Source organism: Scopulibacillus cellulosilyticus, assembly GCF_042665295.1.
GTDB classification, from domain to species: Bacteria; Bacillota; Bacilli; order Bacillales; family Sporolactobacillaceae; genus Scopulibacillus_A; species Scopulibacillus_A cellulosilyticus.
This window is the reverse complement of sequence record NZ_JBHTCO010000002.1, coordinates 1-115,343: the sequence shown is the minus strand read 5'-3', so window position 1 is coordinate 115,343 and position 115,343 is coordinate 1. Positions and strand designations below refer to the sequence as shown.

At 37.7% G+C, this 115,343-nt stretch carries 110 protein-coding genes, 17 tRNA genes, 1 rRNA gene and 4 pseudogenes (1 of these 132 running past the window's edge); 33 read left to right on the top strand and 99 right to left on the bottom strand.

Annotated elements, in window-relative coordinates:
• Nucleotides 1-408: the end of an alpha/beta fold hydrolase gene (locus ACFQRG_RS01635; RefSeq protein ID WP_380962958.1), read on the top strand. 570 nt of this gene lie to the left of the window's left edge; only the last 408 of its 978 coding nucleotides appear in the window; its start codon lies off the left edge, out of view; the stop codon is at nucleotides 406-408.
• A 517-nt stretch (nucleotides 409-925) separates the two neighbouring features.
• On the opposite strand, the gene ACFQRG_RS01630 is transcribed toward ACFQRG_RS01635, so the two are convergent.
• Nucleotides 926-3,079 carry a transglycosylase domain-containing protein gene (locus tag ACFQRG_RS01630; protein WP_380962956.1) on the bottom strand — a complete coding sequence of 718 codons (2,154 nt, stop codon included), beginning with the start codon at nucleotides 3,077-3,079 and terminating at the stop codon, nucleotides 926-928.
• Between the two features lie 130 nt (nucleotides 3,080-3,209).
• On the opposite strand from ACFQRG_RS01630, the gene ACFQRG_RS01625 reads away from it, so the two are divergent.
• Nucleotides 3,210-3,281, top strand: a tRNA-Gln gene (locus tag ACFQRG_RS01625).
• Between the two features lie 148 nt (nucleotides 3,282-3,429).
• Nucleotides 3,430-4,167, top strand: a complete 738-nt coding sequence (locus ACFQRG_RS01620) for a YqjF family protein (RefSeq protein WP_380962954.1) — start codon at nucleotides 3,430-3,432, stop codon at nucleotides 4,165-4,167.
• Between the two features lie 280 nt (nucleotides 4,168-4,447).
• Here ACFQRG_RS01620 and ACFQRG_RS01615 read toward each other — a convergent pair whose 3' ends face one another.
• Nucleotides 4,448-5,143, bottom strand: coding sequence for an L-2-amino-thiazoline-4-carboxylic acid hydrolase (locus tag ACFQRG_RS01615; RefSeq protein WP_380962952.1), 696 nt, complete (start codon nucleotides 5,141-5,143; stop codon nucleotides 4,448-4,450).
• A 115-nt stretch (nucleotides 5,144-5,258) separates the two neighbouring features.
• Here ACFQRG_RS01615 and ACFQRG_RS01610 point away from each other — a divergent pair, with 115 nt between their 5' ends.
• The gene (locus ACFQRG_RS01610; RefSeq protein WP_380962950.1) at nucleotides 5,259-6,755 is read left to right on the top strand and encodes a sodium/proline symporter; all 1,497 of its coding nucleotides are present in this window, start codon (nucleotides 5,259-5,261) and stop codon (nucleotides 6,753-6,755) included.
• Between the two features lie 233 nt (nucleotides 6,756-6,988).
• On the opposite strand, the gene ACFQRG_RS01605 is transcribed toward ACFQRG_RS01610, so the two are convergent.
• On the bottom strand, nucleotides 6,989-7,675 hold the full coding sequence (locus ACFQRG_RS01605) for a TerC family protein (protein WP_380962948.1): 687 nt from the start codon (nucleotides 7,673-7,675) through the stop codon (nucleotides 6,989-6,991).
• Between the two features lie 420 nt (nucleotides 7,676-8,095).
• On the opposite strand from ACFQRG_RS01605, the gene ACFQRG_RS01600 reads away from it, so the two are divergent.
• The 3 genes from ACFQRG_RS01600 to ACFQRG_RS01590 all read left to right on the top strand — a co-directional run bounded on the left by ACFQRG_RS01600 (nucleotide 8,096) and on the right by ACFQRG_RS01590 (nucleotide 11,125).
• The gene (locus ACFQRG_RS01600; RefSeq protein ID WP_380962946.1) at nucleotides 8,096-9,487 is read left to right on the top strand and encodes a hypothetical protein; all 1,392 of its coding nucleotides are present in this window, start codon (nucleotides 8,096-8,098) and stop codon (nucleotides 9,485-9,487) included.
• Between the two features lie 128 nt (nucleotides 9,488-9,615).
• Nucleotides 9,616-10,509, top strand: a complete 894-nt coding sequence (locus tag ACFQRG_RS01595; RefSeq protein ID WP_380962944.1) for a diacylglycerol/lipid kinase family protein — start codon at nucleotides 9,616-9,618, stop codon at nucleotides 10,507-10,509.
• 181 nt (nucleotides 10,510-10,690) lie between these two features.
• On the top strand, nucleotides 10,691-11,125 hold the full coding sequence (locus ACFQRG_RS01590) for a ferritin-like domain-containing protein (protein WP_380962942.1): 435 nt from the start codon (nucleotides 10,691-10,693) through the stop codon (nucleotides 11,123-11,125).
• 18 nt (nucleotides 11,126-11,143) lie between these two features.
• Here the strand turns inward: ACFQRG_RS01590 and ACFQRG_RS01585 are convergent, their stop codons facing one another.
• Nucleotides 11,144-12,355: an ABC transporter permease gene (locus ACFQRG_RS01585; protein ID WP_380962940.1), complete on the bottom strand. Its 1,212-nt coding sequence runs from the start codon at nucleotides 12,353-12,355 to the stop codon at nucleotides 11,144-11,146.
• A complete protein-coding gene (locus ACFQRG_RS01580; protein WP_380962938.1) occupies nucleotides 12,343-13,095 on the bottom strand; it encodes an ABC transporter ATP-binding protein in 753 nt (250 codons plus the stop codon). The genes ACFQRG_RS01585 and ACFQRG_RS01580 overlap by 13 nt, the downstream gene beginning before the upstream one ends.
• 281 nt (nucleotides 13,096-13,376) lie before the next feature.
• On the opposite strand from ACFQRG_RS01580, the gene ACFQRG_RS01575 reads away from it, so the two are divergent.
• A complete protein-coding gene (locus tag ACFQRG_RS01575; protein WP_380962936.1) occupies nucleotides 13,377-13,811 on the top strand; it encodes an HIT family protein in 435 nt (144 codons plus the stop codon).
• A gap of 294 nt (nucleotides 13,812-14,105) precedes the next feature.
• Nucleotides 14,106-14,651 carry a tryptophan transporter gene (locus tag ACFQRG_RS01570; RefSeq protein ID WP_380962934.1) on the top strand — a complete coding sequence of 182 codons (546 nt, stop codon included), beginning with the start codon at nucleotides 14,106-14,108 and terminating at the stop codon, nucleotides 14,649-14,651.
• Between the two features lie 58 nt (nucleotides 14,652-14,709).
• On the opposite strand, the gene helD is transcribed toward ACFQRG_RS01570, so the two are convergent.
• Nucleotides 14,710-17,058 (bottom strand): RNA polymerase recycling motor HelD, encoded by a 2,349-nt coding sequence (helD, locus tag ACFQRG_RS01565; protein WP_380962932.1) that lies wholly within the window; start codon nucleotides 17,056-17,058, stop codon nucleotides 14,710-14,712.
• Between the two features lie 308 nt (nucleotides 17,059-17,366).
• Here helD and ACFQRG_RS01560 point away from each other — a divergent pair, with 308 nt between their 5' ends.
• The gene (locus ACFQRG_RS01560) at nucleotides 17,367-17,534 is read left to right on the top strand and encodes a hypothetical protein (protein ID WP_380962930.1); all 168 of its coding nucleotides are present in this window, start codon (nucleotides 17,367-17,369) and stop codon (nucleotides 17,532-17,534) included.
• Between the two features lie 25 nt (nucleotides 17,535-17,559).
• Here the strand turns inward: ACFQRG_RS01560 and ACFQRG_RS01555 are convergent, their stop codons facing one another.
• Nucleotides 17,560-17,754 (bottom strand): hypothetical protein, encoded by a 195-nt coding sequence (locus ACFQRG_RS01555; RefSeq protein WP_380962929.1) that lies wholly within the window; start codon nucleotides 17,752-17,754, stop codon nucleotides 17,560-17,562.
• An 85-nt stretch (nucleotides 17,755-17,839) separates the two neighbouring features.
• On the opposite strand from ACFQRG_RS01555, the gene ACFQRG_RS01550 reads away from it, so the two are divergent.
• On the top strand, nucleotides 17,840-18,205 hold the full coding sequence (locus tag ACFQRG_RS01550; RefSeq protein WP_380962927.1) for a YtxH domain-containing protein: 366 nt from the start codon (nucleotides 17,840-17,842) through the stop codon (nucleotides 18,203-18,205).
• Here ACFQRG_RS01550 and ACFQRG_RS01545 read toward each other — a convergent pair.
• The gene (locus ACFQRG_RS01545; protein WP_380962925.1) at nucleotides 18,202-18,963 is read right to left on the bottom strand and encodes a DUF5667 domain-containing protein; all 762 of its coding nucleotides are present in this window, start codon (nucleotides 18,961-18,963) and stop codon (nucleotides 18,202-18,204) included. The two genes, ACFQRG_RS01550 and ACFQRG_RS01545, sit on opposite strands and share 4 nt — an antisense overlap.
• A gap of 590 nt (nucleotides 18,964-19,553) precedes the next feature.
• Here ACFQRG_RS01545 and ACFQRG_RS01540 point away from each other — a divergent pair.
• Nucleotides 19,554-19,889, top strand: a complete 336-nt coding sequence (locus tag ACFQRG_RS01540) for a DUF3267 domain-containing protein (protein ID WP_380963237.1) — start codon at nucleotides 19,554-19,556, stop codon at nucleotides 19,887-19,889.
• An 80-nt stretch (nucleotides 19,890-19,969) separates the two neighbouring features.
• On the opposite strand, the gene ACFQRG_RS01535 is transcribed toward ACFQRG_RS01540, so the two are convergent.
• Entirely contained in the window at nucleotides 19,970-20,551 is a 582-nt protein-coding gene (locus tag ACFQRG_RS01535) for a YpmS family protein (RefSeq protein WP_380962923.1), read from the bottom strand.
• Nucleotides 20,552-20,653: 102 nt separating this feature from the next.
• On the opposite strand from ACFQRG_RS01535, the gene ACFQRG_RS01530 reads away from it, so the two are divergent.
• The gene (locus ACFQRG_RS01530; RefSeq protein ID WP_380962921.1) at nucleotides 20,654-20,839 is read left to right on the top strand and encodes a hypothetical protein; all 186 of its coding nucleotides are present in this window, start codon (nucleotides 20,654-20,656) and stop codon (nucleotides 20,837-20,839) included.
• A gap of 152 nt (nucleotides 20,840-20,991) precedes the next feature.
• Nucleotides 20,992-21,870 carry a peptidylprolyl isomerase gene (locus tag ACFQRG_RS01525; protein ID WP_380962919.1) on the top strand — a complete coding sequence of 293 codons (879 nt, stop codon included), beginning with the start codon at nucleotides 20,992-20,994 and terminating at the stop codon, nucleotides 21,868-21,870.
• 14 nt (nucleotides 21,871-21,884) lie between these two features.
• On the opposite strand, the gene ACFQRG_RS01520 is transcribed toward ACFQRG_RS01525, so the two are convergent.
• The 8 genes from ACFQRG_RS01520 to ACFQRG_RS01485 form a co-directional block, all read right to left on the bottom strand.
• On the bottom strand, nucleotides 21,885-22,175 hold the full coding sequence (locus tag ACFQRG_RS01520) for a sporulation YhaL family protein (RefSeq protein ID WP_380962917.1): 291 nt from the start codon (nucleotides 22,173-22,175) through the stop codon (nucleotides 21,885-21,887).
• A 121-nt stretch (nucleotides 22,176-22,296) separates the two neighbouring features.
• On the bottom strand, nucleotides 22,297-23,259 hold the full coding sequence (gene yhaM / locus ACFQRG_RS01515; protein WP_380962915.1) for a 3'-5' exoribonuclease YhaM: 963 nt from the start codon (nucleotides 23,257-23,259) through the stop codon (nucleotides 22,297-22,299).
• 41 nt (nucleotides 23,260-23,300) lie between these two features.
• Nucleotides 23,301-24,650 (bottom strand): sensor histidine kinase, encoded by a 1,350-nt coding sequence (locus ACFQRG_RS01510; protein ID WP_380962913.1) that lies wholly within the window; start codon nucleotides 24,648-24,650, stop codon nucleotides 23,301-23,303.
• A complete protein-coding gene (locus tag ACFQRG_RS01505) occupies nucleotides 24,650-25,327 on the bottom strand; it encodes a response regulator transcription factor (protein ID WP_380962911.1) in 678 nt (225 codons plus the stop codon). Before ACFQRG_RS01505 ends, ACFQRG_RS01510 begins: the two co-directional genes overlap by 1 nt.
• A 169-nt stretch (nucleotides 25,328-25,496) precedes the next feature.
• On the bottom strand, nucleotides 25,497-28,451 hold the full coding sequence (locus ACFQRG_RS01500; protein ID WP_380962909.1) for an AAA family ATPase: 2,955 nt from the start codon (nucleotides 28,449-28,451) through the stop codon (nucleotides 25,497-25,499).
• Nucleotides 28,429-29,682 (bottom strand): metallophosphoesterase family protein, encoded by a 1,254-nt coding sequence (locus tag ACFQRG_RS01495; RefSeq protein WP_380962907.1) that lies wholly within the window; start codon nucleotides 29,680-29,682, stop codon nucleotides 28,429-28,431. The genes ACFQRG_RS01500 and ACFQRG_RS01495 overlap by 23 nt, the downstream gene beginning before the upstream one ends.
• Nucleotides 29,683-30,051: 369 nt before the next feature.
• Entirely contained in the window at nucleotides 30,052-31,305 is a 1,254-nt protein-coding gene (locus tag ACFQRG_RS01490; protein WP_380962905.1) for an ABC transporter permease, read from the bottom strand.
• The gene (locus ACFQRG_RS01485; protein WP_380962904.1) at nucleotides 31,302-32,198 is read right to left on the bottom strand and encodes an ABC transporter ATP-binding protein; all 897 of its coding nucleotides are present in this window, start codon (nucleotides 32,196-32,198) and stop codon (nucleotides 31,302-31,304) included. The genes ACFQRG_RS01490 and ACFQRG_RS01485 overlap by 4 nt, the downstream gene beginning before the upstream one ends.
• A gap of 156 nt (nucleotides 32,199-32,354) precedes the next feature.
• Between ACFQRG_RS01485 and ACFQRG_RS01480 the strand changes: the two genes are divergently transcribed.
• Nucleotides 32,355-32,540 (top strand): YhzD family protein, encoded by a 186-nt coding sequence (locus tag ACFQRG_RS01480; protein ID WP_380962902.1) that lies wholly within the window; start codon nucleotides 32,355-32,357, stop codon nucleotides 32,538-32,540.
• A gap of 117 nt (nucleotides 32,541-32,657) precedes the next feature.
• On the top strand, nucleotides 32,658-33,143 hold the full coding sequence (locus ACFQRG_RS01475) for a tetratricopeptide repeat protein (protein ID WP_380962900.1): 486 nt from the start codon (nucleotides 32,658-32,660) through the stop codon (nucleotides 33,141-33,143).
• A gap of 118 nt (nucleotides 33,144-33,261) precedes the next feature.
• Here the strand turns inward: ACFQRG_RS01475 and ACFQRG_RS01470 are convergent, their stop codons facing one another.
• From ACFQRG_RS01470 to ACFQRG_RS01460, 3 genes are all read right to left on the bottom strand, one after another.
• Nucleotides 33,262-34,098, bottom strand: a complete 837-nt coding sequence (locus tag ACFQRG_RS01470) for a Cof-type HAD-IIB family hydrolase (RefSeq protein ID WP_380962898.1) — start codon at nucleotides 34,096-34,098, stop codon at nucleotides 33,262-33,264.
• Nucleotides 34,099-34,346: 248 nt separating this feature from the next.
• On the bottom strand, nucleotides 34,347-34,703 hold the full coding sequence (locus ACFQRG_RS01465) for a YlbF/YmcA family competence regulator (RefSeq protein WP_380962896.1): 357 nt from the start codon (nucleotides 34,701-34,703) through the stop codon (nucleotides 34,347-34,349).
• Nucleotides 34,704-34,762: 59 nt separating this feature from the next.
• Nucleotides 34,763-35,908 carry a DUF445 domain-containing protein gene (locus ACFQRG_RS01460; RefSeq protein ID WP_380962894.1) on the bottom strand — a complete coding sequence of 382 codons (1,146 nt, stop codon included), beginning with the start codon at nucleotides 35,906-35,908 and terminating at the stop codon, nucleotides 34,763-34,765.
• A 129-nt stretch (nucleotides 35,909-36,037) separates the two neighbouring features.
• On the opposite strand from ACFQRG_RS01460, the gene ACFQRG_RS01455 reads away from it, so the two are divergent.
• The 3 genes from ACFQRG_RS01455 to ACFQRG_RS01445 all read left to right on the top strand — a co-directional run bounded on the left by ACFQRG_RS01455 (nucleotide 36,038) and on the right by ACFQRG_RS01445 (nucleotide 38,053).
• Nucleotides 36,038-37,384: a YheC/YheD family endospore coat-associated protein gene (locus ACFQRG_RS01455; protein WP_380962892.1), complete on the top strand. Its 1,347-nt coding sequence runs from the start codon at nucleotides 36,038-36,040 to the stop codon at nucleotides 37,382-37,384.
• Between the two features lie 221 nt (nucleotides 37,385-37,605).
• Nucleotides 37,606-37,818, top strand: a complete 213-nt coding sequence (locus tag ACFQRG_RS01450; RefSeq protein ID WP_380962890.1) for a DUF5342 family protein — start codon at nucleotides 37,606-37,608, stop codon at nucleotides 37,816-37,818.
• Between the two features lie 61 nt (nucleotides 37,819-37,879).
• Nucleotides 37,880-38,053, top strand: a complete 174-nt coding sequence (locus tag ACFQRG_RS01445; RefSeq protein ID WP_380962888.1) for a hypothetical protein — start codon at nucleotides 37,880-37,882, stop codon at nucleotides 38,051-38,053.
• A 99-nt stretch (nucleotides 38,054-38,152) separates the two neighbouring features.
• Here the strand turns inward: ACFQRG_RS01445 and ACFQRG_RS01440 are convergent, their stop codons facing one another.
• From ACFQRG_RS01440 to ACFQRG_RS01420, 5 genes are all read right to left on the bottom strand, one after another.
• Nucleotides 38,153-38,353 (bottom strand): small, acid-soluble spore protein, alpha/beta type, encoded by a 201-nt coding sequence (locus ACFQRG_RS01440; RefSeq protein ID WP_380962886.1) that lies wholly within the window; start codon nucleotides 38,351-38,353, stop codon nucleotides 38,153-38,155.
• A 276-nt stretch (nucleotides 38,354-38,629) separates the two neighbouring features.
• Entirely contained in the window at nucleotides 38,630-41,245 is a 2,616-nt protein-coding gene (locus ACFQRG_RS01435) for a DUF2309 domain-containing protein (RefSeq protein WP_380962884.1), read from the bottom strand.
• Entirely contained in the window at nucleotides 41,242-42,756 is a 1,515-nt protein-coding gene (locus tag ACFQRG_RS01430) for an NADH dehydrogenase subunit 5 (RefSeq protein ID WP_380962883.1), read from the bottom strand. Before ACFQRG_RS01430 ends, ACFQRG_RS01435 begins: the two co-directional genes overlap by 4 nt.
• A gap of 172 nt (nucleotides 42,757-42,928) precedes the next feature.
• Nucleotides 42,929-43,291, bottom strand: coding sequence for a Na-translocating system protein MpsC family protein (locus tag ACFQRG_RS01425; RefSeq protein ID WP_380962881.1), 363 nt, complete (start codon nucleotides 43,289-43,291; stop codon nucleotides 42,929-42,931).
• A gap of 372 nt (nucleotides 43,292-43,663) precedes the next feature.
• A complete protein-coding gene (locus ACFQRG_RS01420) occupies nucleotides 43,664-45,082 on the bottom strand; it encodes a SpoVR family protein (RefSeq protein WP_380963235.1) in 1,419 nt (472 codons plus the stop codon).
• A 156-nt stretch (nucleotides 45,083-45,238) separates the two neighbouring features.
• Here ACFQRG_RS01420 and ACFQRG_RS01415 point away from each other — a divergent pair, with 156 nt between their 5' ends.
• Nucleotides 45,239-45,841, top strand: a complete 603-nt coding sequence (locus tag ACFQRG_RS01415; protein WP_380962879.1) for a Uma2 family endonuclease — start codon at nucleotides 45,239-45,241, stop codon at nucleotides 45,839-45,841.
• A gap of 62 nt (nucleotides 45,842-45,903) precedes the next feature.
• Here ACFQRG_RS01415 and ACFQRG_RS01410 read toward each other — a convergent pair whose 3' ends face one another.
• From ACFQRG_RS01410 to ACFQRG_RS01395, 4 genes are all read right to left on the bottom strand, one after another.
• On the bottom strand, nucleotides 45,904-47,484 hold the full coding sequence (locus ACFQRG_RS01410) for a peptide chain release factor 3 (RefSeq protein WP_380962877.1): 1,581 nt from the start codon (nucleotides 47,482-47,484) through the stop codon (nucleotides 45,904-45,906).
• Between the two features lie 142 nt (nucleotides 47,485-47,626).
• Nucleotides 47,627-47,803, bottom strand: a complete 177-nt coding sequence (locus ACFQRG_RS01405; RefSeq protein ID WP_380962875.1) for a hypothetical protein — start codon at nucleotides 47,801-47,803, stop codon at nucleotides 47,627-47,629.
• Nucleotides 47,800-48,900, bottom strand: coding sequence for a response regulator aspartate phosphatase (locus ACFQRG_RS01400; protein WP_380962873.1), 1,101 nt, complete (start codon nucleotides 48,898-48,900; stop codon nucleotides 47,800-47,802). The genes ACFQRG_RS01405 and ACFQRG_RS01400 overlap by 4 nt, the downstream gene beginning before the upstream one ends.
• Before the next feature lie 194 nt (nucleotides 48,901-49,094).
• Nucleotides 49,095-50,834 (bottom strand): phospho-sugar mutase, encoded by a 1,740-nt coding sequence (locus tag ACFQRG_RS01395; RefSeq protein WP_380962871.1) that lies wholly within the window; start codon nucleotides 50,832-50,834, stop codon nucleotides 49,095-49,097.
• A gap of 189 nt (nucleotides 50,835-51,023) precedes the next feature.
• Between ACFQRG_RS01395 and ACFQRG_RS01390 the strand changes: the two genes are divergently transcribed.
• From ACFQRG_RS01390 to ACFQRG_RS01380, 3 genes are all read left to right on the top strand, one after another.
• Nucleotides 51,024-52,256, top strand: coding sequence for an aminopeptidase (locus ACFQRG_RS01390; protein WP_380962869.1), 1,233 nt, complete (start codon nucleotides 51,024-51,026; stop codon nucleotides 52,254-52,256).
• Nucleotides 52,257-52,329: 73 nt separating this feature from the next.
• Nucleotides 52,330-52,704 carry a DUF4181 domain-containing protein gene (locus ACFQRG_RS01385; RefSeq protein ID WP_380962867.1) on the top strand — a complete coding sequence of 125 codons (375 nt, stop codon included), beginning with the start codon at nucleotides 52,330-52,332 and terminating at the stop codon, nucleotides 52,702-52,704.
• A gap of 156 nt (nucleotides 52,705-52,860) precedes the next feature.
• Nucleotides 52,861-53,004, top strand: a complete 144-nt coding sequence (locus ACFQRG_RS01380) for a hypothetical protein (RefSeq protein WP_380962866.1) — start codon at nucleotides 52,861-52,863, stop codon at nucleotides 53,002-53,004.
• A gap of 123 nt (nucleotides 53,005-53,127) precedes the next feature.
• On the opposite strand, the gene ACFQRG_RS01375 is transcribed toward ACFQRG_RS01380, so the two are convergent.
• Nucleotides 53,128-53,316, bottom strand: a complete 189-nt coding sequence (locus ACFQRG_RS01375; RefSeq protein ID WP_380962864.1) for a hypothetical protein — start codon at nucleotides 53,314-53,316, stop codon at nucleotides 53,128-53,130.
• A 189-nt stretch (nucleotides 53,317-53,505) separates the two neighbouring features.
• On the opposite strand from ACFQRG_RS01375, the gene ACFQRG_RS01370 reads away from it, so the two are divergent.
• Complete coding sequence (locus ACFQRG_RS01370) at nucleotides 53,506-53,925, top strand: organic hydroperoxide resistance protein (protein WP_380962862.1); 420 nt, start codon at nucleotides 53,506-53,508, stop codon at nucleotides 53,923-53,925.
• Between the two features lie 82 nt (nucleotides 53,926-54,007).
• Here ACFQRG_RS01370 and ACFQRG_RS01365 read toward each other — a convergent pair whose 3' ends face one another.
• From ACFQRG_RS01365 to ACFQRG_RS01340, 6 genes are all read right to left on the bottom strand, one after another.
• Entirely contained in the window at nucleotides 54,008-54,265 is a 258-nt protein-coding gene (locus ACFQRG_RS01365; RefSeq protein WP_380962860.1) for a hypothetical protein, read from the bottom strand.
• A gap of 230 nt (nucleotides 54,266-54,495) precedes the next feature.
• The gene (locus ACFQRG_RS01360; RefSeq protein ID WP_380962858.1) at nucleotides 54,496-55,836 is read right to left on the bottom strand and encodes a hemolysin family protein; all 1,341 of its coding nucleotides are present in this window, start codon (nucleotides 55,834-55,836) and stop codon (nucleotides 54,496-54,498) included.
• Nucleotides 55,837-55,873: 37 nt separating this feature from the next.
• Nucleotides 55,874-56,287, bottom strand: a complete 414-nt coding sequence (locus ACFQRG_RS01355) for a MerR family transcriptional regulator (RefSeq protein WP_380962856.1) — start codon at nucleotides 56,285-56,287, stop codon at nucleotides 55,874-55,876.
• 172 nt (nucleotides 56,288-56,459) lie between these two features.
• Complete coding sequence (locus tag ACFQRG_RS01350; protein WP_380962854.1) at nucleotides 56,460-56,576, bottom strand: FbpB family small basic protein; 117 nt, start codon at nucleotides 56,574-56,576, stop codon at nucleotides 56,460-56,462.
• A gap of 186 nt (nucleotides 56,577-56,762) precedes the next feature.
• Nucleotides 56,763-58,295, bottom strand: a complete 1,533-nt coding sequence (locus ACFQRG_RS01345; protein ID WP_380962852.1) for an MDR family MFS transporter — start codon at nucleotides 58,293-58,295, stop codon at nucleotides 56,763-56,765.
• A gap of 179 nt (nucleotides 58,296-58,474) precedes the next feature.
• Complete coding sequence (locus tag ACFQRG_RS01340) at nucleotides 58,475-59,851, bottom strand: DUF1565 domain-containing protein (RefSeq protein WP_380962850.1); 1,377 nt, start codon at nucleotides 59,849-59,851, stop codon at nucleotides 58,475-58,477.
• 391 nt (nucleotides 59,852-60,242) lie between these two features.
• Between ACFQRG_RS01340 and ACFQRG_RS01335 the strand changes: the two genes are divergently transcribed.
• Nucleotides 60,243-60,629, top strand: coding sequence for an arginase family protein (locus ACFQRG_RS01335; RefSeq protein WP_380962848.1), 387 nt, complete (start codon nucleotides 60,243-60,245; stop codon nucleotides 60,627-60,629).
• A 144-nt stretch (nucleotides 60,630-60,773) separates the two neighbouring features.
• Here the strand turns inward: ACFQRG_RS01335 and ACFQRG_RS01330 are convergent, their stop codons facing one another.
• The 7 genes and pseudogenes from ACFQRG_RS01330 to ACFQRG_RS01300 all read right to left on the bottom strand — a co-directional run bounded on the left by ACFQRG_RS01330 (nucleotide 60,774) and on the right by ACFQRG_RS01300 (nucleotide 67,825).
• A complete protein-coding gene (locus ACFQRG_RS01330) occupies nucleotides 60,774-61,040 on the bottom strand; it encodes a phosphocarrier protein HPr (protein WP_380962846.1) in 267 nt (88 codons plus the stop codon).
• 32 nt (nucleotides 61,041-61,072) lie between these two features.
• Nucleotides 61,073-61,462, bottom strand: coding sequence for a YidH family protein (locus tag ACFQRG_RS01325; RefSeq protein WP_380962844.1), 390 nt, complete (start codon nucleotides 61,460-61,462; stop codon nucleotides 61,073-61,075).
• Nucleotides 61,463-61,503: 41 nt separating this feature from the next.
• Complete coding sequence (locus ACFQRG_RS01320) at nucleotides 61,504-62,133, bottom strand: cytidylate kinase-like family protein (protein WP_380962842.1); 630 nt, start codon at nucleotides 62,131-62,133, stop codon at nucleotides 61,504-61,506.
• Nucleotides 62,130-63,529, bottom strand: a pseudogene (locus ACFQRG_RS01315) (glycoside hydrolase family 1 protein). The gene ACFQRG_RS01320 and the pseudogene ACFQRG_RS01315 overlap by 4 nt, the downstream one beginning before the upstream one ends.
• Nucleotides 63,530-63,588: 59 nt before the next feature.
• Nucleotides 63,589-65,550, bottom strand: coding sequence for a beta-glucoside-specific PTS transporter subunit IIABC (locus ACFQRG_RS01310; RefSeq protein WP_380962840.1), 1,962 nt, complete (start codon nucleotides 65,548-65,550; stop codon nucleotides 63,589-63,591).
• 507 nt (nucleotides 65,551-66,057) lie between these two features.
• A pseudogene (gene licT, locus ACFQRG_RS01305) lies at nucleotides 66,058-66,916 on the bottom strand (BglG family transcription antiterminator LicT).
• A gap of 498 nt (nucleotides 66,917-67,414) precedes the next feature.
• On the bottom strand, nucleotides 67,415-67,825 hold the full coding sequence (locus ACFQRG_RS01300; protein ID WP_380962838.1) for an Lrp/AsnC family transcriptional regulator: 411 nt from the start codon (nucleotides 67,823-67,825) through the stop codon (nucleotides 67,415-67,417).
• A 129-nt stretch (nucleotides 67,826-67,954) separates the two neighbouring features.
• On the opposite strand from ACFQRG_RS01300, the gene ACFQRG_RS01295 reads away from it, so the two are divergent.
• From ACFQRG_RS01295 to ACFQRG_RS01285, 3 genes and pseudogenes are all read left to right on the top strand, one after another.
• Nucleotides 67,955-68,716 carry an MBL fold metallo-hydrolase gene (locus tag ACFQRG_RS01295; RefSeq protein ID WP_380962836.1) on the top strand — a complete coding sequence of 254 codons (762 nt, stop codon included), beginning with the start codon at nucleotides 67,955-67,957 and terminating at the stop codon, nucleotides 68,714-68,716.
• 50 nt (nucleotides 68,717-68,766) lie between these two features.
• A complete protein-coding gene (locus ACFQRG_RS01290; protein WP_380962834.1) occupies nucleotides 68,767-68,904 on the top strand; it encodes a hypothetical protein in 138 nt (45 codons plus the stop codon).
• Nucleotides 68,883-69,107: pseudogene (locus ACFQRG_RS01285) on the top strand (ester cyclase); the annotation flags it as partial. The gene ACFQRG_RS01290 and the pseudogene ACFQRG_RS01285, both read left to right, overlap by 22 nt.
• A 298-nt stretch (nucleotides 69,108-69,405) precedes the next feature.
• Here the strand turns inward: ACFQRG_RS01285 and ACFQRG_RS01280 are convergent.
• A pseudogene (locus ACFQRG_RS01280) lies at nucleotides 69,406-69,756 on the bottom strand (DinB family protein); the annotation flags it as partial.
• A 463-nt stretch (nucleotides 69,757-70,219) separates the two neighbouring features.
• Nucleotides 70,220-71,662 (bottom strand): DHA2 family efflux MFS transporter permease subunit, encoded by a 1,443-nt coding sequence (locus tag ACFQRG_RS01275; RefSeq protein WP_380962832.1) that lies wholly within the window; start codon nucleotides 71,660-71,662, stop codon nucleotides 70,220-70,222.
• Nucleotides 71,663-72,778: 1,116 nt separating this feature from the next.
• Between ACFQRG_RS01275 and ACFQRG_RS01270 the strand changes: the two genes are divergently transcribed.
• On the top strand, nucleotides 72,779-73,396 hold the full coding sequence (locus tag ACFQRG_RS01270; protein WP_380962830.1) for a tetratricopeptide repeat protein: 618 nt from the start codon (nucleotides 72,779-72,781) through the stop codon (nucleotides 73,394-73,396).
• Between the two features lie 729 nt (nucleotides 73,397-74,125).
• Here ACFQRG_RS01270 and ACFQRG_RS01265 read toward each other — a convergent pair.
• The 13 genes from ACFQRG_RS01265 to ACFQRG_RS01205 form a co-directional block, all read right to left on the bottom strand.
• On the bottom strand, nucleotides 74,126-74,668 hold the full coding sequence (locus ACFQRG_RS01265; RefSeq protein WP_380962828.1) for an NADPH-dependent FMN reductase: 543 nt from the start codon (nucleotides 74,666-74,668) through the stop codon (nucleotides 74,126-74,128).
• 69 nt (nucleotides 74,669-74,737) lie between these two features.
• Nucleotides 74,738-75,061, bottom strand: coding sequence for a putative quinol monooxygenase (locus ACFQRG_RS01260; RefSeq protein WP_380962826.1), 324 nt, complete (start codon nucleotides 75,059-75,061; stop codon nucleotides 74,738-74,740).
• A gap of 100 nt (nucleotides 75,062-75,161) precedes the next feature.
• Nucleotides 75,162-75,755 (bottom strand): TetR/AcrR family transcriptional regulator, encoded by a 594-nt coding sequence (locus ACFQRG_RS01255; RefSeq protein ID WP_380963234.1) that lies wholly within the window; start codon nucleotides 75,753-75,755, stop codon nucleotides 75,162-75,164.
• 298 nt (nucleotides 75,756-76,053) lie between these two features.
• A complete protein-coding gene (locus ACFQRG_RS01250) occupies nucleotides 76,054-77,043 on the bottom strand; it encodes an ROK family glucokinase (RefSeq protein ID WP_380962824.1) in 990 nt (329 codons plus the stop codon).
• Between the two features lie 233 nt (nucleotides 77,044-77,276).
• The gene (locus tag ACFQRG_RS01245; RefSeq protein ID WP_380962822.1) at nucleotides 77,277-77,648 is read right to left on the bottom strand and encodes a VOC family protein; all 372 of its coding nucleotides are present in this window, start codon (nucleotides 77,646-77,648) and stop codon (nucleotides 77,277-77,279) included.
• Between the two features lie 30 nt (nucleotides 77,649-77,678).
• Nucleotides 77,679-78,545, bottom strand: a complete 867-nt coding sequence (locus tag ACFQRG_RS01240; protein WP_380962820.1) for a sugar phosphate isomerase/epimerase family protein — start codon at nucleotides 78,543-78,545, stop codon at nucleotides 77,679-77,681.
• Between the two features lie 134 nt (nucleotides 78,546-78,679).
• A complete protein-coding gene (locus tag ACFQRG_RS01235; RefSeq protein WP_380962818.1) occupies nucleotides 78,680-79,648 on the bottom strand; it encodes a sugar phosphate isomerase/epimerase family protein in 969 nt (322 codons plus the stop codon).
• Nucleotides 79,649-79,998: 350 nt separating this feature from the next.
• Nucleotides 79,999-81,102: a Gfo/Idh/MocA family protein gene (locus ACFQRG_RS01230; protein ID WP_380962816.1), complete on the bottom strand. Its 1,104-nt coding sequence runs from the start codon at nucleotides 81,100-81,102 to the stop codon at nucleotides 79,999-80,001.
• Between the two features lie 58 nt (nucleotides 81,103-81,160).
• Complete coding sequence (locus ACFQRG_RS01225) at nucleotides 81,161-82,531, bottom strand: MFS transporter (RefSeq protein WP_380962814.1); 1,371 nt, start codon at nucleotides 82,529-82,531, stop codon at nucleotides 81,161-81,163.
• 154 nt (nucleotides 82,532-82,685) lie between these two features.
• Entirely contained in the window at nucleotides 82,686-83,813 is a 1,128-nt protein-coding gene (locus ACFQRG_RS01220) for a Gfo/Idh/MocA family protein (RefSeq protein WP_380963232.1), read from the bottom strand.
• Nucleotides 83,814-83,848: 35 nt separating this feature from the next.
• Nucleotides 83,849-84,706, bottom strand: a complete 858-nt coding sequence (locus ACFQRG_RS01215; RefSeq protein WP_380962812.1) for a sugar phosphate isomerase/epimerase family protein — start codon at nucleotides 84,704-84,706, stop codon at nucleotides 83,849-83,851.
• 191 nt (nucleotides 84,707-84,897) lie between these two features.
• A complete protein-coding gene (locus ACFQRG_RS01210) occupies nucleotides 84,898-85,914 on the bottom strand; it encodes a LacI family DNA-binding transcriptional regulator (RefSeq protein ID WP_380962810.1) in 1,017 nt (338 codons plus the stop codon).
• Nucleotides 85,915-86,184: 270 nt separating this feature from the next.
• Nucleotides 86,185-87,096 (bottom strand): LysR family transcriptional regulator, encoded by a 912-nt coding sequence (locus ACFQRG_RS01205; RefSeq protein ID WP_380962808.1) that lies wholly within the window; start codon nucleotides 87,094-87,096, stop codon nucleotides 86,185-86,187.
• 121 nt (nucleotides 87,097-87,217) lie between these two features.
• Here ACFQRG_RS01205 and trxA point away from each other — a divergent pair, with 121 nt between their 5' ends.
• On the top strand, nucleotides 87,218-87,541 hold the full coding sequence (gene trxA, locus ACFQRG_RS01200; protein WP_380962806.1) for a thioredoxin: 324 nt from the start codon (nucleotides 87,218-87,220) through the stop codon (nucleotides 87,539-87,541).
• Between the two features lie 134 nt (nucleotides 87,542-87,675).
• Here the strand turns inward: trxA and ACFQRG_RS01195 are convergent, their stop codons facing one another.
• From ACFQRG_RS01195 to queG, 22 genes are all read right to left on the bottom strand, one after another.
• Nucleotides 87,676-88,611, bottom strand: a complete 936-nt coding sequence (locus ACFQRG_RS01195; RefSeq protein ID WP_380962804.1) for an aldo/keto reductase — start codon at nucleotides 88,609-88,611, stop codon at nucleotides 87,676-87,678.
• A gap of 109 nt (nucleotides 88,612-88,720) precedes the next feature.
• Nucleotides 88,721-89,920, bottom strand: a complete 1,200-nt coding sequence (locus ACFQRG_RS01190; RefSeq protein ID WP_380962802.1) for a thiolase family protein — start codon at nucleotides 89,918-89,920, stop codon at nucleotides 88,721-88,723.
• A gap of 12 nt (nucleotides 89,921-89,932) precedes the next feature.
• A complete protein-coding gene (locus ACFQRG_RS01185; RefSeq protein ID WP_380962800.1) occupies nucleotides 89,933-90,592 on the bottom strand; it encodes a 3-oxoacid CoA-transferase subunit B in 660 nt (219 codons plus the stop codon).
• Entirely contained in the window at nucleotides 90,579-91,274 is a 696-nt protein-coding gene (locus ACFQRG_RS01180; protein ID WP_380962798.1) for a CoA transferase subunit A, read from the bottom strand. The genes ACFQRG_RS01185 and ACFQRG_RS01180 overlap by 14 nt, the downstream gene beginning before the upstream one ends.
• 289 nt (nucleotides 91,275-91,563) lie before the next feature.
• Nucleotides 91,564-92,898, bottom strand: a complete 1,335-nt coding sequence (locus tag ACFQRG_RS01175; RefSeq protein ID WP_380962797.1) for a short-chain fatty acid transporter — start codon at nucleotides 92,896-92,898, stop codon at nucleotides 91,564-91,566.
• 323 nt (nucleotides 92,899-93,221) lie between these two features.
• Nucleotides 93,222-93,557: a DUF3870 domain-containing protein gene (locus ACFQRG_RS01170; protein ID WP_380962795.1), complete on the bottom strand. Its 336-nt coding sequence runs from the start codon at nucleotides 93,555-93,557 to the stop codon at nucleotides 93,222-93,224.
• Nucleotides 93,558-93,670: 113 nt separating this feature from the next.
• Nucleotides 93,671-95,212 carry a GNAT family N-acetyltransferase gene (locus tag ACFQRG_RS01165; RefSeq protein ID WP_380962793.1) on the bottom strand — a complete coding sequence of 514 codons (1,542 nt, stop codon included), beginning with the start codon at nucleotides 95,210-95,212 and terminating at the stop codon, nucleotides 93,671-93,673.
• A 115-nt stretch (nucleotides 95,213-95,327) separates the two neighbouring features.
• Nucleotides 95,328-95,984, bottom strand: a complete 657-nt coding sequence (locus tag ACFQRG_RS01160; RefSeq protein WP_380962791.1) for an HAD family hydrolase — start codon at nucleotides 95,982-95,984, stop codon at nucleotides 95,328-95,330.
• Nucleotides 95,985-96,149: 165 nt separating this feature from the next.
• Nucleotides 96,150-96,578 (bottom strand): CBS domain-containing protein, encoded by a 429-nt coding sequence (locus ACFQRG_RS01155; protein ID WP_380962788.1) that lies wholly within the window; start codon nucleotides 96,576-96,578, stop codon nucleotides 96,150-96,152.
• 101 nt (nucleotides 96,579-96,679) lie between these two features.
• The gene (locus tag ACFQRG_RS01150) at nucleotides 96,680-97,588 is read right to left on the bottom strand and encodes a ComEC/Rec2 family competence protein (protein WP_380962786.1); all 909 of its coding nucleotides are present in this window, start codon (nucleotides 97,586-97,588) and stop codon (nucleotides 96,680-96,682) included.
• A gap of 148 nt (nucleotides 97,589-97,736) precedes the next feature.
• Nucleotides 97,737-98,894 carry a sporulation protein YhbH gene (gene yhbH / locus ACFQRG_RS01145; RefSeq protein WP_380962784.1) on the bottom strand — a complete coding sequence of 386 codons (1,158 nt, stop codon included), beginning with the start codon at nucleotides 98,892-98,894 and terminating at the stop codon, nucleotides 97,737-97,739.
• Between the two features lie 273 nt (nucleotides 98,895-99,167).
• Nucleotides 99,168-99,323: a hypothetical protein gene (locus tag ACFQRG_RS01140; protein ID WP_380962782.1), complete on the bottom strand. Its 156-nt coding sequence runs from the start codon at nucleotides 99,321-99,323 to the stop codon at nucleotides 99,168-99,170.
• Nucleotides 99,324-99,335: 12 nt separating this feature from the next.
• Complete coding sequence (gene lepB, locus ACFQRG_RS01135; RefSeq protein ID WP_380962780.1) at nucleotides 99,336-99,899, bottom strand: signal peptidase I; 564 nt, start codon at nucleotides 99,897-99,899, stop codon at nucleotides 99,336-99,338.
• 203 nt (nucleotides 99,900-100,102) lie between these two features.
• Nucleotides 100,103-101,995, bottom strand: a complete 1,893-nt coding sequence (locus ACFQRG_RS01130; RefSeq protein ID WP_380962778.1) for a PrkA family serine protein kinase — start codon at nucleotides 101,993-101,995, stop codon at nucleotides 100,103-100,105.
• A gap of 481 nt (nucleotides 101,996-102,476) precedes the next feature.
• The gene (locus ACFQRG_RS01125; RefSeq protein WP_380962776.1) at nucleotides 102,477-102,818 is read right to left on the bottom strand and encodes a protein YmzB; all 342 of its coding nucleotides are present in this window, start codon (nucleotides 102,816-102,818) and stop codon (nucleotides 102,477-102,479) included.
• A gap of 232 nt (nucleotides 102,819-103,050) precedes the next feature.
• Nucleotides 103,051-103,935 (bottom strand): glycine betaine ABC transporter substrate-binding protein, encoded by an 885-nt coding sequence (locus tag ACFQRG_RS01120; protein WP_380962774.1) that lies wholly within the window; start codon nucleotides 103,933-103,935, stop codon nucleotides 103,051-103,053.
• A gap of 81 nt (nucleotides 103,936-104,016) precedes the next feature.
• On the bottom strand, nucleotides 104,017-104,856 hold the full coding sequence (locus ACFQRG_RS01115) for an ABC transporter permease (RefSeq protein ID WP_380962772.1): 840 nt from the start codon (nucleotides 104,854-104,856) through the stop codon (nucleotides 104,017-104,019).
• Complete coding sequence (locus ACFQRG_RS01110; RefSeq protein WP_380962770.1) at nucleotides 104,840-106,051, bottom strand: quaternary amine ABC transporter ATP-binding protein; 1,212 nt, start codon at nucleotides 106,049-106,051, stop codon at nucleotides 104,840-104,842. The genes ACFQRG_RS01115 and ACFQRG_RS01110 overlap by 17 nt, the downstream gene beginning before the upstream one ends.
• A 264-nt stretch (nucleotides 106,052-106,315) precedes the next feature.
• Nucleotides 106,316-106,789, bottom strand: a complete 474-nt coding sequence (trmL, locus tag ACFQRG_RS01105; RefSeq protein WP_380962768.1) for a tRNA (uridine(34)/cytosine(34)/5-carboxymethylaminomethyluridine(34)-2'-O)-methyltransferase TrmL — start codon at nucleotides 106,787-106,789, stop codon at nucleotides 106,316-106,318.
• Nucleotides 106,790-106,862: 73 nt separating this feature from the next.
• Complete coding sequence (locus ACFQRG_RS01100) at nucleotides 106,863-107,750, bottom strand: amidase domain-containing protein (RefSeq protein WP_380962766.1); 888 nt, start codon at nucleotides 107,748-107,750, stop codon at nucleotides 106,863-106,865.
• A 200-nt stretch (nucleotides 107,751-107,950) separates the two neighbouring features.
• On the bottom strand, nucleotides 107,951-108,472 hold the full coding sequence (locus ACFQRG_RS01095; protein ID WP_380962764.1) for a methylated-DNA--[protein]-cysteine S-methyltransferase: 522 nt from the start codon (nucleotides 108,470-108,472) through the stop codon (nucleotides 107,951-107,953).
• An 11-nt stretch (nucleotides 108,473-108,483) separates the two neighbouring features.
• Complete coding sequence (queG, locus tag ACFQRG_RS01090) at nucleotides 108,484-109,671, bottom strand: tRNA epoxyqueuosine(34) reductase QueG (protein ID WP_380962762.1); 1,188 nt, start codon at nucleotides 109,669-109,671, stop codon at nucleotides 108,484-108,486.
• Nucleotides 109,672-109,815: 144 nt separating this feature from the next.
• On the opposite strand from queG, the gene ACFQRG_RS01085 reads away from it, so the two are divergent.
• Nucleotides 109,816-110,487, top strand: a complete 672-nt coding sequence (locus tag ACFQRG_RS01085) for a B3/B4 domain-containing protein (RefSeq protein WP_380962760.1) — start codon at nucleotides 109,816-109,818, stop codon at nucleotides 110,485-110,487.
• A 19-nt stretch (nucleotides 110,488-110,506) separates the two neighbouring features.
• On the top strand, nucleotides 110,507-110,731 hold the full coding sequence (gene yvfG, locus ACFQRG_RS01080; RefSeq protein ID WP_380962758.1) for a protein YvfG: 225 nt from the start codon (nucleotides 110,507-110,509) through the stop codon (nucleotides 110,729-110,731).
• A 144-nt stretch (nucleotides 110,732-110,875) separates the two neighbouring features.
• On the opposite strand, the gene ACFQRG_RS01075 is transcribed toward yvfG, so the two are convergent.
• On the bottom strand, nucleotides 110,876-111,742 hold the full coding sequence (locus ACFQRG_RS01075) for a thermonuclease family protein (RefSeq protein ID WP_380962756.1): 867 nt from the start codon (nucleotides 111,740-111,742) through the stop codon (nucleotides 110,876-110,878).
• Nucleotides 111,743-111,917: 175 nt separating this feature from the next.
• On the opposite strand from ACFQRG_RS01075, the gene ACFQRG_RS01070 reads away from it, so the two are divergent.
• Nucleotides 111,918-112,346 (top strand): cell wall hydrolase, encoded by a 429-nt coding sequence (locus ACFQRG_RS01070; RefSeq protein ID WP_380962754.1) that lies wholly within the window; start codon nucleotides 111,918-111,920, stop codon nucleotides 112,344-112,346.
• A 95-nt stretch (nucleotides 112,347-112,441) separates the two neighbouring features.
• On the opposite strand, the gene ACFQRG_RS01065 is transcribed toward ACFQRG_RS01070, so the two are convergent.
• The 18 genes from ACFQRG_RS01065 to rrf form a co-directional block, all read right to left on the bottom strand.
• Nucleotides 112,442-112,960 carry a hypothetical protein gene (locus ACFQRG_RS01065; protein WP_380962752.1) on the bottom strand — a complete coding sequence of 173 codons (519 nt, stop codon included), beginning with the start codon at nucleotides 112,958-112,960 and terminating at the stop codon, nucleotides 112,442-112,444.
• A 204-nt stretch (nucleotides 112,961-113,164) separates the two neighbouring features.
• Nucleotides 113,165-113,249 (bottom strand) — tRNA-Leu (locus ACFQRG_RS01060).
• 28 nt (nucleotides 113,250-113,277) lie between these two features.
• Nucleotides 113,278-113,366 (bottom strand) — tRNA-Leu (locus ACFQRG_RS01055).
• 15 nt (nucleotides 113,367-113,381) lie between these two features.
• Nucleotides 113,382-113,456: transfer RNA gene (locus tag ACFQRG_RS01050), tRNA-Cys, on the bottom strand.
• 11 nt (nucleotides 113,457-113,467) lie between these two features.
• A tRNA-Gly gene (locus ACFQRG_RS01045) sits at nucleotides 113,468-113,542 on the bottom strand.
• A 6-nt stretch (nucleotides 113,543-113,548) separates the two neighbouring features.
• Nucleotides 113,549-113,623 (bottom strand) — tRNA-Gln (locus ACFQRG_RS01040).
• A 15-nt stretch (nucleotides 113,624-113,638) separates the two neighbouring features.
• Nucleotides 113,639-113,714: transfer RNA gene (locus tag ACFQRG_RS01035), tRNA-His, on the bottom strand.
• A 12-nt stretch (nucleotides 113,715-113,726) separates the two neighbouring features.
• Nucleotides 113,727-113,800 (bottom strand) — tRNA-Trp (locus ACFQRG_RS01030).
• 13 nt (nucleotides 113,801-113,813) lie between these two features.
• Nucleotides 113,814-113,898, bottom strand: a tRNA-Tyr gene (locus ACFQRG_RS01025).
• A 70-nt stretch (nucleotides 113,899-113,968) separates the two neighbouring features.
• Nucleotides 113,969-114,041: transfer RNA gene (locus tag ACFQRG_RS01020), tRNA-Thr, on the bottom strand.
• A 13-nt stretch (nucleotides 114,042-114,054) separates the two neighbouring features.
• Nucleotides 114,055-114,130 (bottom strand) — tRNA-Phe (locus ACFQRG_RS01015).
• 18 nt (nucleotides 114,131-114,148) lie between these two features.
• Nucleotides 114,149-114,224: transfer RNA gene (locus ACFQRG_RS01010), tRNA-Asp, on the bottom strand.
• A 285-nt stretch (nucleotides 114,225-114,509) separates the two neighbouring features.
• Nucleotides 114,510-114,586, bottom strand: a tRNA-Met gene (locus ACFQRG_RS01005).
• A 15-nt stretch (nucleotides 114,587-114,601) separates the two neighbouring features.
• Nucleotides 114,602-114,677: transfer RNA gene (locus tag ACFQRG_RS01000), tRNA-Val, on the bottom strand.
• Nucleotides 114,678-114,748: 71 nt separating this feature from the next.
• A tRNA-Glu gene (locus ACFQRG_RS00995) sits at nucleotides 114,749-114,823 on the bottom strand.
• Between the two features lie 11 nt (nucleotides 114,824-114,834).
• A tRNA-Ser gene (locus tag ACFQRG_RS00990) sits at nucleotides 114,835-114,926 on the bottom strand.
• Between the two features lie 2 nt (nucleotides 114,927-114,928).
• Nucleotides 114,929-115,003, bottom strand: a tRNA-Asn gene (locus tag ACFQRG_RS00985).
• 58 nt (nucleotides 115,004-115,061) lie between these two features.
• Nucleotides 115,062-115,177 (bottom strand): 5S ribosomal RNA (rrf, locus tag ACFQRG_RS00980).
• Nucleotides 115,178-115,343 lie beyond the last annotated feature (166 nt).

Below are 115,343 nucleotides of genomic sequence, written 5' to 3'. Positions count from 1 at the left end.
ATAAAACACGAACGCATCCATCAAAAATGGTTAAAAAAATTTGGCGGATATTATAAACAAAAAAATTTAGTAGCTAAGTTTTCCAAATACATGCTTTTAAATTCCGAATATCGTTTGATTGATCTTTTTAAACATATTAAAGGCCAACAATTTAGCATGAGTCATATACACGATGAAATGAGCGCGGTTAACCTTACTGAACAAGTAACAGAAGTACAAGTTCCGGTCTTTTTTTGTATCGGCAGGCACGATTATCTCACACCGTATGAGTTAGCCGAAGAATATTACAAAATACTTAAGGCCCCGCAAAAGAGCTATATCTGGTTTGAACATTCCGCCCACTCACCCCATTTTGAGGAATCCGAAAAATTTAATGAGTTCTTAATCAAGCACGCTGTATATGATTAAAAAAGCGCTCCTTTAAAAAAGGAGCGTTAATCATATGATGAATTTTTAAAAGACTGCACCTATATGGAGATTTTCGCTCCTAAACATTTTAAATCGCTCATAAATGCTGAATTTCACACATAAATTTAAACTTTCGCTCATAATCATAAAAGTTTGCTCTTTAATTCTTAGTTTTCGCCCATAAACTTTGAAAAGTCGCTCATAATTTTTAGACTTTCACTCATAAATTTCAATTTTCGCTCCTAATCTTTAAAAGCCGCTCACAAATTCAAACTTTCGCTCCTTTACTTTTTCAAGAACAAATCTAAACGATCAGATTAAGCTTGTTGCCCAAGCGATAACAGAATTTTTTAATAAAGAAAACTTGCCGATTGGCAAGCCTTAATAGGCGAAGACAGAGGCCTAGCTGCTCTTATACTATCGACCTTATCTTGGCAGCTGCGTCGAATCTTCATCTTTGTTGCCAAGATATACTTTCTGATAATGTAAGAAAAACCGGGCATAAAACGCCCGGTTATCATCTTAAAAAGCTTGGGACCCAATCAACCTTCGCTTTGGAAGATGGTTTCCCTTCATGTTTTGTTTGCGGGTTGTACGGAACTACTTCGAATGAACCTGTGTGCAAAGGATTAATATAATCGGCAACATACTCACCTTTTCCTGTTACTTCACCGATCTCGGTTTTCGTTCCGTCTTTAATATGGTAAATGCGATAAACAATACGATCATCCTTAAGCGGTGTCCAGGTAAGTTTAACAGCAGGCATTCCCATATGGCCAATCGTACCGTTGGCTCTTAAATCGGTTATTTTGCCTAAGCGGATCGGCGTATCTAAACTGTCCACATCTGACGGTTTATGGAATGAGAGATTTTGTTGGTCAGGCAAATCGTTAATGATATCTTTAAACAACATAGCCGCATCCCCGCTTCCGCCTGTCAGATATTGATCTTTGGTTGTTTTATCATAGCCTATCCATACAGATCCGACAGCCTTAGGGGTATAACCAACGAACCATGCGTCCCCCAGCCCTTTTTGTCCATACGCTGTTGATCCAGTCTTTCCTGCAAGGGCAGTATTGACATGTCCTTGTTTCCCCGTACCATTTTTGACAACATTCTCAAGCATTTGGGTCATATACCAGGCTGTTTGCTTCTTAAAAACTTTCGTTGCCTTCCTTTTTGCATGGGCGATCAAGTCTCCATTGCTGTCATAAATCGACTGGATAAAATATGGCTTCACTTCGGTACCGCCGTTTGGAAACGAACTGAAAGCTGCAGCCATCTGCAAAGGTGTCACGCCTTCTTTTAGCCCGCCAAGCGCAATCGCCAGCCCCTTATCAGGAATTTTTAATCCAAGCTTGTCAAGATATTCTTTACTGTAATTAACACCAATTTGATTTAATAACCACACAGCAGGCGCATTAGCGGAAATCGTTAATGCGTCATACATCGTCATTTTCCCCGTATAGACGTGATTATAATTTGTAGGTGTATAATCATGATATTTGTGATACGTTATTTTTTTATCTGTCAAAAGTGAATAAGGCTGATATTTGCCTGAATCAAGGGCCGGTCCGTAAACCGCTAAAGGCTTAAAGGCAGAAGCTGGCTGCCGATCCATATCCACATGATTCAAACCTTTTCTCACGTAATCCCGCCCGCCTTGAACGGCCATGACACCGCCGGTTCTAGGATTCATAAGGATAAAGGCGCCTTGCGGTGATTGATTAGGATTTGAGCCGCGGAAATACCTTTTATCCTTAAAATGTTCATACGATGATTTTTCAGCCTCAATATCCATTGGCACCACAATTTTATACCCGCCTGTCATAACCTCTTTGTTGGAAAGATGATATTTCTTTTTAGCCTCATCTAAGACCATATCAATGTAAGTATAATATTCTGGATGATTTGTTGTTTTTTCAACATTAAGGCCCAGCGTCTTTCCTTGATATCTCACCGATTCTTGTGTCGAAATATAACCTTGCTTAGCCATGAGTTGCAGAACCAAATTTCTTCTTTGAATTGACTGTTTTGGATGCAAAACCGGCGAATACTCGTACGGCGACTTCATCAATGCCGCAAGCGTCGCTCCTTCTTCAACAGTCAAATCACTGACATCTTTATTAAAAAAGTATTTTGAAGCAGCTTGTATCCCGTAAGCTCCTTCCCCAAAATAGGCTTGGTTAAGATACATATCCAAAATTTGCGGCTTGCTGTAGCGTCTTTCAAGCGTAAGCGCAATAATCATCTCTTTTATCTTTCTAAACACTGATTTTTGACTTGTCAAAAAGACTCTTTTTGCTAATTGCTGAGTTATCGTACTGCCGCCTTGTGATTTACTTCCAGTTAAAATGTCTTTACCAAGCGCCCTGAATATTCCCCTTACATCAATCCCATGATGTTTGTAAAAACGTGTATCTTCAGCTGATATAAAAGCCTCTTGAACATGCTTCGGTATTTGATCAATTGAGACCGGTTTCCGGTTTTCAATAAATAAGCTTGATATCGTGTGACCATTCTCATCAACAATTTTTGATGTTGTATCCATAACCAGATCTTGTTTATTAATCATTAAATCCCCGGCAAAAATTATGGCAATGTAACCGAAAATCCCTAAGATAAAGACTCCTAAAATAAGTTCAAAAGCGATCAGAACCTTTTTCAGCAAATCTTCACCTCCCCAAAAACGATCTATTTCTTATATTTTCTTCAAAAGTCTCCAAAACATGAATTTAAATCCAGTTGAATTTTCGACGTATATTTTATTTGTGAAGCGGTTATCTTAAAATTGTCAACGTTGGGATATAGCCAAGCGGTAAGGCAACGGACTTTGACTCCGTTATGCGTAGGTTCGAATCCTGCTATCCCAGTTTTTAAAAGTTTTTTCGGGGTGTGAATTCCACTCCCCTTTATATTCGACATATAATACCATAACTTTTTAGTTCATACCATAATAGGAACCAAAAGATTTATTTTTGGTTCCTTTTTTAAAAATGCTTAAACTTGAGGTTATCAATCATGAAAATGCAAACCAATCACCGGCCGTTTCCTTTGCCAATCCGCCCTTGGATGATGACACAAACCTGGAATGACGTATTTTTTATCCACTGGCCAATTGATTTTGATGATATCAGGGATAAAGTTCCAAAGCAATTATATATTGATACCTTTGACGGGCGGGCATGGATCGGCATCATCCCCTTTCATATCACGGATTTCAAGGTAAGGGACGTATTTTCTATTCCTTTAACAAATGCCTTTCCCGAAATTAACGTCCGGACTTACGTTACTTATGATAATAAACCGGGTGTCTACTTCTTCAGTCTTGATGCCGGCCACTGGATGGCGTCTGTTGCAGCACGGACCTTAACCCCGCTGCCTTATTATTTTTCAAAAATTGATTTAACGAAACAGAATGGAGCCATCACCTATAAAAGTAGCCGGCAAGACAAGAATAGTTCAAATGGAGAGTTCGAAGGAACATTTTCTTCAATTTCGTCAACTTACAAATCCGAAAAGGGCACATTGGATGAATGGCTGACTGAGCGGTACTGTTTCTATACAATGAATAGAAATAAGCTGTACCGGTGCGATATTCATCACGAAAAGTGGGAGCTTCAAAAGGCAGAGGGGGAAATTTTAACGGATACACTCGTTTCTTCACAAAGGATCTCATTGCCCGATAAAAAACCAGTATTGCATTATGCTTCGCGTAATAAAGCGCTTATTTGGCCGTTAGTGCGGGTGAGAAAGTGATGATCATACTGATTGGATGGAAGAAAAAATTATGACTAAATAAACCAAGAGCGGCATATTGTAAAGAACCTCATTTTAAATGTCCATTACACGGAAAAGGCATAAAAAAACCTGTTTTGAATGAGATTGAAACATGGTCTCAAACCTGGTTGGAAATAGAGTAACAATCTTAAATAAGAGGAAAAACCGATTCCCCTTAAAGAATCGGTTTCATATCTTTTAAAAATTGTTTAATTTAGCAAAGAACATTAAATAATTATCCATAATCCTAAATTATATTTTAATCTTTTAAATTAAAATTAAAGTGACATACGCCTTCTTTTAGGATGTATTGATCATGTTCAACTTCAAATTTCGGATTATAGCCTTTAGCTACTGCGGGATCAATCATCTGACAGTATAAAATTCCGTACTCATGCATATTATCATCTGCCCATTGCCCGCCAAAAGGACATTGAGTAAAGGTTTGCTCAATGGTGTAAGGCTTAAAAATATTATCATATTTAAACAAGTCACTGCGGCCCATATCATAGTTTGATAGATAATTATCAATCGTATTTGGTTTGCCGAGATGTTCTGCTCTTTGGGCGATACCCTTGCCTCGCTCCTCTCCAAAGGTTCTGACGCCTTCTTTTATTGCGTCTTTACCCTCTTCACCCTTTTCATCTACAACCGTTTTAGCAATTTGTGCAAATAATTTAGCCATTAATCCATAAATCGTTGTATCGCCATATTTATTTACATCATCAAAGTTTTCAGGAATATATTGATGCAAAACATGCTCTTCACCTTCATTTGACGCTTGCTCGGCAATATCATTGGCATCTTTAAAGCCAAACTTTTTAACGCCAGTTTGAATGAGCTCCCTGCCTTCATTTTCGAAGGCGGTGGTCACAGATTTTTCCAGATGGGTAAACAGCTTTGCGGTAATTCTATACATTGATAAAGGCGGTAATGGTTTATTTATTGTTTCCATAGCGTTCCCCCAAAATTAAATGTTGATTTTTTTCATTATATACTTTAAATTAAGTTTATTCAATCCATACAAATCCTATAGGAATTCACCATTTACATCAGGAAGGAGAAAAATCATGATCAATTCAGGCACTTATATAATATTTATTGAGGTTGCTATTTACCTTTTATTCATGTTAGGCATCGGCGTTTACTTTAGTAAAAAAGATTTAGACCACGGTGATTATATTTTAGGCGGAAACAGATTACCCGGCTGGGCGTTAGCCTTCTCTGAAAGAGCTACCGGAGAATCAGCATATATGTTTTTAGGCGCGATAGGTTTTATTTATGTCACTGGCCTGTCGGGTATTTGGATTCTATTCGGCATGTTTTTCGGCGTTATTTTTTCATGGTTGTTCCTTTCAGAAAAGTTTATGAATGAAAGAAAAAAATATGATGTATACACGCTTTCAGATTATCTGGCTGTTAAATTTCCCCGGCACAGTCATATTATTAGATGGTTATCAAGCATTATTATCGGTGTCTTCTTTGTTTTCTATATATCCGGACAATTTGCCGGAACCGGGAAAACCTTATATTCTATTTCAGGAATTAATGTAACATGGGGGACAATCATTCTTTCTGTTATTATTATCGCCTATTCATGTATGGGAGGCTTTATGTCTGTCGTATGGACGGACGTAGTCCAAAGTTTCCTCATGGTTGCTACCTTTATCGTCGTACCGATTGTTGCTTTTACAGAAATACATGCCCATGGTCTATCAATCTCCCAGTCATTAACTCACATGGGACATGGGGGAGACAGCTGGATAGGCGGATTATCGGGTATTGGATTAGGAATTTTATTATTTGCAAACTTTTCTTGGTTCTTTGGATGGCTTGGCGGTCAGCCTCAACTAAGTTCAAGGTTCATGGCTTTAAGAGATAAACAAGAAGCAAAGACTGCCAAAGTTGTGGCAATAGCTTGGACTTTAATTGTTTATATCGGCGCCTTTTTAGTTGGTATATTCGGAATAACTTTATACAAACAAGGAACATTATCCGACTCTGAATTAATCTTGCCTTATATGTTGTCGCATTTGTTACCGCCTTGGGCTACAGGTATTTTTATCGCGAGTATATTGGCTGCTATTATGTCAACCGCTTCTTCACAATTAATGGTGATAACAACATCAATTAGTGAAGATATTATTCACAAATCATTAGGTTTAAAATTATCGAGTAAATCTCTTGTGAAAATTAGCAGAATAACTGTTATTGTTGGCGGCGTCCTTGGACTTATTCTAGCACTATTGTCAAAGTCTTTAATCTATACTGTTGTCAGCTTTGCTTGGGCTGGTATTGGAAATACTTTTTCTGCAGCTATTCTTTTGACCTTTTTCTGGAAAAGGGCTTCCGGCGCCGGAATCGTAGCAACTATTGTCACTGGCTTTATTAGTGCAATTGTTTGGGCAAGTTCACCGTTAGAACAAATCATAACTTCAAGAGCCAGCACATTTTTCATTGCGCTTATAGTCGGGATTATTGTCAGTCTTTTGATGCCGGATAAAAAGGCTGTTAAAAATGAATTTATAACTGAATCTGAAAATGAAATTAACGAACAGTTAGGTTAAATCGTACAAATTTGACGCTTTAAGTTGTTTACTGCAGTCCTCCTTCAACTTAGAGTAAAGGTCTATTTTAGTTAGAAAAATCACCCGTGATCTGGATTATCTCGATCACGGGTGATTTTTGATTTCTAAAACCCTTTAAATAACGATAAACATTAACTCTTAATCAAAATTCATATTTGATAGGTCTGAATGATGTCAATCCTATTTTTTGTTCGAAACATCATATAACGTTCTTAAGCCGTTTGACGATAACGTTTTACCTTATCATTTGTTCTTTTTCCTAACAAAAGCACCGCTACGATCATAATAATAATAAGACCCCATTTAATTATCGGCAAATCATTAAAAAATTGATCGATAAGCGGTTCGCTCATTAACATCTTGCCGGCGGTAAAAGCAAGTATGGCTGATCCGGCATAAATAATCCAAGAGTATCTATTAATTAATTTAAGAAAAATTGCACTGCTCCCCATGATCATCGGCACACTAATTATAAGTCCCAACACCACTAATAAATAACTGCCATGTGCTGCGCCTGCGACTGCCAGCACATTGTCAAGTCCCATTAATGCATCGGCTATAATGATCGTTCGAACCGCGCCAATTAAGCTGTTTTCTGCTTTTATATCCTTATGATCCTTATCATCGACTAACAGCTTATAGGCAATCCATATTAATAACAAACCGCCGATAAAATGCAATCCCGGCACTTTTAACAACCAGACAACAATCAAAGTAGCTAATGCACGAATGCCAACAGCACCAATCGTTCCCCATAAAATAGCTTTCTTTTGTTGCTTTTCCGGTACACGTCTCGCCGCTAACGCAATAACAATCGCATTATCTCCTGCAAGGATTAAATCAATACCGACTATCAGAAGCAATCCCGTCCAAAAATCAATTGTCATTAGAAATTCCATTTTACATCCCCTTTTTTTAAAATAAAAAAACAGCCCCTACCACTTGGTAAAGGCTGTTTTTATGCATATAAAAAGACCTTTACCAATTAAAACATGGCAAAGGTCTTGCTAACAACGTTCCGTTCGTTGCCAACAAAGGCCGGGGATGTTATCCCGAAATGACGACCTAAGTTGTACAGCTACTCCCCTTTGAGAAGCTATTTTATTTAAAATAATCATAATTCATAAAAAGCCGTCTGTCAATAGCTTTTATAACAATTACAAAGATATTTTTATTCCGACACATTCTCATCATTTCCCCGGAAATATGAGAAGTTCATTTTACAAAAATTGCTCATTAATTTAGGCGGCTATCACACTCTGATGACCGTTCGCATAATTTATTGACATAAAAATGAAACATCACAGGAGGCAAGGCAGATGGGGATAGAGTTAACTGCTGTTCATTGGGTTTATGTGGTGTTTATCTTATTAATTATTGGCTTTATGGTTTTTAAACGTGATACGACCCTCGTTTGTATATTAGGTATCTTTATTATCGGACTCATGGCAACAGCTTCATTTACAACAGCTATCAGCAGTGTCTTTAATGGATTAATATATGCGATCACCCAGTTATTGGGCACCATTTTGGTTATCTCAATTATTGTCGCGTTAAGTCATGTTATGACAAAAACAGGAATAAATGACGCAATGATTGCTCCGTTTACAAAACTGATTAAAAATCCAACTCTGGCTTTTTGGATTACTGGACCGCTAATGATGGTCGTTTCATTTTTCTTTTGGCCTTCACCTGCTATTGCTTTGTTAGGTGTCGTTTTGCTTCCAGCTGCTACAAGAGTCGGCCTTCCGGCAATGGGTGCGGCAATTGCTATGAATCTCTTTGGTCACGGTATTGCTCTGTCAGGAGACTATATTATTCAAGGCGCCCCCAAGTTAACTGCTGATGCGGCTGGTATTCCAGTATCTGAAGTAATGAAAGCAAGTGTCCCTCTTGTTATCGTTATGGGGGTTGTCACAACGGTAACCGCCTTCTTCTTGCTCAAACGTGATATGCGTCTTGGCCGACTGGCTGTCAACAGCACTGACTTCCAGAAAACAAATAAAAAAGCTATAAATAAAAAAATATTATCCTATAAAGCCCAGGTCATATTCGCTATTCTGATCCCCGTCTTTTTAATCTTGGATGTTGCCGGTATGATCGTCCTTCATCTTCAAGGCGGAGATGCTACTGCTTTAATCGGCGGTACAATTACCTTTTTGCTTATGATCATATCGCTTTGCGCTCATAAAAATGAGGGGTTGGAAAAAATAACCTCTTACCTCATTGAAGGGCTTCAGTTCGGATTCAAGGTTTTCGGACCTGTCATCCCCATCGCAGCATTCTTCTATATTGGCGATGACGGTTTTAAAGCGGTATTTGGTCAAAACCTTCCTCATTCGATGGGAATTGTCAACGATCTTGGCAACGCATTAGCTCATACAATGCCTGTTAATAGTGAAGTTGCTTCAGGGACGTTAACGATTGTCGGTGCTATTACGGGACTGGATGGTTCAGGTTTCTCAGGTATTTCACTTGCTGGTTCAGTTGCTCACCTTTTTGCAGGTGCGCTCGGTCACGGAATAGCAACACTTACAGCAATGGGGCAAATTGCCGCCATTTGGGTCGGAGGCGGGACAATTATTCCATGGGCACTTATCCCGGCTGCCGCTATCTGCAATGTTAATGCTTTCGAATTAGCCAGAAGGAATCTTATTCCTGTTATACTCGGGCTGGTTGTTACAACAATCGTTGCCATGTTTTTAGTTTAAAGCTGCTTATATTGCAGCTTTTTTTCTGTATAAATCAGGTTTTTCAAACGGACTTTCAAATACATGTGTAAAAAACAGCAAAACAGGGAAAATAATCACCACAATGAATGAACGAGAGGAAGTTGTCTATGGATAAAGTTTCCGTCGTCGTCAATCCAAATGCCGGTCAGCAAAAGATCAAAGAAAACTTTGAAAGTATTTCAAACATACTTTCAGATGGATTCAAACAAGTCGCCTTCTATGAAACACAAAAAGAAGGAGACGGAACTGATTTCGCCCAAAAACTGGCAAACGATTCGGACCTTATTATCGCCGCCGGGGGAGATGGTACTGTTTACGAAGTCTTAAACGGCCTTGCTCCTTTAAAAAAACGGCCGGCATTTGCGATAATCCCCGGAGGCACTTGCAATGACTTTTCACGTGCCATAGGTATGAATCAAAATCCAGTTAAAGCCGCTGAACAGATCATTCAAAAAAATATTCAGGAAATTGATGTCGGGTTTGATGGCAGCCAATACTTCCTTAATTTTTGGGGGATTGGGTTAATTACCGCGGTATCAAGTCAAATTGAGGAAGATGTTAAATCCACATTTGGGCGTCTTTCTTATTATATGAGCACATTGCAAAATATAAAGGAAAATAAAAGTTTTTATTACGAAATGAATGACGCCACTCATTATTATTCAGGAAAAGCCGAAATGATTATTATTGCTAATGGGCCGTTTACAGGGGGTGTTAAACCTTTTTTGCCCGAAGTTAATATTCAGGATGGCATGCTCGACGTTCTAGTATTGAAGGAAACAAATTTATCTTCCTTCTTTTCTATTTTTAAAAAAAGAACAGGAATGATGCAAGAAAAGGATGAAAATATTATTCATTTTCAAACACCGCAACTGTCTTTAAAAACATCACCTAAAAAACTGATAGATTGCGATGGTGAAAGGTATTTCAAAACACCGGCTACAATTAAAGCCATTCCTAATCATTTAAAAATGCTGGCTGGAAAGCAGCTGTTTAATTAAACTTTCTTGCATACTCACGACGACAAGCGGAACTTCACCCGGAAGAAGACCAATTTAGCAAGACTTCTATATTAATTATTTACCCTGACTCTTAAAAGATTTTTCTAAAATTAATGTTTAACTTTCTGTTTAAAGGGTAAATATTAAATAGATCATAAGATAAAGGAAGGATGAATCATTAATGGAACAAGAAATGAAAGAACTTATCGATGGATTAAACGAAGATTTAGCTGGGGAGTATTCCGCAGCCATTCAATACACATACTATGCTTCTGCAGTACAAGGGCTTTATTATCAAATTTTAAAACCTATGTTTGAAAGTGAAATCCCGGATGAACAAGGCCATGCCCTTTACTTATCAGAAAAGATTATTAACCTAGGCGGCCAGCCAACAACGAAACCGGTTGAAGTAAAGCCGGTAACTGAAGCAAAAGAAATGCTTGAAGAAGCCCGTAAAGCAGAAAAAGAAACAATTGAACGTTATAAAAAACGCCGTGAACAAGCGGATAAGTTAGGCTTAGTAGAATTGGTCGTTAAATTAGAAGATATTATCGCCGATGAAACAAAACATATGGAAGAAATGCAACGTTTACTTAACGATCCGCGCTTTTCTTAATAACGTATAAACACCTGCCTAGGCAGGTGTTTTAATTTTATGACGAACATAACCTAAAGTGAAAACGATGTTCAATAATATTGACAATACGAGTAAGATAATAAACGACATGAGCGTACCAATGGCAAAACCCCCTGCCAAACTGAGCACAATCCCCTGGATGACCAATAATATAAACAATATTTGCAAATAACTTTTTTCCCTAATTTTATTTGCAATAGGATATAAATCAGCCAGTGCTTGCGGTGTCACATGATACCAAAGTGTCAAAAGCTGAACAGCTGTTAAATACATGACAGCAAGCAAAACAAAATATGTACTATATCCATGAGTAAATAACACCTCAATAATCATTCCGATAATCGTCAGTCTGACATACAGGCCAAAGTATTCATGCGCTCTAATAAATGTTTTCGCATAAAACTTTTTATACACTGATTCCTGCCCGTATGAAAATTCGGTCAGTCCATTTAACCAAAACCTCGGCTTTACTTTTCCTTTTAATTGCGGGACATCGGTAAAAAGGTTCGCAAACCGGAGGAGAATCATCATTTGTTTATTCTCCATTTCCAAAAGACGGTCCCATTTTAACAGCCTCTTATTTGCCTGACTGCGAAATAGGATGGATAATCCCACCATTACACATAACAGTAACAGTACAAGAATTATATGTTTTCCGCTCACAACCGCATAAACAAAACAAAGAGAAACGATTCCCCTGATAAATTTAAACAGGAACGTCTGGGGTATATATTGCTCTTGCCATTTGCAATCTATATTCCACCATTTTGCCGCAAAAATTAAAATAGCTGTCGCGATTAATGCCAAAAAGCTATGGTTAATCATTCGGAAATATAATGGCGAAAATAAAACAAGACATATAATTATCGTTATACACTGCAATTGAAAGCTGTACTGGCGGCTTTTTTTAAAGTATGTCCCTAATTTTGATTCAAGCGGCAGCAAAAAGACCAGATCCGCCGACTCCAAAAAAGTTCGGATTGGGGTTCGGATAACAAAAATACTTATAGCAAGTGCAATCAATAAGGCGCTTGGAAAAGACGGCGTCAGTGTGTCCAGCCACTTTTTATAATAAATACTCCCGACAATAATAATGACATAAAGCACAAACACTAATCCGCTGTTCTTCGTAATCAGTTTCCAATACCGGGAAGCCATCTTCCAATACTCCGAACGTCTCCGGTTCCATAACGCTTCTACTTTATCCATGATGTTTCTCCTCTGGCGACCGCTACATAAATATCATGAAGCGAAGCACGAGTGTCTCCGTACTTTTCCTTAATATCATCTATCGTCCCTTGAATAGCAATTTTTCCATCATGAAGAATGATGAACCGGTCGCAATATTGTTCAGCCGTCGAGAGAATATGCGTTGACATCAAGATTGCCGCACCCTCTTCTTTCATTTCTTTCATTAAATCAAGAAAAGATTGAATACCAATTGGATCAAGTCCTACAAACGGTTCGTCGACAACATACAAATGAGGCTGCACGAGGAAAGCGCACATGATCATGACTTTTTGCTTCATCCCTTTAGAAAAATGCCCCGGAAACCATTTTAATTTATTTTCCATCCGGAACATTTTTAATAAACGGTTCATTCGTTCATGAAAAGTTTTTTCATCGATTTGATAAGCCATCGCTGAGAGCTCTAAATGCTCTTTAAGGGTTAATTGCTCGTATAGATCCGGCGTTTCCGGAATGTATGCCATTTGGCTTCTGTAAAACAATTTATCTTCTTTGATCGTCTTGCCATTGACATGAATATCACCTTCAAATGGTTCCAGTAATCCGAGAATATGCTTAATTGTCGTGCTCTTACCCGCACCATTTAAACCGACAAGCCCGACTAATTCACCTTGATTTACATGAAAATTAAGGTCATGAAGAATTGGCTGATTAATAGAATAACCGCCTTTTAAATGACTGACATCCAATACTGTTTCCATCTGTTACATTTCCTCTCCTAAGGATTTTTCTTTATACTATCAAAAAGTATATCTTGGCAACTTAGAAGAAGATTCGGCGTAGATGCCAAGATAAGGTCGATAGTATAAGCGCAACTAGGCCTCTGTCTTCGCCTTTTAAGGCTTGCCAATCGGCAAGTTTTCTTTAGTTTATCAAATATTGCTGTAAGTCTCTAACCAGGATGCGAACGTTCTTATTATTATGATAAAATAAAACAAGGTAAATATCCGCATAAATGAATTGAATGAAAGGATGAATCACTATGGCTCACGATCCAAATTGTATTTTTTGTAAAATCATTAACGGTGAAATTCCAAGTGCAAAAGTGTTTGAAAATGAGGATGTCTTTGCTTTTTTAGATATTAGCCAAAATACAAAAGGACATACACTTGTTATTCCCAAAGATCATCAACAAGATATATTCAGTCTTAAATCGGAAACTGCCGCAAAATTATTCTCAGTTGTCCCGCAAATTGCACAAGGTATTAAAGATACCTTTAACCCGATTGGCATGAACTTACTTAATAATAACGGTGAATTCGCCGGCCAAACTGTTTTCCATTATCATATACATATCTTGCCACGCTACGGCAAAGGCGACGGTTTCGGCGCTGTTTGGCATTCACACGAAAGTGATTACAGCGAGCAGGACCGTCAAGACATGGCAGATAAAATTGCCAAAGCGATTAAAGCCTAAAACACTACTTAATAATTCGGAAACTTTATCCATTGCACCTTTAGGTATTTCGTAGTATATTATTGTTAACTAAAATTACAGGTTCAAAAAAGAGGACAAAAAGAGCCGAGGAGTTCGAGGAACGACAGTCTCGAGGACCGGATCGTATGGAAATAATACGTGAGAACCGGAGAGACCGAGTGACGAAGAAATCCGAAAGCTATTTTTCCCGGACTTTTTGAACTTCCTAACCTCGCAATAAACCACAGGGTATTATTGGAGGCCAAAAAGAGATCAGTTGAGGAGAGATGAGAAATGAAGCTTCAAAAGCTTTTGTTAATCGCTATTTTTCTAGGCATAGGGACTATTTTCCACGCGCTGATACCAGGTATCTTTTTTGGCATGAAACCTGATATGTTATTAACGATGATGTTCATATCCATCTTTTTATTTGCGGAAAGAGGAAACATCGTCATAGTCGGGCTGGTTGCCGGTATTCTATCAGGCTTTACTACGACTATACCCGGCGGATTCATTCCAAATATTATTGATAAATTGGTTACAGCCTTAGTGATTTTCGCCCTCTATTGCCTGTTAAGACGAGTAATGAATCATATGGTTACAGCACCTATTTTAACTGCAGTGGGAACAGCCGTCAGCGGTACCGTATTTCTTACAGCATTGACCGTTCTCGGAGCTTTGCCTGCAAAAACAAGCTTTATCGCTATGTTTATTGCAGTCGTCCTTCCGGCAGTCGTTATTAATACCATTTTTGTAGCGATCATTTACCCTATTATTGTAAAAATTATGGGGCAATCAAGAAAAAGTCAATTATCATCGAATATAGCAAAACGAAGTTAATTTTATAATATAAAAAGGATGGATAACGGTTCAATTGTTATCCATCCTTTTTTACAACCTATTCTTCCTTTACATAAGTATCCGAAGGAGTATCTAAAATAAAAGAATTCGGTTCACCGATATAATACATATGCAGTTCATGCATTGCCCGGGTGCATGCTGTATAAAACAACTTCCGTTCACTTTCCCTGCCGTATTGTTCCTTTGAGGCATTATAAATGATGACAGCATCAAATTCAACGCCTTTTGCCAGATAGGAAGGTATGACAAGGGCTCCCGTCTCAAAGGAAGCAGTCTCTTTGTCAATTAAACGAATAGATGCTTCGTTTTGTAAAGCATTAAACGCCTTTTGGCTTTCTTCATAGCTCTTACAAATAACCGCAACTGTTCGATTCCCTTCTGCCTGAAGATCACGGATCCTTTCAGCAACTTTCATATTAAGTTCTTGCTCGTTGCTTGCTTGGATCAGCGCCGGCTTATCCCCTTCCCTATTAAAAGGTATGATTTCTTCCCCGCCGTCTATGAATCCCCGGGTAAATTTTATGATTTGACGGGTCGAACGGTAACTTCGTTTTAACATGATTGTCTCTGTTGCCTCGCTGCCATATAGAGAAGAAAGCGTTGATAGACCGGTATTCTCTGCATGGGCATGAATAGCTTGATTCATATCGCCAAGTACTGTCATTTTGCTGAATGGAAAGATACGCTTAATAAATGCAAATTGAAAAGGTGAATAATCTTGCGCCTCATCAATAAAAACATGCCGAACGGAAGTATTCATCTTAAAACCTTCAATTCTTTCTTTTAAATAAAGGTAAGGTGTTGCATCTTCATAAGCCAACTCTTTCTGGTCTAATCTTTTTACCGTTTGCTTACATATTTTTACCCAATCTTCCGGCAGACTGCTTTTGCCTGTTAACGTTTCAATAAGACCGTGCGTCCTGTATAATTGCCGATAAATTGCCCGATTATCTATAAATAATAAATTTTTAACACGTTTTCTCAGATGTTTAAAATGCTCATTAACAACATAAGCAGCAAGAAGTTTTTCCTCCCGTTCAAAATCATTAAATGTATCCTCTGTATATTGGTTCTTTTCAAGAAGATGTTGATAAAAACGTTCATATACCTCTTTATCAAGAAGCTGTATTTCCTCATTAACCCAGGCTTTTGTTCGCTCCTGAACGGCCAACTCTTTTAAATCTTTAAGCAATCTTTCGCTGACTTGTTTCATTCTATTTGGTATTGATATTGAAGAACTAAGCCCATAAAAATAATCGTTAATTTTTTGGCTGGAAATTAAGATACGGCCCCTGAATTTCAGATCTTTAAATATAAGTCCTTCTTGTCCTAAATATTCAATGTAATTTTCTATTACATTCATAAAATCTAAGCTTGCTTTATAACGGATGCCCTGAATTCTGACATGATAATCCGGATCTTCCATCGATGTCATTACGTACTCCATTTGAGTAAAAGGATCTTCAAGATCAAATGTTTTTCCAAGCTGATTTTGTAAAAATTCCTGAAAGGTTGCCTGCTGCATATTCTCTTCGCCAAGCTCAGGTAGGACAGTTGAGATATAACTGTTAAACATCGGGTTGGGAGAAAACAATACGATATTTTCCGCCTGCAATGTTTCACGATACCTGTACAACAAATAAGCGACTCGCTGAAGGGCAGCCGATGTCTTGCCGCTCCCGGCAGCACCTTGAACAATAAGCAAACGGCCCCGTTCATTACGAATGATTTGATTTTGTTCCTTTTGAATCGTTGCAACAATACTTTTCATTTGTGAATTTGACTGTTTTCCTAATACTTCCTGAAGCAGTTCGTCATCGATTGTTATCCCTGTATCAAACATGCTTTTAATATTAGCATGACGGATAATAAATTGCCGTTTCAGCTCCATTGTTCCAGTAATGGTATTGTCAGGGGCTTTATACGCCGCTTTTCCAAGCGAATAATCATAGTACAAACTGGATATCGGCGCGCGCCAATCGTAAATGAGAAATTCTTCGGAGTCTTCATCAAAGAAAGAGCCTATACCAAGGTAGATGCGTTCCGCCTCTTTTTCACCGTCTTCTAAAAAATCGATACGTCCAAAATAAGGAGATTGTTTGAGCCGTTCGAGAATATCCAATTGATTTTCCGCATGTCTATGGCTTCGTTCCCTTTCAGACAGTAACTCGGCCTGCTGTTTAATACTTGCGTAAGATTCAATGGCTTCATCAGGATTATCAACGTTAACCGTTACATCTTCCCAAAAATTTTTACGAATATGGGACATGTCGGCTTTAACGTCGCCTGCCTGTTTTTGCAGATAAGCTATGCGTTTATCGATTTTACTTGTCACTTGATCAACACGGTTTTGTTCAATCTGAAATTCTTGTTCCCATTTACTCATAGTACAACCCCTTTTTTGTACAGGTTAAATAAAAATACTTGACAAAAACAATACTATGTTATAAAATTATAATAGGTCATTTATGACCAAAATTATATATGGCATTTAAATAACCGTTCATGATTTTAACATACATACTTTAATTATTCAATACGATATTTTCAATCATCTTAAAAAGTCCGGCTCATTATCGAGTCGGACTTTTCTTTAATCAGAGCGGATAAATTTTCTTAAATCTTAGCAAAATAACTGATAAGTACGCACTTAAATAAGAGAAAAAATAAAAAATATAGAAGGGAGTTAAAAAAATGGACAAACATGAACAAAGAGCGAACGAAAATTACACTGCAGATCAAATCGAACAATTAGCTGGTGAATATAAAAATTCCGATAACCGCATGCCTGCCGATTACGATCTTTCCGATGCTGGAGAACGTGACGAAATGGCAAAAAAACAAGCAAAACGAACTAAATAGCCCATCTATTCAAGGTGGGCTTCATTTATCTCCGATAAATGAACCAGGCAATGATAATTAATATTATACCTGCAGCAGCCATGACAATAATTATATTTTGTTCTTTAGCCATTTTTTTATTTTTAAATGCAAAACGCCTTTGCGTTGTCCATTTACTGAAGGAATAAAATAGACTGACAATACCTAATAAAAATAAAAGGACTATAAAGACGTATATCATATGAACGACCCCGCCTCTCTTAATGCTAAGATATGCGGTTTATATTATAATAATGTCATAAATACTATAAGCAGAGGTGAGATTAATGGGAAAAATCAAATCCTACGTATGCGGCTTTACAGTTGGGAGTGTCATTGCCGGAGTTACTGTACTGCTCAGCACGCCAAAATCCGGACGTGAAATCCGCGGTGAAATGAAAGAAAAAGTCCAACAAGTTAAAGAACCTATGAATGATATGAAAGACCAAGTGATGAGGCTTAAAGATCAAGTCGGTTCTTTAACAAAAGAAGGCATACCCGTTGTTAAATCAACAATTGGCGATATCGGGGATTTAGTAAACACATGGAACCAAGCCGTCAAACCTCATATAGCAAACATCAAACAAAATATTAGCCAGCTGGAACAAACTAAAAAGCAATTTGAAAGATCACAAAACGAACCGACTTCTTAAGAAGCCGGTTTGATTTCTTTATTTTTTAAAAATGACAACTTTGATGGATTTACGCCTAGACTTTTTGCTATTTCTTTATATGTCATCTCGTTATTTAATTTCAAATCTGCTATTTTCTCCGGGCTTTGCCCGGAGATTTCCGACAAAACAAATACATATGCCATGTCCTTAACATCCAGACCTTCTTCTTGTAATTGACTAATGACATCTTTATTGTAATCAGATAGAACCTTAACAGCCAGTTCAGCATCTTTAATTTTACTCATGTCCGCCGGGTAATCAATAATTTCGTTAGAAGTAATTTCGGCTATTTGCGTAAAGTGTTGAATGACATTAATGAGCTTTTCCCGAACTTCATGATTCGGCGCCTCTTGTAATAATTGGTCATACGTTTTATTCAAACAACTCTTATAATCACTGACGACTTTTTTAACGTATGTAGAATATGATTGATCGCTTAATTGGTTATGCCTGTACATTTCCATAAGCTTTTTTAGATCCGAAAGTTTTCCCTCTGCCATGGATGCAATGACACTTAACTTCTTATTTTCATTTATTGTCAGCCCCATCCGCAATGAATCAAGATCATTATCCAAATCATAAAGCCACTGGTTCTCAGGCGTGACGCCAAGATGAATGATTTCAGGCAATATTAAGCCAGTATCCGCTTTTGCGGATACACCCGCCGGTATTAAAAGCGAAAAAGCTAATCCGCCTGTAAAGGATAATGTTATGATTGTTCTTCCTAATCGGTTCATAAAATGCCCCCTTTAAGCATTTACTGCAAACGGCCTTTTTTTTAAATGTCCCCATTTGATCATCATTTTATAAACATTTTAATTAAAAAAATAATTGTCAGGAAAACTTGACTTTCGATAAGTTTTAATAAAGCTGCCTGAATAACATCTTTGCAGCTTTATAACAAGCCTTAAATTTTACATTATGATGTTCTTTTTGAACGAGCCTTTCTGATACTTTTATCCTTTTAAAAATTAAACTTAAAGTGTTAAAAAATGTACTAAACTATTTTTATCAGAAGGGTTGATTTTCACTAAAAAAGACAGTAAAGTATGTGGGGTAAAATATAAAACGAAAAAATCATTGATCAATTTTGAATCATGTTTGTGGGGTGAGACCTATGAATTGTTGGAAATCGTTCAACATTGTTAAAGACTTTGGAACGATTCGGTTGAATGTGCTTTCTCTCATGGGAATGATTATCTTTTTTATTGTCTATTACTTGCTGTTTACCGACTTGAATCATGGCGAGAGACTCTCATCCTTTAACCCTATAATTTTTTTAATAACATTAATTTTTATTTGGCCAGTCCATAAATTCTTGCATTGCCTGTCCGCATGGACAGTTGGAAAAAAAGCAACTATTACATTTGGACGGTCCAATTATGATATGTTTCCATATATTCACTGCAACATCCCAGGTACTTTATCTAAGTGGCGTTCAATTATTGTTATTGCTTGTCCGGCCATTGTCGTCACATTGGGCGTACTAATATTAACCATTGTATTTCCGGAGCATCTTCATTATTTTTCTTTAATTGGCGCTATTAATTTTGGAATCAGTGTTGCCGATTTTGTATACCTGAACAACTTAATAAAAGCGCCGGCCAATGCTTTTATCGAAGACGGCCGGGATGGCTGTACAATACTTGTCAAACAATCGTAAAAATAACTTATCATTTTTCCGTTGCCGTTTCTCTATTACAAAAAAACCAAGCTGTTTTAAATCAGCTTGGTTTTTTAAACCTATTTTTGATGTAATTCAAAAACAATTTTATTTTTGCTTAGTTGGATTTGTTTTGCTTTAAGGTAAAAGTCAATATCCTTATTTAATGGTATTTTGGTCACGTTAATATAAATTTGCCTCTTATCCGGCTGAACAATAACCCAGTCCGGTAATTTTGTCCCGAAGTTAATGAATTTCAGTACTTGCTTATCAGGTAAATTGAACTTTCCTAATTTCACTTTCTTTTCTTTTAATATGACGTCGCCATTTTTAACGACAGGGTCAAAGGATATTGAAAAAGGCATAGAGGTTCCTAAGACACCCAACGAACCATTAACTTGTACATCTTTATCCATATTCACGTAATACGTTAAATTACCGGTTTGATGCTTTTGTATTTCGTTATTGACCAAATTATCTAATTGATCTTTATCCGCTTGAACAGTAAAAATTGGCCGGCTGTACTTTTTTGCGTCGTTATGTATGTTTTGTGTCTCCCCGCCAATCGCGAGAAAGCTGAAAAAGAACCCTGCAGCAATGACAATGATTATAATGACAAGTGCCAGGAGCGAAAAAAACGCTGCTTTCCATTTATTCTTCATTCTTTATCACCTCGATATTATTAGACTATCATTTTTTATGAACTTTTGATAATCTTATCATATATATGTATATATGTAGTTAACCGTTTGGAGGCATATGCTATGATATTATACGTCTTTATTATATTAGCAGTCTTTATATTATTTTTATTCAACAATTTAACAAATGCGCTTTGTCTTAAAAACGATATACCAAAAGAACGCCAAGCAAAGTTATTCGCATCAGTTAATTTTTATATAACCGTTTTACTAGTTATCGGTTACATTCAAATTTACTTTAACGTATAAAATGTAATCTATAACAAATAATAAAATGCCGGTACATCCCGGCAATACATAAAAAGATGTGATTTTTCACATGTTCTCGACAGCACGTTTTATATAAGTTAGAATATTGCTATTGACTATATGAACAACTTTTATTAATTAGGAGTGACAATATGAAGAAATTAATACTACTATGCGCTGTCTTGCTCGGGTTAGTCGGCATCCTTTCAGCATGCGGCAGCAGTGCCGTCGTAAAAACTAAAGGCGGCGATATTACGAACGATGATTTCTATAAAGAACTGAAAAACCAAGCCGGCAACCAGGTCTTGCAAGAAATGGTTTACGAAAAACTGCTTAACTCGAAGTATAAAGTGTCTAATAAGGAAATTGATCAAAAAGTAAATGAAGTTAAGAAGAAATTTCCGAGCGACGATGCTTTTAAACAAGCACTGCAACAAAGCAATTTAACTGAAAGTCAATTCAGAGACAATGTCAAGCAGCAGCTTCTTCTCTTCAAAGCGCAAACAGATGGCGTTAAAGTCACTGATAAAGAAATGAAGGATTATTACAATAAAAATAAAGACAAGCTGACCGAAGTTAAAGCAAGTCATATTCTCGTTAAAGATAAGAAAACGGCTGATCAAATCGAGCAGAAGTTAAAGAAAGGCGAAGACTTCTCCAAGTTAGCTAAAAAGTATTCTACTGATACAGCGACTAAAAATAACGGCGGAGACCTTGGCTGGTTCAAAAAAGGAGAAATGGATCCTTCTTTCGAAAAAGCTGCCTTCAATCTTAAAGTTGGACAAATCAGTGATCCTGTAAAAACACAATATGGTTATCACATTATTAAATTGACTGGTAAAAAAGACAGCTTTAATGCTTTAAAATCTGAGGTCAAACAAGCAGTGCTTCAACAAAAAGCAAAACCTGCTCAAGAAGTCCTTCAAAACCTTGTTAAAAAAGGCGATGTGAAGATTCAAGATAAGCAATTCAAAGATCTCTTTAATCAACCTCAGCAAGCACCTATGCCAGGAGGCACACCACAAGGCTAAAAAACAGGTACGGATTAATCCGTACCTGTTTTCTTTTCATCATTTCTTCTTTCCCTTTCATCATTCATACGTTTGATAAAAACTTGTCCTTGCTCTTCTATCCATTTCTCATCCTCTTCTTTATCCTTTTTCGATAAAATCACGAATTGAAATCCGCTGAAGAGGATGCCCGCAAAGACCAGATAAACCCACCATGGGAAAGCATCAATACGGTCTATGATCGGCATCAAAATACCAAATTGCTGTAAAATATACAAAAAGACAATCGTACAAATAATGACAATGGCACGCTTTGCATTTTTCATATCATTATCCCTCCATTATACAAGCTCTTTTAAGATAAAATGTATGATGGCGGACGATAGATTATGAATGACGGGGAGATATTAATCTCCCCGTCCTGTCATGTTATCAATAATTACTAGATTAGCTGTCCACTGTCACTTTTTGTTCAAATAACGGATTGTAAAAAGAACGGTTGTCCATAGCAAATAATCTCTCAGTAAACTCTCCCGGCTTGGTCTTTTCCATTGCCCGGCTGAGCATGTTCATTTTTGCATCTAAGTTATCAAGCATATGAAGAATTTCCGCTTCTTTAATCAGCGGCGGCTTAGGGCTTCCCCATTCCGGCTTCGAATGATGGCTTAGTACAATGTGCTGCAGGATGGTAATTTCTTCGCCTTCAATCCCCATCTCTTTTGCAGCTTTGCCGATCTCATTGACCATAATGGAAATATGACCGAGCAGCTTTCCTTCCAATGTATAACTTGCTGCAGTTGCACCTGAAAGTTCAATGACCTTCCCCATGTCATGGAGAATAATACCTGAATATAACAAATCAGTGTCCAGTGCAGGGTAAAGGGCAGCTACTGATTTGGCAAGATTAAGCATGGAGACGACATGATATGCGAGACCGGAAACATATTCATGATGATTTTTTACCGCTGCCGGGAATTCAAAAAATGCTTCCTGATGCCTTTTTAATAATGTTCTGGTCAGACGCTGAATGTTAGGGTTTCTTATTTCAAATATAAATTGATTCATGGTATCAACCATTTCGTTGATTGACATCGGCGCTGATGCAACAAGATCTGACTTTTTAACATGGTCTTGACCAGTTGTCAGGCGAATCCCTCTGATTCTCAGCTGATTTTTCCCGCGGAACGTTGTAATATCTCCGTCCACTTGTACGACCGTGTCAGGGGTATAATCTTCTTCGTCCTGAGGTGTGCAGTCCCACAGCTTAGCATCAATTTCACCGGATTTATCTTGCAATATCAGTGTTAAAAACGGTTTGCCGTTGCTCGCAACTGATCTTTGGGCCGATTTAATGAGTAAATATAGATTAATATGCTCCCCTTCATTAAAATGAACAATACCTTTCTTCATGCCGGTTCCCCCTTACTTTTATCTCCGTTTCAGAATCATGCTTATTTATTAGGATTTGTAGGAATTATAATGGAAAAAACAACGCCATCTTCTGCGTTTCTGGCATGAATCCTTCCCCCATGCCTTTCTACAATTCTTTGAACGATCGCAAGCCCAAGGCCGAATTGTCCCTTATTTCCTTTTTTAAATGGCTGGAACAAACCTTCAATTTGTTCCTCAGGTATCGGCTCACCATCATTTTTTACAATTAATTGCGTTTCTGTCCCTTTCTCCTTCGCAACCAGCATGATCTTCGAGTTCGCATACCTAAGGGCGTTTTCTATTAAGTTCTCTAAAACGATCAGCCATTGTTCTTTATCTACGTGAAATAACGTATCTTTTCCTTTAATTTCAATTTCTATCGACGGCTTTTGAGTCAATAATCTTTTCTTTACTTGTTCAGCCAGCTCCCCAAATGATACTGTGTCAATTGCCGGCCTTTCATCACGCAGTGAATCAACACGTGCATAATAAAGCAGTTTTTTAACCCTATGCTCCATTTGATCGGCTTCATTAATAATAACATCTATTGTATCATCAAGATTACCTTGCGGATAGATACCGTCTTTTACTGATTGAGCATAGCTTTGAATCACCATAATCGGTGTTTTCAATTCATGGGAGGCTTGCTGAAGAAAAGTCTTTTGTGATTCATCATAGCGAATCAGATTTCTTCTCATCTTTTCAAATTGTGAAGATAACCGTTCAAATTCATCGCCGCTTTTCCACTCAAATGGTTTTTTCCAATTAAGGCTGGCGATTTCTTCAAACCGGCTCCCCAGCACTTTTAAAGGTTTTTTCAAATGGTGCGCGAACCAGGCCGCAACAACCAGACTGAGCAAAGCTGCCGAAATCAGCACGATTAACAACCGTTTCCACAACTCACTGGCCATTTTATTCCTGTAAGTATCCCACATATAAGAAATTAAATAAGCATTATCCTGGGAGCCGCTTAGCTTACGGACAACATAAAAAAGTGTTGAGCCTTTGTATTTTAATTCATAACGTCCCAGTGTTGATTTTTGCTTATTTGCGGCCTTGGTCATTTTATGAAGCACGCTGTCCGGTACCGGATCCCCTTCCAGACGGCCATAGTTATTGACAATTAATAAATTATTTACTGAGTGAGCCGCCTGCTGGCTTTCAAGAAAACCTTTGCCGGTTTCGGGGAGTGAATACGGATTTTGCTGAAGAACATTATTAACCTGCTCCTGTTCTATGAGGTCAAAAGAATCATCTTTCAGGGCTTGCTGAATTGACAATGGATAAATAATGGCAATAAGGACACCAAGTATAAGAATTAATAATATAAAAGAGACCCATACACGTTGGGTAAGCGTCCATTTAATCATTATGAAACAATCCTATATCCCGCACCGTATACTGTTTCCAAGGTCAGGCGCGGAAGTTTTTTTCTTATCCGGCGAACGACATCGTCCACAGCTCTATCTGATCCTACATAATTCTCTCCCCAGCCGGCTCTGAGAATTTCATCGCGCGATTTAGCAATATTTACATTTTCAATTAAAAAATATAACACATCAAACTCTTTGGATGTCAGATCAATGAGCTCGCCATTTTCATTGAAAACATTGCGGCGATTAATATCAATTTGATAATGAGAGATCGTTATATAGTGGGTCCGAATACCGGTTCCATAGACCCGGTGAAGTATCTTTTTTGTTCTGATCACAAGTTCCTTGGGCAAAAAAGGCTTTGTTAAGTAATCATCACTGCCTTTTTCAAGCCCGATGATTTTATCAAGATCCTGATCTCGTGCTGATATAAAAATAACCGGCTGCTCAGAGTTATTAGCTTTAATTTTTTCAATAAGGTCGTATCCTGACATTCCCGGCAGCATAATATCTAAAATCCATAAATGTACCCCATTGTGAAGATGATTGACCGCTTCTTCCGCAGAATGGAAAACCGATACCTGCCAGCCTTCTTTTTCCAGATAGGCTCTTAACACTGAGGCCAACTTCTCCTCATCTTCGACAAGATTAATATGAAAATCCATATCATTCATTTACACCACATCCTCATATAGAACTTATATTAGGGTGTTCAACATCTTTAAAGAAAACTTGCCGACTGGCAAGCCCTAAGGCGTAGACAGAGGCTTAGTTGCGCTTATACTTAAGACCTAAAATTGGCCACTACGTCGAATTAGCAACATTACTGCCAATTTATACTTCTTAAGGTGCGAGCGAAAACCATACCGCATCTGAATAGTTCATATATTCCTTATGACACGTCATTAATATAATCTGATGACGCTTAGAAACTTCGGATAAAACATTCATTACTTGCCGGCTTCTATGATTATCAAAGTTAACAAAACTATCATCAATGATAATTGGAATGCCTTCAGCTGATTCAAAGACGGATGCAAGCGCAAGCCTGATTGAAACATATAACTGTTCAGCCGTTCCCCGGCTTAATTCTTTGACGTAAAAGGATTGACCGCCTTCACTTTCAACCGCAAGCCCTTTGTCATCCGACATATAAATATCTTTGTATTTAAAATCCGTCATTTGCGAAAAGTACTTGGCCGCTTTTGTTAAGACTGCCGGCAATTTATGTTCACGATATTCTTCTTTTGCTTTATATAATAACGCTTTAGCCGTCTGATAAACAGCCCATTGTCTCGCTTTTTCATTCAAAAAGGATCTTCCGGCTTCCAATTGATGATTCAAATTAGCATAGGATTGGTTTTCTTCTAATTGTGAACGTTCTGATTGCCATTTCAACTGTTGCTTGCGGGATGACTCTAAATGCCGCTCGAGTTTCGCGATTTCCTGCTTCATCCCTTCTTCCGTAACGCCTTCAAAGCGTCCTTCTTTCAGCCAAAGATCACATTGCTTTAAAAAGGTTCTGTTTGGCACCATTTGTTCCATTTGTCTTTTCAGGTCAACCATTTGCCTTTCAATTTGCTTTTTCTTTTCATGCTGTTTGGCTTTTTCCCGGAATGATTCCTCATTATTGACATCTGCCATTTGCATAAGACGTTCACATTCTGCACGGTAACGGGCTACTTTTTCATTTAAAGCCTCTTCTTGTTCAGTTAATCCTTGCAATTGAAGGTTCAGCTGAACATATTTTTGATGTTTTTCTTTCTCCTGTGCTAATCTTTGTTCTAAAAACCAAACATCATCATTTTCCGCACGAAGCTCATCAGCCAATTGTTGTTTTTCCTTTTCATAAATGGCTATTTGCTCCCTGCGATCATTTAGCTGTTTTTGATACTGTTCCTGTTGAAGCAAATGTGTCTTAGCGTCTTCAACATATTGATAAACCTCTTCAATGACACTGGCGGAAGATTCCATAAAGCCATGGCGCTCCGCCCACTCCCGGAGCTGTTCTCTGCTTGTTTCCAAAACGAGTGTGACATGATCAAGTTGATGTATCAAGTTTTCGTAAAATTTCTTTTCGTCTTTTAAACGCTCAGTTAATAAAGTAATGCTTGTCCGGGTTTCCTCATCCTTATCTAGAATCGCTTGGGGCTCATACAGCTCTCCTTCCGGCTTGGCTGATAATCTTTGGTTAATCGCCTCCAGCTGCCGGTTTATTTCTTCCTCTTGGCCAGCCTCATACAGTTTATCACCCGTTTTGTTAATTACTAAACCTATCCCGATACTTAACATTACCCCAAAAACAGCAAATATCAACCCGCCTGATTTATCATGATTATGAATTTGTAAAAAGGCTAATAGAACAGACAAGAAAATACATGATACAGGAATGATGACGGACAGCTTTTTGATGCGCTCCTTTTGCTCGCGCCCTTGGCGAATAGAACTTGCTTTTTCTTCAAGCCATCGTTTTTCCTTTTCAAGCATTTCTTTATTTTGTCCAGCATGAAGCTGTTCTTCAATTTGTTGACGCTGCGTCTCATCAAGTAAATGCTGTTGGGACTTTGCTATTTGCTCCTGGATATGTTTTGATTTCACCATGCTTTCGTTCATTGCCTGTTCCAAACGATCTTTATCATCCAATGCTCTATTTCTTTCATGAAGCAGTTGTTTAAGATGATCTTTTGCCTCAATACTTATATCCGCTGTACAAACCGCTTCTCTTGTCCAATTGTTGCCAAGCTTATTCATTAGGTTGTCCAATAATTTTTCCTCATAAAGCATCTTTTCTTTGGTCATATCAATATTTTGATAAAGACTTTCATAGAATGACGCTTTATTGATAACATTAAGCAATTTCCTTTCATTATCTAACCATAGCCGGTCTATAGATAATTGACTTATAACTTGGCTTGTTTGTTCAATCCTTTTTGCAATTTCCGCCTTTTCACCCTCCAAGGCTATGATCTGTGCCTGCCATTTATTAAAGCGTTCAAGACCTTCTTCCGGGAAGCGGATGCCTAATAAAAGTTTCTCTTCCTCCCGCAAACTCCTGTAACTCCTGATTAACGGCTTAATAGATGAGAACAGTGTAAACTGATGAAACATATTTTCTAATTCTTGTTTCTTTTCGAGTGTTTTCTTTATTTCCGTTTCGTTATGCTGAATGTTTTCTTGTATATCATAGTAATAGTCTAATTTCTTATCCCATTGTTTTAACCGATCTCTTAATTGATCCAGCTTAGTTAAGGTTTGATTAATCACCGGTTTTCTTCCGGACGGCTTAAAGAGCTCTGACAGCTTCTTATCCAGCATTTGTTCAAGCCGTAAAATCCGGGCGTTTCCTGTCATCCCCGCACTGAATAAAAGCTGGTTCATTTCTTTTGCTCCAACCTTCTCTAGCCCTTTTAAACCATCCAAATCAAAGCAAAAAATGGATTCATAAGTCGAAAGATCCAAACCATGAAACAGTCTGTTCAGCTTATCCCGCCCATTGTTACCATAAACTTGAGGCGCCCCGCTTCGATTTAAAAACCGCTCAAGTTTCAATTCACCGAATTGATCGCTTTCGAAAGACAATGAACCGCCGACATGATTGACATCTTCATTTTTTATAAAAGCATCCATTTTTGCTTTCGCAGGAAAGCCAAACATCATATATTTTATAAAAGCTGTCAGTGTTGATTTTCCCGTTTCATTTGGGCCATATACAATAAGAAAAGGGGCTCCCGGCAATTGGATCTTTTTATCACTAAATCTTCCAAACTGGCGGATATTAATCTGATTGATTCTGAACATTTTTTCCATCCTTTTCAAGGTCATACAATCCATCTATTAATAATGTTTCAGCTTCGTTTAATATCTCTAATTCTTCATCCTTATTCAGAGTATCTAAATACCTTTTAGCTCGTCTATGATTATAAAGATCGGAAACCATATCAATAATTGTAGATTCTTGATGTGATAAACGAAGCAGATCGCCTGTAAAATAAGGAGAAGAAAGCAATTGTTCTCTGTCCCATTCAGGTTTCGTACGAACATGAATGGACATGACCCAGACAAAACTTTCACTGTCCTCTTCCCCGTCACGGCAGGCATCAAGCATTTCCTCTAAAACCGTTTCATCATAGAGCATGTAATGAAGCGGGCCGGACCCGGTTAATGTCAGGCGGGTAATGACACCAGCTTCTTGCCTTAAATTTTCTTTTAAACTTTCAATTTTATTAATTAAACCGTCAATTGAAGAGCAATCAGAAACTGAGACGATTTCATCAAGCCATATAACGTCTGCCGTTTGAATAAAAGAAACTTTGGCTTCGTCATGATCCAAGTCAACGAGCAAAGCCCCTTTTTCTCCGGTTTCTTTAATATTTGCTCCCTGAATATTGCCTGGATAGTGAATGGGCGGCTCATTATTGAGGTTTTGCCGTTTATGAATGTGTCCTAAGGCCCAATAATCAAAATCCTTTTCAATGAGAGATTTTATTGTGAATGGTGCATAAACATCATGGTCATGGTTGCCGAGAACACTGCCATGTAAAATCCCGACATGATAATCCGCGCCATCCTTTTTTTGATAAGCATAGGACATATCATCAAGCACATGACGCTTTGGATAGCTGAATCCATATAGATGAACACGGGGTCTTCCTTGTTTATCAAAAGGTATCATACTGACCGTTGGTCCAAAGACATGGACATTTTCGGGAAGATTTAACAAGTGATTTTTATCATCAAGAAAATCATGGTTGCCATGAGTGATATAGACGTCTATGTCATGATTCCTTAATAGGTTCATATTTTTTACAAAACGCTTTTGCGCCCGTAAACTTCTATGATTTTGATCATAAATATCTCCTGCAAAAATAATAAAATCAACTTTTTCTAAAATGGCCCGCCCGATAAGGCGTTCTAACGCGGTGAAAGTGCTCTCTTGAAACCGCTCCGCCAAATGCGGCGGATACTGGCTAACCCCGGAAAAAGGACGATCCAAATGACAATCCGCCGCATGAATAAACCGTATAGACACGCAACCGCCCCCCACTTCATTTTCTTACTATCATTGTACCAAATCAGCTACCTGAATAGGCATCTTTTGCGAATTTGCGACGAGAAGTGGCAATACTACTTTGAATAGTCGTCGGCGTAGGAGCACCGAGCATAATCATCTCGAACTACTGCGAGCTGCGACGAGAAGTGGCGTCGCTTCTAAGAATAACCGTCGGCGTTGGAGCACCACACCAGCCGCTACTTGAATAACATCTTTTGCAGATTTGCGACGAGAAATGGCAATTCCTTTAGGAACCGGCCTCTATTGTCATCATTTACAGATTTACGGAGGGATTCAAATAAAATACAAAATTAGAAGCATGACAAAACGGTCATGCTTCCAGGTTCACTATGATTCTTTCGTAATCTTCAACGCACTTTTCATCGCTTTAAAAACAGACGACGATTGGTACATTAACACGCCGCCCTTATAAACACGCGTGCCTATCCATATGAGCAAAGCGATGGAGACAATCATGATGAGAATACCTGATCCCCATTCCCAAAACGGGACAGACAATATTCCCACCCGCAAGAACATCATCATCGGCGTAAAGAAAGGAATATAAGAAGTAACCGTCACCAATGTTGATTCGGGATTGCCCATACAACCGTAAATAGCAAGGAAAAAGCCGATCATGATCAACATCGTCACCGGCATAATCGCCTGGCCGACTTCTTCCAAACGATTAACTAACGACCCGATGACCGCAAACATCGTTGCGTAAAGAAAGTAACCAAGCAGAAAGAAAATAACAGCAAATATAAGAGTCGCAAAAGGAATATGATTTAATCCAATATTTTGATGAAGGTATTCATTGATGTCAGAACCGCTTAATTTGATTGCCAGAATACCTGTCAAAAAGAAAATGACATATTGCGTCAACCCTAAGAGTGCCAGAGCAACAACCTTGCTTATCATATGAATCCCCGGGGAAACGCTTGAAACGATAAGCTCCATCACCCGCGAGGATTTTTCCGAAGCAATTTCTTGCGCAATCATAGAACCGTACCCAACAACCATCATATAAATTAACAAAACCAGTATATAGACAAGAACCCTTGCTTGGTCAATTTCTTTTTCGGTTTTAGCACCTTTATCAAGCGATTGTTTATGGAAATCAACCGGAGCACTAATCTTTGCCAGTTTTTGAGAATTTAACCCCAGCTGCTCAGTAGCCATCATGCTTTTTATTTGCTGGAGAGATTGCTTGATTTGATCACTTACCGTTTCATCTGAAAGTTTCATCGCATAGTAAGAAGCTTTCGGCAAACCTTCGGAAGTTTTATCAAGAATAAGGTAACCTTTATATTTTCCATCCTTAACCGCTTTTTTGGCTTGGGCTTCTCCTTTTTCAAATGGCGTTAGCTTAATGTCTTTATTTACTTTCTTTATTTGCAAATTTAATGGCCGAAACAGCTGATGAGTATGATCAATCACAGCAACTTTTTCCACATGATTTTTATTAAAATAAGATGTGATTTTCGGCAAGTTAACCATAACAGCAATTAAAATTATCGAAATAATGATCGTACTTATGAATGGTTTAGACTTTAATTTTGAAAAATAAGTTTGTGAAAATACAATCCAAAATTTATTCATGAATGGCCACCCACTTTATCAATAAATATTTCATTTAAAGTCGGTTCTTCAATACTAAACGTTTTTACAAAGCCTCTTGTGGAAATACGCTGAAAAATTTCCTGTGACACATCTTCATGATCAATTTTAAAATAAGTGCCGCGGTTATCTTTTTTATAATCCAGAACACCCGGTAGCTCTTTTAGATCTTCTGTTTCAAAGTTCCCATTAACTAAGACAGTTTTTTTCCCATAAGAATTTTTGACTTCTTGAAGTGTACCTGAAACTAACGGCTTTCCATGATGCATAATACAGAGATTCTCACACAGTTCTTCAACGTGATCCATGCGATGGCTTGAAAAAATAATCGATGTCCCTTGCTCTTTAAGCTTAATAACCGCTTCCTTTAACTTTTCAACATTAACAGGATCAAGCCCTGAAAAAGGTTCATCTAAAATAAGTAAATGAGGCTTATGTATAACCGCCGCAATAAATTGAATTTTTTGCTGGTTGCCCTTTGATAATTCTTCTATTTTTTTATCGTAATATTCTGGAATATCAAAGACCTCAAGCCACTTCTTTGCTTCATTTTGAGCACTTTTTTTCGTCATCCCTTTTAGCTTTCCAAAGTATACAAGCTGTTCTGAAACTTTTACTTTAGGATATAATCCCCGCTCTTCAGGCAAATACCCAATCAGCTGGCTGTCCCGATATGTTAATTTCCTCCCTTCCCACAAAATATCCCCCGAAGTTGGCTTAAGCAAGTCAAGAATCATGCGAAATGTTGTTGTTTTGCCGGCACCGTTTGCACCCAGAAAACCAAACATCCGCTTCTCGGGAATTTCAAGTGATAAATGACTGACCGCAGTAAAATCTCCAAAACGTTTAACGACTTGATTCAAAGTTAAAGCCAAAATACACATCCCCCTTTTTAAAAATCCAACCTCCTAATTAACGTACAAAAGTGGAAAAAGTTTCATCACACTAACTATTTAAACATAGAAAAAAGGATTTTAATATAGAAAATTGAATAAATAAATGATAAGAATAATTTCAAGGAGGCCGTAAAGATGCCAAAATACACATTAACAGTCTATGAAAAAGATGGATCAAAAATATTGGAAGAATCTTTTGAAGCCGCCAATGATGATGAAGGAAAAGCATTGGGAGCAAAGCGCCTTAAAGAAGAAAACTATGAAAATCATACAAACAGACTGACTTCAGACAGCGGTCAGCTTATTCTTTTCCACAGATAGATTTATTAAGAGTTTCCTGGTTTTATTGTGACAAATTTTATTTGCATAACTTGTCCATCAGCTGCATAAGTCTTTTAACATAAGATCCTTCACGATCGAAATAAGGAGGACTTAACCATGTTAACCTTTTTACAAAAGCTTGAAATCATTGAAAGCGAAAATGCCCCGGAAAAGGCTGTTCAGCTTGTATCAGACCTTGCCAAAGAACATCCTAAGGATTCAGACATTCAATTTCAAGCTGCGATTTGCTGCGATCGCCTGGGATTCGAGTCAAAAGCTGTTCCATTATACGAGAAGGCTATTCAACTTGGGCTTCCGGAACACCAATTGCAAATTGCTTATGCGAATTTAGGCAGTTCATTACGGGTACTCAGACGATACAGAGAAGCGTTAAGATGTTTGGAAAATGGATTGGAACGCTTCCCTGATTTCCGTCCGCTTATCATCTTTAAAGCCATTACCTTATATAATCTTCAAGAAAATAATCAGGCCGTTCAACTCCTGCTTCATCAATTAATCGAAACCACCAGCCGAAGAGATATACAATATTATGAGAAATCATTGCGCTATTATGCCGATCACTTAGATACTTCAAAATCATAACTCGCATAAAACTTCTTTGCTGCCAAAAGGCCTTAATAAGCTTCTGTGAATGGGATTACACGGAAACACCTTCTCAAATTTTAAAATATAAAAAACCCTTGAAGGCTGCTTCAAGGGATTATACATGAACACGCATTTGTTTACGGAACACTTCTCTGATCATATAAGCGACACCATCCATATCATTAGATCTTGTCACCCATTTCGCTTTTTCTTTCACTTCTTTCGGTGCCTGATTCATTGCCACACCTAATCCTGCTTTTTCGATCATTTCTATATCTTCAAAGCCATCGCCGACAGCTACTGTTTCCGATATAGGTACACCCAGATATTGTGCCAAATGAACGAGACCATCAAATTTCGATGTTCCCAAGTGCGTTAAGGTTAATTGGGTTTCTGTATTTTTTACAACTTGGATTGTTGGGAAGAAGTCTTCTAGTGCTTCCAAAACTTCACTCATATTATTTTGATAAAGTTCTACTTTAACATCTGTTGCACTTTCGAGATTTTCATGAAGATACTTGCTCAAAGAATCCACATATGTGACTGGATAAAATAACGGCTCACTAACGCCTATCGTCATTTTTGCGATGAGATTTCTTTGTTTTGGACGGTTACTGACGGATAACCGTTCATGTGATACTCGGATGTGGCATGGATAAGTTTCTAAAAACTCAACAAGCTGCAATAAAATATGATGCTCAATTTTACTTGTATACAATGGATCATCTAAAGAGGCAGAGACAAATGCGCCATTATGAGCGATGATAGGATATTTTAGTTTCAATGCTTTAGCAACTTTTGCCGCCGAATGAAAATGCCTTTCCGAAACAAGCGTTACAGCAACACCTTTCCTTTTTGCATAATCCACTGCATCCCGGGTATTTTTATCAAGCTTATGATTACTTCTTAAAAGGGTGCCATCGATGTCTAAAGCAAGCATGCGGTATACCAAGGTAATCCCCCTTTTGATAAAAAATTTACTTAGCCCTCTGTTTTCAAACTTATGTTTAACCATGGGGAAATAGAACAGGCGTCAGAACTTTATAATTGAAGTTAAATGTCATCCTTTTGAATCGTAAAAACGGCCAAAACCTTTGATTTAGATGATAAAATTTGATTATCGCTCATAACATCATTTTTCGCTCCTAAAATGACATTAAAAAAGATCCAGCTTAAAAGCTGGACCCCGTTTCCCGTTTTTTAAGATAAATTTTCCGGATTTCCGTAAATGTCTTCTAACGGCTTCGTTATGATTTTATTTAGATCAGTAATTAACATACTCATTCTTTGTTCTGCGGCCATCAAATTAGAAATAGCTTCATGCTGCTGAATAAGTTGTACTTGCTGTTGGGCTTTTTGCGCTTCTTCTTCAGTAATCTGTTCTCCAGTCATTTGCTTTTGCTGGAGTGTCAATTGCAGCTGACGGAAGTTATCAAACATTTTCTTTGCAACATCATCCGCGTTTACTGCTTTGTAAGCATTAGTCAGTGTTTGATATTCGTCGCTGTCGCGTATCGCTTTTTCCAAATCATAAGCGATATCATGTAAATTAGCCATTATTAGCCTCCTAAAATTTTATCAATGTCTACTATAACATTAATACGTACTATATTTCATCATATAACTAACAATAATAATCCTTGAATTAGTCCAATAATTCCTCCAAGCAGCGCACCAAGATACGTAATCATTTTAAATTCACGTTTAGATATGATGAGAACAACTTGTTCCAATTCAGAGAGTGAAAAGCCTCTTACTTGGTCTGAAACCAATTGTTCTATTTCTAAGCTTTTCAGCATCTCACTCGCTTTTTGCGAAGCAAAGTGCAGTCCGTTTTGTACCAATTGAGGAATTAAGCGGTTAACAAACGTTTCCCGCCATTCTATCGGTAAATCGCCGGGTTTTTGTTCTAACCATTTGCGATACGGAAGGTGGCTGTTAATTTGATTGGACAGCCATTGAAAAATGTCTTCTTCATTAATGCTTGTCCGATTCAGCATACTTTCAAGGGGCTGACCCTTCAAATGATCCCATTCCCTTTGTAATAGTTGGTACAACATGTCTTCAAATGACGCTTGTTTAATAAAATGTACAAGCTCGGGATAAATCCGGTTAACAATCATTTGGCTGTTAAAAAGCATCCCTAACATATTGCCAAGGAGTCCCTTGTTTTCAAAAAATCGGTTCAATTCGTATTGGCATCTGGCTTTGCCTTCTTCGCTTTCAAGGTAATCGACCAACCGCTCAGTTAAAAAGGAAGCGGCTCCGGACAATGAACGATCTATACGATTTAATGCTGCTTCCGGTATGACATTTTCCAATGGTTGAGTTTTGAACTGATTAAATTGATGAGTGATCCGGTCTTTTAGCAAATTAACAGTCTTTGTTTCGAGCTGGTTAACTAATGGATCGGTCTCTGTCATGCTGTCTAATATTTCATGGAAAGTTTGCTCTGTTTCAAACCATTTATTAACCTCTTTTTGAACCTGTTCAGTCATTGTTTTAGAAAAACGTGATTCTTTTAACTTCTTTTCAATACTTTCTGCCGTTATTAAATGCTTCATAACGAGCTGTCCGAGCTGAACAGCAATTTCCTCTTGTCTTTTTGGAATTAAACCCGGCGTAAACGGCAAACGAAATTTACCGATATAAATGGCTTTATGCGGACGAAACAACATTTTTATCGCAATGTGATTCGTTAAACCGCCAATAATCGCACCCACTATGATTAAAAAAACAAAATGGACTAAGATATCAAACATGAAAGACCCCTTCTTTATATTCACATATAAATTTACTTTTCATAAAATGGTTATCGATATATACCCATCCATTATACGACTTTTCAAATGAAAATTATACAAAAAGCACACTTGAAAGGGGTCATGACTTTGGAGAGGGTTAACATTGGCCAACATCAAAAAGAAGACCATACTGTTTATTTACCTGAAAAGCTTTATCATCAAACATTAAACTATATTAAATTTTCCAACAAAATTGTTGAATGTCATATTAAACCGCACCGCTCCGAAACAATGCTTATTGCAGAAGATTTGTGGAAAAAATGTTCGATTCCCTACTCAACGTGCATACTGTTAGAGATCAATAATGAAACCATAAACATTTTTCCATTAATAGGGATTTTTACTGCCGGCAAATTAAAGAACTCTCCCCGGCCATTCGGAGAACGTACCAATGATTTTAAACATCTCCTTAGTCATGTTCATAAAAAAGGCGGCTATGCATTTATCTTTGGTCCGGATGATTTGGATTGGCAAAATGGTATGATCAACGGTCTATTTTATAATGAAGGCTGGGAGACCTGTAAAGTACCTTTCCCGCATGTTGTTTATGACCGGATCCCGAGCAGAAGAAAAGAAAGAGATACGATTATTAAACAGATAAAAGAAACATTTATCCATCAATATGGCATCCCATGGTTTAACAGTAAATTTTTCAATAAGTGGATGATCTATCAAATGTTGAAAAACCATCCGCTATCATCACAATACCTTCCTAATACAAAAGAAAATTTTACTCGACAGGACATTATACAATTTCTCAATCATTATAAAGCCATTTATTTCAAACCAAAAAACGGAAGCAAAGGACAGGGTATTAAAAAATTACAAAAAGACAACAAAGAAATTATTTGTGAATATTATCAACAAGGACAATATCAAATTAAAAAATATGATGCATTAGATGACCTGATTAGTTTTCATTTTCCCGGCAACCTGTTGTCTCATTACATTCTTCAACAAGGCATTAATCTTATTAAAGAGAATGGACGTCCCATTGACTTCCGCATCCATACTAATAAAGATGGTGATGGTAAATGGCAAATGAGTGCGGCTGCAGCAAAAGTTGCCGGGAAAGACAGTATTACCACTCATGTCAGCTACGGCGGACAAGTAAAATCACTTCATGACCTGTTCTCCAAAAAAGCAGAGGAATATTTAATTAAATTAAAAAATGCGGCCATTACGCTGACTGAAATCATTGACCAACAAAGCAATGAATTAATCGGCGAATTAGGGTTGGATATTGGCATTGACGAAGATGGACGTATTTGGCTATTTGAAGCTAATTCAAGACCCGGCCGCACTATTTTCAAATCCCCTGCTATCAGGAAGCAGGATTATTTTGTAAAAAATCTCTGGTATGACTACTGCTGCCATTTAACCAAACAAACCATCAAACATCCTGATTGGATGCTGTCTACACAATCGGTATGATATTTCATACCGGTTGTTTCACTTTATCCCGGTGAAACCGTCCGTAAAACTCCCGCCTCAAAACTTGAGATAAAGCGCTGAAGTTTAGGCGTGAGATAACGGACGCTAACACCCCGATTTGTTCAACTAACCATCAGTGAGGATGGACAAAACCCCCACTGATGGAAGTTTCACTTTATAAAATTTTTAAATCGTGTATGCTTTTTATTGAGGTGATACCATTGATAACCCATTTTACATATAAACCGTTTTTGACCAAATCAAGAAAAACTGACTTCCAATTTTCATTCTTTTTTAATGGCATGCCTTATCAGGGCATCTATCATTATAATGGCAAAATTGAGTGGACAACGAATGAGCCGGAAAAAGCCTTTCTTAAAGATATCACATCACAAATCCATGAGCTTATGCTTTATCACGTTTACGATAATTAGCCTGACATTTTATGTTTAAAACTTCTTATAATGGGAAACGTAAAATTAAGAGGTGATAAAGATGGCTGATAATGAGAAAGGCTATAAATATGAGGGCAAAGAGGATTATACTCTTGATGTTGATCGGATGATTAACGAAGGATTAGCCGGGGGCACAGTTAATCATAAATATGATCATCCATCTGTTGATGAATCCAGGCCTCTTGATAGAGAAGAAAAACCGAAAGAATCATAATACCGCTCCCGATTGTTTAATCGGGAGTTATATATTTTAAATACAAAGCTGGGAAGCGATTAATCGCTTCCCAAAGCCAAATTTATTTTATTAATTAAATTACTCTTGATATCCGCCAAATTGTCTTTGAGCTTGAGCTACAAGACGTTTTGTGATTTCTCCACCGACAGATCCATTAGCACGAGAAGTTGTGTCGGCGCCTAATTGAACACCAAATTCAGAAGCAATTTCCGTTTTCATTTGATCAAGTGCTTGTTCAACACCTGGTACAAGTAATTGGTTGCTGTTGTTTCTAGCCAAAGTGTTCACCTCCCTTGTAATCATATTGTGTGTCATTTGAATGATTATATGCTGGAGGTTTCATGGCAATTTCTTCATTAATTGTTTATCCCGGTGCAACCGTCCGTAAGACTCCCGCCTCAAAACTTGAGTTAAGCGCTGAAGTTTAGGCGGGTGTTAACGGACGATAACCCCCGTGGCAGCTTATTCGAAGAAGACAAGAAGCTTATTCAAGCAGCAGCATCGCTAACCATACTGATGGAGGTTTCACTTTATAAAGTTATTACATTTTAAATGTTACCAGTTTTCCCAGTATCCTTGCGGGTTCAGGCTTGCAAGCCTAAGCCACCCATTTTGAACTTTTTTATTAAAAGTTCCATCATTATTTAATAACCGTTCTACATACTCATTGGGTGCCTGAATGACAATCAGCAAACGAAGAGGAGCATGATAAGCCTCATCATCTGATGCCATCACTGATTGCCATGGAAGTCCGCTTAATAAATCACTTGCAACGCCTTGCATAACCCCGAGTCCCGCTGTTACAGTTTGGGTAGCTTTGTTCCCACTGCCATAAAAATGAGGGGCAACGGTGGATGCATAATACTGTAAGTTAATCCATTGTGCCACCGTTCCAGGCCCAGCAATAATGTTAGCAAGCAGCTTACCGTCTGGATCCTGCTTCCAATCATAATTATGAAGAAAAACTCTTCCTTCTAAATTGCAATTCTGGGTTAGCTCCCGCTCGCCAATAATAAAAGCAGCATTACGAGCCAATCCCCATTCAGGACGTATTTCACTCCAATCATCTGCAAAACGATGGGCCTCGGCCATTGGATTTTTAAAATGCGTTTTGATATTAGGTAATTGTGATACAGAGTCTGCATTTGCTTGTTGACCTACCTTAGGTAAGACTTCCTCTACATAATTAAACGCTTCTTGAGCTGATTTTGAAAGTTTGGGAACATAGAGCCATTTTAATTCATTGACAGTTGTATTATGCTCAGCCGCAACGAAAATCGTCTCCTCTGGAATTTCAATACCTTCAGACGAAAGAACTTCTCTTACCTTTGGCAAGTTGCACAAAGATGCAAAAACCCGTGCATTGAACCCTCCTGATGCCCCACCACAGGCACCGCAGTCAAGCGATGAAGAATACGGGTTATTTGTGCTTTGACTTCCGTGTCCACAAATGACGATTAATGGAGCGAAGTTCTTTATCAGACCCATCATTCTAAGCGTTTGACATACATAGTTTACTTGGTCCTCATTAGAGAACCCTAAAGGAATCTCAGATTCAAGGTCCCTAACAGAATTAAGCGAGAGATGCGTATCTGGTTTGTGTAACCATGAATCTCGAAGGTTACGTATGAAAGATCCCGCTCTTCGTGGAAGCATACTGCGTGTTAACATTTTAATCGTAAGCCAAGGACCACTTACCTCTGGCAAATGTAGGCTTGGAAGGGCATTCTGTTTCATCGTTTTAAAGGTATAACTTAGAGATTCTACAGCCTGTTTACGTTGCTGGTATTGCTTCAGTTGATTTTCATCCGTATTTTCTTCTATTTTATGTTGCGGCTTTTGCATAACCGGCAAGGAAGAATGGGTATGTTTACTGCCAAGTTCACTAATTTCAATCGGTAATCCAAAGAAACCCGCAACACCAAACGTTTCAAAAGGACCCGCTTTCTCTAGATAACGTCGATAAGGCTCTGAACGGACATCAATACAAAATGCGAATTGAGCTAATACAGGTTTGGTTTCATTCTTCACATGTTGATTAGATAAAACTTTCCGGCTCAATTGGTCTGTATATGTTTGTTCCCAAGCTTCAAGCCAAAGTCTTTTACAAATCTTCTCATTAAAATTGTATGCAAATGTTAAATATTCCTTTTGTTGATTAGTAGACATCTTCGACCACTTCTCGAATGTAAGCCCACCGAAATGAATCCAAGCTGCTAAAAGTGAATCAATTTTAACTTTTTCCTTAAAGCATTTTTTTTGCAAAGGGAGGTAAGGCTTCAGAAGAGCCCACTCCATTGAAATTCGAACAGCTAAATACTCTAACAATAATGACTGTTCGTGTTTAGATTGTTGAGAACGCCAAAGCATCATGCCTGCCCAACCAGGCAAGGAAAGCAAATGCCCTTCAAGGTAATTTTGAATCTCTGATTGGGGAATTCCAAGAGCAGATAACGCTATTTCCAAAGCCGTATCTGCATCTTGCGGCCAATTTTTTAAACTCTTGCGCTGATTTTTGCTTAATGCAGGGTCGTACTGTGCAAGTCGTCGCCAAGACTGATAAAATCCCTCATCACGTTTCGGCATGGACCATCCCGCCTGAGAGTTATCAAGATATAACTTACACCATTTAATGATGTGATGATTAAGCAGCTCCGCTAAATTCTCATCAGCCTTGTGCTCTTTATACATGCTTAAGGGCTGCATTGGGGAACTTTCGCAAATATCCATCTTCCAGTTTCTTAATTTCTCTATTGATTTTTTTAACTCGGGTGATGTCAAAAGATGAGCAGGCACTGTATCCAATTTTAAGGAAGCTCGGCAAAAACGTTCAGCTTCATCCCTTGGTATGTTAAGCGGATATGAGTTTAGCCAACGCTGCAAACCCATTTCTAGAAAATCCGGATCAATCTCACCACGATTTTTAGCCGAAAGAATCATGGAAACACTAGGGTATAATTCTACATTTTTAGTGTTTCTTAACCATTCCGCAACCTCTTCAAATGTTTGTTCTTCCATTCCCTCCCAAGGATGGCGGGCTGCAAATGTTGAAATTGGCCCAAGTGGTACTATCACTCGACTAGCTGAACTAACCAAAATTTTTATATCGGTTACTTTGGAAGCATTTTTTTGTTCAATTTCATTTTCAGATAATGTTGATATTGTGCTCATAACCGATTACCTCTTTCCGACGGATATTGTTTAAGATAGTTCGGATGACTTTCTGTAGACTTTGCCTGGCCTTCTCCTAGCTTTACTAACCAAAGATAGAGCACGGCGAACAAAGCTGAAGAAGAATAACGAGCAGCAAGTGCATCCATTACACTGCCAAGTATCAAAAGACAAACGACAATAAGGACGAATGGTAATGGTATTTGGACGCTTTGGTAAACGTTAGCATGTAACCATCCCTTAAATAAGCTGTGTATCAGAAAGTAAACGATGGCAGAGACTCCCAGAATGAAAAGACCAACCATTCGGTCAATCCGTCCTCTGCTAAATGCGATTAGCTTTTTCCAAGAAAATGATAACGACCAGCCTAAAATGAAAGCATTAACAAGTTGATATCCCCCGCCCGGGGCCAACATCCAATAGGCAACCCCAGTAAGTAAACCTAATACATAGCCAGTCATGGTCCATAAAAAGGATGACCTTTTATTAACCTGAGATAATTTTTCATGTTGATGTAATGCCGAACCAGCCTGTAAAAAAAGTGTGGCCTTAAACAAACCATGTAATACAAGGTGAATAATGGCTGCCAAATAGGCACCTAATGCACATTGAATAAGCATAAAACCCATCTGCGAAATCGTAGAACCAACCAATTGGCGTTTATAGTCAACCTGGACCAAACTTATTCCAATACCGATTAAGACGGAAATACTTGAGAGAACAAGCAGAAAAATTTGAGCTTTATCTCCATTAAATAACGGTGAAAATCGCGTTAGCATAATTCCACCTGCATTTACTATTCCAGCATGCATGATTGCTGAAACTGGTGTAGGAGCGACAATAGATTCAATTAACCAATTATGAAATGGCCATTGGGCAGCTGGAATAATGACAGCTAAAACCAACAGCAGATTTATGCCTGTTTTTTCCCATGAACTAATGTGAGCCAAACTGTCATTGGTTAGAGCTGAAGAAAAGTTCCAATCCCCTGTGACTTGATAAAGCCAGATGATAGCCGCTAAAAGAGCTAGCCAGCTAACTGCAAATACATAACCAGAAAGTCTTGTTGCTGCTCTCGTTACCTTCCACTTTCTATTTATGCTTATTAGTATCGTTAATCCCATGAGAGTAATTCCCCAACAACCGACCAGCAAGCGAAAATCATCACTTAACCAAGTAACGGCAGCACCGCCTGTAATAACTGTGTAAAGTATAAAGTATTTCCGATAAAAAAGATTTCCCAGTAAATACCTTACAGAGAAACGCTGGATGACTATTCCTATCGTAAGAACAAAAAATGCCATAAACCAAGTGAGGGAATCCAAGTGCAAAAGTCCAACATTACGGCTCGCACTGGTATTACAAAAAGCAAATAATGAAACTAAAGCAGGTAATGAAATGATGCCTATGTGAAAACGAACATACACCAAGGGCACCCGTTGAGATAAGAATAATAACCCGCTTAGCCCGGATAAAATAAGCGATACAAAAAACAAAGTAAGTATGAACATATAATTCCCTCCCCCGTCAATATTGAACGAATCTACAACTTTATAAATTAACTCAAAATAAAAAACCGACAACTGGTATCAATGGACTTAACCATTGATACTAAGTTGCCGGTTTATCTTTAACTGACTTATAAAGCCCTTTAAAAATCTCCCATTTATATTTATTTCAAAGTTACAATTTTTTTTCTAAGTCATTAAATAGCTTAAACACTATAACTCGTTCTCCGGTACGAGTACTTAAATCAGTATGGAAGCTTTTTACTTCCTCACCAGTTATGGATAAAATCATTTCTTTTAAATCATCCAAACCTGATTCAACTAACCCGGAACGAGTACTTTTTACAGACAGCATGCCTTCTTTCGATTGACATACCGCGTATTCGGCAGGTGTTAAAATACCGTTTAAATAAACAATGATTAAGTCACGTAAAATATCTGTTTTAACGGAAACAGATCCACGCCCTAGAAAATCCTTTTCCCATTGAGTAATCCTTTTACTTATTTCTGATTCAATGTACCCTTTTGTTTTTTTCATGTAAGTCCTCCGGTACAAAAAAACGGTATATTTTTAGACTAGTCTTTCTTAGTCAAGAAATATACCGATTCCCCTTATTCTGTACTTCTTTCTCAAAAAAGTGCCTTTTCATCCAACCAATTTTAAATTAATTGAATGCTAAAGCCTTTTTTATAAATAAAGAAGGTAAATAATATCACTCGGTCATTTTCTAATATTAATTTAGTCTAAAAAGTTAATTTTGTCAATACTATATAGCCAGGTATTTGAGTAGGTCATAGTATAAAGCACAACTCGGTAACAATTTTAGTTTAGTGAACCGCCTTTTACAGTCCATTAAGGGAAAAAGCTGCGTTTGCATGTTAAAAAGGAATCCAACAAGAGGATTCCTTTTTAATCTAACCTTTTCCTGTGCACCCTTGTGCCGTCGCATGTAAACAAAACCGGGTGTTCTTCAATAACCGTCTCCATATGCACTGCTCTGCCCCATAATTGATAAATATATTCCAATACTTTTTCTAAATATTTTATATCCAATTCCATATCTTCATACCGATGTTTAAGATATAATTCGCCGCTTTTCATGTAATCGCCATTTTCAACGACAATATAAGGATAACCGCCATTGACACGGGTTGAAACAAGCTGATCGCGAATTTCCTTCCAATCTTTGCTTGTGATTTTAATTTCGTCACCTTGTCTTTCATAAAGAAACATATCTTCATCTTGGATAAGTTCTTTAGTCAGATAATTTCTAATAAATGATTGATCGGATTCAACTTCCCTTACTTCAAACAATTTTTCCCTGCCTGACCCTTCTTCTACGCCGCGGCGCTTCATCTCTTCAGTTGGATGATTATATCTCTCTTCAATATCTTCAAATATCTTTAAGCCTAAATAATACGGATTAATTCTTTGTTTGGAAGGCTGCACGACATTAGCATTAAGAGTGGCAAATTCAATGGCTTCATCTGAAGTTAAATCTAACTCTCTCATGATTCTTGCATGCCAGTAGGATGCCCATCCTTCATTCATAATTTTCGTCTCTAACTGCGGCCAGAAATAAAGCATTTCTTCACGAAGCATCGTTAAAATATCTCTCTGCCAATCACTTAATTCTTTACTGTTTTCTTCAATAAATAAAAGCAAATCTTTTTCAGGGCTTTCCGGAAATTTTTTTGGCTTTTCTTTTTTAACTTCTTCTTTACCATCAAGATCAAGTAAATCTTCATAATTTGACATTGGCCGGCGTTTAGGACGGTGCTTTTTTGAGTCATCTTCAGACTTTTGCGATTTTGGATGTATTAATGATGGATCTATATGTTCATTTATTGCCATTACTGCATCGATAAAACGCTCAACCTCGCCTCTGCCATATTCTTCTTCATAGTCCCTGATTCTTTCCGCCGTTGCACTCATACTTTCAACCATATCCCGCCTTGTATTTTTGAACCGTACATTATTTTTGAAAAAGTCGCAATGGGCAAGGACGTGAGCAACAATCATTTTATTTTGAACCAGACTGTTCGTATTAAGCAAAAAAGCATAACATGGATTGGAATTTATGACCAGCTCATAAATTTTACTCAACCCAAGATCATATTGAAGCTTCATTTTATAAAATTGTTTGCCAAAGCTCCAGTGGGAAAACCGTGTAGGCATCCCGTAGGCACCAAATGTATATATAATTTCCGCGGGGCAAACTTCGTAACGCATTGGATAAAAATCTAATCCAAACCCTTTGGCGATCTCGGTAATCTCATCAATAGCCCGATCAAGCTGGCGCATTTCCTCCTGATTCACCTTCACCATCCCTTTCATAAAATGCTCCTTAAAAGAAATATATGATAAGTTCAGTTTATTCATGTTCAAGGAGTATGGTGAGGTTATTGTTTTTCGGAATAAGGTCCGCAGTTCACCTGACTTTCTTCCCCTGTTATAATAAAGACATAAAGGGAGGTGAGTTTTGTGGATCACAATAAAGTGCATGAACAAGCTTACAATTATCAGCCCAACCGTAAATATACTTATCGAGATTATTTAAATTGGACTGATGACATACGCCGGGAAATTATTGATGGAAAAGTATATGAAATGACCGCAACCCCGTCCAGGAAGCATCAGGAAGTTTTGTTAGCGCTCGCAACAGCTTTTTCCAACTATTTAAAAGATAAAACATATGAAGTATATATTGCCCCATTTGATGTGCGGCTTCCAGAGGTTAGTGAAACTGATGAAAAAGCTATCAATGTTGTCCAGCCTGATTTGTCTGTATTTTGTGATAAAGATAAGCTGGATGAAAAAGGTGCAGTTGGAAGTCCTGATCTCATTATCGAAGTCATTTCACCTTCCACATTAAAAAAGGATATGACTGTAAAGAAGTCTTTGTACGAAAAAATGGGTGTACAAGAATTTTGGCTCGTCTATCCCATGGAGGGCATTATCACAACGTATGAGCTTAATAAACAAGAACGCTACAGCCCATTCGAAACTTACGGTAAAGGTGATTGTATTAAAATCGGCATTTTTGAAGACTTTTCGATCGACCTAACAACAATTTTTCGTGAATAATATAAATAAGTTGATGAAACCGTAAAAAAGAACGCTAATCAGCGCCCTTTTTCGATTTTCTATTAACTTAAAGAATAACTTGAATCGGCCAATTTAACGTCAGGATGCTTTTGCTGGAACCACCTTAATGCAAATTCATTCTCAAAGATAATCACTGGCCGCTCATCCCTGTCAGCAACAACAAGATTATTTGATGAACGCTGGAGATTCTTTGCTTCTTCTTTATCTACAATCCATTTTGCCAGTTGATGCGGCATCATTTGCATATCAAGGTCAACACCGTATTCGGCTTTCATCCGGTAAACAAACACGTCAAACTGCAGCTGTCCGACGACACCTAAAATGGTTTCTTCATATTGTGTGCGGTAAATTTGAATCGCGCCTTCTTGAGCTAACTGATTGACGCCTTTTAGAAAATGCTTCTGTTTCATTGCGTTTTTAGCGCGAACTTTTGCAAAATGCTCCGGCGGGAATTGCGGCAGTTCACCATAGTTAAAGGTATCTTTAACACCGCATACCGTATCGCCGATTTGATAGAATCCCGGATCATATAGGCCGACAATATCTCCGGGAAAAGCTTCGTCAATGATTTCTCTGCTGTCAGCAAAAAATTGCTGAGGCTGAGCAAGCTTCAGCTGCTTTCCTGTCCGGTCAAGCCATACCGTCATGCCTCTTTCAAATTTTCCTGAACAAATTCTTAAAAATGCAATGCGGTCGCGGTGTGCGGGATTCATGTTAGCTTGAATTTTAAATACAAAGCCCGAAAAGCTTGATTGATCGGGTTCAATTGTCCCCGCACTTGATTCTCTCGGCTGCGGGGTTGGCGCCATTTGTAAATAATGCTCCAAAAATGATGGTACACCGAAGCTTGAAACAGCACTGCCAAAAAATACAGGCGTTTGCTTACCAGCTTTTACAGCTTCAATGTCAAATTCATTGCCCGCTTCATCAATCAGTAATAGATCTTCTTCCAATTGTGCTATCGTTGATTCATCAGCAACATCCTTTAATGCTTCGCTAAGATGATCCATGGATTCAACCTCAAGCGTTTGCCGTTCTTTATTTTCGTTATACCATTCAATTTTTTTCTGAAAGCGGTCATAAACGCCGCGAAATGATTGCCCCATACCGATCGGATAGTTAATAGGAAACGATTCGATGCCAAGGACTTCCTCAATTTCCTCAAATAATTCAAGCGGTTCCTTTCCTTGACGGTCAAGTTTATTAATAAAAGTAAAAATAGGAATCCCGCGGTCACGGCAAACTTTAAATAATTTAATCGTTTGCGGTTCAACACCCTTCGCAACATCGATGATCATCACGACGCTGTCAACCGCCATTAATGTCCGGTAAGTGTCCTCACTAAAGTCTTGGTGCCCAGGTGTGTCCAATATATTAATTTTAAAATCGTTATAAGTAAACTGCATGACACTTGAGGTTACAGATATACCCCTTTGTTTCTCAAGCTCCATCCAGTCTGATGTCGCAAACTTCTCAGATTTTCTGGATTTGACGGCACCTGCTGTTCGAATGGCTCCCCCAAGTAATAACAGCTTTTCTGTAAGAGTCGTTTTCCCGGCATCCGGGTGCGAAATAATGGCGAACGTTCGGCGCCGTGCCGTTTCCTGTTGTAAATGTCCCATTTGTTTCCCTTTCTTTCTGCGCATCTTATTTTTCCATTCAAAACATACCATAGCTTAATACGAAAAAACAATGGTTAAAAAAATAAAAAAGCACTGCTGAGAGTGCTTAAAAAATAATAATTATCTTTATATTTTCTAATTCTTAGAGTGTCTCTCCATGATTGGCCGTTGATACAACTTCACTGGAAGCAAACTGGTTACCCGCTGATAAAGTTTCTCCGTGATTGGATAATGGCTTATTTGGTCCATTGGATGCGACCGAAACAGAAATTGCAAAGCCCAAAGCAAGTAAACCTAATCCAGATAATATTTTTTTCATTTTAAAGCCCCTTTTTCATAGAGATTTTGTTTTGCCTCATAGGATAGATTAAAATAATAGCTTGCTTTTACAAAATCATTCTTTTTATGGAAATACACAGCTAACTGTTCTGCATAATCCCTGATAAATCCCCACAAGCCTTCACTTTGAAAATAAATAAGACCTTCTTTTACTGCTGACTCCAATTCCTTTTCATCTGAAGAGTTATTTAATTTATCGAGAATATTTAAGTGATGCTCGTATTCTTTATTATTAGACTGTTTGCAGTGCTTCATTCCCTCTCTGAGGAATATATATCCCTTATCGCTTTCACCCAATTTATAATATTCACGGGCAAGAAGAAATGTTGTTTTATACAGTTTAAATTTGTTTTCGTAAGCGTAATTTAAGTAACGAATGGCATCATCTGATAATCCATTTTGTTCAGCATAAAGCAGTCCGAGATTATAACAAATTAATATATATAATTTCTGATGGTTTTGTTTTTCAGCGGTCTTTAATGCATGATTAAAATATTTTTCAGCATTTTCAAACTGTTTAAGATCCGTACAGGCAAGACCTAAAATATTTTCACAATCTGCGGCATTTATTTCATAACCAAAACTTTCTTCAAATATTGCCTTGGCTTTTAACGCATAATTCATTGCAAGGAGATTTTGATGGATATGATAGTAGAAAATAGCTACTTTATAGTTAAACTCAGCTTTTTCAATAACGTCGGGCACGTTTTTTAATAGTTTTTCGGCCTCTATGAAATATTTGCGGGCGTTACTGTAATTTCCAGTTTTAGTAGCATGAATCGCTTGAAAGAAATAGTAATAATAAGCCAGCAGGTCGTCGGTTTGTTCCATTATTGGTTTAATTTGATCGAGGGTTTGATCGGCCTTTCCGAAATTATCAATAAATAATTGGTATCGGTAATCCAACAAGGAAAAATAAATGAGTAAAGTTTGATCTTCTTCTTCAAGATTGTTAATGTTATCGCTTACTATTTCTCTGATTTCTTTTGCCTTTGAAAAATGATTAAATTGCATCTCTTTATACCAATCATTAAGCAGCTGCATCATATATTTGTTTTCTACGGTCTTTAATACCACAATAAGGATAGCATCCCCTTCTGACCAAAATTCAAAAGCTTTAAAAAACTATATTTTAATTATACCATGATTTCCCTATTTTTTATATCTTAACAATCAATTTGTCACTATTTTCTATCGTTTTTCTCTTAATCTAGTATCTGAAATACCCCAAAAAGTTAATCATTTTTGGGGTATTTTTTATTGCCCTGTTATTATTTTTTGATAATCTGTCTGATTCTTGCCATGATATCCTCTTTAACTTCTTTAAGCCGGTTGTTACTGCCGTCAGCTGATTCACCTTTAACTCCGAAATAAAACTTAATTTTCGGCTCTGTTCCTGATGGCCTCATACAAAGCCATGAACCATCTTCAAGCTTATACTTCAAGACGTTAGAGACCGGAAGATTAATCATTTCTTCGGTTCCGTCCTTGATATTTTTGCGTTTTGCACTTTGATAATCTTCGATAACCGCTACAGTTGAACCGGCAACAGTTACCGGCGGATGCTCCCTGAAATCCCGAAGAATTCCTTTAATTTGTTCAGTGCCTTGCTTACCTTTTAATGTTAATGATTCCAGATCTTCTTTATAAAAGCCGTACTCTTTAAAAATATCTTGAAGAGCATCGTAGAGTGTTTTCCCTTGAAGCTTATAATAGGCGGCCGCTTCAGAAATTAATAAGCAAGCTTGGACAGCATCCTTGTCCCGAACAAAGTCGCCGATCAGATAACCGTAACTTTCCTCGTATCCAAACAGAAATTGATGCTTATGATTTTCTTCATATTCACGGATTTTTTCACCAATGAATTTAAAACCTGTTAATGTATCAACGGTTTCAATACCAAAGCTTTCAGCAATAGCTCTGCCGATTTCTGATGTAACAATGGTTTTTAGAACAACGCCATTGTTTGGCAAATCATGCCCTGCTTTTTTATGGGTTAAAATATAATGTAATAAAATCGCGCCGGTTTGGTTCCCGGTCAGGACTGTGTATTCCCCGGAATGATTTTTAACAGCAACGCCCATCCGGTCGGCATCAGGATCAGTACCGAGTAAAATATCAGCATCCGTCTTTTTCCCATATTTGATAGCGATTGTAAAAGCTTCATGTTCCTCCGGATTCGGTAATTTAACTGTGGAGAATTCAGGATCAGGCTGTGCTTGTTCTTCGACAACCGTAACATTTGTAAATCCCCAATTTTTAAAACCGTCAGTCACAGGCATTAACGCCGTTCCATGAAGAGGTGTAAAAACAATTTTCAAACCGCGCGCTTTTTCAATCACGTCCGGCTGAATAGAAACGGTTTTTAAATGAACTTGATAGGCATTGTCCACTTCCCCGCCTATGATTTTCAATACACCATTCTCTTTTAACTTCTCTTCATCGCCAATGGCTACTGATAACTCATCCTCAATCTGATTGACACACTCAACAAGTTGATTCGCTTCTTCAGGAGGCATTTGCCCGCCGTCTTCATTATAGACTTTGTAACCATTATACTGCGGCGGATTATGGCTTGCCGTGATCACAATACCCGAAAAGGCGTGAAGATGCCTGACTGCAAATGACAAGACCGGTGTCGGCCGCAATGATTCAAATACATAAGTCTGGATATCATGCTTTGCGATAGTTAAAGCGGCTTCCATCGCAAATTCTTTAGAAAAATGCCTGGAATCATACGCAATCACGACACCGCGCTTTTTCGCTTCTGAACCTTTTGCGATAATATGTTTTGCCAAACCTTCTGATGCTTTTCTGATTGTATAACGGTTCATCCGGTTTGTTCCCGGTCCTAACTCACCGCGCATACCGCCGGTGCCAAACTCGAGATTTTTATAAAAGCAATCTTCCAGCTGCCCTTCATCATTTTCTATGTTTTCAAGTTGTTGCTTTAAATGACCGTCCAAATCATTTTTGGAAAGCCATTTATGATAAGCTGTTTTCCAATTCATTGCTTAGTCACTCCATTTTTTAGAGGTTGTTTCAACCTGCACTTATATGTATAAAGTCCTATTTCATTATAGCAAAAATTCATATAAAAATATGGCACTAATTGTTAAAAATCATGTAGAATTAAAATCAGAATACTCATATTGATTATCATGTTATTCCTTGTTAAAAACTCATAGGAGGATAAAATTATGAAGTCCTTTCAAGAAAAAATTGAAAAATATGCGGAACTTGTCGTAAAAATCGGTTTAAACATTCAAGAAGGTCAAAAATTAATCGTTAATTCTCCATTAGAAGCCGCACCGTTTACCCGAGCTGTTGTTCGCGAGGCATACCAAAATGGCGCGAAGAAGGTGCATGTCGAATGGAGTGACAGTCCGACCGGGCGGATTCAATTTGAAGAACAGCCTGAAGAAAGTTTAAAAGAAGTGCCGAAATGGCGGGTGGCCATGTTTGAGGAACTCGTAGAAAATCATGGGGCCATTTTACAAATTACAGGATCAGATCCCAATGCATATGCCGGTGTTGATCCAAAACGCATCCAAATATCACAGCAAGCATCAGGTCAAGCTTTGAAATTCTTCCAAGAAGCGCAGCTTAAAGGCGACATCCATTGGTGCATTGCCGGCGTACCAACAGAAGCTTGGGCTAAGCAAGTTTTTCCTGATAAAGCAACCGATGAGGCCATCGAGATCCTTTGGGAAGCTATTTTTAAAACGGTTCGTCTTGATCAAGAAAACCCTGTTGAGGCTTGGAAACATCATTCCAAAGACTTACAAGAAAAAATGGCGTATCTTAATGAACAAAAATTTAAAGCTTTGCATTATAAAGGTCCGGGCACTGATTTATCAATCGAACTGCATCCCGATCATGTATGGGTCGCTGCCGGTCATAAATCGACTCAAGGCCGTACATATATTCCAAATATGCCGACGGAAGAAGTGTTCACCGCACCGAAGAAAACAGGCGTTAACGGTACTGTCACCAGCACAAAGCCATTAGCTCTGAACGGCAATTTAATCGAAAACTTCTCTTTCACATTCAAAGACGGAAAAGTTGTCGATTTTTCAGCTGAAAAAGGCTATGATGCCCTGAAGGCTATGCTTGATACAGACGGAGGCGCCCGCTTCCTTGGAGAAGTCGCTCTTGTGCCGCACCAATCGCCAATTTCTCAATCAGGTATTATTTTCTTTAATACACTGTACGATGAAAATGCCTCATGCCATATCGCATTAGGCAATGCAATCACTATGAATATCAAAGATAGTGACAACATGTCGGCTGAAGAATTAACCGCGCAAGAAGTGAACCAAAGCTATGTTCATACTGACTTTATGATTGGCTCCAGCCAGCTTGATATTGATGCTGAAACGAAGGATGGCAAGCGCCTGCCATTGTTCCGGAACGGCAATTGGGCGATTTAATAAAGGGGGGTGAACGTCCCCCCTCTCCTATAATTTTTATACTTAAGTAAGCTATAAGTAAGAAAGGGAAATTATGTTTTTTTATTTTGCAGCTATAATATTTATATTTTTCATTTTAATTCTCGGGAATTTTAATGAAAAAATAATAAGAAAAAAATTATGTATACCTAAACAAGAAGAAGGCTTTTTTTATAAAACAGTTAACGATATTCATAAACGTGGGGAAACGATAATTTTTATTATATTCTTACTAGGTATCGTCCTTTCTGTGATATTTAATTTTGATAGTACTATTTTGTTGATCCCATTTTTTATAGTTCTATACTGTTTTCGTGCCTTTATGGAGTGGAAATATAAAAGGAATAATAAAGAATATATCATTACCTTCTTTGGATTGGTTATTTATCTGATTGCTTTATTACCGATCATCAGTTACTTAAATAAATAAATGGTAATAAGCTCCCTTTAAGCTTTTCTTTTATTAGCTGAGCCCTACTTAAATTTTTTCTTAAATTATTAAAGGAAAATGCATACAAATAAAGCTTTTAACAAAAATTAATACAGACCCCCATGCCTTTTATTCTGTTTGAAGGGGGGTGTTAAATTGTTAAAGGATAAACTTAAAGACGAAAAATCCAGCGAAAATGAAGAAAAGTTACACAATATCTTTGAAGAAGATGTCGATTTCCCAACCTATGTTTACCTTAATACACCGATCATCCATATTGATGATCAAAATGATGATTAACAAATATATTTCCATGGACAGGCACCTGAACGGGTGCCTTTTCACGTATAAAATATTCGTTTTACCTGGCATAACCCGTTTCACATGAAAAATCTGTAAAATAGCATATTTAAATTAAAAGCCTTACAAATCGGCAACGTTCTTATACCTATTTGTATTGATAAATTCAACCCAATTTGTCGTTTTCCCGCAATCTCTGCAATATACTTTTACAGTGTAATTGCAGCCTGTTGAGACATCTTGCTTTGAAACATCAAGGACATGTTTTGTTTCCTGCCGGCATTCACTGCAATTTAACAAAATTTGTTCCATTCCATTTTACCATCCTCTTCATTAAAGTTCCGTATAGAGTATGTGTATTTATTTGGCGTTTTATCCATCAAAGTAATATATTAAAAAACATCTGCCTTACAGAATGTTTTAAAATCTCGTAAAACGGGAATGTTATCATAGGATTCTAATTTTGAAACACAACAATATTAATAATGGAGTGATTTCACAATGAGTAAAGCACTGTTTACAGCTCATGCGACGGCTAAAGGCGGACGGGACGGTCATGTTAAGTCAGACGATGGATTAATTGATTTAGATTTAGTAATGCCTACCGGAAAATCAGACAAAAAGGGAACAAACCCTGAACAGTTGTTTGCTGCTGCTTATTCAGCCTGTTATGATGGGGCCTTAAATTTAGTTGCTTCCCAAAAGAAAAAAGAAATTGATTCAACGACAACAGCAGATGTAAGCTTTTTAAAGGACCCGGATGACGGCGGATTTAAAATTTCTGCTACTTTAAATATTGATATAAAAGGTGTAAGCCAGCAAGAAGCTGAGGAATTAGCCGAAGAAGCTCATCAGGTTTGTCCTTATTCCAAAGCTACCCGGGGAAATATTAACGTTGAATTGAACCCAAGGGCTGTATAAAATTAGCTGGTACATGTTTTGTTTGAAATTGACAGGCTAACCATCCGGTTAGCCTGTTTGAGTATTTTCATATGCTTCCTTTTTAATTTGGCGCCCCTTTATGAAATGGGACTGGTGTATATGTTTTTTCATAGGTTGTTTTCTTTTTCCATTTTTCTTTGACTTCAATATTCGGAGGCAAATGATAGCTTATTTCTCCTTTATTGTTGCCAAAGATTTTTTTATAATAGTACTCACACATTTTTGCGTGATACAAATATTTCTGGTAGTAATAATCCCTTCTAGCTGCAGCCGGTGAATAGTGTTGCGGATAATGATATCCGCCTCCTGAATAATACACTTAAATCACCTCTTTGTATGATAATTATTCCAGTATATGCCCACAAAGTTCATTTTGCATAAGTTAAACCCTAATTTAATGATTCGGCCTAGGGAAATTTGCTTAAGCTTTTTTGCCAAAGGTAACAACTCTTTCAATGTGTTAATATAGCAATTTAGAATAAGAGATAAAGGTTAAAAAAATTAAAAAATGATGAAACCTTATTATTTGGCTTCATCATTTTTCTAATTTTACTGTAAGTTCCCTAATGGATAATCCTGTTCATTAATAACTGTAACGGGTTCTTCATTCAGCTTTTTAACTTCAATTTCTTTGATTTGGTGTCCATCGATATTTCTGACTTTAAATTCATATTCACCGTAATTGATAGCCGTACCCTTTTTGGCATCGACTTCATTAGATAAAATCCAGCCGCCTATCGTATCAATATCCGAATCATCTAAATCAAGTTCCAGCATCTCATTAATATCTGAGATAAGCACTTTACCATCAATAATAATCGTTTTTTCATTTATATTACGTACTTCAGGCAGTTCTTCAACATCGTACTCATCCCGGATTTCTCCGACAATCTCTTCCAAAATATCTTCTATTGTCACAAGACCGGATGTACCGCCATATTCATCAACAATAATGGCCATGTGACTTTTGTTTCCCTGCATTTTTTTTAATAGTTCATTTACAGGTGTGTTTTCCATTGCAATTGTCATCGGGCGGATATAATTTTTTATTGCCCGGTGTTTTTCTTTTAAATAGTCATCAAAAATATCTTTAATATTAACATATCCTATAATGTGATCCTTGTCTACGTCTGCCACAGGGTACCTTGTGTATTTTTCTTCCTTTAAAATCGTCATGTTTTCATCTAATGTGTTATCTAAAAAAAGACAAACAATTTCTGTTCTCGGTACCATAATTTCTTTCGCTACCCGTTCATCAAAATCAAAGATATTATTAAGGTACTCCATTTCGGATCGATTAATTTCGCCGCTCTTAAAGCTTTCTGCTAAGATTAAACGCAATTCTTCTTCAGAATGAGCCGTTTCACTTTCAGATGCTGGTGATAATCCAAACAGCCTAACGAACAATCGTGAACTGCTATTGAGTATCCAGATGAATGGAAAAGCGATTGTATTAAAAAGAATTAATGGTCTGGCAATAAATAAACTTATAGTTTCGGCTTTTTCAATCGCAAAAGTCTTTGGTGCCAATTCTCCCAAAACAACATGGAAAAAGGTAATCACCAAAAAGCCTGCAATAACGGAAATACCGGTTGCTGCCGATTCAGGCAGATTCAACAAAGAAAAAACAGGATGCAACAGATGGCCAACTGTTGGTTCGCCTAACCAGCCAATGATTAAAGAGACAACTGTTATCCCTAGTTGTGTTGTCGATAAGTAGCCATCTAACTGTCCAATAATTTTTTGGACAGCTTTTGCATTCTTATTTCCTTCTGAGGCAAGCTGATCAATTTTCGTTTTCCTCACCTTAACAATAGCAAACTCAGCCGCAACAAAGTAAGCACTAATCACGATTAAAAGAAGTATTAAAATGATATTAATTATACTCAAAATCATCCTTACAAAGCGTAAGGATGTCCACCTCCTCTTAGGATAGTTGTTTTAAAAGCATGGTCCACGATTGTAATAAAGCATTCCCGTCGGTACTTATTCTTTTATTTATAAATTGCAATTGATTTTTATCAAGCTGTTTTAATAAGGTTTGCAGTTTAATAAAATCTTGATCGAGTGTTTTCATGTGTTCACTCAATTCTTCGACAGATCTATAAACCATATCATCTTCTATCGATCTTTTAAGTTTTACCTTTTCTATAATCTCGCGAAGTGAAAGATGTTGTTGCTTATATTTCATAATTAATTGAAGATCATTAATGGTATCTTCTGTATAGTACCGGTGGTTTGATTGAAAACGTTTTGCTTCTATTAAGCCCATTTTTGTGTAATAATCAACCGTACGTTTTGATACATTAGCTAACTTTGCAACTTCACCTATTTTATACAACTTCCCAACAGCCTTCACTCCTTTCATTATTTGTATTATACTTGATTCAGTTGAAAAATAGAACGTTTAACGTTATTTTTTTGACACTTAGTAACATTCACACTCTTAAATGCACGTTCCATAAAAAAATTAAGAGCCATACCGAATAGGTAATGGCTCTTAATTCCCTTTGTTAAGCACTGTGCTTTTTATCTATTTTGACCTCTATTTTTTCAAGGGCTTTTTTATCATTTGAAATTTCTGACTTATTTTTGTTAATGAGGTCCTTTAATGTCACTTTCTTTCTCATGATGCTTACCACCTTTCTATAATTCTATTATACCACATTATTCTTATTTTTATTTTAAAAGTGTGAATATTCCATGACTATTATTATTTTTTTAAAGTCTATTAAAGAAAACTTGCCGATTGGCAAGCTTATTAAAAAGTATAAAGAAAGCTGAATTCTATTTTTTTGAATTCAGCTTTCTTGTATTTAACCTTTTTCTTCCGATTTAGAAGATAGAACTTCTTTTTTCAAAAACCAGCACAAAATAAATGAGATGATTGCAATGACGAATGAGTACATGTATATATGTTGAAATGAATCGACAAATATCGTTTTTATTTTTATAAATAGTTCAGATGACAGCCCCTGCGGAATACCCGCTGCTGCTAAACTATTCATATGCTCGGTCATGCTTTTAGGCAATTGACCGCCTAATTCTCCTAATTTAGAAGTAAGAGTCGATGATAATAGGTTTCCGAAAATGCTTACCCCCACTGTTGCACCAATCGTTTGAAATAATGGAACAGTGGCCAGGGCTACGCCTTTATGCTCATCTTCAACTGATTCCTGAACAATTAAGTTATCACCGCCGAACAATACGCCTAAGCCGAGACCTGTAATTAAAAAGAAGACAATGATTTGTACGATAGTTGTATGAATCGTCATATGGGAAAATAAGTAGAAACCAATGACAGGCATAATAAAAGCAATAACGAACAATTCACGGTAACGAACCTTTGTCAGCAAGAACCCGCATATCATCGATGAAATGACGGCGCCAACCATCATAGGCAGGGTTAAGTATCCCGCTTCCGTCGGCGTTAGTCCTAACACATTTTGCGCAAAATATGGGAACGATGAAAAAGATCCCATCAGCCCTATCCCTACCGTAAATACAATGATAGATAAAACTAAAATGTTGCGGTTTTTAAATAAGTGGAGCGGAACGATCGGCTCTGCCGCTTTCGATTCTGCCCAAATAAAAACTCCAATTAATAAAACGCCTAAGCAAAGAAGCCCAATGATTAATGGGGACCCCCAAGTATATCCTTCATTTTCTATTAACACAGGTGTGATTAATAATGAGATAATCGCTGAGACTAGGAGAAATGCCCCGGCCCAGTCAATCACGACTGTCTTTCTTGTTATCGATTCCTGAAGCCCGCTTAACAAACAGACAGCGGCAACGACACCAACTGGAATATTAACAAAGAAGATCCAGTGCCAACTTACTTGATCTACAAAGTAACCGCCCATCAACGGACCTAATAACATCGGAATAAACATAATCGGCCCCATTAACCCCTGTACTTTTGCCCGCTGTTCAAGGGGGAATAGATCGCTTGAAATCGTCATCGCCAGAGGCATTAATCCGCCGGCACCAATTCCTTGAATACCGCGTCCGATAAGAAGCATCGTCATCGAATTGGAAAGACCGCACACAATTGATCCGCCAATAAAAAAGGCCATACAAATCAAATAAATCTTTTTCCGCCCATATAAATCAGCCAGTTTCCCCAAAATAGGCATAAAAGCAGATAAGGCTAACATATATACCCCGGCAACCCAGCCGTATAATGACAGTCCGCCAAGATCGCGAATGATTGTCGGCATGGCAGTATTAACGACAGTTTCGTCTAATTCTGAAAAAATCAGCCCAATGATTAAACCGGCCATAACAAGGATTTTATTGCTTTTATTTTTTGCAAGCCCGGTTTCTTTCTTTAAAGAAGTTTCCATGTATCTAATCCTTTCAATTTTTTATACATGTATTATAAAGTGCGTTTGTGAACTGAATATGAATTTTTGGAAGGAAAATTAAATATAAAATAAAAATGGGCGATAATCAATACTTACCGCCTTGCTATTCCCTCTATCCTTGGGCATCATTTTGTGAAGTTTTTCTAATCGAATTTATTCTATAATTTTTTTGCAAGTGAATCCTTTTTTAGTTCAAAATCAAATTTTTTTGCATTTTTATAACTGGATTCATCATCACTATTCGAAGCTTTTTTAAATTCAGGAAAGGAAGTATATTCTTCTTCTTTCCAAATCCATATCCCCTTTTTTCCTTTTTCTTTATGAAATACATTCTTCTTTAGTTTATTTTCTTTATTTGTTTTAAAATAATTAGCGACAAATATGCGGGATGGTCCAGCTGTCAAAGTATTTTTTTCTATCACGTTGTTTTTTATATCATACTGTAATAAAAGCTGGCCCCCGTCTAAACCCTTTGTGTCATTTCGATAAATAATATTTTGATAGATAAAGGAATTTTTAGTACCTCCCCGTTTTTTATCATACCCTCCAATTGAAATGCCAGTGAAAAAGTTATTATATAAAATATTGTTTAAAATTTTAATATGATCAGCATACTTTTTAGGATGCTCTGAGGTTGCTTCTATTCCGATATCGCTTTTATAAACAGTATTCTTTGCAATGGTTATATTTTTCCCGCCATCTACATAAATTCCTCCTGCAGAATACTCTTCCCCATAAGCCGGGTTGCCAAAAGAGGATATTTCATAAATTTTATTACTATTTACAACTCCATTACGTACAAAGTCAGCTTTTTTATCATTAGAGGTGCCTTCGTAACCAATCAGATCAATACCGATATTATCATTCCGGCGAACCAGGTTATTTTCCACCTTAAAACCGTCAATATTTCCATTAAGAACAAGAGATTCACTGGAACCAAGCTTTAAATCTTCTACTGTATTATTCGAAATATTTATATCCCTCATTGCACCTGTTCCGTATATTGCGATTCCATGAGCATTACCATCTTCAGCAAGTGTTTTTATCCGGTGTACATGGTTATTTTCTAATGTGATATGACTGCTAGAACCTGTTACATAAATCCCCATGACTGTTTCATCTGATAAATCAGTCGTTAAATCCTGTATCGTTAATCCGCTAATAGTAAGATAATTTTTATTATTAATCGTAATTAAGGATGTATCGCCTTCAACATCCTTTAGATTTTTTCCACTAAGGACCACCTTATCCTTTTTATATGCTCTAAAAATTATTGGTTTTGATTTTGTTCCACTATGTTTTACGACAAGTTTTTCATTGTAAGTTCCTTTTCTTATGAAGACGGTCGTCCCTGCTTTAGCTTCAGAAGCGGCTTTTTTAAGTGTGCGAAAGGGCTTTGATTTTGTTCCATCATTTTGATCATCTCCATTTACAGCTACATATATAGCCTTATCTTTTTTCTCATTAGCATTATTTAATGCCAAAACAATTATGATAGCAGCAGCAGCCAAGAGAATTAAAATAATTTTTTTCATTTAATCATTCCTTATTGATAATATTTCATATCTTTCATACTGCTCCGGGATTAACGAAAATGCAATTATTATCATTAACAAAAATTTTATAAGGAAAGAAACAAAATAAGGAGTTGTACTAGAGGGGATTTAATTCAACAAGAAATCTTATGAAATAGATAAAAAATGTTAAAAAAGCACCAGAAAAAAGGGAAGTTTACGGTACAATCAATGATTAGGGTTTCTGTATCCTTTGTGAAATCATTGATAAAGAGAAAGGAGAAGTGCGATATGTTGAAAAATAACAAAGCAACGAACAGTAAAATTCTTCGTTTACTGGTGCCGCAATGGCAAAGCGACTACAACCCGCCATGTTGGATTAAATGAATGGTCTGCCGAAGAAGAGAAAGTCATGAACCAGTTTCACTTAAGTGCCGTGACGCCGGAAGAATTAGTAAAAGACAGTTCATCGGTACTAAGTTGGTTAGAGAATTTAAATCCTTCAAAAGTATTTATTCATTTTGATTTAGACGTCCTTGATCTTAGAGAGTTTCGCTCTCTATTAGCAGCCAATCCGGATACGTATGAAGAGATGCTCAAAAAAGCGCCGAAAGCATCCAGCATGGAAACAATTATACGTGTTCTCCAAGATGTCACAAAAGCGCATGATGTTGTCGGCTTGGGAATAACAGAACATTTTCCATGGGATGCTTATCACTTACAAAATATGTCGCAGCGTATTCCATTATTTGGTAACATCAACAAAACAGATAAAGCACCGTACAACTGGTCTCTCTAATTTTCTACTGCAACAAGAGGTTCCCCGATGCGGGGGACCTCTTGTTTTAGAATCATCTACAGATTGTTACGATTGCAAAACTGTTTCGGTGTCACTCTATAGCGATTCCAGAAGAGACCACTATTCCTTTTATTTTTTCAGACTTTATTCTCCAAGCCCTTCAGATTTAAAAATATCTTCAATGGCTTTAAGCGCTTCGTCTGCATCGGAGCCTTCAGCAGTAATTTTAACTTTAGCGCCTTTTTGAATGCCTAAAGCCATAACGCCCATAATGGATTTTAAATTAGCTTGTTTGCCGTTGTAATCTATCGTTATGTCTGAACCAAATTGGCTAGCTTTATTAACTAAAGCTGTTGCAGGTCTTGCATGAATACCAGAATCGCTAGTTACTGTAAATGTTTTTTCAGTCATTATAATTACTCCCTTACTTGTCAATTAGCTTATTATTTAAATAATAGGAAAGAAAGATACATAAATATCAAAAAAACTAGAAGTGAAAATAAAATAGAAACAAATAGTATAGAATGGTTAGACGGAATAAAAAGTCCTTCCTGGATTTCCCTTCTTTTCCTCGTGTATTGAATAGTAGACAAGACACCAATTATAAACCCAACAACACAAGCAATTATTCCAAGAAGTATCGCCAAAATATTAATGGTAGGAATCGAACTGATTTTAATCGTAAAGTGTAAAGAAGTTGTTAAAAAGCCAACACCTATAATAGATATAGCAGTCCGAATCCATGCCAAATAAGTTCTTTCATTTGCTAAATGTTGCTGTGCACATTTTACACTTTCTTCCGGTTGTCCTTTGCCTTTTTTTAAAACTTCCATAATAGATAGTTAAATCTCCTTTTAGTAGGCCTAGTTACCTATTACAAAGATGATTTTATGATTTCGGTACATTTTTCCATCGATAACGCATCGGTGTCAAACGTATCGGTGTTAATGCATAAATCATATTCACTCATCTTTCCACGCTCAATGTTTGAAAATGATTTATAGTAAAACTTTCTTTGCATAACTTGGCCGGCAATAAACTTTGGTGCATCTTTTTCAGCAATTCCACTAACCCGCATGCAGCGTTCTATTTTCTTGTTCATATCTGATGTATAACAATAGACATTTAAAAAATCCACTTTTCCTCTCAGTACTATATCTGCACCTCTCTCCATAAGGATACAAGGGCCTTCCTTGACTGTCTTAAAAATAGCTGAGGAGTATGCTTTAAAAATCTTAAACGGCAGATCAGCGTCTAAATCTAATACGTTTCCATTAAGTTGTGAAGATTCATCAAATACGATACTTCCTAATTTTTCATCATAATCTCTTAGCACCTTTTCATCGATATCTGAATCCCTTGCTGCTTTGATTAACAAATCATCCTCACCATAAAATTTTAATCCCAATTCTTCTGAAAGACATTTTCCTAACAACCTTGCACCGCTGCCAAATTCACTAGTCAATACTATATACCTTTTTGTCATCATACCATCACCTATCAATCTAAATCTTCCCCATTTGATTCAATAACCTTTTTATACCAATAGAAGGAATCTTTTTTCATTCGTTTAAATGTACCATTTCCATTATCATCAACGTCAACATAAATAAAGCCATATCTTTTTTTCATTTCACCGGTACTTGCAGAAATGATATCAATTGGACTCCACATTGTATAACCCAACACAGGAACCCCGTCAATATCAATTGCGTTCTTCATTTCTTTAATATGTTCCCTTAAATAATCAATGCGGTACGTATCATGTATTCTTCCATCCTTTTCAACTTCATCAACAGCGCCCAACCCATTTTCCACAATCATGAGAGGGATTTGATAACGGTCATATAAGAGATTCAATAAATAACGAAGACCCTTTGGATCAATGGCCCATCCCCAATCACTCATTTGCAAGTGAGGATTTTTGTAACCTGTTTTAACACCATTAAGTCCTATGAATTTTAAATTTGTTTTCTTTCCAACCACATGAGTCATATAAAAACTAAACGATAAGAAGTCAACTTTTCCTCTCTTTAATTCTTCTAAATCACCGTCTTGAATAGGTAAAACGATTCCTTCACGCTCAAATTCTTTTAATTTATAGGCTGGATAATAACCACGACATTGAACATCACTATAAAATAACATTTTATGCATAAAATCAGCAGTTGCTTGCATATCTTCCGGGTCACTGCTATTTGGATAAGCAACATGTCCACAATACATCATTCCAACTTTGTTTTTCGGATTAATTTCATGAGCCATTTGTACAGCTTTAGCACTAGCTAGAAATTGATGGTAGGCCGCAGTCATTATTGTTTGATCATCACCAGAATTTATCCCGCCAGCCATCCATGGCTTTGTTGACATGACGTTAATTTCATTAAATGTAAGCCAATACTTAACTTTTCCTTTGTATCTATTAAAAATCGTTTTGCAAAAACGTAAATAAAAATCGACAATTTTACGGTTTTCCCATGAACCATATTTTTGTAATCCTAGTGGTGTTTCAAAATGAGATATTGTTACTAAGGCTCTATACCATATTGTAGGCATGTATCAAAGACTACATCATAATGCTTTAATCCTTTTTCATTAGGTTCCTCTTCATCTCCATTTGGAAAGATCCTTGACCAAGCAATGGACATGCGATAACATTTAAATCCCATTTTTGCAAACAAGGCTATGTCTTCCTTAAAACGATAATAATGATCAATAGCAGTATGGCTAGGGTAATACTTTCCTTGAACTACACCATCTGTAATTTCTCTTGGAATACCATGAGCCCCTACTGTCATCACATCTGCAGTGCTTAATCCTTTTTCATCACTTAAATATGCCCCTTCACATTGATTGGCAGCAGTTGCACCACCCCATAAAAAGTGCTTTGGAAAACCCATTCTTTAATCTTCCTTTCTATTTATAGATTAGTTGCTTATTAAAGCAACTAACCCCATCGTTAGTTTGCTAATTTAAGTTTTTCCAATTTAAGTAAAGACTCTCCAACTTCTACAAATTTTCCAGTAATACCTGAGACATCTAAATAATCTTCTGAATTTGTCACAATAAATGGTGTAATGATGTCATAACCTTCCGCTTTAATTCCCTCAATATCAAATTCTAATAATAAGTCCCCTTTCTTAACTATTTGGTCTTTTGTCACCTTTGGCGCATAATAACGGCCACCCAATTTAACTGTATCAATTCCAACATGAATAAGAATTTCTGAGCCATTTTCACCTGTAATCCCAATCGCATGATTAGTATTAAATAAGGCTGTTACGGTTCCATCAACTGGTGCATATATTTTCCCCTCTTCAGGAATAATTGCTATACCTCTCCCCAAAATTCCTTCTGCAAATACAGCATCACTTACCTCTTTAAGTTCAACTGATTTCCCTTTAAGAGGGGAATAGATCACATCATTCTCAACATTATTTTCAACAACTTCTTTTATTGTTTCTGTATTATCTGTTTTATCTTTTTCAGCTTTTTCAACTGGTTCTTTTATTGTTTCTGTATTATCTGTTTTATCTTTTTCAGCTTTTTCAACTGGTTCTTCTTTAATGCCAAGAATAAATGAAACTACAAATGAAATGACAAATGCCAAGACACAACCAATTACTGCATTAATTAAAACAAAGAATCCGTGTGGACCAATATAAGCAGGAAGTGACTCGATGCTTGGAGATACTTGAGCGAATCTACGAACACCCATAATTCCAATAAACAAACCCGCAGCACCACCGCCAATTATCGAAGCGATTAACGGCCTTTTGTATCGTAAGTTAATACCATACAATGCAGGTTCTGTTATACCTAAAATAGCTGTGATACCTGTAGAAGAGGCTAACGTTTTAATACTTGCATTCTTTGTGCGAAAGGCAACAGCCAACGCTGCACCACCTTGGGCAATATTTGAAACCATCATTCCTGGCCCCGCAACTGTATCATAACCTTTTGTAGCAAGCATATTAATACCGATTGGAATCAGCCCGTAATGCATACCTGTCATAACTAATAATGGAGTAAACGCACCGACTAATGTCGGAACAAGCCAGCTTACATGTGAGTCTAGGAAAGTAAAAATCACTCCTAGTCCAATGCCTAAATAGTTTCCAAGAGGTCCGATAACAATCAATGTTACCGGAGCAACAATTAGTATTGTTAATAATGGCACTCCAAAGATACGAATGGTCTTCGGAATAATTCTATTAGCAAATGGTTCAACGTAAGACATAAACCAAATCGCTAAAATAATCGGAATAACAGTTGTTGAATAAGTAGCAAGACCAACTGGGAGTCCCATAAAATCTATACCTTTTCCAGTTTGTTTTGCTGTGGTCACCATTGAAATAAACGTTGGGTGCAATAGAATGCCACCAATGACCATCGCTAAATATTGGTTTACCTTAAATTTCTTAGCCGCTGTAGATGCAAGAAGGATTGGCAAGAAATAAAATCCTGCATCACCCATAAAATTTAATATTTGAAAATTTTGTGATTGGGGTGTTATCAATTTAAAGGTAATTAATAGTGTCACTAATGCTTTTAACATACCGGCACCGGCCAGTACTGGGACAATCGGAGTAAACATACCGGCAATGGTATCTAATACTTTTGCAATTGCACTTTTTTCATCATCTTCATTTGAATTATTGCTGCTTGCATCACTGAGATTCCCTAATTCGACAAGCTGGTTATATACATCGGAGACATCAGTTCCAATAATGACTTGATATTGTCCGCCTTTGTTGACAACTCCAACAACACCTTTAGTGTTTTTAATTGAATCAGTATCTGCTTTTTGATCATCTTTTAAATTAAAACGCAAACGTGTTGCACAATGTGTAACCGATGAAACATTTTCTTGACCACCGACTTTTTCTAAAATCGTTGCGGCTAGATTTTTGAAGTTCATATTTTTCCTCCTCCCGCTTTAATATTTTCTACCAGCTTAGTATAGCCTATCTAGAAATTCCCCTTTAAGATCAAAATAAAAAACCTAAACTGACTTTTAGTACAGATAAAATTATCGTACAAATATAGTCAATTTAGGTTTTGCCTGATTAAACAGTAACAATCCCAGCTCATATATTTAGCTTTTTTTACTCCTAATACTTGTCTGTATTTTCTCCGTTTATGTTGATACAGAAAACTATCTTCTCCTTTCATCAAAGTCACCAACTGTTAGGGAGTTTTTTTCGGATGCATACTTTTTGGGAAATAAAAAACCTGAACTGATGTAGAAACACACAAGATATTGTGTCCCTATCAGTTCAGGTTATGCCCTGTTGGTAACATTCCTGATTAGAATAGTTATTTTATAAAAATAATATATCAAGATCTTTTCAAAATGTCAACGCTTTCCTTGTAATTTTTTAAAAGCTCTAATAGGATTGAAACTTTGTACTATTAGCAAATTTTTTTAAGTACAATTATTTAACTCTTGGCGTTGTGTAACGCGTTGCAGATGCAAAGTGAGATACACTTTCTCATCATCAGAAACTATCCAGTTATACTTTTCCTTTACATAGTTCGATATCTTTTCACTGCAATGATACGCCTTTCTGTATTTTTGTTTAACCTGTTCAAGCATAAAGTCATCCGAACTATCTTTGGTTCTTTCCTTTCGAATCAGCCTAAGTGCGAAAAAACGTAAATGAGTCAAAAAACGTTCATAGTTTATGGAGCCCTCATCAATTTCCATCTGATAATGGTATTTTACAATAGTTATAATGTCATTGACCATTTTCGTCACCTGAACGACTGCAGGCATATTTTCGCCAGAAATCTGGCTGTTAACCAAATGTAAGGTAATCGAAGCCGCCTCATCTTCAGCCAATTGAACCCCTGTATCATTCTCTATAATATCTAAAGCCTTTAATGCAATTTGATATTCCTGTTTGTAGAATTTCCGAATTTCCCATAAAAGAGCATTTTTCAACTGAATCCCCTGCTTATATCTACTTATCGCAAAACTCAAATGATCAGTGAGTGCAACATACAAATAGTCGTCTAATTTATAAGGAAGTTGGGATCTTGCGTATTCCAATATTTTATATGAAATGTCCAAGTACTGTTCAGAGGTTTCTTTCAAAAGGCTCGCCAGTTTATCTGAGATTCCGTGGTCTTCCAATACAAATGTCTTTTCAACTTTTGATGTATCAATGGAATCTCCAACCTTTTTTTTTAAAAGCAAGCCCCCTGCCCATAACAACAGTTTCTTGTTTTCGTTTATTCATTGTAACGACGACATTATTGTTTAATACCTTCTTTATTTTCATCTACGCCCCCCCTTTTTCGCAATTCTTTCATCCCAATCTATTCTGTAACACAAAAAACCTAACCTTGCATAAAGAATAACGCTTCCGTTATTCTTTCGCAAACTTAGGTTTTGCCTGCCGAACAGTAACAATCCAATTATTAAAATGTAAATGGTTACTTTTATATTTACTACATTACTTTATCCTTGTCAAGAACTTACTTATATGGAGAAAATGATATTCATACACGGTTGTTCTTGATAATGATGATTAGTTGTTTTAGACACACCATAATTACCCATAGTTGACGGTATTGCCTGTCCAAATTATGATATTGCGCAACATATCCACGTAGTCCGAGCAGTCAATTACCGTAGTATTGTCGTTGGCAACCCCCCTTTCTTTGAAAATAATGAAATAATAAAAAAGAGAAACAAATACCACTTAGCTAATTTTTCTTTAAGTAACGCACCCGTTGAAGTGTATTTATTTACAAAGATCACACTTTTTAATAATACATTATTTCCCAATAACAATCGATAATTTATAGTTTGCATACTCGTTTAAGGCTTTCAAAAAATCATTCAATATTTCATTAGAAGGAAATTGGCATTCAAGAAGATAACAACCGTCTCCACTAATTTTATAGTTATTGATTATGTGTTGTTCTTGTTTTTTTATGAACGACAAATAAGGCTGATGATAAATGCTTTGCGTAATGATTGTAATAAAAGCATGTATAAAACACCCCAATTTAACTCGATTAACTTTAATTGAATAACCTTCAATCACTCCTTGATCCTCTAATTTCGCCACTCTAGCTGAAACAGCTGGCCCAGTCAAATGGACTTTCTCACCTAATTCTTTCATCGTGAGCCGACTGTTCTTGGATAGTTCATCTAAGATACGCATGTCGGTATTATCTAACATTTATTTACTCCTTTCATTAATAAAGTCAAACAGACAAAAGACTTTATTTAATCTATGTATTTATCAATGGGTCATACTTTAGAATATACATTGTTCAAAGAAAATTCTCAAAAAAAGGAGCTAATGAATATGAATATACACCAAATTCGTAATGCAACAATAGTCGTTGAATACGCGGGGAAAAAGTTTTTAATCGATCCAATGTTAGCAGAAAAAGGGTCTTACCCACCTTTCCCAAATGCACCAAGACAAGATCAAAATAATCCTTTGGTAAGCTTGCCAACACCCATTGACAATATTATTCAAAATATTGATGCAGTCATCGTTACTCATCTGCATTATGATCATTGGGATGATGCTGCTAAAGAAGTATTACCAAAAGAGATCAAAATATTTTCCCAAAATGAAGGAGATGCGACAGAAATTCGAAACGCAAATTTCCAAAATGTAGAGGTTTTACAAGAGGATACAATCTTTGAAGGTATCCAATTAATTAAAACAAAAGGTGAGCATGGAAGAGGCGAAATCCTAAATCATGCTGGTCTAGTATGTGGTATTGTCTTCAAACATCCAACAGAGAAAACATTATATGTTGCTGGAGATACGGTGTGGTATAAAGCAGTTCAAGAAGTCATCGACACACATAAACCAGAAATCATTGTGGTAAATGCTGGAGATAATCAATTCTTTGAGGGCGGTTCTCTTGTCATGGGGAAAGATGATGTCTATGAAGTCTATAAAGCTGCTCCTAACGCAAAAATTATTGCTGTACACATGGAAGCTGTAAACCATTGGGCTTTGTCCAGAGAAGAATTAAAGAGCTTTATTAATGAAAAAGGAATCGCATCTAATGTGTTAGTACCAGACGACGGTGAATCTTACAAATTTTAGATAAAAAACGGACTAAAATGCAGCTAATTTTAAATTAAAGAGGGATAACCATGTCAGTTAAGGCTAATAAAGAATTGGTTCGTCGTTTTTATGAAACGATTGAACAAGAAAACATGAGGCACTTAACGATTTCTGCCATAAAGACTTTGTATTTTATCCGCAAGTTGATAAGCCGTTTCCTGGTGTAGGAGGTTTTATAAAATCAGAAAAGATAAACTTTGGTGCTTTTCCATGCTTCAAAATGCCGATTAAAGCCATAATGGCTGAGGGTGATCAAGTAGCAGTTTACTTCATATTTGAAGGTGCGTATACAGGTATCCCATTCCATGGTGTTCCCGCAATGAGAAAAACCGTTAAATTCTCTCTTATGATGCTGTTACGAATTGCTTAGGACAAGATCATTGAGAAAAGATCACATGTTGATGTGAATGACATTCTTCGCCAGTTGCTTCTTTATAGGATAAAACTGTGTAATATTACACCAAGAGACTCTTTAAGGTTCTTTTTATTAGTCTAGGACTATGAATCCAACATTTATATTGAGTTCGTATCCTAATTTTCCTGACGCTATCCCGTTGTGAACCTACGTTTTTTGGTAAATACCCCTAAAGGGTACCTGTAATTCAAGATGATTAAAAATAGTTAAAAAAACTGAAGAGGAGGTTCTCTTCAGTTTTTAAAAATTGACATTATTCCTCTACGCTTACTATTTTGCTTTGTACATTAATAACACCGGTAAGCAGTCCATCATGAAAACTACTAAATAACAACAATTCACCGAGTGTTTCAAGTCCCCTAAATGGTTTGTCTAATTTTTGACCTAATTTCCCTTCACATGCCGTACGAACCCAAGCTGGCTGTTCCTTTAAAAGTTTAAGAAGTTCTTCTTTTGATGGCGGCTGTTCAGTCCAATCAGATGGACTTGTATCCTTTGCAAAATAAGCCAAATATTTATCAGAAAGATTTTCAGAATACGAGCGAAAACCGTTGGCTAACAAGTCCTGGATAGTTAAAATATGGCCTGCATTCCAACGTATGTTGTTTCTAAAGCCCCCGCCGTGACGAAAAAACTTTCATCCTCGGCTACGTGCACTGAATACAGGGCATATTTGGGATTTGGTTGCCGGTACTAAGGAGGGCGAACATTGACTGCCTGCAATAACTGTCGCATACGCGCCGCGACCTTACCAGTCAGGGTATCTTCGCCCCCTCCCTCATGAACAATTTGGTCCAAGTCCTGAATGAAAGACTCAAGTTCAGAGTTTATCGTTAACAGATACCACCTTAAGTTAAATTTTATAAAATACCCTACCATAGTATGTGTACTATATTTATGCTAGTTTTCAATGATATTAGCTGCATATTACTTTAGTTTTATAAAGTTGGGTTTCCTAAGTGTTATTCAACTAGAAAACTATTTTGTAAAATGTTCAAGAGGAATGGGTTATTTAGTGTTTTGGATTACCTCTTTTTTGCATTAGTTAACATAAAGATGTGATGACATCACTTTGAATCGTTCGATTCTCCTTGCTTCTGTGAGTGGATAAACAGAAGCGCCAATAAGGCACCTGCAAATGCTACTATGCCGGACCAGAAGAATGCTTGCTGAAATCCCTTGTTCAGTGCGAAAACTGAGTTTTCTGCGGTACTGGAGTTCGCTGTCGATGCTGCAATGGCAACCATTATGGCAAGACCAATTGCTGATCCAATTTGGTAATTCGTATTGTATAACCCTGATGCAAGACCTGATTTTTCCGATTCGACTTCTGAAACGGATGCTGTTGTAGCAGGTAAATAAGCAAGCGCGTTACCAAGGGCTGCTATTAACGAAGCCAGCAACACATTAGTCCAATAGTTTCCATCTACTGAAGCAGTTTGTGAAAATAAAACGGCTCCACCCCCAAGTAAGATAAATCCAGCAACCATGGTTTTTTTTATTCCGAATTTATCCATTACTTTTTCCGCTATAAATATCATGAAAATCGCCATAAATATAGGCATTGGAAGTAATGCCATTGCACCTGCAAATGGAGAAAGCTTTAAGACCTGCTGCAAGTATAAAACAAGAATATAAACCATTGGAAACCATGATGCTGCAATTAGGAAAACGGAAACGTTACCTATGGACAGGTTAGGCGTCTTAAAAATATTAAGTGGCACAAGTGGTTCTTTTACCTTGGACTGTAAGAAAATAAATACAATAAACAATACGACCCCAATAACCAATGGCAACATTGTATTGAGTGACTGCCAACTACTATGCTCTGCTGTCACAATTCCATAAACAATTAACATGAGAGAAACAGTAACTAAAATGGCACCTGTATAATCGACACGACCAGTTGTTTTACGTACTCTTTTTTGTAAAAGCAACGGAGACAAGATTAAAACGAAAGCCCCCAGTGGAACATAGATCAATAATGTCCAGCGCCAACTTAGTAAGTCTGTAAGAACACCACCAAAAACGATACCTAAGGCTCCACCTGCTGCTCCCGAAAGCCCCCAGAAAGCGAGTGCTTTACCCATTTCTTTGCTATTGGAAGCAAACAGGAGCATTATCATAGAAAGTGCAGCCGGAGCTATTAAAGCAGCCCCAATTCCTTGAACTGCCCGAGATATGTTTAGACTCATTTCGCTCCAAGCTAACCCTGCGAAGAGTGATGCTACAGTTATAATAATTACACCCAAATTAAATATACGTCGATTTCCGAAAAGATCGGCTAACCTTCCTCCTAATAGTAATAGTCCTCCAAAGAAAATAAGAAAGGCACTCATTACCCATTGTAAGTCTTCTTGACTATAACCAAGCGCTTCCTTGATAGATGGTAGAGCAATTTGAATGATAGCAGCATCCATCATAACAAGGAAATTTGCAAAGCATAATAAAGCAAGTGCTTTCCAGCGCTTCGGATCTGGCTGCGCAATTGACTGTGAATATGTTGACATGATTCTATCTCCTCCAATTTTTACGGATCAATTTTTGATTCATTTTAGCAATGCAGAACAAACATGTAACTTCCGTCAAAGACAAGATGAATTTTTGCTGATATATAGTGAACACATGTATTTGTAATTAAAAATTTTGACTCAACAATAGATGTATTCGATAGTAAGAAGTCTCCATTATGCGCGCCTCTTTTCATTATGGAATTAGTACAACATCTTCTTACTAATGTGATTTTACCATACCCCCCTATTGTATGTAAATGATTTTAAAAAGCCAGCGAAAGAAGAAATTTCTTTACTAGCGATTTATTTAGTAGTAACAAACTTTTTTATCAACAAGTCAACAGTTAGTTACACACTTGGTATTGGTGTAAACCTGCTGTTTTTTGTATCATGATCCCTCATTGTTGTGAACCTGCGTTTTTCTGCTGAATACCCTAAAGGGGGTATCTGTAATTCAAGATTATTAAAAGTAGTTAAAAAAACTGAAGAGCAGGTGCTCTTCAGTTTTCAAAATTGACATTATTTATTTGTGCTTACTATTTTGCTTTGTACATTAATAACACCGGTATGCAGTCCATCATGAAAACTGCTGAATAACAACAATTCTCCGAGTGTTTCAAGTCCCCTAAATGGTTTGTCTAATTTTTGATCTAATTTCCCTTTACATGCCGTACGAACCTATGCCGGTTGTTCTTTTAAAAGTTTAAGAAGTTCCTCTTTTGATGCCGGATGTTCAGTCCAATCTACTGGACTTGAATCTTTTGCAAAATAAGCTGAATATAGAATATGAAGAAACATTAAAAAAGGTTTATATCTAATAGGAAGTTACATGATCCGAATTAAACTTGTATTCACTTGTTAATATAGTTATAACACTTGTATTTGTTGTATCATTGTTTGATTAAGTAAACATTTATTTTCCTAATCATGCTATAATAAAAGCGCCATTAGGACTGATTTTACCGTATTTTACTCCAATAGATGGACAAGTGACTTGGTGTAAAATCCGTGCCATTCTTACCGTCTTTTTCACTGTATTTCGATAGCAGGGGCTTAGCGCCTGACCATCCTTTTCAAAGGATGGTAGATTGTCATTAAAAAGGAGGACTCGAATTGAATCTAGATAACAATAACAACGAATCCCCATCTTCAGAACATGACGTTAAGGTCATTGATTTTCTTGAAGAAAAGGAAAAATCCAAAGTAAAAGAAGGACTGAAATGGTTGCGAATGGCTATTGATGCCGGAGATACAGGGGCAATGAATGAAATGGCTTATATTCTATTGACCGGTAAAGGCGTGGAGCAAAATTTGAAAGAAGGGGAAAAATGGTTACGTCAATCGGCGAATTGCGGTGATCTATGGGCCATGTTGGATCTTGCCATTCGTTTGCTCGATGGTGACGGACTCACCCAAGATTCGGTCGAAGGGGAAAAATGGCTGAGGGAAACGGCGGAACGTCAAGATGCAATTGCAATGAGAGTCCTTGGATATCGGTTACTGGAGGGAATGGGTTTAAAACAAAATCGACAAGAGGGAGAACAATGGCTTCGTAAAGCTGCACAATTACAAGAGCCAGTTGCCATGAGGATATTAGGTGTTCGACTGCTAAAAGGAGACGGCCTTGATAAAAATGTGGAGGAAGGAGAAATTTGGTTAAAAAAAGCAGCAGAGACCGGCAATCCGACTGCTATGAGAGAATGGGGGAAATATTTAATCAGAGGTTTTTAAAGCGGTCGTTGTTACTTGTTGGCGCTCCAGCTAAAAAATGCGGAAAATTTACGTTAAGGATATTTCAAAACTTAAAAAGGCTATTTATATTGAGATTTTGAATTTGAGACGTTTTTTTGCTATATATTATTTGAATTTAATTAATTTATTTTTTGTTTCAATAACCTGCGTTTTCAAGACTAGTTAACCCTTAGAGTAAGAAAAATCAACTCTTTTCCATCCATAAATTGGCTTAGCGTATTGTTTCCGCGAAAATCTGCCTGCCCCCATATAGAGCAAACTTTTACTCCTTTTCCTTATAAAAATTTCTTGAATCTTTGCATCAAGGCAGGCAAATTTGTAATTAGGAATAGTCCCAAGCATGATGATCAAGATTTTACATATCCCAGAAATCTTTATAATCAATTGATTTATCATCCTTTTTCATGTATTAATGATTTTACGAGCATTTTTCATGCTTGGTTCATGTCCTTCCGGCTGACATAGCCGGCTTATTGTACTTTTACCTGCTTTGCTTTCCTTAGCGATTTCTTGTTGAGGTATTGAATTTTTATTGAGATATTTCATAGTCCAGACAATTGTGCTTCAATGATTGAGAAAGGTTGGTTATCTTGTAAACTTGAAAGCAAAGACCAAACGGATGTGCACCGTTTGGTCAGGGTGTCACCACTGACTGACTAAAATTTCATTAAAAAGTCTGGGATGCTTAGGAAAGGAAATCAATCAAATCTATCGTAAATTTTTTAATGCACCGCTCCATGCAATCGTTTGATCTAACATAGCATTGACATTAGTAAGGTGTAAATCAGCTGGCTTAAATGTTGTGAAATTTTCAAAGTCTGTAAATATTGATAATGCTGGATGTACGCGAACGTCTGCAACTAGTAATTCGCCTAAGATGCCACGCAAATGTTCAGCTGCACGAGCTCCACCAGTTGAACCATAACTTACGATCCCTGCCGCCTTGTTGTTCCATTCATCTCGAACGGAATCAAGTGCATTTTTTAACGCACCCGTAATACTATGATTATATTCTTGTACAATAAACACGAATCCATCTAAGCTTGAAATTTTTTCAGACCAAGCTATTAATCCCGGTTCTTTACCAGTCCCTTCCCCAACAAATGGCAATTTAAAATCTGCTATATCGACGATTTCATAATTTGCGTCTCCTCGTGTATCAGCGATTTTTTTTACCCAAATTCCTACTTGTGGACTTACGCGTCCCTGACGTGTGCTTCCTAAGATAATTCCAATATTTAACTTTCCCAATTTAATCCCTCCTAGTTAATGATTCACCAAATAATTTGTTTAAAATAATAAAGTTATAATTAAATTGCTTTACAAGTTTTCAATGTCTTCCACCAACGTGTAGTACCCACCATCTACCCCTTCAATTAGATGTTTAATCTTGTTAAAGTGCTCAGTAAAATCACTTTTTTCTAACCAACTTTTATGAAAATCAATACTTTCATAGGTAGTTACCATAATTGCCTTGTTATTATCGGTTGAACGATACCACCGACTGCTAATCCAACCAGGAACACTCTGAGATCCTCTCTTAAATCTGTACAGTTCTTCAGCCTGGATAGCGACCAATTCATCTAGTTTGCCTGGTTTTGCAGTAAATACATTAATCCACACGATTGATTTACTTGATTTCATCTAAATAACCCCCCTAGCGTTAAATTACTTTCCTTATTAAATTTTAAATCAAAACATAAATCAGGTGTCAGTACTGACTGATACCTTGTTTTGTAAAAAACTAGGGTGTTAAAGCCCTAGTGAATGTCTGCACACTTTCCATTATAAATGCCTCAAGGGACACGGTTGGAAAGCTATCATCGGAATCTAAGTTGTTCATAAATGCTCCGAAATTCATCATCATAAACGATAAAGCCTGCAGCTCTGGATTTGTACTAATCAGTTTTCCTTTTTCATACATAGAAGAAAAATAGTTTGTCAAAAATTCCAATAATTGTCGAGGGTGCTTTTGTGTTCTTTCTTGAAACCCGGGTAAATTGCCTTCCTCCTTGATACTTATCATAATCATTTTCCGATTACGTTCCATAATTTCATGATAAGTTCGACTGATCAGTTGTAAGTCTGAATGTAAATCCCAAACGATTTGCCCCTCGTTAAAAAGTTTTGTCATCTCTTCGGAATAATGAAAACGGTCAAATGCTGTTTCGAGAAGATTTTGCTTACTTCCGAATCGACGAAAAAGTGTCTTTTCGCTTAAACCTGCTGCAGCAGCGATTTCTTGGGTAGATACACCATTATAGCCTTTCTTTGCAATTAGATCGATTGCTGCCAACATCAGCTTATCATCGTTACTTAAATTATTACTGTTACTCATACTCTTTTCCTTTCTAATCGGGATGTCAGTACTGACTGTCATTTGTTTCATTCTATTCCAGCTATTATAAATTTGTCAAGAACAATTTCATTTTAAAGGTAAAAAATTAATGAACATAAATTCCCTTATTTTTTTTGAGTTAGTTAACATAACCCTTATTATAAGAACGAGAAAGCCGATTCCCTAAACAAAAGAAGAATCGGTTTACTGTCTATATCAATTTTATTAAAGAGCTTGTAAACTCCTTATACTCCCTTTGGTCTGCAAAGAACTTCAACTTTAAATCCGCCTGGGGCTTTCACAAAGAATGTCCAAACATGTTTCTTTCCCTATGTTCATACATAACCAATGATGCAGCACCAATAACCCCTGCATCATTTCCCAACTGAGCTAGTTTTACTTTCGTACTTTGTCCTACCTGAGGAAAGGTAAACTTATGGAAGTATCCTTCTACCCCTTTTAACAACATATCGCCTGCTGCTGAAACTCCTCCGCCAATAACGATTGTTTCGGGGTTAAGAACGTTTGCAATATTACCGCAAGCCAGTCCTAAATAGAAATATAGCTTATCTAATACGGTTAAAGCTAATTTATCTCCTTGTTTTGCTTGATCAAACACTGCCTTAGAAGTGACTTCCTGGCCATCATCTATTAACCTTTTTAATTCAGACTTACCGGTAAATTTTTCAGAAAAATCCCGGGCTATATGGACAACACCTGTTGCACTAGCTACGGTTTCAAGGCATCCGCGATTACCGCAAGTACACTGATAACCATTTGGTTCAACAATCAAATGGCCAATTTCCCCAGCCGCTCCTACTTTTCCATGAAGCAGATTTCCATCTGCAATAATACCGCCGCCGACACCTGTTCCAAGCGTCATAAAGACAACATCTTTTCCACCTTCACCAGCGCCCTTCCAACGCTCACCTAAAGCCGCGACATTGGCATCATTTTCAATATAAAACGGGATACCTGTTCCATATTCAATGAGTTCCTTTACTGGCTGTAATGTACGCCAATTTAAATTATACGCTCCAATGACGGTCCCTGTTTGACGGTCAACGGTTCCGGGAGACCCCATTCCGATACCTAAGAAATCATTCGCAGAGAGTTCATTCAATTTTAACCGATGATTAATTGAAGCAATAATATTTGGTACGATATTCTTACCTTCATTTTGAATATCTGTTTTAATACTCCATTTTTGTTGGATCACACCCTCTTCTGTTAAAATAGCAAACTTTGTTGTTGTACCGCCTAAATCTATTCCAATTAATTTTTTCACCTTTTCCACACCTTGTAAAAAGATATTTGTAGTAATATATTACATAAATTCAATCTAGTTTCCCCAAACCTCTTATCAATCCCCGGATTAAATGTAACCATAAATTTGTTTAAAGGCGGAGAGAATTGTCTCTCACACCTTTAGGTAAAAAAAAGATTTAAAGACATAAACATGCGCTGTATAAGCAAAATAACTATTTTATAAGATAATCCTTTCCTATTATTTCACTTTCCCTAAGATTTAAATTCAATTAAGTTACCATCTGGATCACTAACATACACTCGCTCGCCGCCAGCTTCCTTATTCGAAACAGTCAATAACTCAACACCAAGTGTCTTTATATGTCTAATAAAAGCGTCAATGTCCTCAACTTGAACAGCGAAATGGCCGTCATCCCGGTCTAAATCAGTCGTACCTCGAAAAGTTTTTCCTTTTCGATAAACAATTAAGTGCAGCTGTGTATTGCCGATCTGATACCATGCCCCTTCTGTATCAAAATTTGGCCTTTTAATCAAATTAAAACCGAGAATATTACTGTAAAAATGTTTCGCACGTTCTAATTCCGTCACGACTAATGAAACGTGGTGCACGCCGATATATTCCAAAAGACTCTCTCCCATATCACGATCTTATTATCAAAAAACTTCATGCACTAAACTGCGAAATCCATTGATACTTGTTTTAATAGACTCAATTTCATCTAATTGTGTATGATCTTGTTCTAAAAGAATGCACTCAAGATTTGACGCATTTCTTGCGGTATTAATGATATCTTGAATCGGGAGAACACCTGTTCCAATTTCTGTAAAACACAATGGATCTATTGTTGCTTCAAAAGTGTTAAAGGTAATCTCTTTTTCGATATCAACTATCCCATCAAACATAACAAGAGGTTGCGGAGCATTTTTCGGAAAATCCTTTTGATGAAGCAGTATTAGCCGGTCTTTGTACTTTTCAATCATTTGCACCGGATCTTGCCCGCCGCGGGTCATCCAATAAGTATCCATTTCTAAAAATACCAAAGAGGGATCTGTGTTTTCTATAATAATCTCGTAAACGGTTTTACCTCCAAACTTTTGAAATTCTTGGTAATGATTGTGGTAATAATAACGCATACCGCGTTCTTTACACATTTCACCTACTTTGTTAAACAGTTCACAGCGCCGTAATACATAATCGATGTCATTATATGGATAAAATTCTATGTCACATCCGATTTGTTTATTGCCTAATGCCTCATGGTAATCTAAAACTGCAGGGAGGCGATCAAGGTTTAATGGGTTAATATGACAACCGACGATAGACATCCCTAAGCTATCGAGGCTTTCCTTCATCTTATTGGCAGGAACTCCGAATCCAATGCCATCATCTTTGTCTGCATGATGGTTTGCAGCCTCTACATATTTAAATCCGGCTTCTGCTATTTTAGCTAAAGTACCATATGGGTCTTTCTGTAAAGAGCGGCGTACCGAGTAAAGCTGAACACCAAATTTTAATTCCATAGAAACATCATCCTTTCGTAAAATACAGCTTCGTTATTGTCACAAATTTTTTAAAATAAAAGAGCAATATTTCCGATTATTATCGGGCTTTTTTTCCCGAGGCAAAGCAACGGCTTTATAAAAAATTTCCCTATTTAAACCCACCATAATCCAGAAGATTTTTCTCTAATTAAAACGGATTGAAGATTAGTTACTGCCCGGTTAAATCCTTCTTCTACAGACATAAGAGGATCTTCATGCTCAATACTAACAACATAATCGTAACCGTATGTTCTTAAAGCGCTCATCATATCCGACCATTCTTGCAAACTGTGGCCGCAGCCTACTGATCGGAATGTCCAAGCCCTTGTTTGAACGTTTCCGTATGGTTGCATATCAGTCAAGCCATACATGTTAACATTGTCTTGGTCAATATAGGTGTCTTTGGCATGGAAATGGTGAATGGCGCCTTCTTTTCCTAATATTTTGATAGCGGCAGCCGGATCAATGCCCTGCCACCACATATGGCTTGGATCAAAGTTTGCCCCGACGGCCTCGCAAGTTTTTTCTCTTAGTTTCAATAAGGTATACGGTGTATGAACAAGAAATCCGCCATGTAATTCAAGTCCGATTTTAACGTTGTGATCCTCTGCATACTTGCCCCATTCTCTCCAATACGGAATTAATTTCTCTTCCCATTGCCATTTTAATACTTCACTATATTCATTTGGCCACGGCGTAACCGGCCAATTTGGGTATTTTGCACCTTCATGATCGCCGGCTGTTCCAGAAAAACAATTAACAACGGGTACTTCCAACATTTCTGCCAGTTTGATAGTTTTTACAAATGTTTCATGCGATTCTTTGGCATAAGCTGAATCTGGTGAGATTGGGTTTGCGTGGCAACTGAATGCACTGATTGTCAATCCCCTTGATTCAACAGTTTTTTTATAAGCGTTTCTTTTTTCTTTACTTTCAAGCAAGTCATCTATTGGACAATGGGCATTGCCGGGATTACCTCCGGTTCCTATTTCAACAGCATTTAATCCCGCTTTTTGTACATAATCTAACATTTCTTCAAATGGCTTTTCTGCAAATAGTACTGTAAATACACCTAATTTCATGTTAACAACCTCCATTACATTTCCCTTGCAATTTATAAAGTGAAACTTCCATTAGTAGAAGATTGTTCATCCCTCACTGATGGTTAGCTGAACAAATCGGGGTGTTATCGAAGCTACTGCTTGAATAACCTTCCTTGTAATTTGCGACGAGCTTTGATTTAGCTTCTTTGAAAATTCGTCGCGCAGGAGCATGGCTATTTTAAAACATCTTAGTATTACTGCGACGAGCCTTGTTTAGCTTCTTTGGAATTTCATCGCGCAGGAGCACCTCCGTTATCTCCCTCCTAAACTTCAGCGCTTAAACTTAAGTTTTGAGGTGGGAGTCTTACGGACGGTTACACCGGGATAAACTATCTATCTAATGCATTTTTTTGAAGACCCATTGAAAGAGGGGCAGGTTTTTCACAAGAACTTTTTACGTCATAATATTTTCCTTCATCACTTGCAATATGAAATCCATGCATAAGTTCTAAGACATGATAACCCAATTCTCCATTTGCCCGGTGCGGCCGATTATTAAAAATAGCGTAAGCCATATCTAATACCCCAAGCCCCCGGCTGTTTTCGGTAAAACCGTGAGTTAACGGCATTTCAACGAAGTCAACCTGATTCTCCCGTTTGATGTAAACTGGGCCTCCAAAAGTATTAGGATCTGGAACAATCAATGATCCAGCTGTTCCATGAATCTCGATATGAGGCGTTTTAGTTCCCCATACATCAAAGCTTGTAATAATAGTTCCAACAGCGCCATTTTCAAAGTCTAACAAACCAGCAACATGGGTTGGTGTAGTAACCGAAAATGTTTTTCCATAATTTAGATCATTTGTTATCGATCTTTCGGGGAATGTTGTTTTAGTCATACCCGCTAGACGACGGATTGGACCAATGAGATTAATCAGTGCTGTAAGATAGTAGGGTCCCATGTCAAACATTGGTCCCGCACCTTTTTGATATAAGAATCCCGGATTGGGATGGAAACTTTCCGGACCGTGATACATCATAAAAGCTGTTGCCGCAATGGGTTCGCCAATCCAGCCGTCATCAATCAATTTCCGGCATGTCTGGATACCGCCTCCTAAAAAAGTGTCTGGAGCAGTCCCAACTAACAATCCTTTTTCTTTTGCCAAAGCGAGTATTTTTTCAGCGTCGTTTAGGTCAATTGCTAATGGCTTTTCTCCATAAGTATGTTTACCTGCTTCAAGAGCTTTTAGGTGGACTTCAGCATGAGCGCTTGGAATTGTTAAATTGATTACAATTTCAATTTCCGGATCTGCTAAAAGTTCGTCAACCGTACAAGCTTTTGGAATATTAAATTCTTCCGCCCTTGCCTGTGCCGCTGATACATCCAAATCAGCACAAGCAACGATATCGAGAATGTCAAATTTTTGTCCTGCTTGGAAATAAATAGGGCTTATGTTTCCGCAGCCAATAATACCAACTTTAATTTTTTTCATATTTATTGCCTCTCTTTCTGTTTAAATCATTCAAAATATTCAAACACCAAATGTAAAATTAAAGCACCCTCTCATTTAACTCTTTAACGATTTGTGCGTGATGTTTGTCTAACTTATAAAATATTAGTGTAATGATCTGGCCAACGGTGAACAAAATTGCACCAGCATACAATAGAACACGTATTGCGTTTATGGCTGTTCCTGTAATGGCCTTCGGGTCGTACCCCGCCCATCCTAATGCATAAGCAGCAAAGGCTGAACCAATTGCAATTCCGAATTTAGTGGCAAAGCTATAGACAGAATAAAGCAAGCCTTCTGTCCTTCTTCCAAACTTCCATTCTTGATAATCGGCCGTATCAGCTAACATCGCATAGATTGCCGCACCGCTCACTCCAATTAAGATAAAAGCTATAAAGAGTATCACTGCAAAAAGAATCGGCTGCTTCTCTAAAAAGATTAGCAAAACAAATAATAGTGTCGTGGCTGATAATACGATAATACTCCCGTTTCTATTTCCTAACCGCTTTAAAATAGGGGAAGCGATCGCACCGCCGATAAAACTTCCTCCATTGCTTAAGGTTAATAATACTGGACCCATCGCCGGCTGCTTGAGAACATACATTGCATAATAGATGAGAACACTAAACACCACGCCTATTCTCAAGAATTGTATGATTGAACCAATGGCGATCATCAACCAAGGCTGATTTTTAAGCATGTTAATTAACGATTTACCGATAGTTCCTTTATCTTCGTGCACACTATGGCCTGAGTATCTCTCCTTACAATTCTTAAATACAAGCAGAAACAAAATAACGCCTATAATAGAATAAACCGCCATCGTAACTGGAAAGCCAATCTTCTGATTTCCGTTCCCGAAAAAGTTGACTAACGGCATTGTGCAAGCTGCCACCAAAGTTGATCCTAACCCCAAACCCATCATTCTGAAACCGCCTAATTGTGTTTTTTCATATGAATTCCTCGTCATCATAGCGAGTAATGCACCATAGGGCACGTTAATACCTGAATACACGATTCCCAGGAGCAAAAAAGTGACATATGCGTATACCAATTTCGCATCAGGTGAAAAATTTGGAGTGATAAACGCTAAAATACTTATAACTCCTAATGGAATGGCTAAATAAAGCAAATAAGGCCTCGCCTTTCCATGCTTACTTTTAGTATGATCAATTAAAATTCCAAAAAACGGATCAATAACTGCATCTAAAACTCTCGTAATTAAAAATAAAGTTCCGGTAGCAGCCGCTGCGATACCAAAAACATTGGTGTAGAAAAAGAGCAGATAACTTGAAATCATTCCCCAAACAAAATTTGACGCCAAATCCCCAAAACCGAAACTCACCTTTTCCATAAGGCCTAACTTGTCCGATTTTAAACCCGTATCTGTATCCGCTTTCAAAATCCCCATTACCGTACCCTCTCCCTATTTATAAAAAGTTTTTTCATTAAACTATCATTTTAATAAAGTGAAAGGTTCCATCAGCAAGGGGTTTTATCCCCCCTTCCGATGGCAATTTTCAGGTATCTCTTAGAGGTCTATAGTCACGAATCACATCTGTATATTATTTTGTAAATGAAAGAATACCCTCTTGTTCATTAATTTCAATTGCTTTGCCTGTTTCTGCAGATTGATAAATAGCCTCTAATATTTGCGTAACGACAAAGGCCTCTTCAGGCTTCACTACCGGTTCTTTATCTTCTAGAACAGCGTCAATCCACTGGTTAGCTTCCAAGTAACCTGCATCGGCTTCTTCTCCTTCAAAATAAGCAACGCCTGCGCCGCCAGATGTTTCTGCTTCCACCATTTGACCGTATTTTGTTGTATTAAATTTAATGTAGCCTTCGTTTTTCCACGCGTCGCCAAACATTTCAGCGCCAGCTTCTGTGCCGCATAATGTCACTTGTGCTTCTTTTCCATTGAGCATATTTAAAGCCCATGACGATTCCAGCATAATCGTTGCACCATTTTCCATTTTAATGTAGCCAAATGCTGAATCTTCAACCTGGTATTTCTCTGGATCCCAAGGTCCGAATATATTACCTTCAGGCTTATCTTTTAATTTTTGAAAAGCAGACCCTGCAACCAGCTTTGGTTTATAATTGTTCATTAGCCATAGTGTGAGATCCAATGCATGAGTGCCTATATCAATCAGCGGGCCGCCGCCTTGCTTCTCTTTATCCATAAATACACCCCAAGTCGGCACGCCCCTGCGGCGAATCGCATGGGCCTTTGCAAAATAGACATCACCTAAATCACCGGCTTCGCAAGCCTGATGTAATGCTATAGAATCATTCCTAAATCGATTTTGATAACCGATCGTTAATTTTTTGCCTGTACGCTTTGCGGCATCCAACATTTTTTTTGCTTCTTTTGAGTTAATAGCCATTGGTTTTTCGCACATTACATGTTTACCTGCTTCAAGAGCATCAACCGTTATGACAGAATGTGAGATATTTGGCGTACAAACGTGGACCACATCAATAGAATCGTCTTTTAACAATTCTTTGTAATCCGAGTATACTTGGGCGTCTTCACTACCGAATTCTTTTGCTGCATTTTCCGCTCTTTCTTCGACTACATCACAAAATGCGGCTAAATTAACTTTATCTTTTAACTTGGAAAGTGCAGGTAAATGTTTTTGAAACGCTATCCCGCCGCATCCAATAACAGCGGCTTTAAGTTTATTCATAGCAGACATAGATTTTCTACCTCCTAAAAATATTATTATTTAATTTGATAAGCATCTAAAAGTTGAGACATAGATTGGCAGCTAATTTTAATGCTGTCTAATTGATTTTTAGTCGTTAAATCTTGCTCAACGAAAATGTATTTTGCTGCGCCAATATTTTGGACCGTTTCAATAATAGATTTAATATCTATTGAACCTTCTCCAACTTCGGCGAAATATTCCGGTTTTGAGACTTTTGAGAATGCTTCAAAGCCAATTTCTTCATTTTCGTTAATGACATCAAACGCACTTACATTTAAGATTTCTGCCGGCATGTCTTTTTGGTGAACAAGATGACAACGTTTTCCTAACCTTTCCAAATAATTAACTGGGTCAATGCCGCCTCTTATTGCCCAGTAAGTATCAAATTCAACTTTTACCAAATTCTCATCAGTGTTTTCTAGCAAAATATCTAATGCATATTCTCCATCATACTTTTTAAATTCTTGAAAATGGTTATGGTAATAAAGATCTATACCATTTTCTTTACATTTTTCACCGTATTTATTTAATTCTTTTGCCAGATTAAGAACATCCTGTTTATTATTAAAAAAGGCGATAGAATATCCAATGCCGGAGCTGCCGATTTCAAGATTGTACGCAATAGCTTCTTCTAAATTCTTATCATCAAGCGGTCCAACGTGCATTGAAACTGCATTCAAGCCAAACTTGTCGAGTGCCTTTTTTAACTCACTTGCTGTCATACCGCCAATTTTCATACCTTTATCAGCATCATGGGTGAAAAATTCAAGATTCTTATAACCTATCTCCGCAACCTTCTCCAATGTCCCTGCAAAATCTTTTTCCAGTTCATCCCTTACCGAATAAAGTTGTAATCCAAGTTCCAAACTCATTAAAATGACCTCCTTGTTTTTATGTAATCAATCACGCAAATTAAATACTGGCATCTTTAATGAATCCCATACCTGCATTTATCACCCCCTTAAAAAGTAATCGTTTACTTTACTTACAAATCTTGTTTAATTTATTTTTTTAAGTAAACGATTACTTTAAGTTAGTATGAAAGTAAACGTTTACTTTGCCGCTAATTTTTCAAGTAATCGTTTACTTGTATTCTATATCCGCAAGACTCTCGTATTACTGTCCGGCCATTAAGAATAACTTGCTTTTCTTCAAGTCTTTCTTTTCTTAGCAGACAGATAAGCAGCTCCATAGCATTGCTGCCGATTTCAAAGGTTGGCTGTGAAAAAGTTGTCAAGGCCGGTTCAACTATTGTGGACATTTGAATACCATCAAAACCTACAACAGCAATATCTTCCGGTACGGAAAGATTATTCGCTTTAATAGATTTGATTGCTCCAATTGCCATTTCATCATTGGCAGCGAAAACACTGGTTGGCGGGTTTTTCAGGTTTAATAGCTTTTCCATCAAGTGATATCCAGAATCAAAAGAAAAATTACCTTCCACAATTAATTCATCCGGAGTTTCTAAGTGGCGGTGAGCCATTGCTTTCCGATAGCCTTTTAGTCGATCCCTTCCTAATACACCATCAAGCGGTCCTGTTATATGGGCTATTCTTTCATGCCCCAAGCTTATAAGATGATTCGTCATTTGCTGCGCTCCGCTTATATTATCAATATTGATGGTAGGAATTTCAGCTCCTTCTATAAATTCACAAGCGAGTACAATGGGGTAATTTTCAAACAGCATGTTTAGTACCTGAGGATCTGTTCTGGCAGTGAGTAAAATAGCGCCATCAACTTTTTTATAATACAAATGGTTAAAGTACTCTGACTCAATACGATTTTGTGTATCTCCTAAAAGGACCTGATAGCCATTCTCCATAGCTATCGATTCTATTCCGCGCAAAACATTTGAAAAAAAAGTATTTGTAATATCAGGAACCACAACAAGAATAGTTTTGGTTTCCATTGTGCGAAGCTGTCTTCCTAAAATATTTGGATGATAATTTAATTCCTTAACCGCTTCCATAACCTTTCTTTTGTTTTCAGCGGTGACATTGCCTTTATTGGTAAGGACGCGTGATACAGTTGCTGTTGACACTTTAGCCAATTTCGCAACATCTTTCAGATTGCTCATAGATATAACCTCACACTAGAAAATAATTAAATTGAACTAGAGGGAATTTTAGGACTATTTAAATAGTAAGTTATCACCTTATTTAGGTACTGTCAATACCCTTTAAAAGTTTCTCAAAACAATATTTCTAATCTTTTAGCCAAACCATATGCTTTTCATAAGGAAATCCAATTTTAAAAACCAAAGGGCCAGTGCAAAACTATCAGATTAATGATGAAATTATTTAGAGCAAGGATTAAATAGACTATTTCAAATATAAAAGTTATATCATTATTTTTTTACAATGACAGAATGATAACTGTTAAATAATTTTATTGATAAATTTTTTGTGAATTCTTGAGCCTCATGAATAAAGGCGGAAACAACAGGACTGATATGATCAGTTGAACGGACCACAAGCCCTATGTTCTGGTATACTTGCGGACTTAAGTAGGAAGCGCTGACTTTTAATGGATGAGATGGAATGGCCATCTCTGGAAGTACCGTATTACCTACACCTTCTTGAACCATTGCTAAGATTGTAGCAATATCTCGCACTTCAAATTGGACATTTGGTGATATTCCCTGTGCCTTAAAAATCCCGCTCAGCATCCGGTCACATTCTTTTGGCAATATAAAAGGTTCATTTGCGATTTCCTTTAAGTGTATAGCTGATTGTGAGTTAAGCGAATGTTTTTCCGGCAAAAAAATGACCATTTTGTCTTGCAAAAGCGGTATAAATTCAAATTGATGCGTTTCTTCCAAAACCAAACCTGCATCAATGATCGATAATTTAATCCAATTCTTCACTTCTTCATAACTTCCTTCATAGAGAATAACCTCAACGCCCGGAAATCTTTTCTTAAAAGAGCCGATCATTCCCGGCAATAATTTGGCAGACATGCTTGAAATACTGCCAATTCTGATCGTCCCCGTTTCAATTTCTGTAATACCGGACGCTTCATTTATAATTTTCGTTTTTATAACCATTAAATCACTAATCAGGCTTGTGATTCTTTCCCCGACTTTTGTCAAGCTAACCCCTTTTCGATGCCGGTTTAATAATTTTACATTTAAGTCCTTTTCTAAAGCTGCTACAGCTTGACTGACTGCAGATTGTGATAGGCCGATTTGTTCTCCTGCTTTTGTAAAACTTTTCGTTTCCACTACCTTTAAGAAAACCTCTAATTGAAATAACGTCATTGTATACCCCTTTTAGCATTAGATTTTACTTATGCTTAAAATTCAAAACATTAATTTTACTTATATTATAACTCATCATATACTAAATTTAACGTCAAACCAAAAGAAAGGTGAGAAATTCATGAGTATATTACAAGCAGATGGAAAAGACATTCTTAAAGAAATAGAAACAAGCAAAACGGTGGTCGTTGATTGCTGGGCGCCTTGGTGCGGTCCCTGCAGAATGCTGGAACCAATTATTGAGGAAATTGAACAAAAATATGCGGTGAAAATTTTAAAAGTTAATGCTGATGACAATGAGGCGTTTATTAGTCAGTTTCAGGTGCTGGGAATTCCTGCATTATTGCTTTTTAAAGAAGGCCAGCTTGTTGAGAGAATATCAGGATTTCAGCCGAAGGAGATGTTAATAGAAATATTAAAGAATCGTGAATTTATTGAAGCCTAGCAGAGCCGCTAATAAGATTGAGTTTTTTTGGGCGTAACTTTAAATAAATGTTTTATGATTTATAACCAATTAAATAGGATAAGGGTTGGCACTCTCCAAACCCTTATCCTTTTACTCTTATGAATCAATAAGCTTTAAGCTTGAAAAATACGGTCAATTTCTTTAATCTCCTGATCAGTTAAATGAACATCAAGCGTTTTTAAATTGTTCAAGACTTGTTCCGCTCTCTTTGCCCCTGGGATTAATACATCAATTGAATCACGGGTTAAATACCAAGCGAGAACGACATGAGCCGCTTCTGCATTTTTCGCCTCTGCAATTTGACGGAGCTGGTCTACTTTTTCTAAGTTTTGGGCAAAAACTTCTTTCTGGAAGTAAGGCAAGTCTTTACGTAAGTCATTAAATACTGCATTCTTATCATATTTGCCGGCTAATAATCCGGATGCCAGCGGAAAGTAAGGCACAAATGAAATGTTATGCTCCGCTGTATACGGCAACAGTTCCTTCTCGGCACCACGCTCTAAAAAGTTATATTCGCCTTGATAAACATCGACGTAGCCATCTTTATTTGCTTCTTTTAATTGATCAATTGAAAAATTCGAGACACCGATCGCTCTGATTTTCCCTTCATCTTTTAGTTCTTTTAAAGCGCCGACCGCTTCATCCTTTGGCGTATCTTCATCTGGAAAATGAATATAATATAAGTCAATATAATCGGTTTGCAGTCTTTTTAAACTGTCTTCAACCGCTTGCTTTAAGAACGCAGGGGAATTATCAAACACCTCTTCGTTTCCAACAAATTTATGGGCGCCCTTTGTTGCAATAACCGCCTCTTGCCGGTTGCCCCTTTCTTTAAGCACTTCGCCGATTAATTCTTCGGAACGTTTTGGCCCGTATATAAAAGCCGTATCTAAAAGATTAATACCGTTATCTAACGCTGTACGGACTAAATCTTTACCCGCTTCCTCGTCTAAGTTTGGATAAAGATTATGACCTCCAACAGCATTTGTTCCCAACCCAATCGGATTGACATATAAATCTGATTTGCCTATACGTGTTTTTTCCGCCATTTGATTTCACCATCTCCTTTTGCTAAGTTTATTTATTATTCTAACAAAATATTTATAAGGGATGGAAATGGTTAGCTTGGTAATTTCTTATTGAAAATTTATTAATAAATTAAACTTTCATCGATCGAAAAACAGTCGTAATGCCTTGTCCTCCGGCTATACATAGGGTAGCGAGTCCCCATTTTACCTGTCTTTTCAACATGGCATGAATAAGTGTAGCACTGATTCTTGCGCCGCTGTTCCCAATCGGATGCCCAAGGGCTATTGCTCCGCCATTTACATTAATTATATCCATCGGTAAACCCAGTTCCTTAATGACTGCCAATGATTGAGCTGCAAAGGCTTCATTAAGCTCTATTAAACCTAAGTCTTGTATTCCTATATTAGCCATGTCTAATGCCTTTTTTGTCGCCTCAACAGGACCGATGCCCATCCTGTCAGGTTTTACCCCTGAAAGGCCAAGACCAACAACCTCGGCTAAAGGTTCCAGCTCATATTGCTTTACGATATCGCCAGAAACTATCAACAGCATTGATGCACCATCATTTAAGCCGGATGAATTACCTGCTGTTACCGTTCCTTCCTTCTTAAATACCGGTTTAAGTTGGGCTAATTTCTCTAAATCTGTTTTTCTTGGATGCTCATCAATTGAAAAGATAATAGATTCTCCCTTTCTTTGAGGAACGGCGACAGGCACAATTTCATCTTGAAAATCTCCTCTTTCAATTGCCGCATGAGCCTTTAACTGACTGTTATAAGCGAATAAATCTTGCTCCTTCCGGGAGATTGAGTAATCTTCAGCTAAGTTCTCAGCCGTCATCCCCATGACAAGACGGCCATATTTCTTAACCGGTTGGGACCCCGGCTGGCTTTCTTTATTTGGGTCAAGAATATCAGCATTTCCTGAAAGGAATCCAAACCGGGCATTTCGAAGATAATAAGGGGCATTACTCATACTTTCTACCCCGCCTGCAATATAGGCATCTCCTAATCCGGCACGAATAGATGAAAAGGCATTATGAATGGCCTGCATGCCGGAGCCGCATTGGCGATGGACAGTATAGCCTGGTATCGATTCCGGAAGCCCCGCCTTTAAAAGTGCCATTCTAGCAATATTTGATTGATCTTGACTTTGCTTTGCTTGACCGATAATGACTTCATTAATCACTTCATCAGGAATAAGATGCTTTTCCCTTAAGTCTTTGAATAATGGCATTAATATATCATCCGGCTGAACGTCCTTAAGTGTCCCGCCCAATTTTCCAACTGCTGTTCGTTGCGCACTGACAATATACACTTTATTATTCATGTTTGCCGCTCCTTAACTCAATGAATTGATCGTTTCGCAAATTTCAAAAGACGCATCAGTTTTTTCTTTAACCTCGTCTAAACTGATGCCAGGCATTAATTCCGTTAACAACAACTGTTCATTTCGATATTCAAAAACTGCCAGCTCGGTTATAATCTGATCGACCTTACGAATGGAAGTAATAGGGTAAGAACATTTCTTAACAATTTTCGGATCACCATTTTTAGCAGTATGATTAGTCGTAACAATGACCTTTTTCGCACCGCTTAAAAGATCCATCGCTCCTCCCACTCCCATTATATTTTTTCCGGGTATTGCCCAGTTGGCAATATAGCCGTTCTCATCAATCTGTAAAGCACCTAGAATGGCTACATCAATATGACTGCCGCGAATCATGCCAAAAGATTCAGCGCTATTGAAATAAGATGCACCAATTTGCTCAGATACCGGTAATTTCCCTGCATTTACAAGGCTTGGATCAAAATCATTCTCGGATGTTAGCTCTTTAACCCCCAGCATCCCATTTTCGGTATGAAAGTAAATAGATTCAGAGTTTACATATTTTGAGATAAGTGTTGGAATTCCGATCCCAAGATTGACTATAGAATAAGGGCGTATTTCGGCTGCTGCACGTTTAGCAATTAACTCTTGAGTTTCTTTATTGGAACGCATATTTTGAAACAACTCCTTCTTTTGTTAAAATCAGTTCACTTTCAACAATTGCGTCAACAAATAAGTGCGGCGTTATAATTTCTTCGGGTGAGAGCTCTCCAGGCTCTACAATCTCGTCAACTTCCGCAATCACAAAGTCAGCGGCAGTTGCCATCAGCGGGTTAAAATTGCGTGCCGTTTTGTAATAAACCAGGTTGCCGAGAGTATCAGCCTTCGCTGCTTTAATTAATGAAACATTAGCACGTAAAGGCTTTTCGAAAATATATAATTCACCATCAATTTCCCTAACTTCCTTATCTTTTGCTAATTCAGTTCCAACACTGGTTTTCGTATAATATCCGCCAATTCCGGCACCGCCGGCCCGAATGGATTCAGACATTGTCCCTTGCGGCATAAGCTGAATGTCCAGTTTGCCTTGGTTAAAATAATCTCCAACTTCCCTGTTGCTGGTAAAATAAGAACCGATCGCTTTCTTAATCTTGCCTTGTCTTAATAAGACGCCGAGGCCTTTGCCAGGCTCTCCTAAGTTGTTACTGATTACCGTCAATTGACTTACATCGTACCGTGTCAGCTCATCAATCAGACTTAGGGGTGCGCCTACTAAGCCAAACCCTCCGACCATTACGGTATCGCCTGATTTAATTTTTTTAATGACTTCATCTTTTTTTACTAACTTCCCCATATTTATCACCTCAAGTTATTTAATAAACAATAAACAAAAAACAGCCTCCCCAAAAGAAACAAGCATGATGCGCTTCTTTTGGAAAGGCTGTGTGATCTTAATTTACTTGAAAACGGTTAATTTTCAACATTAAGATGTCAACTTTCCATCATCTTAATCAGAAACTGATTAGATTCTTACTCTTTTATAAATAGCTTTTAAACGAATATATGTTATCAAGGAATAACTATTTTTGTCAAACACTGAACTTTAAGAAAGTATAAATTAGCCTTTTCTTAATCGAAAATATTTATCCCATATATCCCCAGATTAAAAAGGCTGCGACATAAACAATGCCTACCCAGAACATCATCACTACTGTATAACCCATAATGTCCTTTAATTTTAATTTTGAGAGGGCAAGCGCCGGTAAAACCCAGAACGGCTGAATCAAATCATTCCAGGCAGCCCCCATTTGAACACTCATGGCCGTTTTGGGTATGGATGCTCCCAATTCTTTAGCCGCATGGATCATAAATGGTCCTTGAATCGTCCAATGACCGCCGGCAGATGGTGCAAAGAAATTAATGATAAAGGAACTCACCAGCCCCCAAAACGGTAATGTTTGAGCAGAAGAGAAGCTTACAAATCCCTTTGCAATCGTATCGACTAAGCCTGATCCGGCCATAATGGCCATAATTCCTGCATAAAACGGAAATTGTAAAATGATGCCCGAAATCGTTTTGATTCCGTCATTTAAGCTCGCCACATATTTTCCAGGTGTCCCTAATAAAATAATGCCCAGGAATAGAAAAATAAAATTAACCATATTAAGTTCCAGCGAGCCGCCATGGATAAAATAAATGATAACATAGGCTATTCCAACGAAGCCGATTAAATAAGATAATATCCTGCTATTATTTAATTTAGTTGCAAATGTGCTTTCGCCTAATAAATTTGTTGGTGCCGCTTCCTTTTGCGCATCTTCTAATGAAGGATCAATCTCTATAATGCCTTCCTTATGTTTTGGATGAAGCATGGCATTCAAAAGCGGTAATGTAACAATAATGACAAGGCTTGTTATGACCATTGGCAACGTAAATATTGTTTCACTGAACGGGATAATACCTATTTCTTTTACCATTGGATGAGTTGATGACGAAATTAAGGCCGGTATAGTTCCCGATATACCCAATCCAGTAATTGTAAACCCGCTATATCCGGCAGCGATGATTAAAGGATAGTGAACGCCTTTAACCTTTAACGCCAGCTTTTTCGCTATCACTCCCCCGACAATTAAGCCGAATCCCCAATTGATATAACATCCGATACAACCGACGACAGTTGCGATAATGATTGCCGTTCTGGGTGTATGAATTCGGCTGGCAAGCTTGTTCAACATTTTATCAACAATTGGTGCTGTTGCCAGAACGTATCCCATAGCTAAGACTACAGCAATTTGCGTTGTAAGAGATAAAAGATTCCAAAAACCTTGACCCCAATCTGTCGTCGTTTTAATAAAGCCTTGCCCTTCTATAATCATGGCTAAAATCATAGTTAGGATGGTTAACCCGATGGATAACACAAATGGTTCAGGTAAATACTTTCTCATTAAATTTGTAAAAAAATTAGTAATCTTCTCCACAATGTATCCCCCCTTAACTTAAAAAAGTTCCTTGCTTTTATATCTTTTGATAACCTTTTATTTAAATTGCTGTTCTTTTATCTTTTATAACACGCTCCATCATTATTTCACCTCCATAAAAATGCATAACAAAAAACCCAGCTCCACCAAAAAGAAATAAGAAAACAGACGATTTTCTTATAACTATTTTTGGAAAAGCTAGGTATCCTTAATTTTAATGAAATTGGGCATTTCACCATTAAGAAGATGCTTTTCTTAAAGTTAAACTTTTCAATTAATAGTCTTCATGATAATTATAAACGCTTACATTAAATATGTCAAAATTATTTTTTTGATTGGATTTTTTCAAAATAGCGCTTATAAGCTGCTTTTAATGCAACGATAACTGAATTTGTTGATGGTGCAAAATAATGTGCCTCTATTCTCTTTACAAGATCATCAATACCGTTAGATAAATTGTACCCAACCATCATGCGCTTAAAAAAATCCTTCGTTAAATCTGCAATAAAAGTAAATTCAGCATTAACGATTTCGTGAGTGCTCATATCAATCTCGAGTATAATACCGGCATGCTTATATATTTCGTACATTGCACTTCCTTGAGGAGCCTTGGCATAAGCTGTAACCAGTGCAGTTTTAAGTTCAGTTTGTTTTCCCATATTAATACTCCTTACTGTGTTTTCTTAATCAGCGTTTAACCCCAGTTTTAAATTGGAGTTAAACGCTGCGCTTCTCTAAGGATTAAGTTTTGTTTTAGTTTTCCATATTAACTTTAATCCTTCCCCTTCCACCTTATTTCATATAAATCATCCCGGCGGTCTTTTAGCTGCGTGACACTGCCGGCTTTTCGATTGCGCCTTAAGATTTCTAAATCAACATCACCGACGACGACCGTTTCAATGTTTGGCGAACATTCACCGGCAATACCGTCTCTTGCAAAGCTGAAATCAGATGGAGTAAAAATACCTGATTGCGCATATTGAATATCCATGTTTTCAACTTGCGGAAGATTACCGACTGTTCCGGAAATGACCGTATACACTTGATTTTCAATGGCCCGGGCCTGAGAACAATAACGGACTCGAAGGTAGCCTTGTCTTTCATCAGTACAGAATGGCGTAAAGATAATATTTGCACCATGATCAACGACATAACGGGCAAGTTCGGGGAATTGAATATCGTAGCAAATAAGGATGGCAATTTTACCGCAATCGGTATCAAAGACTTTGACTTGATTGCCAGGCGTAATTCCCCACCACTTTTGCTCATTTGGTGTGATATGAATCTTATATTGCTTGTCGATTGTTCCATCTCTTCTGAATAAGTAAGACACATTATAAATATGGTGATCTTCTTCGACGAAATGTGAACCGCCGATGATATTGACATTATATTTAACTGCAAGATTATTAAATAGCTCCAGATATTGCGGTGTATATGTAGCAAGCTTTCTAATCGCTTCACTCGGGCTTTTCTCATCTAAAAACGACATAAGCTGTGTCGTGAAAATTTCCGGGAACACGGCAAAATCAGAACGGAAATCGGAAGCAACATCCGTATAATATTCAACTTGTGAAGCAAAGTCTTCAAAGCTGTTAATTTTCTTCATTTCATATTGAATGACACACATCCGGACTGGAAATGATGTTTTAAACTGCCTTTTCGTTTTCTTTCTAAAATCAACATTATTCCATTCCATTAATGTCGCGTATGCTTGCGAAGCTTTGTCATCGGGCAAATAGCTGGCATTGATTCTTTTTACCGTAAAGCCGTTCATTAACTGGAAGGTTAATACCGGATCATAAATATTATGTTCAATGACTTCATCAACGTAGCGGCGCGGTGTCATCTTATCAGCAAATTTTTGATAGTTGGGAATCCGTCCGCCGATAATAATACTTTCTAAATTGAGCCGTCTGGTCAGGTCCTTGCGTGCTTCGTAAAGGCGCCGGCCGATTTTCATGCGCCGGAAATCAGGATGTACCATGACCTCTATGCCATAAAGATTAAGACCTTCCGGATCATGATTCGTAATATAACCTTCGTCAGTAATTTCATCCCAAGTATGCTGATTATCATATTCATCAAAATTGATAATCAGGCTGGAGCAGGAACCAATGATTTTCCCGTCAAAGGTTACGCAAAATTGCCCTTCCGGAAAAATTTTAAGATGGCTTTCGAGCTGGTCCCGTTTCCAGGGATCCATGCCCGGGAAGCAAACTTGCTGAAGTGCCATTAATTCATCTATATCGCTTTCTCTAATATTGCGGAGTTCAATTTTTGTTTCAAACTGGTGAATATCAATCTTTGGCATACTTATACCCCTTCATGCTTCTGTTTCTTATTTCTTTACCCAATATATTATCTTTTTAAAACTTTTAAAGCATGCATGCATCCTGTTTTCAGAGCGAAACCTTATGTAAAAATCATTAATCGCCGAAGGCTTCTATTAGTTTTTCAAGAGTTGTATCAGCAAGGGAGTTAAGTTTTTCATCAATATCCTCAAATGCCATATTTTTTGTCACGTAATTCGGTACGACAACGCAAAACATTCCTGCTCTTTTTGCTGCAAGCGCCCCGTTTAAGGAGTCCTCAAAAGCAATCGCTTCTTGGGGTTTGACGCCAAAATGTTCAACGACTTTTAAATAGATTTCCGGATCCGGTTTGGCGTTTTTCACATCATCGCCGGTACAAATATATTCAAAATAATCAAGTATACCCAGTCTTTCCAGGTGGCCTGCTGCCCATCCTGTTTGTGAGCTTGTTGCCAAACCTATTCTAAGGCCTAATTTTTGAGCCGTTTCAAGAACTGACTCCACACCCGGCAAAATGTCTTCCTGATCAATCAGCTCCAGAAAAATTTTCTCTCTTTCTTTATAGAAGGCTGCCGTATCAATTTCTTTACCTGTTTGGTCCTCTAAATATTTAACAGCGTCAAAACCGCCTCTGGCTCCGATGGCTTTACTCCAAAGTTCAAAAGGCAGTTCCACGTGATATTTTTCATACATTTTTTGCATGGAACGAAAAGATTGCGTTTCTGTATCCAGAATCATTCCGTCAAAATCAAATACAATGGCTTTAATCATAAAATGACAACCTCTCTTTTAAACAACTTATTTTGTCATTATTTCCAACTGCACCATTATAGTTTAACAAAGAATCATAAAAATTGTTTATCTCATGTTTGACATAAGAGAACCCCGGTATATACCGGGGTAGTATTAAAATTTTTAACTGCTATAGGACTCAAATTAATCAGGTTTGGATGGAGAAGAAATATTAGTAAGCGCCTCTCCTGCTTCATTTTGATATTCGTTTTGTGTTGCAAAGTCGCCTATGGAAACCATGCCTACCATTTGATTGTTATCAACAACCGGCAGACGGCGAATTTTATTTTGCGACATCATTTCTGCCGCCTGATGAACATCCATGTTTGAAGTACCCGTAACAATATTCTTGCTTGTCATACATTCAGAAACAGTTTTATTTAAGTTACCGTCTGCACTTGAACGAAGTGTAATATCACGGTCAGTCAGCATCCCTTTTAATTCACCATTTTCAACGACTGGTAATGATCCAACGTTATTTTGTTTCATTAGCTCAGCAGCTTCTTTAATGGATTGCTGAGGTGATACAGAAATGACATTTTTATGCATAATGCTTCCAAGATTTTGTGCCATTTAAAAAATTCCTCCCTTCAAAAATTATTTTGACCAAAGCAAGATCGAATCATCCAGCTATTGAACATGGAATTGTTAATAAAACAGGAAGAATTTACTCACTATTTCCCCGTATTAACCTTCTTAATAATGTTCATGCGATCAAAATAAATACTTGAAGGATCTGTGCGTTTTGTTTCTTCATATGTGAAACGAATGCTTCGCCCGTCGCTGATGGCAACAATATTTCCTAACAAATCTGTCCGGTATGTCGGGATTTTCAAATATTTTAAGCGATTGATAACAGCCCTTTTCGGATATCCCCAAGGATTATGTCTGCCGACGGAAATAACAGCGGCATCTGGATTGACTTTTTTTAGAAATGGCAAGGTCGATCCGGTGCTGGCGCCGTGATGGCCTATTTTAATAATATCTGCTTTAACATTAATGCCCTTCGTTAACAATGCCGTTTCACTTTGCTCACCGGCATCAGCCATAAGCAAAAACGTATTTTTACCATGAATCAGTTTTAAAACATAACTATAATCATTCATCGTTTCATAACGGCCTGCCAGCGGACCGATAATATCAATGGATACCTTAGGCTCCACTTCAATTTTATTACCGGCCCTTGCGTTGAATACCATGATTTGCTCATCTTTAATGGCTTGTCTCAACAAATTGTAGCTTCTGGTATTATTTGTTAAGTTCGGCATATAAAAAGCCTTAACCTTAAAATTATAAATAATATCAGGCATTGAACCAATATGATCATGATGCGGATGTGTTGCAATTAATGCATCCAATGTCATAACACCATGGGATTTAAGATATTGGATAATTTTAGGGCCTGAACGCATATCTCCTGCATCAATAAGAATATTTTTATTTTGCGGCGTTTGAATAAGAATGCAATCAGCCTGTCCAACATCTATAAAATGCACCTGCATGGGCTGTTCTTTAGCTGAAACGAACCGCAGAGGAGTAAAATACAGGATGACAGCCGTTAAAATAATCACCCATTTTTTCACATATTTCCACCTCTTTGTAAAAAATTAACCCATGGGTTTCGGCTCTTTTTGTTGTTAGGTTACGATTATTAATCCTCTGCTATTCAACTTTGCGAATTAAAAAAATGTGGAGAAACTTGGGGGTTTCTCCACATTTTAAACATCATTATCAGTTTGAAACGGCTTCTTCTTGTTTTGAGAAGAAATGCTTCATGGCATAATAAACATCACGTTTTTGTTTTAAAATAAAATAGCGGAATTTTTCATTTTTGATATCTTGATAAGCATTCATAAGCGTGCTCTTTCGGTTGTAAGGATTAATTTCTCCATATCCAAAGTAATTCGCAACTTCCATTAATTGCTTTACAAGCTCAACACATCTTTTATTATCTGAGGAAAGATTATCACCGTCTGAAAAATGAAAAGGATAAATATTATACCTCGAAGGAGGATATGAAGAATGAATAACATCAAGAGCCTTGCTGTATGCTGAAGAACAAATGGTTCCGCCGCTTTCCCCTTTTGAGAAAAAGTCTTCTTCGGTGACAACTTTAGCTTCTGTATGATGAGCAATAAATTCTATATCAACACTTTCGTATTTTGTTCTTAAAAATCGCGTCATCCAGAAGAAGAAACTGCGGGCAATGTACTTTTCCCAAATCCCCATACTTCCGCTTGTATCCATAAGAGCTAAAACAACCGCTTTGCTTTCAGGCTTTCTAATTGTTTCCCACGTCTTAAATCTAAGATCTTCTTCACGAATCGGGTTGATTTGCGCCTTTCCTTTCATAGCATTGCGCTTAATAGCCGAAAGGATGGTTCTTCTTTTATCAATATTTCCCATTAAACCTTTTTTGCGAATATCACGATAGTCAATATTTTCTATCGTAATATCGGATTCCTGCTTTTGCTTAAGATTAGGCAGCTCCAATTCCTTAAAAAACATTTCTTCAATTTCTAACATTGAGACGTCTGCTTCATAATAATCAATCCCCGGACGTTCCCCGGCACCTTCTCCTTTTCCAGAACCTTTTTTACCAAAATTGGGAGGCAATCTGCCAATAACATCGCCGACTTGACTGTCGCCGTCACCTTGGCCTACTTGCTTAGATTTATCATAATTATACCGCAGCTTATATTCATCCAATGACCGGATCGGAATTCTGGTAATGCTGTTGCCATTGGACATGATAATATTTTCTTCACTGACCAGATCAGGCAAATTATTTTTGATAGCCTCTTTTACCTTTTCAGTATGCCTTTGCTGGTCCTGATAGCCTTTACGATGTAAATCCCACGACTCTTCGGATACTAAAAAGTTCTTCATAAAAGTTCCCTCCTTAAATTCACCCTAAAGTGCGTGTTTAAAAAGAAATCATCCACATTTCTTTTTAAACAACCTCTATAAGGCACCTGTACAAAAATCTAAATATTTTGTCAGAGGGTTGATTACTTTATCTTATGCAGGTCAAGTCAATATTTGCTTAGATTTTGAAATAAATAAAGGTTATAAATAAAAAAACCGCAGAACGACTAATTGAAAAAATATAAATGAACATATAAAAAAGCTCTCTAACTTAAGTCAGAGAGCTTGTCCTGCTTATTTTTCTTCTTCATGTTGTACCGGATCAGGCTGTTTGCCTTTGTCTATTATTTCACTGTTTGTTTTCATTTTTTCCATTTCCTTGCCTAATTCTTTGACTTCTTTAAAATTCCTTGCCATTGAACTGTTTTCAGGCTTTTTTTCTTCAGACATTAAGGTTCCCCCCTAATTGTGTTTAAAATTAACCTGGAGCTCTGATAAAGGCCAGTATCTAAGATCTACTTTACCAACAATCTTATCTTCATCAACAAACCCGAAGACCCGGCTGTCAACACTGTTTTGACGGTTATCCCCAAGAACAAATACCTTTCCTTTAGGGACCCGTGCTTGGCCGGTCAAACCTTTTAATGTAAAGTCCTGCGTCAGCTGTCCGCTAATCAATTCGCTTTTATATTTGTTTAAATAAGGCTCTTTAACCGGCTTGCCGTTAACATATAAAGTATCATGCTTATAAGCAATTTTGTCGCCGGGCAGCCCGATAACACGCTTAACATAGTCTTCGGTTTTCGTTGCGTGAAAGATAATAACATCAAAGCGATGAGGTTTGCTCACCTCATAATCCAATTTATTAACGATTAATCGATTGCCGTCCTGAAGTGTCGGCATCATCGATTTACCTTCAACGATATAATTCGTAAAAACAAAACCTCTGATTAAAAGAGCTATAATGACGGCAATAACTAACGCCTTAATCCACTCAAATGCTTCACTCTTCTTGCGTTTTTTCATCTAGTTACCTCCATGGAAAGTCCCTTCACTATTAAGAGTACATAATTATTGAACGATTAACAAGCAATTAAAGAAAATGTAACAACGAGCATAACTTCATGAACTGCTGCGAGTTGCGGCGAAAGCAGAAGTGCTTCCCTGTATAGCAAACGTGCAGAACACATCTCCACTATTATAACAAAGATAAGCACACCGAAGTGTGCTTATCGATTTAAAAGGCTGCCTACATATTTAAGTAATTCGTTGGCTGATGTTGTATTATAGCCATAGTCATCAACAAGTCTGGCAATAACTTCATTAATTCTCTTTAATTGAGTTTCATCCGGTGTTTTCGTTGAAGTCGTAATTTTAACGACATCTTTCAAGTCTGCAAACAATTTCTTTTGAATCGCTTCTCTTAAGCGCTCATGTGATTGATAATCAAATCGCTTTCCTTTCCGGGCATAAGCTGAAATTCTAATAAGGATTTCCTCACGAAACGCTTTTTTTGCATTTTCCGAAATACCGATTTGTTCTTCAATGGAACGCATGAGCTTTTCATCAGGATCAAGTTCTTCACCGGTAATCGGGTCTGTCATTTTATTTTTATTGCAAAATGCCTCAACATTATCAAGATAATTGTCCATTAAAGTTTTCGCTGATTCTTCAAATGAGTAGACAAATGCTTTTTGCACTTCTTTCTTAGCAAGCTCATCGTATTCTTGTCTGGCTAAGGAGATGAAATTTAAGTACCTTTCTTTATCTTCTTTAGATATGGATGCATGTTGGTCAAGCCCTTCCTTAATGGACCGGAGTATATCCAGAGCATTAATGGATGGTACATCTTTTTTAATAATAGCAGATGAAATGCGGTTAATAACATAACGCGGATCAATACCGCTCATACCTTCATCTTGATATTCAGTTTTCAATTCATGCAGGTCGGCATTATTAAATCCTTCAACATTTTCTCCGTCATAAAGCCGCATTTTCTTAACAAGGTCTATGCCGCGGCTTTCAGACTCCTTCAGCCTCGTTAATACGGAAAAAATAGCTGCGGTTCTTAACGCATGAGGTGCAATATGAACATCCATATCGCTTTCTTTAATCATCTTTTCATAAATGCGTTCCTCATCGCTGACTTGCAAATTATATGGAATTGGCATAACGATAATCCTGGAATGCAGCGCTTCGTTTTTCTTATTACTTATAAAAGACCGATATTCAGATTCATTCGTATGAGCAACAATAAGCTCATCTGCTGAAATAAGAGCAAATCTTCCGGCTTTAAAATTTCCTTCTTGAGTAAGAGATAAAAGATGCCATAAAAACTTTTCATCACATTTTAACATTTCCTGAAACTCCATCATACCGCGGTTAGCCTTATTCAATTCACCATCAAAGCGGTAGGCCCTTGGATCTGATTCAGAACCAAATTCAGCAATTGTTGAAAAATCGATGCTTCCTGTAAGGTCGGCAATATCCTGAGATTTCGGGTCTGACGGGCTGAATGTCCCAATCCCCACCCGCTTATCTTCTGAAAGAAAAATACGCTCGACCAAAACATTCTCAATGCAGCCATCGTATTCCTGCTCTAAGCGCATCGTGTTGAGCGGCGACAGATTGCCTTCTATTTTTATGCCGTATTCTTCATAAAAAGCGTCCCGTAAATGGTGCGGAACCAGATGCAGGGGATCTTCATGCATCGGGCAGCCTTTAATAGCATAAATGGCCCCTTCATCAGTTTTCGAATAAGCCTCCAGTCCCCTTTTCAGCATCGTGACTATCGTTGATTTACCGCCGCTGACCGGACCCATCAAAAGCAAAATTCTTTTTCTGACGTCCAGCCGTTTAGCTGCAGGATGAAAATATTCTTCAACAAGCCTTTCAATCGCGTCTTCCAGACCAAAGATTTCTTGGTCAAAGAAATGATAATGCTTCTTATCATCCTCTTCGGATACTCCAGCGGATTTAATCATATTATAAACACGAGAATGCGCTGATTGCGCGATTTCTGGCCGTTCCTTCAACAACTCCAAATATTCCGCAAACGTACCTTCCCATTTCAGCCTCTCTTCTTCTCTACGGTGTTGTTTGATTTTTCCAAGAAAGTCCATATAATCCCCCCAGAAGGTTATCAGCCAATATTAATACATCCTATGCAGAAGCCTGCCAATGTTTTCATAAAACCTTTGAGATTTAAATTCACAAATGACTAACTTTTCTGTATAATCAAGATATGATTAGTGAAAAGAAAGGGGCTTGCTTTTATGAAATTATTTTTTATTATATGTGTCTCCATAGCTTTTCTTGTCTCTATCTTCACTGCAGGCTATAATGATGAGCCCGATGCTCAAGAGTAACATAGTCGAAACCCCTCTATTGGCTTCTTAAGCCAATAGAGGGGTTCCTTTTAACACTATCTGAAAATATATCTTGGCAACATAGATGTATATTCGACGCAGCTCCCAAGATTAGGTTGATAGTATCAGTTCAACAAAGCGAGACTGTGAACAGAGTGAGTAAGCGAGACTTGTGCTCTGGAGTACTAGGCATTGCCTTCGCCTTTAAGGCTTGGCACCAGCCAAGTTTTTTTTACTAAACTGTCGTTATTGTATAAGTTCCGCGATCTGTTCTAATGAGAATACGGCCTTGATCCGCAGATACTTTGTATATATTTTCAATAGGGATGTCGTATGACTGGTAAGGCAGCGGCAAATTGCCATGTTCAATGATCGTTTGCCCATTCCCTACAAGCTGAATAGAATGATCAGACGTATATCCGTCAATAAAATGATTTTCATCCATTTCAACCCGTTCAAGATTTAAAATCGTTTGATCAAGGTCGCCATTTTCTTCTTTCGTAATTAAAATTCGCTGGCCGCCCCATGATGATAATGATTGTTGGATTGCATTAATTTGATTATTGTATCCGTTCAATGCCATCACCTCAAGGCTTATTATTTCTCAAAGGGTAAAATTTATGACTTGATTTTTTTGGAAAATCAATCACCGCTTCTGCAATGAATCTCGTTTACCCCGCCTTTTCGGCCTGTTGATAGCTGTTCAGTGTTGTTTGCTTGACCATTTTCCACCCAGCAAAGCTTAAGGAAGGGACTTCTACGTTAAATGATAAATATAAAGGTGCAGCCCTTAAAGCCGCACCTGTTTGTTAATCCTTCAGCCATTTTTTAACTAAATCCGGATTTTCCCTTATCCATTGCTTTGCACCTTTTTCCGGGCTGGACTTTTCAATTTTTAAAATCAAGTCGCCAAGCTGCTTATGTGTCATATACCATTGATCCAAATATTTAGTTACTTTAGGGTTATCTTTTTTGAACCCTTTCCGTGATGCATAATAAATGGTTTCCGGTTTGCCATATATATTTTTAGGATCTTTAAGATATTTTAATTTATAGGCATTGAAAGCCCAGTGAGGATTCCAAAGCGTCACGACGACAGGTTTTTTATCTTTGTAGGCTTTTGCAAGTTCACTCATCATTCCAGACTCAGAGCTTTGAATCAGATTGAAATCAAGACCGTAGTCCTTAATTACTTTCTGGGTCAGCTTCATTTCGCTAGCCCCTGCATCAATACCAACAATTGATGGTTTCCCGTTCCTCATAAATTCTTTTTTATGTTTATTAAGATCTTCAATTGAATTGATGTCCTTCATGTACTTTGGAACGACGAGCCCCAGATTGGTTCCTTTATACCAGGCATCGTGTAATTCTATCTGGTTCTTATACTTATCATAGTATGGCTTATCGGTTGTCGGCAGCCAAACTTCCGGGGAGACGTCCACACTGCCATTGGCTAATCCGGCATATAACGGTGCTTTCTCAGATTGCGTTAATTGAACATGATAACCTTTTTTCTCCAAAAGCTGTTTCCATAAGTGAACGACTGCAACACTTTCAACATAATTGTTATATCCGATGTTAATTGTATCGTTTTGTTTATGATTAAAAGTAAATTTTTCCCCGGAAAATAAGGAGCCGACAATAACAATTATTGCTGCAATAGCAAAAATGATATATTCGGTTCTTCTTTTCATGCAACACGCTCCTTTCGTTTTACCCTATATGAAACTATAAATCTAACAACATAAAACCACGGAAATTTATACAAACGGCTTTTATTGGGATTTACGGGCCTTGCCAACGCCCTGAGTAATCCGGTCCAAAATAATTGCTATAATAACAATGCCGAGTCCGCCTTCAAATCCTTTTCCAACCTCCAAACGTGTAATCGCCTGAAGGACAACCGAACCTAATCCGCCCGCACCAATCATTGAAGCGACAACAACCATCGACAATGACAACATAATCGTCTGGTTAACGCCTGCCATAATCGTAGACTTTGCAAGCGGGAGCTGAATTTTAATTAATTTTTGCATACCTGTAGAGCCAAAAGCATCTGCCGCTTCAATTAAATCCTTAGAAACTTCCCGAATGCCGAGGTTAGTCAGACGGATTGTCGGAGGCATAGCAAAAATAACTGAAGCGATAACGCCCGGCACTGCTCCCAATGCAAAGAAAAAGACTGCCGGAATCAAATAAACGAATGCAGGCATTGTCTGCATAAAATCCAAAATTAAAATAATAAACTTTTGCCAACGATTGCTTTTAGCTGTCAAAATCCCTAATGGAACACCTATGACAATTGAGATAATCGTTGCTGTCAGAACAAGTGCCAATGTCTCTGAGCATTCATGCCAATAGCCTAAATTATCAATTAACAATAAGCCGATCAAAGTAAACAAAGAAATAGATAAACGCGTTGCAACAAGTGCAATAAATGCGATGATAACCGCTGTCCAAGCTGGAGGCAAGATAGTTAAAATCATTTGAAAGAAGTCAACGATTGGTTGAATAATGTTCGTGATGACATGAAAAAACGGTTTTAAATTATCTTGCATCCAGGAGACAACCGCGTTCACCCATTGATCTAAAGGTATTTTAGGTAGCACTGACATTTCCCCCATTCCCGGCAAGAGCTGCGAAAATGGCACCGCGAACAACAACGCCCCTGAGCTTGCCTTCATCATTAATAACTGCCGCTGGATAAGTAAATTGCATTTCCGCCATTTGCGGCAATATTTCACTGACAGGCGAATCAATATGAACTTTTAAAATATCCTTCACCAGCACCTCTTTCATGTCTTTTGCTTCCTGCTTGTTGTTCATCATTTCTTTGGCGGCATCCGCCGTCAGAAAGCCGATAAGTTTACGGTCCCGGTCAACAACCATTAATCCCGACAATCCTTTTTCTTTCATACGTTTTAAAGCCACCCGCGGGCCATCTTTTCCTAAAATAAGTTCCTCAGCACGTTTCATGATTGAACCTGCCGTTAAAACCTTCGTGATATTAACATCTTCAACGAACTTTTCTACATATTCATTTGCCGGGTTTGTTAAGATATCTTCCGGTGTGCCGATTTGAACGATAACCCCATCTTTCATCAGGGCAATACGATCACCGATTCTTAAAGCCTCATCCAGATCATGTGTAATAAAAATGATTGTTTTTTTCATAGAAGACTGCAATTCCAGCATTTCATCCTGCATGTCTTTCCGAATCAGCGGGTCAAGTGCACTAAAGGCTTCATCCATAAGTAAAATATCCGGATCATTCGCAAGCGCACGGGCAAGACCGACACGCTGCTGCATACCGCCCGATAGTTCACCCGGGGTCACATCGGCATAATCTTTCAACCCGACAAGGTTTAGTGATTGCAAGGCCTTCTCTTTGCGTTTCAATTTAGGGACACCTTGAACTTCCAGCCCGTACTCAACATTCTCCAGGACATTTTTATGAGGAAACAGCGCAAATCGTTGAAACACCATCCCCATCTTTGTTCGCCTAATTTGCCGGAGTTCATTTGAGTTCATCTTAGCAACATCTTCACCATCTATAAGGACTGAACCATCTGTTGGATCGATCAGACGGTTTAACAGCCTTACCAAAGTAGATTTTCCGCTGCCGGAAAGACCCATAATAACAAAGACTTCCCCGCTTTCTACCGAAAAAGAGGCTTGATTAACCCCAATGGTCATCCCTGTTTCTTTGAAAATTTCATCTTTTTCTTTTCCATGTCGGATCATTTCTAAAGCTTTTGCAGGATGGGCGCCAAAAACTTTTGTTAAATTTTTCACTTCGATTTTCTTCAATATATCTCCCCTCTCAATACATATATAATTAATTTACAGAATAATTCATTTTATTAAATATTCCGAAACTAATATTTATCATAACACATTTTCACTTATATGAAAAAAGCAGTCTTACTCAGACTGCCTCAACCTATTGATTTTAAATTATGAAAGATCTGGATATCCATACTCCTGCGCCGAAGCATATTCAGAGAAGCAGCACCACTTCTCGTCGCAAAGCTGCTACGGAGCTTAGTCAGGCAGCTGCTTTGTTGCCTGATCTTATGAGAGGCCTGGATAATTCTGTTGCCGTAAAGCTTCGAAGACCATTACTGCTGCTGTGTTTGATAAATTTAATGACCGCATAACCTTAGACATTGGCAATCTTAAAAGATGATCTTTATTAGCTTCTCTTACTTCATCCGGCAATCCGTTAGTTTCTCTGCCAAAGACAAAGAAATAATCTTTTGATTGATCAGTGTAATCAAAGGCAGTATGCGGCTTCGTTCCAAATTTGGTTAAGTAAAAATATTCGCCTTCAGGATATTTTGCATACAATTCGTCCAATGAATCATAGTAATTGATATCAACGTACTTCCAATAATCTAATCCCGCGCGCTTTAACATTTTATCATCAGTTGAAAAGCCAAGCGGCCGTATCAGATGAAGCTTCGTATTCGTTCCTGCGCAAGTTCTTGCAATATTTCCCGTATTTGACGGAATCTCTGGTTGATAAAGAACAACATGTAATCCCATTTTTTCAGTGCACCTCTAATGTCTTAAGTTTTCTGTATTATTATAGCATTTACAATGAATGTTACAAATTCATTTAATCCTCAAAGTGGTAAAATTTATATTTTATATTAGCTGTCCAGGCTGTTGAATCTTCATAGGACCAATAACGGTGCCGTGAATTCGTGGTATGGGCATTGACAAGCGGCATGCCATAAGCATCTTTTTCGGTTACGAAGGTGGTGTGATCCCATTTGCCGTCTCCTTGGAAGTCATAACATATAACATCCCCCGGAACAAGCTGCTCCGGCTTTTCAACAGCAACAGCACCTAAATGATTGTTTACATGATTTAAATATAACCGAAAGGCGTTTGCGACCGTCCAGCTGTAACTCCAGCTTTTCCCTTCATACCACCATCCTGATGATTTATTATATTTCCCCTTCATTGGTGCTCCCCCGGCAAAGATACATTGTGACACATAATTTGTACAATCGACATCAAACCCTTGGAATTCCGGATTAAAACTGTCCCACCATTGATCCGCATACTTCACAGCCTTGAGCCGATTATATTTAAACCCCTTTGCCCGTCTTGAGACCAACTTTGGGCTATTAGAATCCCCATCATTACCCGGAGTTTCTTTTATCTTAATCCTATCCATTATTAATTTACCATTTTCAAAAATAGCCTGCCTCTCTTCCAGATGCTCTTCCACATAAAAATAGTTCTTTTGTTTAATAAGCCACTTTAGATGGCTGATATAATTAACTTTTTTTTCATCTTTAAATTCTTGTATTCCCGTCAGCCGTCCATTTACGATGCTTTTAACAATCTCTGCCTTGCGATCTTGAAGCAGCTGTTTCTTTCTAATAATTGCCCCCCGTTCCGCATCCGTTACGACATGATAGCGATCATAGGCTTTATCAACCCAAAATTCACCTGTCTTTTTGAGATGGCTTTTCAGTTCACTTAACCACTTCATGGTAACGTACCCGCCCTTCCTCTCATACTTCAACAGTTGCCTTGCCTGCCTATCTTTATAAAATATGTTCCCAGGGCTTGTCGGTATGTTAAAGAAAAAGCCATAGTATTTTATCCCGGTGCAACTGTCTATTGCAATAATCATTCAAATCAGAATACAGAAAAGCACGCTTTGAACTTTCTTAGCGTGCTTGATTAGTTCTATAAATACTTTTGTTCATGTTCCAGCAATATCTGTTTTTTATCTAAACCGCCGCCGTATCCGATTAGGCAGCCGCTGGATCCGATCACTCTGTGACAAGGCACAACAATTGATATAGGATTCTTATTGTTTGCACCGCCGACTGCTCTGACCGCTTTCGGTTTGCCTATCGCTTCGGCTATATCTTTATAAGTTTTTGTTTCCCCATATTTAATATCTTGCAAGGCTTCCCATACTTTTATTTGAAATGGTGTGCCTTTCAAATAGAGAGGCAAATCAAAGCTTTTCCTTTCGCCTTGAAAATATTCATTTAACTGATTGACCACTTCTTTTGTATAATCAGAGTCTTGCTTAATATCATTCCGGATCATATTCCTCTTTGCCCAAGTCTGGATCTTAGGAAATGCTGTATCGATATCCCCAAATTCGATATTGCACAATCCATCTTGATGGCAAGCAATCGTTAACATTCCTACTGGACTTTCCATATCATCAATATAAATATAAGGTTTTTTAACCATATTACCCCTTCTTAATTCTCCGTCTCCCAGTTAACTGTTTCCTTGCATTGCTTTATCTGTTCAAGGAGAAGATTGATTTCTTTTTTAATATCCTCATTTTCCTCATTTGAAACGACTTGTTCGAGCCGATATTTTGCTTGTTCAATGCTTTCATCAGAGCAGCGAGAGATCATTTGTTTGAGAGACCATATGGCACTGCTTCGTATTACCGGTCTTGGATCACTTTCCACTAGATCAATAAGATCAGGAACGGCACTTACTTCTTTATAGTTGCCCAAGGCTATCACCGCATTGCGCTGAATCGGCTTTTTTCCCCGCCAGGAGCCTGCCATGAACCCATAACGATCTTTAAATTCACGGTTGCTTATCTTTAATAGCGGTTTGAGAAGCGGTTTAACCAGTGCCGGGTCTGGCTCCATTTCTTCATGAAAATGATGGTCCATTCCCCTGTTATACGGGCAAACTTGCTGGCATGTATCACAGCCGTAAAGTCTGTTCCCTATTGCTTTTCTATATGGCTCAGGAATATCCTGCTTCGTTTGTGTTAAAAATGCAATACATTTATTAGCATTTAATTGACCGCCTTGAACAAGTGCTTCTGTCGGACAATGGTCAACACATAAATGACATGAGGCGCATAAGTCTTCAGCAGGTTGGTCAGGTTCAAAAGGAATGTTTGTAATCATTTCACCAAGATATACATAAGACCCGAACTCTTCTGTAATAAGATTCGTATTTTTACCCGACCAGCCAATCCCCGCACGTTCAGCAACTGCCCGGTCTGACAATTCACCTGTGTCGACCATTGATTTTATTTTTGCTTCCGGCAAAAATTCACGAATATATGCCTCAAGCTTATTCAGACGGCTTCTTAATATATTATGATAATCTATTCCCCACGACGCCCGGGAAAAAGACCCCCGCCGATGTCCTTTTGTGTTTACCGGTTTATCTTTAAATTTTGAAGGATAGGCAAGAGCAATCGCAATAATTGATTGCGCCCCTTCTAAAAGCTTACCGGGTTCCGTTCGTTTTTCTATATCTTTCTCTTCAAATCCTGATTGATAACCAAGAGCCTGTTGTTGATAAAGCCTGGCTTTCAATGATTCAAAAGGATCAGCAGTCGTAAACCCGATCTTATCGATGCCAATTTCCCGGCTGTATTCAATTAATTTATGCTTTAGGTTATTTATATTCATTTTGATCACCCTTTGAATCTCATCCTGCAACAATAGTTATTTATCCCGGTGAAACCGTCCGTAAAAGTATGAAAGAAAGCTCCTGCTGATGGAAGGTTCACTTTATGATAAACTTAATGGAAAGGAATGAATGAGGTGGGTCATATGCATCAATCAATTATGATTAATAATACCGTTAAAGAAAAATGCCCTTCCATACATATAGGCATGATTACTTACCATGATATCGCGGTTAGCGATTTACCGCAAATGATTAAAGGGCGATTTCAGCTATTTTATGAGGAAATAATGTTGGCATTAGAGGAAAAAGGTGTTACAGACATCGATGGTGTTTCTGAATGGCGAAAAATCTTTAAATCCTTAGACATTGATCCTTCACGTTACCGGCCATCTCAAGAAGCTTTGTTTCGGCGCCTAAAAAAAGGACAAGCATTACCTTCTATCCATTCCGCAGCCGATTTGAACAATTTTTTCTCATTGAAATATGAAATTCCGCTTGGTATTTATGACTTAGACCATATTAACGGCGATATTCAATTAACCTTAGGCAGTGAAAATGACCAGTATGAAGGCATTAATGGCCGGGAGATGTCAATGAAGGGAAAATTAATAACCGCGGATGAAAGCGGCGCCTTCGGCAGCCCGATCGTTGACTCTAAGAGAACCATGGTCACCCGTGATACTGTAAATGCCCTGCAAATCGTTTATTTAAAACCTTCAATAGATAACAGTACTTCAACAAAAATAATCACTGAAATAATGAATATGTTCACCCATATTCACAGCGGTAAGGCTTACTATAAAATCATTAATTAACATAAGGAGTGTCGTTTTTATGGCTAATACAGACAAATTCAGCGTAGATTATTTTAAAGAAGCGCTTCGTGTTCATATTGAAAAAAGTAAAGAAGTCCTTAATCCGACGCAAGCTGCAAACAGCTATTACCGTTCGGTTGTATCAACAATCATTCATGATAACCTTAACAAAAACTTTGAACTTGTCCGCCGGATTCGGAATTTGGACGAGGCTTATAACGAAGTAAAGGCCGAATATCAATAAACTTTCTTTAGCGAAATTAAGCGATCATCATACCGTCATGGTGATCGCTAATTGTTTTTACGATAACTTTTTTATCCACGGTGCAAACAGCTTTGGCTTCAACAATAACATTTATCAAATATCTCGTTGTTTTTTGCTGTTTAATCAGTTTCTCGGTGCCCGAAAACCATCCTGCTCAGCGGCTTGTTTTGTTGTAAAACATTTTTCAGCCTTTGTCACTTTATAAGACTGATCTCCCGGTTCATGATAAATTCTATTTCCGTTTCCTGAAATGTTGCCTTTAATCTGTCCATCACAGTTGCCGTTGTTATCCGGTGAAAAAGATGAAGCATGTGATGATGAGGATTGATCTTGTTCAGTATTTTTAAAACGATCTGTACCCTTTTTATTATTATTTATAACCTCGGGGTGATAGCCGTCTTTTCCCGCATAATCCTCAACTGACCAAATGCCAATGCCTTTTTTCTGAGCTTTCTTCTGAATCGCACGATATTCATCGACATATTTTGTATTAGGCGGATAAACATATGCCACCCTGGCTAACCCGCGTTTTAATAATTCTTCTTCTACGGATTTGCCGTCCACATATACATAAGCAAGAACTCTGCCGTATTTATCACGCCCGCCGCCAACTGCAAGTTCAAGATCTGCTGTTTTTCCATCCAACAGTTTATGTGTAAATTGACTTGCCTCAGGTCCATACGGCTGGACACCAAGACGAGGATGATGGGTTTCCGGCGTATCAACTAATAAAAATCTTACCGTTTCTTCTTTTTCATTGAGACGAACCTTAATCGTATCTCCATCAATGACTTTAATAACCTTTGCCTTAACAAGTTTTTTATGAGATTGATTTGATGCGGAGTCAGTTGATGCCTTCTGTGAATAACCAGTTTTAGCGTGTTCGCTTCCAGAATGAGAATTCGATGCTGACGGTACGGCGCATCCTGCAAGTATTACTAATGCGCAGCAAAATGCTGTAAAAATAATTGTTAACTTTTTCAAATACATCACCTTATATATAAATATCGTTATATTATATTCTATTATTCTATCAAAATGCAGGTAAGATTCTATAGTAATAATAAAATCAGCTTTAGTTCATAAATTTATAGATTAATTTTATGGTTATTAACCAAACTCAAAAGTAATATGATACAGATAGCAGCATACTGGAGGTGAAGTCATGGCTGTTGTTAGTGCTAATTCATCAGATATTTCGCTTTTGGCAAGATTGCTTAGAGCTGAGGCTGAGGGAGAAGGAACTTTAGGAATGATGCTCGTCGGGAATGTGGGAATTAACAGGATAAGGGCGAACTGTTCCGACTTTAAAGGGATTCGTACAATTCCGCAAATGGTTTATCAGCCGCATGCATTTGAAGCTGTGATACATGGTTATTTCTATCAAAGGGCAAGAGAAAGTGAAAAGCGCTTAGCCCGGAAAGCAATTAATGGTGCAAAACATTGGCCAGCCAAATATAGTCTGTGGTACTTTAAGCCGTCGGGCAATTGTCCGGCGCGCTGGTATAATCAGCCTTTAGTTGGGCGTTACAAACTGCATTGTTTTTATGAACCGACATCTGAAACTTGTCAAAATGTTTATAACACCTTTTAATAATTCGCATAATAACAGCATATTAAAAACTCATTTATCGATTTCTAATGCAAAAGAGCCCCATTTTCAATTAAATGGGGTTCTTCGTATTATATTTATGTAGTACCTGTTTTATCAGTATTTTCTTTATGATTATCGTGTTCAGGAGACCTTTCAAATGCTCCTGCAATAAAGTAATTACCGTATTCATCTTGATGCGGCAACCCTCTATAATCAGCATGTCTTACCCGCATACGATGGCTGCACTCATGACAATTTACATAGATTGTACCGCTGCGGATAAAGTGTTTACCGCGATGCCCGCATCCATCGCCGTCACAAATATAAAAAAGCTGATAACGTGCTTCATTATTTCTTATTTTTACGCCGGTATATGGGAAAAACTCCGATATTGGATGATGTAATCCAATTTTTTCAGACTTTAAAGCCTGGTAGCCATTTTTTATATCCTCAAGCCCATACTCATTTTCTTCCTTTACAGCAGTTTCTTGGTTACTATTAATAAAATTCAGACACTCAAAAAAAATACGAGATTGCATGTCATCTGAATGGTCTTCCATTTCAAGCTCAACTTTTCTATTTCCATTTTGAAGTTTAATTTTTAACTTGCTCAAAAGCAGACAACCCCTTAAGATACTCTTCTTTATATTATAACATTATTTATATTTTCTGACTTAATATTTACTTCTTTAATTTTCTAAGAAATTAGTTATAAACTTCATACTGTTAATTATATACAAATACTCTTCAATGGGTAAAATAAAAACGTTCCTTACTTCTGTAAGAAACGTTAATATAAAAGCATTTTCTTATGTAAGTGGTACCGGTGGTCGGGGTCGAACCGACACTCCCGAAGGAACACGATTTTGAGTCGTGCGCGTCTGCCAATTCCGCCACACCGGCATATAAAACATTACTATAAGAAGAAAGATGGTGCCGAGGGCCGGACTCGAACCGGCACGGTAGTCACCTACCGCAGGATTTTAAGTCCTGTGCGTCTGCCAATTCCGCCACCCCGGCAAGGCAGATAAAATTTGGAGGCGGCACCCGGATTCGAACCGGGGGATAAGGGTTTTGCAGACCCGTGCCTTACCACTTGGCTATGCCGCCGATATATAAAATGGAGCGGAAGACGGGATTCGAACCCGCGACCCCCACCTTGGCAAGGTGATGTTCTACCACTGAACTACTTCCGCGTATCCTGGCTGGGCTAGCTGGATTCGAACCAGCGCATGACGGAACCAAAATCCGTTGCCTTACCGCTTGGCTATAGCCCAAAATAACTTTATTAATGGGGCGGTTGATGGGAATCGAACCCACGAATGTCGGAACCACAATCCGATGCGTTAACCACTTCGCCACAACCGCCATATTACTAAGTGGCAGGGGTAGTAGGAATCGAACCCACACTGGAGGTTTTGGAGACCTCTGTTCTACCGTTAAACTATACCCCTATAATTATATTAATGGTGGAGGGAGAAGGATTCGAACCTTCGAACCCGTAGGGAGCGGATTTACAGTCCGCCGCGTTTGGCCTCTTCGCTATCCCTCCGAATTTAAATTCAAAGCGCAAATGCTAGAATAAAGACTTTGCTTGACAGATAGTTACTTTTTTAAAAGAATGCCGGCCAGAGGACTTGAACCCCCAACCTACTGATTACAAGTCAGTTGCTCTACCAATTGAGCTAGGCCGGCATATTATATTTGGTGGTGGCTCGAGACGGAATCGAACCGCCGACACGAGGATTTTCAGTCCTCTGCTCTACCGACTGAGCTATCGAGCCATGATGATGATTTCAAAATGGCGGTCCCGACCGGATTTGAACCGGCGATCTCCTGCGTGACAGGCAGGCATGTTAACCACTACACCACGGGACCATGGTTAAATTAGTTTGTGCACTTATATTGAATAAGCTTGGCGTTGTATTGCTCCTGCGCCGATGAATATTCTAAGATGATTATTCCACTTCTCGTCGCAGTTCAAAGATGAAAACTTGAGATAACCGTGCTCCTGCACCGATGGATATTCAAGAAGTAACGCCAACTTCTCGTCGCAAATCTGCAGAGAAGCTTATTCATGTTGTAGATTGGTTGCACCACAAGGGTACTCCAGATATCAAATGAACAATGAAGTCAAATCGACGACGTACATTTGATAAATAGTGGTTGCGGGGGCAGGATTTGAACCTGCGACCTTCGGGTTATGAGCCCGACGAGCTGCCGAACTGCTCCACCCCGCGACAATATAAATTATATGGTGGAGGATGCAGGGCTCGAACCTGCGACCCCCTGCTTGTAAGGCAGATGCTCTCCCAGCTGAGCTAATCCTCCAATTTGGAACGTGACAAGTAATATTATATTTGATAACTAACAACTTTACAAGAGTTTTTTTATGATTAAAATGGTGACCCGTACGGGATTCGAACCCGTGTTACCGCCGTGAAAGGGCGGTGTCTTAACCACTTGACCAACGGGCCAATAAATTTACTGGCGGAGAGCGAGGGATTCGAACCCTCGAGACGGCGTTGACCGTCTACACGATTTCCAATCGTGCTCCTTCGGCCACTCGGACAGCTCTCCATTGGCTCCACAGGTAGGATTCGAACCTACGACCGATCGGTTAACAGCCGATTGCTCTACCACTGAGCTACTGTGGAATAATATTGGTGAAAATTATCAATTAAAACATTAAACTAATGATAATTACTTAGTTTTGCCTGGCAGCGTCCTACTCTCACAGGGGGAAGCCCCCAATTACCATCGGCGCTGAAGAGCTTAACGACCGTGTTCGGGATGGGAACGGGTGTGACCTCTTCGCCATTGCCGCCAGACTATTGGTTTGTTATTAATGACAAACCTTTATTTAGTTGAAGATTGAACCTTCAAAACCAGTAGCGAATATAAGACATGCTGTAATTTGGTTAAGTCCTCGACCGATTAGTATCTGTCAGCTTCACGTGTCACCACGCTTCCACCTCAGACCTATCAACCTCATCA

Bases quoted from the DNA above. Each gene is read 5' to 3' on its own strand.
- ACFQRG_RS01620 (WP_380962954.1), top strand. From the start codon at position 3,430: ATGAAAATGCAAACCAATCACCGGCCGTTTCCTTTGCCAATCCGCCCT.
- ACFQRG_RS01615 (WP_380962952.1), bottom strand. From the start codon at position 5,143: ATGGAAACAATAAATAAACCATTACCGCCTTTATCAATGTATAGAATT.
- ACFQRG_RS01610 (WP_380962950.1), top strand. From the start codon at position 5,259: ATGATCAATTCAGGCACTTATATAATATTTATTGAGGTTGCTATTTAC.
- ACFQRG_RS01605 (WP_380962948.1), bottom strand. From the start codon at position 7,675: ATGGAATTTCTAATGACAATTGATTTTTGGACGGGATTGCTTCTGATA.
- ACFQRG_RS01600 (WP_380962946.1), top strand. From the start codon at position 8,096: ATGGGGATAGAGTTAACTGCTGTTCATTGGGTTTATGTGGTGTTTATC.
- ACFQRG_RS01595 (WP_380962944.1), top strand. From the start codon at position 9,616: ATGGATAAAGTTTCCGTCGTCGTCAATCCAAATGCCGGTCAGCAAAAG.
- ACFQRG_RS01590 (WP_380962942.1), top strand. From the start codon at position 10,691: ATGGAACAAGAAATGAAAGAACTTATCGATGGATTAAACGAAGATTTA.
- ACFQRG_RS01585 (WP_380962940.1), bottom strand. From the start codon at position 12,355: ATGGATAAAGTAGAAGCGTTATGGAACCGGAGACGTTCGGAGTATTGG.
- ACFQRG_RS01580 (WP_380962938.1), bottom strand. From the start codon at position 13,095: ATGGAAACAGTATTGGATGTCAGTCATTTAAAAGGCGGTTATTCTATT.
- ACFQRG_RS01575 (WP_380962936.1), top strand. From the start codon at position 13,377: ATGGCTCACGATCCAAATTGTATTTTTTGTAAAATCATTAACGGTGAA.
- ACFQRG_RS01570 (WP_380962934.1), top strand. From the start codon at position 14,106: ATGAAGCTTCAAAAGCTTTTGTTAATCGCTATTTTTCTAGGCATAGGG.
- helD (WP_380962932.1), bottom strand. From the start codon at position 17,058: ATGAGTAAATGGGAACAAGAATTTCAGATTGAACAAAACCGTGTTGAT.
- ACFQRG_RS01560 (WP_380962930.1), top strand. From the start codon at position 17,367: ATGGACAAACATGAACAAAGAGCGAACGAAAATTACACTGCAGATCAA.
- ACFQRG_RS01555 (WP_380962929.1), bottom strand. From the start codon at position 17,754: ATGATATACGTCTTTATAGTCCTTTTATTTTTATTAGGTATTGTCAGT.
- ACFQRG_RS01550 (WP_380962927.1), top strand. From the start codon at position 17,840: ATGGGAAAAATCAAATCCTACGTATGCGGCTTTACAGTTGGGAGTGTC.
- ACFQRG_RS01545 (WP_380962925.1), bottom strand. From the start codon at position 18,963: ATGAACCGATTAGGAAGAACAATCATAACATTATCCTTTACAGGCGGA.
- ACFQRG_RS01535 (WP_380962923.1), bottom strand. From the start codon at position 20,551: ATGAAGAATAAATGGAAAGCAGCGTTTTTTTCGCTCCTGGCACTTGTC.
- ACFQRG_RS01530 (WP_380962921.1), top strand. From the start codon at position 20,654: ATGATATTATACGTCTTTATTATATTAGCAGTCTTTATATTATTTTTA.
- ACFQRG_RS01525 (WP_380962919.1), top strand. From the start codon at position 20,992: ATGAAGAAATTAATACTACTATGCGCTGTCTTGCTCGGGTTAGTCGGC.
- ACFQRG_RS01520 (WP_380962917.1), bottom strand. From the start codon at position 22,175: ATGAAAAATGCAAAGCGTGCCATTGTCATTATTTGTACGATTGTCTTT.
- yhaM (WP_380962915.1), bottom strand. From the start codon at position 23,259: ATGAAGAAAGGTATTGTTCATTTTAATGAAGGGGAGCATATTAATCTA.
- ACFQRG_RS01510 (WP_380962913.1), bottom strand. From the start codon at position 24,650: ATGATTAAATGGACGCTTACCCAACGTGTATGGGTCTCTTTTATATTA.
- ACFQRG_RS01505 (WP_380962911.1), bottom strand. From the start codon at position 25,327: ATGAATGATATGGATTTTCATATTAATCTTGTCGAAGATGAGGAGAAG.
- ACFQRG_RS01500 (WP_380962909.1), bottom strand. From the start codon at position 28,451: ATGTTCAGAATCAATCAGATTAATATCCGCCAGTTTGGAAGATTTAGT.
- ACFQRG_RS01490 (WP_380962905.1), bottom strand. From the start codon at position 31,305: ATGAATAAATTTTGGATTGTATTTTCACAAACTTATTTTTCAAAATTA.
- ACFQRG_RS01480 (WP_380962902.1), top strand. From the start codon at position 32,355: ATGCCAAAATACACATTAACAGTCTATGAAAAAGATGGATCAAAAATA.
- ACFQRG_RS01475 (WP_380962900.1), top strand. From the start codon at position 32,658: ATGTTAACCTTTTTACAAAAGCTTGAAATCATTGAAAGCGAAAATGCC.
- ACFQRG_RS01465 (WP_380962896.1), bottom strand. From the start codon at position 34,703: ATGGCTAATTTACATGATATCGCTTATGATTTGGAAAAAGCGATACGC.
- ACFQRG_RS01460 (WP_380962894.1), bottom strand. From the start codon at position 35,908: ATGTTTGATATCTTAGTCCATTTTGTTTTTTTAATCATAGTGGGTGCG.
- ACFQRG_RS01445 (WP_380962888.1), top strand. From the start codon at position 37,880: ATGGCTGATAATGAGAAAGGCTATAAATATGAGGGCAAAGAGGATTAT.
- ACFQRG_RS01435 (WP_380962884.1), bottom strand. From the start codon at position 41,245: ATGAGCACAATATCAACATTATCTGAAAATGAAATTGAACAAAAAAAT.
- ACFQRG_RS01430 (WP_380962883.1), bottom strand. From the start codon at position 42,756: ATGTTCATACTTACTTTGTTTTTTGTATCGCTTATTTTATCCGGGCTA.
- ACFQRG_RS01425 (WP_380962881.1), bottom strand. From the start codon at position 43,291: ATGAAAAAAACAAAAGGGTACATTGAATCAGAAATAAGTAAAAGGATT.
- ACFQRG_RS01420 (WP_380963235.1), bottom strand. From the start codon at position 45,082: ATGGTGAAGGTGAATCAGGAGGAAATGCGCCAGCTTGATCGGGCTATT.
- ACFQRG_RS01410 (WP_380962877.1), bottom strand. From the start codon at position 47,484: ATGGGACATTTACAACAGGAAACGGCACGGCGCCGAACGTTCGCCATT.
- ACFQRG_RS01405 (WP_380962875.1), bottom strand. From the start codon at position 47,803: ATGAAAAAAATATTATCTGGATTAGGTTTACTTGCTTTGGGCTTTGCA.
- ACFQRG_RS01395 (WP_380962871.1), bottom strand. From the start codon at position 50,834: ATGAATTGGAAAACAGCTTATCATAAATGGCTTTCCAAAAATGATTTG.
- ACFQRG_RS01390 (WP_380962869.1), top strand. From the start codon at position 51,024: ATGAAGTCCTTTCAAGAAAAAATTGAAAAATATGCGGAACTTGTCGTA.
- ACFQRG_RS01385 (WP_380962867.1), top strand. From the start codon at position 52,330: ATGTTTTTTTATTTTGCAGCTATAATATTTATATTTTTCATTTTAATT.
- ACFQRG_RS01375 (WP_380962864.1), bottom strand. From the start codon at position 53,316: ATGGAACAAATTTTGTTAAATTGCAGTGAATGCCGGCAGGAAACAAAA.
- ACFQRG_RS01370 (WP_380962862.1), top strand. From the start codon at position 53,506: ATGAGTAAAGCACTGTTTACAGCTCATGCGACGGCTAAAGGCGGACGG.
- ACFQRG_RS01350 (WP_380962854.1), bottom strand. From the start codon at position 56,576: ATGAGAAAGAAAGTGACATTAAAGGACCTCATTAACAAAAATAAGTCA.
- ACFQRG_RS01345 (WP_380962852.1), bottom strand. From the start codon at position 58,295: ATGGAAACTTCTTTAAAGAAAGAAACCGGGCTTGCAAAAAATAAAAGC.
- ACFQRG_RS01340 (WP_380962850.1), bottom strand. From the start codon at position 59,851: ATGAAAAAAATTATTTTAATTCTCTTGGCTGCTGCTGCTATCATAATT.
- ACFQRG_RS01335 (WP_380962848.1), top strand. From the start codon at position 60,243: ATGAACCAGTTTCACTTAAGTGCCGTGACGCCGGAAGAATTAGTAAAA.
- ACFQRG_RS01330 (WP_380962846.1), bottom strand. From the start codon at position 61,040: ATGACTGAAAAAACATTTACAGTAACTAGCGATTCTGGTATTCATGCA.
- ACFQRG_RS01325 (WP_380962844.1), bottom strand. From the start codon at position 61,462: ATGGAAGTTTTAAAAAAAGGCAAAGGACAACCGGAAGAAAGTGTAAAA.
- ACFQRG_RS01310 (WP_380962840.1), bottom strand. From the start codon at position 65,550: ATGAACTTCAAAAATCTAGCCGCAACGATTTTAGAAAAAGTCGGTGGT.
- ACFQRG_RS01300 (WP_380962838.1), bottom strand. From the start codon at position 67,825: ATGTTAGATAATACCGACATGCGTATCTTAGATGAACTATCCAAGAAC.
- ACFQRG_RS01295 (WP_380962836.1), top strand. From the start codon at position 67,955: ATGAATATACACCAAATTCGTAATGCAACAATAGTCGTTGAATACGCG.
- ACFQRG_RS01290 (WP_380962834.1), top strand. From the start codon at position 68,767: ATGTCAGTTAAGGCTAATAAAGAATTGGTTCGTCGTTTTTATGAAACG.
- ACFQRG_RS01275 (WP_380962832.1), bottom strand. From the start codon at position 71,662: ATGTCAACATATTCACAGTCAATTGCGCAGCCAGATCCGAAGCGCTGG.
- ACFQRG_RS01260 (WP_380962826.1), bottom strand. From the start codon at position 75,061: ATGAAATCAAGTAAATCAATCGTGTGGATTAATGTATTTACTGCAAAA.
- ACFQRG_RS01255 (WP_380963234.1), bottom strand. From the start codon at position 75,755: ATGAGTAACAGTAATAATTTAAGTAACGATGATAAGCTGATGTTGGCA.
- ACFQRG_RS01240 (WP_380962820.1), bottom strand. From the start codon at position 78,545: ATGGAATTAAAATTTGGTGTTCAGCTTTACTCGGTACGCCGCTCTTTA.
- ACFQRG_RS01235 (WP_380962818.1), bottom strand. From the start codon at position 79,648: ATGAAATTAGGTGTATTTACAGTACTATTTGCAGAAAAGCCATTTGAA.
- ACFQRG_RS01230 (WP_380962816.1), bottom strand. From the start codon at position 81,102: ATGAAAAAAATTAAAGTTGGTATTATTGGCTGCGGAAACATAAGCCCT.
- ACFQRG_RS01225 (WP_380962814.1), bottom strand. From the start codon at position 82,531: ATGGGGATTTTGAAAGCGGATACAGATACGGGTTTAAAATCGGACAAG.
- ACFQRG_RS01220 (WP_380963232.1), bottom strand. From the start codon at position 83,813: ATGAATAAACTTAAAGCCGCTGTTATTGGATGCGGCGGGATAGCGTTT.
- ACFQRG_RS01215 (WP_380962812.1), bottom strand. From the start codon at position 84,706: ATGAGTTTGGAACTTGGATTACAACTTTATTCGGTAAGGGATGAACTG.
- ACFQRG_RS01210 (WP_380962810.1), bottom strand. From the start codon at position 85,914: ATGAGCAATCTGAAAGATGTTGCGAAATTGGCTAAAGTGTCAACAGCA.
- ACFQRG_RS01205 (WP_380962808.1), bottom strand. From the start codon at position 87,096: ATGACGTTATTTCAATTAGAGGTTTTCTTAAAGGTAGTGGAAACGAAA.
- trxA (WP_380962806.1), top strand. From the start codon at position 87,218: ATGAGTATATTACAAGCAGATGGAAAAGACATTCTTAAAGAAATAGAA.
- ACFQRG_RS01195 (WP_380962804.1), bottom strand. From the start codon at position 88,611: ATGGCGGAAAAAACACGTATAGGCAAATCAGATTTATATGTCAATCCG.
- ACFQRG_RS01190 (WP_380962802.1), bottom strand. From the start codon at position 89,920: ATGAATAATAAAGTGTATATTGTCAGTGCGCAACGAACAGCAGTTGGA.
- ACFQRG_RS01185 (WP_380962800.1), bottom strand. From the start codon at position 90,592: ATGCGTTCCAATAAAGAAACTCAAGAGTTAATTGCTAAACGTGCAGCA.
- ACFQRG_RS01180 (WP_380962798.1), bottom strand. From the start codon at position 91,274: ATGGGGAAGTTAGTAAAAAAAGATGAAGTCATTAAAAAAATTAAATCA.
- ACFQRG_RS01170 (WP_380962795.1), bottom strand. From the start codon at position 93,557: ATGGGAAAACAAACTGAACTTAAAACTGCACTGGTTACAGCTTATGCC.
- ACFQRG_RS01165 (WP_380962793.1), bottom strand. From the start codon at position 95,212: ATGCCAAAGATTGATATTCACCAGTTTGAAACAAAAATTGAACTCCGC.
- ACFQRG_RS01160 (WP_380962791.1), bottom strand. From the start codon at position 95,984: ATGATTAAAGCCATTGTATTTGATTTTGACGGAATGATTCTGGATACA.
- ACFQRG_RS01155 (WP_380962788.1), bottom strand. From the start codon at position 96,578: ATGGCACAAAATCTTGGAAGCATTATGCATAAAAATGTCATTTCTGTA.
- yhbH (WP_380962784.1), bottom strand. From the start codon at position 98,894: ATGAAGAACTTTTTAGTATCCGAAGAGTCGTGGGATTTACATCGTAAA.
- ACFQRG_RS01140 (WP_380962782.1), bottom strand. From the start codon at position 99,323: ATGTCTGAAGAAAAAAAGCCTGAAAACAGTTCAATGGCAAGGAATTTT.
- lepB (WP_380962780.1), bottom strand. From the start codon at position 99,899: ATGAAAAAACGCAAGAAGAGTGAAGCATTTGAGTGGATTAAGGCGTTA.
- ACFQRG_RS01130 (WP_380962778.1), bottom strand. From the start codon at position 101,995: ATGGACTTTCTTGGAAAAATCAAACAACACCGTAGAGAAGAAGAGAGG.
- ACFQRG_RS01120 (WP_380962774.1), bottom strand. From the start codon at position 103,935: ATGAAAAGAAGAACCGAATATATCATTTTTGCTATTGCAGCAATAATT.
- ACFQRG_RS01115 (WP_380962772.1), bottom strand. From the start codon at position 104,856: ATGTCAGTGCTACCTAAAATACCTTTAGATCAATGGGTGAACGCGGTT.
- trmL (WP_380962768.1), bottom strand. From the start codon at position 106,789: ATGGGATTACATGTTGTTCTTTATCAACCAGAGATTCCGTCAAATACG.
- ACFQRG_RS01100 (WP_380962766.1), bottom strand. From the start codon at position 107,750: ATGAAGTGGTTAAGTGAACTGAAAAGCCATCTCAAAAAGACAGGTGAA.
- ACFQRG_RS01095 (WP_380962764.1), bottom strand. From the start codon at position 108,472: ATGGTTAAAAAACCTTATATTTATATTGATGATATGGAAAGTCCAGTA.
- queG (WP_380962762.1), bottom strand. From the start codon at position 109,671: ATGAATATAAATAACCTAAAGCATAAATTAATTGAATACAGCCGGGAA.
- ACFQRG_RS01085 (WP_380962760.1), top strand. From the start codon at position 109,816: ATGCATCAATCAATTATGATTAATAATACCGTTAAAGAAAAATGCCCT.
- yvfG (WP_380962758.1), top strand. From the start codon at position 110,507: ATGGCTAATACAGACAAATTCAGCGTAGATTATTTTAAAGAAGCGCTT.
- ACFQRG_RS01075 (WP_380962756.1), bottom strand. From the start codon at position 111,742: ATGTATTTGAAAAAGTTAACAATTATTTTTACAGCATTTTGCTGCGCA.
- ACFQRG_RS01070 (WP_380962754.1), top strand. From the start codon at position 111,918: ATGGCTGTTGTTAGTGCTAATTCATCAGATATTTCGCTTTTGGCAAGA.